Source organism: Pseudomonas sp. 008, assembly GCF_016861935.1.
Taxonomy (GTDB): Bacteria; Pseudomonadota; Gammaproteobacteria; order Pseudomonadales; family Pseudomonadaceae; genus Aquipseudomonas.
Genome location: NZ_BOMA01000016.1, coordinates 56009 through 171351 on the forward strand (window position 1 = coordinate 56009; position 115343 = coordinate 171351).

Annotated in this window: 101 protein-coding genes and 1 pseudogene (2 of these 102 running past the window's edge); 58 read left to right on the forward strand and 44 right to left on the reverse strand. The window is 60.3% G+C overall.

Going from position 1 to position 115343, the window contains the following annotated elements:
* Both JUI81_RS26855 and JUI81_RS26860 read left to right on the forward strand, forming a co-directional pair.
* Window positions 1–841 carry the 3' portion of a sugar ABC transporter substrate-binding protein gene (locus JUI81_RS26855; protein WP_204125368.1) on the forward strand. It extends 470 nt beyond the left edge of the window, so 841 of the gene's 1311 nt are visible here — the last part of the coding sequence; its start codon lies off the left edge, out of view; it ends in the stop codon at window positions 839–841.
* Between the two features lie 261 nt (window positions 842–1102).
* The gene (locus JUI81_RS26860; protein ID WP_204125369.1) at window positions 1103–1876 is read left to right on the forward strand and encodes an L-iditol 2-dehydrogenase; all 774 of its coding nucleotides are present in this window, start codon (window positions 1103–1105) and stop codon (window positions 1874–1876) included.
* 30 nt (window positions 1877–1906) lie between these two features.
* On the opposite strand, the gene JUI81_RS32310 is transcribed toward JUI81_RS26860, so the two are convergent.
* The 5 genes and pseudogenes from JUI81_RS32310 to nirB form a co-directional block, all read right to left on the reverse strand.
* Entirely contained in the window at window positions 1907–2770 is an 864-nt protein-coding gene (locus JUI81_RS32310; RefSeq protein ID WP_374707276.1) for a methyl-accepting chemotaxis protein, read from the reverse strand.
* Window positions 2765–3520, reverse strand: a pseudogene (locus tag JUI81_RS32315) (MCP four helix bundle domain-containing protein); the annotation flags it as partial. The pseudogene JUI81_RS32315 and the gene JUI81_RS32310, both read right to left, overlap by 6 nt.
* 130 nt (window positions 3521–3650) lie before the next feature.
* A complete protein-coding gene (locus JUI81_RS26870) occupies window positions 3651–4091 on the reverse strand; it encodes a CBS domain-containing protein (protein ID WP_204125370.1) in 441 nt (146 codons plus the stop codon).
* A gap of 31 nt (window positions 4092–4122) precedes the next feature.
* Window positions 4123–4509, reverse strand: coding sequence for a nitrite reductase small subunit NirD (nirD, locus tag JUI81_RS26875; RefSeq protein WP_204125371.1), 387 nt, complete (start codon window positions 4507–4509; stop codon window positions 4123–4125).
* Window positions 4509–7070, reverse strand: coding sequence for a nitrite reductase large subunit NirB (nirB, locus tag JUI81_RS26880; protein ID WP_204125372.1), 2562 nt, complete (start codon window positions 7068–7070; stop codon window positions 4509–4511). Before nirB ends, nirD begins: the two co-directional genes overlap by 1 nt.
* Window positions 7071–7598: 528 nt before the next feature.
* Here nirB and JUI81_RS26885 point away from each other — a divergent pair.
* Window positions 7599–8525 carry a bifunctional 5,10-methylenetetrahydrofolate dehydrogenase/5,10-methenyltetrahydrofolate cyclohydrolase gene (locus tag JUI81_RS26885; RefSeq protein ID WP_172901185.1) on the forward strand — a complete coding sequence of 309 codons (927 nt, stop codon included), beginning with the start codon at window positions 7599–7601 and terminating at the stop codon, window positions 8523–8525.
* A gap of 216 nt (window positions 8526–8741) precedes the next feature.
* On the opposite strand, the gene JUI81_RS26890 is transcribed toward JUI81_RS26885, so the two are convergent.
* Entirely contained in the window at window positions 8742–9260 is a 519-nt protein-coding gene (locus tag JUI81_RS26890; protein WP_019578750.1) for an SgcJ/EcaC family oxidoreductase, read from the reverse strand.
* 172 nt (window positions 9261–9432) lie between these two features.
* Here JUI81_RS26890 and JUI81_RS26895 point away from each other — a divergent pair, with 172 nt between their 5' ends.
* From JUI81_RS26895 to JUI81_RS26910, 4 genes are read left to right on the forward strand one after another with little or no spacing between them, the layout of a single operon-like run.
* Window positions 9433–10617: a sensor histidine kinase gene (locus tag JUI81_RS26895; protein ID WP_204125373.1), complete on the forward strand. Its 1185-nt coding sequence runs from the start codon at window positions 9433–9435 to the stop codon at window positions 10615–10617.
* Complete coding sequence (locus JUI81_RS26900; protein ID WP_019578748.1) at window positions 10614–11264, forward strand: response regulator transcription factor; 651 nt, start codon at window positions 10614–10616, stop codon at window positions 11262–11264. The genes JUI81_RS26895 and JUI81_RS26900 overlap by 4 nt, the downstream gene beginning before the upstream one ends.
* Complete coding sequence (locus tag JUI81_RS26905) at window positions 11261–13588, forward strand: ATP-binding protein (protein WP_204125374.1); 2328 nt, start codon at window positions 11261–11263, stop codon at window positions 13586–13588. Before JUI81_RS26900 ends, JUI81_RS26905 begins: the two co-directional genes overlap by 4 nt.
* The gene (locus tag JUI81_RS26910; protein WP_018928998.1) at window positions 13585–14049 is read left to right on the forward strand and encodes a response regulator; all 465 of its coding nucleotides are present in this window, start codon (window positions 13585–13587) and stop codon (window positions 14047–14049) included. Before JUI81_RS26905 ends, JUI81_RS26910 begins: the two co-directional genes overlap by 4 nt.
* On the opposite strand, the gene JUI81_RS26915 is transcribed toward JUI81_RS26910, so the two are convergent.
* Window positions 14026–14946: an alpha/beta fold hydrolase gene (locus JUI81_RS26915; RefSeq protein ID WP_204125375.1), complete on the reverse strand. Its 921-nt coding sequence runs from the start codon at window positions 14944–14946 to the stop codon at window positions 14026–14028. The two genes, JUI81_RS26910 and JUI81_RS26915, sit on opposite strands and share 24 nt — an antisense overlap.
* 285 nt (window positions 14947–15231) lie before the next feature.
* Between JUI81_RS26915 and JUI81_RS26920 the strand changes: the two genes are divergently transcribed.
* Window positions 15232–15912, forward strand: coding sequence for a glutathione S-transferase family protein (locus tag JUI81_RS26920; RefSeq protein WP_192350358.1), 681 nt, complete (start codon window positions 15232–15234; stop codon window positions 15910–15912).
* A gap of 120 nt (window positions 15913–16032) precedes the next feature.
* Here JUI81_RS26920 and JUI81_RS26925 read toward each other — a convergent pair whose 3' ends face one another.
* From JUI81_RS26925 to JUI81_RS26935, 3 genes are all read right to left on the reverse strand, one after another.
* Entirely contained in the window at window positions 16033–16362 is a 330-nt protein-coding gene (locus tag JUI81_RS26925) for a hypothetical protein (protein WP_018928995.1), read from the reverse strand.
* A gap of 75 nt (window positions 16363–16437) precedes the next feature.
* Window positions 16438–17118 (reverse strand): phosphoribosyltransferase, encoded by a 681-nt coding sequence (locus JUI81_RS26930; protein ID WP_204125376.1) that lies wholly within the window; start codon window positions 17116–17118, stop codon window positions 16438–16440.
* A 65-nt stretch (window positions 17119–17183) separates the two neighbouring features.
* Window positions 17184–18071: a universal stress protein gene (locus tag JUI81_RS26935; protein ID WP_204125377.1), complete on the reverse strand. Its 888-nt coding sequence runs from the start codon at window positions 18069–18071 to the stop codon at window positions 17184–17186.
* 259 nt (window positions 18072–18330) lie between these two features.
* On the opposite strand from JUI81_RS26935, the gene JUI81_RS26940 reads away from it, so the two are divergent.
* Window positions 18331–19554, forward strand: coding sequence for a DUF3422 domain-containing protein (locus tag JUI81_RS26940; RefSeq protein ID WP_026331625.1), 1224 nt, complete (start codon window positions 18331–18333; stop codon window positions 19552–19554).
* An 18-nt stretch (window positions 19555–19572) separates the two neighbouring features.
* Here the strand turns inward: JUI81_RS26940 and cobF are convergent, their stop codons facing one another.
* Window positions 19573–20328 carry a precorrin-6A synthase (deacetylating) gene (gene cobF, locus JUI81_RS26945; RefSeq protein WP_204125378.1) on the reverse strand — a complete coding sequence of 252 codons (756 nt, stop codon included), beginning with the start codon at window positions 20326–20328 and terminating at the stop codon, window positions 19573–19575.
* Window positions 20328–20900 (reverse strand): histidine phosphatase family protein, encoded by a 573-nt coding sequence (locus JUI81_RS26950; RefSeq protein ID WP_026331624.1) that lies wholly within the window; start codon window positions 20898–20900, stop codon window positions 20328–20330. Before JUI81_RS26950 ends, cobF begins: the two co-directional genes overlap by 1 nt.
* A 466-nt stretch (window positions 20901–21366) precedes the next feature.
* Here JUI81_RS26950 and JUI81_RS26955 point away from each other — a divergent pair, with 466 nt between their 5' ends.
* The 11 genes from JUI81_RS26955 (at window position 21367) to JUI81_RS27005 (ending at window position 31728) form a co-directional block, all read left to right on the forward strand.
* Window positions 21367–22221: a MurR/RpiR family transcriptional regulator gene (locus JUI81_RS26955; protein ID WP_018928989.1), complete on the forward strand. Its 855-nt coding sequence runs from the start codon at window positions 21367–21369 to the stop codon at window positions 22219–22221.
* 2 nt (window positions 22222–22223) lie between these two features.
* Window positions 22224–22868, forward strand: a complete 645-nt coding sequence (locus JUI81_RS26960; RefSeq protein ID WP_204125379.1) for an isochorismatase family cysteine hydrolase — start codon at window positions 22224–22226, stop codon at window positions 22866–22868.
* A complete protein-coding gene (locus tag JUI81_RS26965; protein ID WP_204125380.1) occupies window positions 22865–24196 on the forward strand; it encodes a glutamine synthetase family protein in 1332 nt (443 codons plus the stop codon). The genes JUI81_RS26960 and JUI81_RS26965 overlap by 4 nt, the downstream gene beginning before the upstream one ends.
* Window positions 24180–24932: an N-formylglutamate amidohydrolase gene (locus JUI81_RS26970; protein ID WP_204125381.1), complete on the forward strand. Its 753-nt coding sequence runs from the start codon at window positions 24180–24182 to the stop codon at window positions 24930–24932. The genes JUI81_RS26965 and JUI81_RS26970 overlap by 17 nt, the downstream gene beginning before the upstream one ends.
* A gap of 53 nt (window positions 24933–24985) precedes the next feature.
* On the forward strand, window positions 24986–26335 hold the full coding sequence (locus JUI81_RS26975) for an APC family permease (RefSeq protein ID WP_028940701.1): 1350 nt from the start codon (window positions 24986–24988) through the stop codon (window positions 26333–26335).
* Window positions 26336–26454: 119 nt separating this feature from the next.
* Window positions 26455–27471 carry an arginine N-succinyltransferase gene (locus JUI81_RS26980; protein ID WP_028940702.1) on the forward strand — a complete coding sequence of 339 codons (1017 nt, stop codon included), beginning with the start codon at window positions 26455–26457 and terminating at the stop codon, window positions 27469–27471.
* A gap of 61 nt (window positions 27472–27532) precedes the next feature.
* The gene (gene astA, locus JUI81_RS26985; RefSeq protein ID WP_204125382.1) at window positions 27533–28567 is read left to right on the forward strand and encodes an arginine N-succinyltransferase; all 1035 of its coding nucleotides are present in this window, start codon (window positions 27533–27535) and stop codon (window positions 28565–28567) included.
* A gap of 460 nt (window positions 28568–29027) precedes the next feature.
* Window positions 29028–29804, forward strand: coding sequence for a hypothetical protein (locus tag JUI81_RS26990; RefSeq protein WP_028940703.1), 777 nt, complete (start codon window positions 29028–29030; stop codon window positions 29802–29804).
* Window positions 29801–30442 carry a hypothetical protein gene (locus tag JUI81_RS26995; protein WP_019578731.1) on the forward strand — a complete coding sequence of 214 codons (642 nt, stop codon included), beginning with the start codon at window positions 29801–29803 and terminating at the stop codon, window positions 30440–30442. Before JUI81_RS26990 ends, JUI81_RS26995 begins: the two co-directional genes overlap by 4 nt.
* A 35-nt stretch (window positions 30443–30477) precedes the next feature.
* Complete coding sequence (locus tag JUI81_RS27000; protein WP_019578730.1) at window positions 30478–30654, forward strand: hypothetical protein; 177 nt, start codon at window positions 30478–30480, stop codon at window positions 30652–30654.
* Between the two features lie 204 nt (window positions 30655–30858).
* Window positions 30859–31728: an oxaloacetate decarboxylase gene (locus JUI81_RS27005; protein ID WP_019578729.1), complete on the forward strand. Its 870-nt coding sequence runs from the start codon at window positions 30859–30861 to the stop codon at window positions 31726–31728.
* A 51-nt stretch (window positions 31729–31779) separates the two neighbouring features.
* On the opposite strand, the gene hcnC is transcribed toward JUI81_RS27005, so the two are convergent.
* The 4 genes from hcnC to JUI81_RS27025 form a co-directional block, all read right to left on the reverse strand.
* A complete protein-coding gene (gene hcnC / locus JUI81_RS27010; protein ID WP_019578728.1) occupies window positions 31780–33039 on the reverse strand; it encodes a cyanide-forming glycine dehydrogenase subunit HcnC in 1260 nt (419 codons plus the stop codon).
* A complete protein-coding gene (gene hcnB, locus JUI81_RS27015) occupies window positions 33032–34441 on the reverse strand; it encodes a cyanide-forming glycine dehydrogenase subunit HcnB (protein WP_019578727.1) in 1410 nt (469 codons plus the stop codon). The genes hcnC and hcnB overlap by 8 nt, the downstream gene beginning before the upstream one ends.
* Window positions 34438–34752, reverse strand: coding sequence for a (2Fe-2S)-binding protein (locus JUI81_RS27020; RefSeq protein ID WP_019578726.1), 315 nt, complete (start codon window positions 34750–34752; stop codon window positions 34438–34440). Before JUI81_RS27020 ends, hcnB begins: the two co-directional genes overlap by 4 nt.
* A gap of 286 nt (window positions 34753–35038) precedes the next feature.
* The gene (locus JUI81_RS27025) at window positions 35039–35362 is read right to left on the reverse strand and encodes a hypothetical protein (protein WP_019578725.1); all 324 of its coding nucleotides are present in this window, start codon (window positions 35360–35362) and stop codon (window positions 35039–35041) included.
* Window positions 35363–35522: 160 nt separating this feature from the next.
* On the opposite strand from JUI81_RS27025, the gene JUI81_RS27030 reads away from it, so the two are divergent.
* The 3 genes from JUI81_RS27030 to JUI81_RS27040 all read left to right on the forward strand — a co-directional run bounded on the left by JUI81_RS27030 (window position 35523) and on the right by JUI81_RS27040 (window position 38311).
* On the forward strand, window positions 35523–36206 hold the full coding sequence (locus JUI81_RS27030) for a response regulator transcription factor (RefSeq protein WP_204125383.1): 684 nt from the start codon (window positions 35523–35525) through the stop codon (window positions 36204–36206).
* A complete protein-coding gene (locus tag JUI81_RS27035; protein WP_096480288.1) occupies window positions 36184–37578 on the forward strand; it encodes a HAMP domain-containing sensor histidine kinase in 1395 nt (464 codons plus the stop codon). The genes JUI81_RS27030 and JUI81_RS27035 overlap by 23 nt, the downstream gene beginning before the upstream one ends.
* Before the next feature lie 373 nt (window positions 37579–37951).
* Window positions 37952–38311 (forward strand): DUF6124 family protein, encoded by a 360-nt coding sequence (locus JUI81_RS27040; protein WP_096480289.1) that lies wholly within the window; start codon window positions 37952–37954, stop codon window positions 38309–38311.
* Window positions 38312–38466: 155 nt separating this feature from the next.
* Here JUI81_RS27040 and JUI81_RS27045 read toward each other — a convergent pair whose 3' ends face one another.
* From JUI81_RS27045 to JUI81_RS27055, 3 genes are all read right to left on the reverse strand, one after another.
* Window positions 38467–40218 carry a hypothetical protein gene (locus tag JUI81_RS27045; RefSeq protein ID WP_204125384.1) on the reverse strand — a complete coding sequence of 584 codons (1752 nt, stop codon included), beginning with the start codon at window positions 40216–40218 and terminating at the stop codon, window positions 38467–38469.
* A gap of 409 nt (window positions 40219–40627) precedes the next feature.
* Window positions 40628–41134: a DinB family protein gene (locus JUI81_RS27050; RefSeq protein ID WP_018928975.1), complete on the reverse strand. Its 507-nt coding sequence runs from the start codon at window positions 41132–41134 to the stop codon at window positions 40628–40630.
* 241 nt (window positions 41135–41375) lie between these two features.
* Window positions 41376–42485: an NAD(P)/FAD-dependent oxidoreductase gene (locus JUI81_RS27055; RefSeq protein WP_204125385.1), complete on the reverse strand. Its 1110-nt coding sequence runs from the start codon at window positions 42483–42485 to the stop codon at window positions 41376–41378.
* 452 nt (window positions 42486–42937) lie between these two features.
* Here JUI81_RS27055 and JUI81_RS27060 point away from each other — a divergent pair, with 452 nt between their 5' ends.
* The 3 genes from JUI81_RS27060 to JUI81_RS27070 all read left to right on the forward strand — a co-directional run bounded on the left by JUI81_RS27060 (window position 42938) and on the right by JUI81_RS27070 (window position 45518).
* Window positions 42938–43234, forward strand: a complete 297-nt coding sequence (locus JUI81_RS27060) for a hypothetical protein (RefSeq protein ID WP_204125386.1) — start codon at window positions 42938–42940, stop codon at window positions 43232–43234.
* A gap of 199 nt (window positions 43235–43433) precedes the next feature.
* Entirely contained in the window at window positions 43434–45104 is a 1671-nt protein-coding gene (locus JUI81_RS27065; protein ID WP_204125387.1) for a Na/Pi cotransporter family protein, read from the forward strand.
* Window positions 45105–45200: 96 nt separating this feature from the next.
* Window positions 45201–45518 carry a DUF2388 domain-containing protein gene (locus JUI81_RS27070; protein ID WP_019578720.1) on the forward strand — a complete coding sequence of 106 codons (318 nt, stop codon included), beginning with the start codon at window positions 45201–45203 and terminating at the stop codon, window positions 45516–45518.
* Window positions 45519–45553: 35 nt separating this feature from the next.
* On the opposite strand, the gene JUI81_RS27075 is transcribed toward JUI81_RS27070, so the two are convergent.
* The gene (locus tag JUI81_RS27075; RefSeq protein WP_028940709.1) at window positions 45554–46501 is read right to left on the reverse strand and encodes a pyridoxal-phosphate dependent enzyme; all 948 of its coding nucleotides are present in this window, start codon (window positions 46499–46501) and stop codon (window positions 45554–45556) included.
* A gap of 166 nt (window positions 46502–46667) precedes the next feature.
* Between JUI81_RS27075 and JUI81_RS27080 the strand changes: the two genes are divergently transcribed.
* A complete protein-coding gene (locus tag JUI81_RS27080; RefSeq protein WP_204125388.1) occupies window positions 46668–47327 on the forward strand; it encodes an isoprenylcysteine carboxylmethyltransferase family protein in 660 nt (219 codons plus the stop codon).
* A gap of 25 nt (window positions 47328–47352) precedes the next feature.
* Here JUI81_RS27080 and JUI81_RS27085 read toward each other — a convergent pair whose 3' ends face one another.
* Both JUI81_RS27085 and JUI81_RS27090 read right to left on the reverse strand, forming a co-directional pair.
* Window positions 47353–48021, reverse strand: a complete 669-nt coding sequence (locus tag JUI81_RS27085; RefSeq protein WP_096480295.1) for an HAD-IA family hydrolase — start codon at window positions 48019–48021, stop codon at window positions 47353–47355.
* Between the two features lie 58 nt (window positions 48022–48079).
* Window positions 48080–48487: a response regulator gene (locus JUI81_RS27090; protein ID WP_096480296.1), complete on the reverse strand. Its 408-nt coding sequence runs from the start codon at window positions 48485–48487 to the stop codon at window positions 48080–48082.
* Window positions 48488–48691: 204 nt separating this feature from the next.
* Between JUI81_RS27090 and JUI81_RS27095 the strand changes: the two genes are divergently transcribed.
* Window positions 48692–49630 (forward strand): class I SAM-dependent methyltransferase, encoded by a 939-nt coding sequence (locus JUI81_RS27095; RefSeq protein WP_019578716.1) that lies wholly within the window; start codon window positions 48692–48694, stop codon window positions 49628–49630.
* A 242-nt stretch (window positions 49631–49872) separates the two neighbouring features.
* Here the strand turns inward: JUI81_RS27095 and JUI81_RS27100 are convergent, their stop codons facing one another.
* The gene (locus tag JUI81_RS27100; protein WP_204125389.1) at window positions 49873–50526 is read right to left on the reverse strand and encodes an NAD(P)H-dependent oxidoreductase; all 654 of its coding nucleotides are present in this window, start codon (window positions 50524–50526) and stop codon (window positions 49873–49875) included.
* 100 nt (window positions 50527–50626) lie between these two features.
* Between JUI81_RS27100 and JUI81_RS27105 the strand changes: the two genes are divergently transcribed.
* A complete protein-coding gene (locus JUI81_RS27105; protein WP_204125390.1) occupies window positions 50627–51259 on the forward strand; it encodes a TetR/AcrR family transcriptional regulator in 633 nt (210 codons plus the stop codon).
* A 113-nt stretch (window positions 51260–51372) separates the two neighbouring features.
* Entirely contained in the window at window positions 51373–53136 is a 1764-nt protein-coding gene (locus JUI81_RS27110; RefSeq protein WP_019578712.1) for an L-lactate permease, read from the forward strand.
* Window positions 53137–53164: 28 nt separating this feature from the next.
* Here JUI81_RS27110 and JUI81_RS27115 read toward each other — a convergent pair whose 3' ends face one another.
* Genes JUI81_RS27115 through JUI81_RS27125 form a run of 3 tightly spaced genes read right to left on the reverse strand, consistent with a single transcriptional unit; the run spans window position 53165 to window position 58892 of the window.
* On the reverse strand, window positions 53165–54550 hold the full coding sequence (locus JUI81_RS27115) for an efflux transporter outer membrane subunit (RefSeq protein WP_204125391.1): 1386 nt from the start codon (window positions 54548–54550) through the stop codon (window positions 53165–53167).
* Window positions 54547–57693 carry an efflux RND transporter permease subunit gene (locus JUI81_RS27120; RefSeq protein ID WP_204125392.1) on the reverse strand — a complete coding sequence of 1049 codons (3147 nt, stop codon included), beginning with the start codon at window positions 57691–57693 and terminating at the stop codon, window positions 54547–54549. The genes JUI81_RS27115 and JUI81_RS27120 overlap by 4 nt, the downstream gene beginning before the upstream one ends.
* A gap of 2 nt (window positions 57694–57695) precedes the next feature.
* Window positions 57696–58892 carry an efflux RND transporter periplasmic adaptor subunit gene (locus JUI81_RS27125; protein ID WP_204125393.1) on the reverse strand — a complete coding sequence of 399 codons (1197 nt, stop codon included), beginning with the start codon at window positions 58890–58892 and terminating at the stop codon, window positions 57696–57698.
* Window positions 58893–59005: 113 nt separating this feature from the next.
* Here JUI81_RS27125 and baeS point away from each other — a divergent pair, with 113 nt between their 5' ends.
* Window positions 59006–60424, forward strand: a complete 1419-nt coding sequence (baeS, locus tag JUI81_RS27130; RefSeq protein ID WP_028940719.1) for a sensor histidine kinase efflux regulator BaeS — start codon at window positions 59006–59008, stop codon at window positions 60422–60424.
* A 3-nt stretch (window positions 60425–60427) separates the two neighbouring features.
* On the forward strand, window positions 60428–61111 hold the full coding sequence (locus tag JUI81_RS27135) for a response regulator (protein WP_204125394.1): 684 nt from the start codon (window positions 60428–60430) through the stop codon (window positions 61109–61111).
* A 74-nt stretch (window positions 61112–61185) separates the two neighbouring features.
* Here JUI81_RS27135 and JUI81_RS27140 read toward each other — a convergent pair whose 3' ends face one another.
* From JUI81_RS27140 to JUI81_RS27155, 4 genes are all read right to left on the reverse strand, one after another.
* Entirely contained in the window at window positions 61186–63312 is a 2127-nt protein-coding gene (locus JUI81_RS27140; protein WP_204125395.1) for a TonB-dependent siderophore receptor, read from the reverse strand.
* A 91-nt stretch (window positions 63313–63403) separates the two neighbouring features.
* Window positions 63404–63853 (reverse strand): hypothetical protein, encoded by a 450-nt coding sequence (locus tag JUI81_RS27145; RefSeq protein WP_019578705.1) that lies wholly within the window; start codon window positions 63851–63853, stop codon window positions 63404–63406.
* A gap of 107 nt (window positions 63854–63960) precedes the next feature.
* A complete protein-coding gene (locus JUI81_RS27150; protein WP_204125396.1) occupies window positions 63961–65223 on the reverse strand; it encodes an ATP-binding protein in 1263 nt (420 codons plus the stop codon).
* Window positions 65220–65903, reverse strand: coding sequence for a response regulator transcription factor (locus tag JUI81_RS27155; RefSeq protein ID WP_204125397.1), 684 nt, complete (start codon window positions 65901–65903; stop codon window positions 65220–65222). The genes JUI81_RS27150 and JUI81_RS27155 overlap by 4 nt, the downstream gene beginning before the upstream one ends.
* Window positions 65904–66127: 224 nt before the next feature.
* Between JUI81_RS27155 and bamA the strand changes: the two genes are divergently transcribed.
* The 11 genes from bamA (at window position 66128) to JUI81_RS27210 (ending at window position 80639) form a co-directional block, all read left to right on the forward strand.
* Window positions 66128–68494, forward strand: coding sequence for an outer membrane protein assembly factor BamA (bamA, locus tag JUI81_RS27160; protein WP_204125398.1), 2367 nt, complete (start codon window positions 66128–66130; stop codon window positions 68492–68494).
* A gap of 220 nt (window positions 68495–68714) precedes the next feature.
* Complete coding sequence (locus JUI81_RS27165) at window positions 68715–69707, forward strand: transporter (RefSeq protein WP_204125399.1); 993 nt, start codon at window positions 68715–68717, stop codon at window positions 69705–69707.
* 54 nt (window positions 69708–69761) lie between these two features.
* Window positions 69762–70943 (forward strand): MFS transporter, encoded by a 1182-nt coding sequence (locus tag JUI81_RS27170; RefSeq protein ID WP_028940725.1) that lies wholly within the window; start codon window positions 69762–69764, stop codon window positions 70941–70943.
* Between the two features lie 62 nt (window positions 70944–71005).
* A complete protein-coding gene (locus JUI81_RS27175) occupies window positions 71006–72457 on the forward strand; it encodes a carotenoid oxygenase family protein (protein WP_028940726.1) in 1452 nt (483 codons plus the stop codon).
* Between the two features lie 316 nt (window positions 72458–72773).
* Window positions 72774–73625: a fumarylacetoacetate hydrolase family protein gene (locus JUI81_RS27180; protein WP_028940727.1), complete on the forward strand. Its 852-nt coding sequence runs from the start codon at window positions 72774–72776 to the stop codon at window positions 73623–73625.
* Between the two features lie 3 nt (window positions 73626–73628).
* A complete protein-coding gene (locus JUI81_RS27185; RefSeq protein WP_204125400.1) occupies window positions 73629–74450 on the forward strand; it encodes an IclR family transcriptional regulator in 822 nt (273 codons plus the stop codon).
* Window positions 74451–74471: 21 nt separating this feature from the next.
* Window positions 74472–76118 carry a bifunctional 3-(3-hydroxy-phenyl)propionate/3-hydroxycinnamic acid hydroxylase gene (locus tag JUI81_RS27190; protein ID WP_204125401.1) on the forward strand — a complete coding sequence of 549 codons (1647 nt, stop codon included), beginning with the start codon at window positions 74472–74474 and terminating at the stop codon, window positions 76116–76118.
* A gap of 24 nt (window positions 76119–76142) precedes the next feature.
* A complete protein-coding gene (locus tag JUI81_RS27195) occupies window positions 76143–76991 on the forward strand; it encodes a VOC family protein (RefSeq protein ID WP_204125402.1) in 849 nt (282 codons plus the stop codon).
* A 76-nt stretch (window positions 76992–77067) separates the two neighbouring features.
* Entirely contained in the window at window positions 77068–78546 is a 1479-nt protein-coding gene (locus JUI81_RS27200; RefSeq protein ID WP_204125403.1) for an aldehyde dehydrogenase family protein, read from the forward strand.
* A gap of 88 nt (window positions 78547–78634) precedes the next feature.
* On the forward strand, window positions 78635–79612 hold the full coding sequence (locus tag JUI81_RS27205) for a helix-turn-helix domain-containing protein (protein WP_204125404.1): 978 nt from the start codon (window positions 78635–78637) through the stop codon (window positions 79610–79612).
* Between the two features lie 262 nt (window positions 79613–79874).
* Window positions 79875–80639 (forward strand): ABC transporter substrate-binding protein, encoded by a 765-nt coding sequence (locus tag JUI81_RS27210; protein ID WP_204125405.1) that lies wholly within the window; start codon window positions 79875–79877, stop codon window positions 80637–80639.
* Between the two features lie 29 nt (window positions 80640–80668).
* Here JUI81_RS27210 and JUI81_RS27215 read toward each other — a convergent pair whose 3' ends face one another.
* From JUI81_RS27215 to JUI81_RS27230, 4 genes are read right to left on the reverse strand one after another with little or no spacing between them, the layout of a single operon-like run.
* A complete protein-coding gene (locus tag JUI81_RS27215; RefSeq protein WP_204125406.1) occupies window positions 80669–82204 on the reverse strand; it encodes an amino acid ABC transporter permease/ATP-binding protein in 1536 nt (511 codons plus the stop codon).
* 49 nt (window positions 82205–82253) lie between these two features.
* A complete protein-coding gene (locus JUI81_RS27220) occupies window positions 82254–83051 on the reverse strand; it encodes a transporter substrate-binding domain-containing protein (protein ID WP_096480308.1) in 798 nt (265 codons plus the stop codon).
* A 26-nt stretch (window positions 83052–83077) separates the two neighbouring features.
* Window positions 83078–84127, reverse strand: a complete 1050-nt coding sequence (locus JUI81_RS27225; RefSeq protein WP_204125407.1) for an isopenicillin N synthase family oxygenase — start codon at window positions 84125–84127, stop codon at window positions 83078–83080.
* Window positions 84120–84977: a sugar phosphate isomerase/epimerase gene (locus JUI81_RS27230; RefSeq protein ID WP_204125408.1), complete on the reverse strand. Its 858-nt coding sequence runs from the start codon at window positions 84975–84977 to the stop codon at window positions 84120–84122. The genes JUI81_RS27225 and JUI81_RS27230 overlap by 8 nt, the downstream gene beginning before the upstream one ends.
* 1385 nt (window positions 84978–86362) lie before the next feature.
* On the opposite strand from JUI81_RS27230, the gene JUI81_RS32320 reads away from it, so the two are divergent.
* From JUI81_RS32320 to JUI81_RS27245, 3 genes are all read left to right on the forward strand, one after another.
* Window positions 86363–86929: a methyl-accepting chemotaxis protein gene (locus JUI81_RS32320; RefSeq protein WP_374707277.1), complete on the forward strand. Its 567-nt coding sequence runs from the start codon at window positions 86363–86365 to the stop codon at window positions 86927–86929.
* 86 nt (window positions 86930–87015) lie between these two features.
* Window positions 87016–87573 carry a hypothetical protein gene (locus tag JUI81_RS27240; RefSeq protein WP_204125432.1) on the forward strand — a complete coding sequence of 186 codons (558 nt, stop codon included), beginning with the start codon at window positions 87016–87018 and terminating at the stop codon, window positions 87571–87573.
* A gap of 111 nt (window positions 87574–87684) precedes the next feature.
* Complete coding sequence (locus tag JUI81_RS27245; RefSeq protein ID WP_019578695.1) at window positions 87685–88503, forward strand: DeoR/GlpR family DNA-binding transcription regulator; 819 nt, start codon at window positions 87685–87687, stop codon at window positions 88501–88503.
* Window positions 88504–88507: 4 nt separating this feature from the next.
* Here the strand turns inward: JUI81_RS27245 and otnI are convergent, their stop codons facing one another.
* From otnI to ltnD, 5 genes are all read right to left on the reverse strand, one after another.
* Entirely contained in the window at window positions 88508–89290 is a 783-nt protein-coding gene (otnI, locus tag JUI81_RS27250) for a 2-oxo-tetronate isomerase (protein ID WP_019578694.1), read from the reverse strand.
* A gap of 21 nt (window positions 89291–89311) precedes the next feature.
* Window positions 89312–90772 carry a GntP family transporter gene (locus JUI81_RS27255; protein WP_018928934.1) on the reverse strand — a complete coding sequence of 487 codons (1461 nt, stop codon included), beginning with the start codon at window positions 90770–90772 and terminating at the stop codon, window positions 89312–89314.
* 194 nt (window positions 90773–90966) lie between these two features.
* Window positions 90967–91605: an aldolase gene (locus tag JUI81_RS27260; RefSeq protein ID WP_028940741.1), complete on the reverse strand. Its 639-nt coding sequence runs from the start codon at window positions 91603–91605 to the stop codon at window positions 90967–90969.
* Window positions 91602–92900 (reverse strand): 3-oxo-tetronate kinase, encoded by a 1299-nt coding sequence (gene otnK / locus JUI81_RS27265; RefSeq protein ID WP_028940742.1) that lies wholly within the window; start codon window positions 92898–92900, stop codon window positions 91602–91604. The genes JUI81_RS27260 and otnK overlap by 4 nt, the downstream gene beginning before the upstream one ends.
* Before the next feature lie 10 nt (window positions 92901–92910).
* On the reverse strand, window positions 92911–93816 hold the full coding sequence (ltnD, locus tag JUI81_RS27270; RefSeq protein WP_204125410.1) for an L-threonate dehydrogenase: 906 nt from the start codon (window positions 93814–93816) through the stop codon (window positions 92911–92913).
* Window positions 93817–94418: 602 nt separating this feature from the next.
* Here ltnD and JUI81_RS27275 point away from each other — a divergent pair.
* The 12 genes from JUI81_RS27275 (at window position 94419) to JUI81_RS27330 (ending at window position 110276) form a co-directional block, all read left to right on the forward strand.
* On the forward strand, window positions 94419–96305 hold the full coding sequence (locus JUI81_RS27275; protein ID WP_204125411.1) for a 3-dehydroquinate synthase: 1887 nt from the start codon (window positions 94419–94421) through the stop codon (window positions 96303–96305).
* Complete coding sequence (locus JUI81_RS27280; RefSeq protein WP_028940744.1) at window positions 96302–97192, forward strand: UbiA family prenyltransferase; 891 nt, start codon at window positions 96302–96304, stop codon at window positions 97190–97192. Before JUI81_RS27275 ends, JUI81_RS27280 begins: the two co-directional genes overlap by 4 nt.
* Window positions 97189–97962 carry an EboA domain-containing protein gene (locus tag JUI81_RS27285; protein WP_204125412.1) on the forward strand — a complete coding sequence of 258 codons (774 nt, stop codon included), beginning with the start codon at window positions 97189–97191 and terminating at the stop codon, window positions 97960–97962. Before JUI81_RS27280 ends, JUI81_RS27285 begins: the two co-directional genes overlap by 4 nt.
* Before the next feature lie 36 nt (window positions 97963–97998).
* Entirely contained in the window at window positions 97999–98883 is an 885-nt protein-coding gene (locus JUI81_RS27290; protein WP_028940746.1) for a TatD family hydrolase, read from the forward strand.
* Entirely contained in the window at window positions 98880–100112 is a 1233-nt protein-coding gene (eboE, locus tag JUI81_RS27295; RefSeq protein WP_204125413.1) for a metabolite traffic protein EboE, read from the forward strand. The genes JUI81_RS27290 and eboE overlap by 4 nt, the downstream gene beginning before the upstream one ends.
* Complete coding sequence (locus tag JUI81_RS27300) at window positions 100102–101547, forward strand: alkaline phosphatase family protein (protein WP_204125414.1); 1446 nt, start codon at window positions 100102–100104, stop codon at window positions 101545–101547. The genes eboE and JUI81_RS27300 overlap by 11 nt, the downstream gene beginning before the upstream one ends.
* The gene (locus tag JUI81_RS27305; RefSeq protein WP_204125415.1) at window positions 101526–102665 is read left to right on the forward strand and encodes a hypothetical protein; all 1140 of its coding nucleotides are present in this window, start codon (window positions 101526–101528) and stop codon (window positions 102663–102665) included. The genes JUI81_RS27300 and JUI81_RS27305 overlap by 22 nt, the downstream gene beginning before the upstream one ends.
* Window positions 102666–102675: 10 nt before the next feature.
* The gene (locus JUI81_RS27310; RefSeq protein ID WP_204125416.1) at window positions 102676–105054 is read left to right on the forward strand and encodes a hypothetical protein; all 2379 of its coding nucleotides are present in this window, start codon (window positions 102676–102678) and stop codon (window positions 105052–105054) included.
* A 67-nt stretch (window positions 105055–105121) separates the two neighbouring features.
* Window positions 105122–106045 carry a hypothetical protein gene (locus JUI81_RS27315; RefSeq protein ID WP_204125417.1) on the forward strand — a complete coding sequence of 308 codons (924 nt, stop codon included), beginning with the start codon at window positions 105122–105124 and terminating at the stop codon, window positions 106043–106045.
* Between the two features lie 19 nt (window positions 106046–106064).
* Complete coding sequence (locus tag JUI81_RS27320) at window positions 106065–107375, forward strand: hypothetical protein (RefSeq protein ID WP_204125418.1); 1311 nt, start codon at window positions 106065–106067, stop codon at window positions 107373–107375.
* A gap of 3 nt (window positions 107376–107378) precedes the next feature.
* On the forward strand, window positions 107379–109187 hold the full coding sequence (locus tag JUI81_RS27325) for a hypothetical protein (protein WP_204125419.1): 1809 nt from the start codon (window positions 107379–107381) through the stop codon (window positions 109185–109187).
* A 33-nt stretch (window positions 109188–109220) separates the two neighbouring features.
* Window positions 109221–110276, forward strand: coding sequence for a hypothetical protein (locus tag JUI81_RS27330; protein WP_204125420.1), 1056 nt, complete (start codon window positions 109221–109223; stop codon window positions 110274–110276).
* 71 nt (window positions 110277–110347) lie between these two features.
* Here JUI81_RS27330 and JUI81_RS27335 read toward each other — a convergent pair whose 3' ends face one another.
* From JUI81_RS27335 to JUI81_RS27355, 5 genes are all read right to left on the reverse strand, one after another.
* A complete protein-coding gene (locus tag JUI81_RS27335) occupies window positions 110348–111433 on the reverse strand; it encodes a 2,3-butanediol dehydrogenase (protein WP_225602761.1) in 1086 nt (361 codons plus the stop codon).
* A 94-nt stretch (window positions 111434–111527) separates the two neighbouring features.
* Window positions 111528–112640, reverse strand: coding sequence for an acetoin dehydrogenase dihydrolipoyllysine-residue acetyltransferase subunit (locus tag JUI81_RS27340; protein WP_019578679.1), 1113 nt, complete (start codon window positions 112638–112640; stop codon window positions 111528–111530).
* Window positions 112637–113656 (reverse strand): alpha-ketoacid dehydrogenase subunit beta, encoded by a 1020-nt coding sequence (locus tag JUI81_RS27345; RefSeq protein ID WP_018928915.1) that lies wholly within the window; start codon window positions 113654–113656, stop codon window positions 112637–112639. Before JUI81_RS27345 ends, JUI81_RS27340 begins: the two co-directional genes overlap by 4 nt.
* A gap of 32 nt (window positions 113657–113688) precedes the next feature.
* The gene (locus tag JUI81_RS27350; RefSeq protein WP_018928914.1) at window positions 113689–114666 is read right to left on the reverse strand and encodes a thiamine pyrophosphate-dependent dehydrogenase E1 component subunit alpha; all 978 of its coding nucleotides are present in this window, start codon (window positions 114664–114666) and stop codon (window positions 113689–113691) included.
* Between the two features lie 33 nt (window positions 114667–114699).
* Window positions 114700–115343 carry the 3' portion of an ATP-NAD kinase family protein gene (locus JUI81_RS27355; RefSeq protein WP_204125421.1) on the reverse strand. Its footprint extends 415 nt past the window's final position, so the window shows 644 of its 1059 coding nt (coding positions 416–1059); its start codon lies beyond the right edge, outside the window; it ends in the stop codon at window positions 114700–114702.

Sequence of the window (115343 nt, forward strand, 5' to 3'; positions counted from 1 at the left end):
CCCGACCTGGACGCAGCTCGGCGAGTTCGCCGGCAAGCTGCACCAGCCGGATAAAGAACAGTATGGGATGTGCCTGCGCGGCAAGGCCGGCTGGGGTGAGAACATGGCGCTGCTGACGACCATGTCCAACGCCTTTGGCGCGCGCTGGTTCAATGAACAGTGGCAGCCGCAACTCACCGGGCCGCAATGGACTGCCGCCGCCAACTTCTACATCAACACCCTCAAGCAGTACGGCCCACCGGGTGTGTCGAGCAATGGCTTCAACGAGACGCTCGCCCTGTTCAACAGTGGCAAATGCGCAATCTGGGTCGATGCCAGCGTCGCCGGCTCGTTCATCACCGACACAACGCAAAGCAAGGTGGCCAATGATGTTGGTTTCGTCGCCGCGCCAACAGAAGTCACCGACAAGGGTTCGTCCTGGCTCTATGCCTGGTCACTGGCCATCCCGGCGACATCCAAACACAAGGAAGCCGCCAAAGCCTTTGTGACCTGGGCCACCTCCAGGGAATACATCCAACTGGTTGCCGAGACGGATGGCATCAGCAATGTACCGCCGGGCACCCGCATGTCGACCTACAGCGATGCCTATTTGCAGGCGGCGCCCTTCGCCGGTGTCACGCTGAAAATGATGCAGAACGCCGACCCGGCGCACCCATCAGTCCAGCCCGTGCCCTACGTCGGTATTCAGTACGTGACCATTCCCGAATTCCAGGCGATTGGCACGTCGGTCGGCAAGCTGGTATCCGCGGCGCTCACCGGGCAGATGCCAGTGGAACAGGCCCTGGCCTCTGCGCAGCAAAGCACCGAACGCGAGATGAAGCGCGCCGGTTATCCCAAGTAGCACGGCGTGGCGCAATCACTGCGGGTGCGAGCTTATGTGGCGAGGGGGCTTGCCCCCGTTGGGTCGCAAAGCGTCCCTAAAACCAGTCACCGCGATCTTTAGTCAGCAACGCGGTGTCCGGTTTACGACTGCTGCGCAGCCGAACGGGGGCAAGCCCCCTCGCCACATAGCCCGCTGCTACAGGTTTTTTTCGCAGACTAACGACTGGTTTTGACGCCCTCGATTGGGCAACTCTTTAGCTCTTACGATTGGATGGGAACAATGAAACGTCTAGAAGGAAAAAGTGCCCTGATTACCGGCTCCGCCAGAGGAATAGGCAGGACGTTCGCGCAAGCCTATATCCGCGAAGGCGCTACGGTCGCGATCGCCGACATCAACCTGGAACGTGCCCAAGCCACGGCAACCGAGTTGGGGCCCAATGCTTATGCAGTCGAGATGGATGTGACCGATCAGCAATCCATCGACGCCGCCATCGCCACGGTGATCGCCACCACAGGCAAGCTCGACATCCTGATCAACAACGCGGCGCTGTTTGATCTCGCACCGATCACAGAGATTTCTCGCGACAGCTACGAACGGCTGTTCTCGATCAACGTTTCCGGCACCCTGTTCACACTGCAGGCCTCGGCCAAGCAGATGATCCGCCAGGGCCACGGCGGCAAGATCATCAATATGGCCAGCCAGGCCGGGCGGCGCGGTGAAGCGCTGGTCGCGGTGTATTGCGCGACCAAGGCGGCGGTGATCAGCCTCACGCAATCGGCCGGTCTCAACCTCGTTTCCCATCGCATCAACGTGAATGCCATTGCGCCGGGAGTGGTGGACGGTGAGCATTGGGACGGCGTCGACGCGCTGTTTGCCCGCTATGAAAACCGGCCGCTCGGGGAAAAGAAAAAACTGGCGGGACAGGAAGTGCCGTATGGACGCATGGGCACGGCGGATGACCTTGTCGGCATGGCGATTTTCCTCGCATCGGCCGAAAGCGATTACATCGTGGCGCAGACCTATAACGTCGATGGCGGTAACTGGATGAGCTGACTGGCCCCAATTACAGGGCCAGCCAATGCCTCAAAGGCGAAACCGATCCACCGACTGCGAGAGCTGTCCGGCCAGGCTGGACAGTTCATCGGTGGTCGAGGCGGTCTGGTTGATCACCTTGCTGTTGCCTTCGGACATGCCGGCAATCATTTCCACCTGGTGCGCGATTTCGTTGCTGGCCAGGCTCTGCTCACCGATTGTGCGGCTGATGTCATTGACCAATTCTGTGGTACTGAGCGTGGCCTGGAGGATTTCGCGGATGGCGCGCTCGACGTCGGCAGTCACCGCCATGCCCTTGTCGACCTGCGCGACGCCCGCCTCCATGCTGCTGACCGCCTCGCGGGTGCTTTGCTGGATGCGCGCGACCATGGCGGCGATTTCCTGGGTGGAGGCGCTGGTGCGGCCCGCCAGACTACGCACTTCATCGGCGACGACGGCGAAACCACGGCCCTGCTCACCGGCACGGGCGGCCTCGATGGCGGCGTTAAGCGCCAACAGGTTGGTTTGATCGGCGATGCCCTTGATCACCTGAATGATGCTGAAAATCCCCTCGGACTCCTTGTCCAGGGTGCGGATCACCTGGGCCGACTGCTGCGCCGAACGGGCAATCCCGTCCATGTCGCTGACCACTTGATGAATCACCCGACCGCCGTCCTTGGCCAGTTCCTCGGCCTGATTGGCCATGTTCAGTGCACGCTCGGCATGCCGGGTGATTTCTTCGATGCTCGCCGTCATTTCGCTGGCCGCCGCGGCCATGGTGCTGGCGGCAACGCTTTGCTGCTGGCTGCTGCCCGCGACCTGATGGCAGCCGCTGCTCAACTGCTGGCTCATGCCGCTTACGCCGTGGGCGTTGCTGCGAACCACTTCGATCATGCCGCGCAGGTCGCGCTGCATGGTTGCCAGGCTGCGAATCAAGGTGCTGGCTTCGTCCTTGCGGGTGGGCTCGACGATAGGCTCGCTCAGGTTGCCATGGGCGATGCTGTCGGCAATCCGGCTGGCGATCTGCAACGGCCCCATGATGCTCAGGATGACCGAGCGTCCCAGGGCGAGCAGCAGCAACAAGCTGGCAATGAGTACGGCGCCGAGGGTGAAGTTGGCACTGCTGATGGTTTGCCGAGTGCCCGCGCTGGTCTGTTGAGTGTTGGTTTCGATCAGCTCACTGAGGGTGGCCATCTGGTCTTCCAGTTGGCTGAACGCGTTATTGAACGTACCCAGTTGCTGTTGTGCGGAATCCGGATTATCCAGCGCCAGCCCGACAATGCGCTCGGCGGCACTGATGTACGTATCGAGGCTTGGCTTGATCTTGTCCAGCGCGGCCTTGAGGGTGTCGTTGACCGGCAGCTTGAGGTTGTCACCGAGCATCTCGCGAAAATGCGCGGCATGCTCATTGAGTGAACTGCGCACCTCGGCCTTGCTGCTGGGGCTCTTGCCCAACCCTACCAGCATCGCCGACAGCACATCGGCGCGCAGTGCATCGTGCATCATGTCGGCTTCGAGGTGGTTGCGCAGCGCGGTCATACTGACCTCATTGTCACTCACCGCTTCAGCCATCCGTGTATTGCCCACATAGCTGACCAGACTCAAGATCAGGGCGGTGAGCAAGCCAGTGCCTATCAGCAAAATCAAACGTAATTTTATGGACACTCGATGGTTCCCCTGTCAGCAGGTGCGTGGTCGGCTAATTGCCTACTGTTGGGGTTATCGACTGTTCCAACCGGTTACTTAGGCTTATTTCCACGCAAGCCGATTTTTTCGACCTACGGTATGCGCGGACTCAATGCCCGCGAATGTAGTGCTCCAGTTGCCGAATCAAATCGGCCTGCTCGACGATGGCTTCCTTGACCAGATCGCCGATCGACAGCAGCCCGATCAATTCGCCGCCCTCCAGCACCGGCAGATGGCGCAAATGACTGTCGGTCATGACCTCCATGCAGCGCTCGATGCTCTGCAAACTGTCGGCAGTCACCACCGGCGCGCTCATGATCTCGCGCACCGGCGTGCCGACCGAAGAACGCCCCTGTAGCACCACCTTGCGCGCATAGTCGCGCTCGCTGATGACGCCGACCACCTGCCCTTGTTCGATCACGGGCAGCGCGCCGACGTTCTTCTCGGCCATCATTTTCAGGGCGTCGAGGACCATCTGATCCGGTGCGATGCTGTGCACCTGCTGGTTTTGCACGATCTTCAGTTTGAGCAACTGTGCGGCTGTTTTCATCAACGTTCTCCGATACGGTTCAGGGCGACGGTCAAGCCGCCGCGACTTCCACGACGCCGGCGTTCAGACGCACCGGCCACACCCGCAGACGCTGTTCGGGGTACTCCAGGCAGCTGCCGTCTTCAAGACGAAAGTGCTGCTTGTAGATCGGCGACGCCACCACCAGATCCCCCTTGAGACTGCCGATCAATCCGCGGCCAATCACGTTCGCGCCGGATTGCGGATCATGGTTGTCGATGGCGTAGAGGGTGCGGCCTTCGGCCTGCGGCAGGTAGAACAGCGCGACCTGAGCGCCGTCGAGCCAAACGACGACACCGGAATTGCTGACCAGATCCTGCTGACTGCACACCGCCTGCCAGGCTTGGGCATTGGCCGCGGTGGCAAGGGCCTCGACACGCTGGGTAGTGGACTGGCTCATCAGGCATTCTCCTCGGTGACAGGGATAAGGTTGAGTTCGGCGGCCATGATCGGCCGGCGTTGACCGCGTTCCTGGACAAAATGGATGTCCGGGTCCGGGCGTTTATCGTTGACGAAGGTGCGGAAGCGCTTGAGTTTTTCCGGATCCTTGAGGGCATTGGCCCATTCGCATTCATAGCGATTGACCACCAGTTGCATCTGCGACTCAAGTTCCGCACCAAGTCCCAGGCTGTCGTTGATGATCACGTCCTTGAGGTAATCCAGGCCGCCCTCCAGGCTTTCGCGCCAGACCGAGGTGCGCTGCAATTTATCGGCGGTGCGGATGTAGAACATCAGAAAGCGGTCGATGTAACGGATCAGGGTTGCATCGTCCAGGTCGGTGGCGAACAGCTCGGCGTGGCGTGGGCGCATGCCGCCGTTGCCGGCCACATAGAGGTTCCAGCCGTTCTCGGTGGCGATCACGCCGACATCCTTGCTCTGCGCCTCGGCACATTCACGAGTGCAGCCAGAAACCGCGAACTTGAGCTTGTGCGGCGAGCGCAGGCCTTTGTAGCGATCTTCGAGGGTCAGGGCCATTTTCACGCTGTCCTGCACGCCGTAACGGCACCAGGTGCTGCCCACGCAAGACTTCACGGTACGGGTCGATTTGCCGTAGGCGTGCCCGGTTTCGAAACCGGCTTCGATCAGCTCGGACCAAATGTCCGGCAACTGATGCAACTGCGCGCCGAACAGGTCGATCCGCTGGCCACCGGTGATCTTGGTGTAGAGGTCGTATTTCTTCGCCACCACGCCGATCGCGATCAGTTTGTCGGCGGTGATCTCACCGCCAGCAATGCGCGGCACGACCGAATAGGTGCCGTTTTTCTGCATGTTGGCCATGAAGGTATCGTTGGTGTCCTGCAACGGCACCAGCGAGGCGTCCATGATTGGCTGGTTCCAGCACGAGGCGAGGATCGAGCCCACCGCCGGTTTGCACACGTCGCAACCGGTGTGTCCACGGCCATGCTTGGCCAGCAGTTCTTCGAAAGTGATCACCCCTTCTACCCGCACCAGCGCATAAAGCTCCTGGCGGGTGTAGGCGAAGTGTTCGCACAGGCTCTTGTCGACGCTGACGCCACGGGCAATCAGTTCATGCTCGAAGACTTGCTTGAGCAGCCCCGCGCAACCACCGCAACCGGTGCACGCCTTGGTCTGCGACTTGAGCAGGCCCAGGTCGGTGCAGCCGCCATCAATGGCCGAGCAGATCGAGCCCTTGGTGACGTTATGGCACGAGCACACCGTTGCCGACTCGGGCAACGCGCCCGGGCCCAGGGTTGGTGCACCGGCGGACGATGGCAGAATCAGGCTGGCCGGTTCCGGCGGCAAGGCAATGCCGTTCTGCATGTATTGCAGCAGGGTGTCGTAATAGCTGTTGTCGCCGACCAGCACTGCGCCGAGTACACGCTTGCTGTCAGCATCCACCACCAGCCGACGGTAACTGGCCGTCGCTTCATCGATGAACTGATAACTGCGCGCACCCGGCGTCTGCGCATGGGCATCGCCGATGGAGCCGACGTCGACGCCGAGCAGTTTGAGCTTGGTCGACATATCGGCGCCCTGGAACGGCTCGGCGGCTTGATTGCACAGCAGCGACGCGACGCCACGGGCCATCTGATAACCGGGGGCGACCAGGCCGAAGAGGCTGCCATTCCAGGCGGCACATTCGCCGATGGCGTAGATGTTCGGGTCGCTGGTCAGGCACTGGTCGTCGATCACCACGCCGCCGCGAGCACCAATGTCCAGCGCGCATTGGCGGGCCAATGCGTCTTGCGCGCGGATGCCGGCGGAGAACACGATCAGGTCGGTTTCGAGAAATTCGTCATTGGCAAAATTCATCCGGTAACGGTACTGCTCACCGGCAATGATCGACTGCGTGCCACGGGACAGGTGCACACTCACACCGAGCCGCTCGATTTGCGCCTTCAGCGCCAGGCCGCCCTGCTCGTCCAGTTGCACCGGCATCAGGCGCGGGGCGAATTCCACCACATGGGCTTCCAGGCCCAGGCTTTTCAAGGCGTTGGCGGCTTCCAGACCGAGCAGGCCACCACCGACCACCACACCACGCCGGGCATTGGCCGCAGCAGCACGAATCGCGTCGAGGTCTTCGAGGGTGCGATACACCAAGCGCGAGTCGCCTTCGGCACCTTCAATAGGTGGCACGAAAGGATAAGAGCCGGTGGCCAGAACCAATTTGTCGTAAGCGACGCAACCTTGCGCGGTAATCACCTGGCGCCGGGCGCGGTCGATTTCCAGCACCGGCACGCCCAGATGCAGGGTGACGCCCGGCGTCTGGTACAGAGAAGCTTCGCCCAGGGCCAGCGACTCGGCATCGCGACCGCCGAAATACTCGGACAGATGCACACGGTCGTAGGCACGCATCGGCTCTTCGCTGAAGACATGCAGGCGGTAGTGGTCGAGGGCGCCGCGCTCGATGAGCTGCTCGACACAATGATGTCCGACCATGCCATTGCCGATCACGATCAGCGTTTGCAGTTTGTTCAATGCGGCAACATTGGAATTCATAGTAAGCACCCAGCCAAAGCCAATCACGGATAAAAAAGCAAAAAAAAACGCCTGAAACCTCTCGGTTTCAGGCGTCTTTGCCTGTTCTTCGCGGTGTTCGACCTGGCGCCTTCGCCTGATCCACCGATGTTGCCCACGACCTGCTCGGCCGGTCGATCTTCGTTGATCGACGGGGCGGCCCACTGTGTGGACCTTTGATCGATGTAATGCAGCGATTGTGCCAGTTGCGGTTCGACGTATTCGAAACGCCGCTTCAGTGAGGGTTTATCGGGGTTTGACGTGGTTCCCCTTCAGGGTGATTGAACATCGGGATGATTCGGTTTTTGCCTTGGCATAGTGCAGACCATGCGCGACGGGCTTCATAAAAGTGCGTTTGCGTGTCTGATCTTCCGGTGTTGCGGTGGTATTGGCCTGCCCTCACCTGATAGCCTGAGCACCCTTGCCTGCATGTCTCTGATGGATCATCGGCGCGCGAAGACGCCGCGATGATCACTTCACCCCCATTCAATCAAGACAACGGTGACTCTCTTGATCAGCAGCACCCCCACATTTGCCCGCGATATCGACGGCAAAGCCATTTCTGCCAAGGTCCTCGACGAGGTCCGGGAAGAGGTTCTGGCCCTGGCCCATCAGCAGATTTATCCCGCCCTGGCGGTCCTGTTGGTCGGCGACGACCCGGCCAGCCACGTGTATGTGCGCAATAAACTGCTGCGCGCCAAGGAAGTTGGTATCCGCTCCCTTGAATACCGCCTGCCGGAATCCGCCAGCCAGGCCCAGGTACTGGAACTGATTGCACAACTCAATGCCGATCCCACGGTGAACGGCATCCTGGTGCAACTGCCCTTGCCGGCTTCTATCGATGAGCAGGCAGTGATTCATGCCATCGACCCGATCAAGGACGTGGACGGTTTTCACCGGGAAAACGTCGGCGGACTGGTGCAAGGCTTCGAGGTTCTGACCCCGTGCACGCCCAGCGGCTGCATGCGCCTGTTGCACGAAACCTGCGGTGATGACTTGAGCGGCTTGCACGCGGTGGTCATCGGCCGGTCGAACATTGTCGGCAAACCGATGGCGACCTTGCTGTTGCAGGCTAACTGCTCGGTCAGCGTGGTGCACTCGCGCAGCGTCGATGCCCCGGCGTTGTGCCGGTTGGCGGATATCGTGGTCGCGGCGGTGGGCCGGCCAGCGTTGATCGACGCCAGTTGGCTCAAGCCAGGTGCGGTGGTGATCGATGTTGGCATCAACCGCATCACCAGCGAGTTCGGCAACCGTCTGGTGGGCGATGTCGACTACGCCAGCGCCCGCACCGTCGCCAGCGCGATCACCCCGGTTCCCGGTGGCGTCGGGCCGATGACCATTGCCTATCTGTTGAAGAACACGTTGATCGCCAGCCGCTTGCAACGCGCGGCACAGGCTCGCGGGCAGCAGCCCGAAGACGACCTGGCGTTAAACTGAGCACAACGCACACGGCCCACTTGAAAGTGGGCCGTGTCGGTAATGCGAAACCTGTGGGAGCGGGCCTCTGTGGCGAGGGGGCTTGCCCCCGTTGGGTCGCGAAGCGGCCCCAAAAGCTTTGCGACTGCTTCGCAGCCGAACGGGGGCAAGCCCCCTCGCCACAGAAGCCCGCTCCTACATGGATTGTGAGCATTTGGACCGTGTCGATCAGGTCCGTTATTTCCCCGCGTGCAACACCTGCGTTTGCGGCATCGCCGAAGAGTGGTGGTTGAGAATCTTCCACTGACCGCCCACCTGCTCATAAACGAAGGTGTAGCGCGCCTGCACCTGGCGGGTCTTGCCATCGGCTTCGGTCAACGTAAAGGTGTAGACGCCACTGTCCATGGCCACGTTGGCGCCCAATGGGCGGATCTCACGGAAGTTGATCTGCCCTACCGGCTTGAGCGCCATGAAGTGATCGAAGTAGTCCTTGATCTGTGCCGGCGTGGTGCGCACCTGATTGGAAACCGTCGGTTGCAGCACCGCGTTCGGCGCATACAGGTCGACCACGCTCTGAACATTGCCACTCTTCAACGCGCTGTTCCAATGGTCAAACAGGGCGGCGATTTCACGATCTTTCGCGCTGGTCGGTTGCTGCGCCACGCTGCTGTAAACGTAAGGCACCGCTTCCAACGCCTGAGCCAACGGGGTGGTCAGGGCGAACAACAGGGCGATAGTCGAGGTCTTGAATTTCATTGCGCTATTCCAATGATGGTCGATGGGCACACTGTGCCGCCCGGAACGCGGCCCGCCATCGGCCAACCGGAGCCATTTGCCTATGCCATTCGGCAGATAGCGCCCTGCCCCGCTAACAAGGTTTAATGACGCCCCTGCCCGAACGGGCGTACCCGCGCCGGAACCTGCCCCCATGCAAACCCCTGATCATGACCCCGGTAGCGCCCTGGCCATTCGCACTCAATATCGGCAGTCGCAAAGTCGCGCCGCGCGGCTGCGGCTGCTGGTGGATACTGGCCAGGAGCTGACCCAACTGGCTCCCGAGGCCATGCGCCAACGGGTGCTGCAACGGGCCTGCGCCTTCCTGGCGATGGACCATGCGCTACTGCTGGAATGGGACATGGATGCGCAGGTCCGGACCACCGCCAGTCAAGGCAGCCGTGATCGTTTGCACAGCCTCGAGCACCTCGCCGACACCACGATGTGCGCACCGCAATGGCAGGAACAGCCGAGCGCGGATCTGCCCAATGTGTTGCGGGTGCCTTTACGCGGTGGCGATGGTGCCGCCTTCGGTGCTTTGGTGCTGGCCAACAGCGTCAGCATCAGCGCACCGGACACCGAAGACCTCGAATCCCTGCAATTGCTCGCCACCCTGCTCGCCGCGCACCTGGAAAACCAGCGCTTGCTCGACGCATTGGTGACCCGCGAGCGCACCATGTCCGATCTGGTCCACCGACTGTTCCGGGCACAGGAAGACGAACGCAAACGCATGGCCTACGACCTGCACGACGGCCTGGCACAAACCCTCGCCGGGCTGCATCAGCGCCTGCAAGGTTTTGCCGGCCGCTGCCCACCATTGCCCGACGAACTCGGTGCGGACTTACAGACGATTCTTCAACTGGCCCAGCATTGCGTCGGTGAAGGCCGGCAATTGATCCGTGGCCTGCGTCCGACGGTGCTCGACGACTTTGGCTTGCTGAAAGCGGTCGACAAAGAGGCCGATCGCCTGCGCGAGGCGGGGATCAAAGTGAACTGGAATGCGCGTTGCGAAGCACGTTTGCCCAGCCAGGTGGAGATCGCCCTGTTCAGGATCGCCCAGGAAGGCATCAACAATATTCTCAAACATGCGCAGGCCAGCCACGTCGTGCTGGCGCTGCAACTGCATGACGGACACGCCTCGCTGCGGCTGGACGATAACGGCCAGGGCTTTGCCATGGAACAACCCCTCGACACCTGCGGCGCCCGGCACCTGGGGCTTGCCGCGATGCAGGAACGCGCGAGCCTGCTGGGCGGTGAGTTCTCGTGCATCAGCCATGCCCACGGCGGAACGCAACTGCGCGCCACCGTCCCCTCCGGCCTGAATGGAACCCCTCAATGACTGACGTTATACGACTGGTGGTCGCGGACGACCATGAAGTCACGCGCACCGGCTTCGTCTCGTTGCTCGCCGGCCTGACGCAATTCGAAGTGGTCGGCCAGGCGTGCAATGGCCAGCAAGCACTGGATTTATGTGAACGGCTTTTGCCCGACATCGTCATCCTCGATATCCGCATGCCGGTGCTCAATGGGCTCGGCGCCGCACGCCTGCTTCAAGAGCGTCTGCCGAGCCTGAAAGTGATGATGTTCACCATGGACGACAGCCCCGATCACCTTGAAGCCGCCATGAACGCCGGTGCTGTGGGCTATCTGCTCAAGGATGCCAGTCGCCACGAAGTGATCGACGCCTTGCAACGTGTCGCTGCCGGCGAGCAGGCCCTCAACAGTTCAGTCAGCGCGCAGTTGCTGCGCCGCCTGACCGAGCGCAACGCCAGCGGCGCCGCCCCCGTAACCCTGACCCCACGGGAACGCCAGGTGCTGGGGCTGGTGGCCAGCGGCATGAGCAACCGTGAAATCGGCGCAAAGCTCGGCATCACCACCGGCACGGCCAAAGCCCACGTGGAACGGGTCATCGGCAAACTCGGTGCCGCCGACCGCACCCAGGCCGCTGTGCGTGGCATTGCGCTGGGTCTGGTGACCCAGGCATGAAGGTTTCAAACGCCCGCCGCTGGGCCGATCTGCCGTTACGCGGCAAAGCCCTCGTGGTGATTTCCCTGCCGCTGGTGATTCTGTTGCTCTCGCTGGTGCTGATCTACACCACCGAACGACAGACCGCGCGCGCGGAAGAGGACGTGCGCCGCGTGCTGCTGGTGCAAGGCGATATTCAGGCGGTGCACACCCTGCTCGCCGAGGCCGCCGCCAGCGTGCGCGGCTATCTGCTGACCCATCGCGAGGATTTCCTGCCGGGTTACCGGCAAGCCAAGCCCTTGATCGAATCGGCCCTGCAGCGGCTCGACCGCAACGTTCGCGATCAGCGGGTGCGTAAACATCTGGAGGCGATCACGCCGCTGATCGACACCAAGGTCGAAGGTCTGGTTGAACTGCTCGATGATCGCAACGCAACCCCAGAGTCGATCACCACAATCCTGATCAACAACAAACATGTCCTCGACGAATTACGCGAACGTATCAGCGCCATGCGCACGCTTGAGGACACCCTGCTGGCCGAGCGCACCGCAGCGGCGGCCTCCACTCGACAACGTCTGTTGTTCTCCACCTTGCTGGCCGCCGTTTGCGGGCTGTTCGGCGCCATTGTCGCGGTGCTGTTTCTGTCCAAAGGCATCGTCGCACGGGTGCAGCAGGTTCAGGGCAACGCCCAACGGCTGGCACTCGGTCAACCGTTATTGCCGCAACCGCCGGAGAACGATGAGATCGGTCAATTGGGCACGCGCCTGGTCGAGGCCGGGCTGTTGCTGGCCGAACGTGAACGAGCCTTGCGCGACAACGAAGAACGCTTGCGGCTGATCATCGATGGGGTGAAGGACTACGGTATTTTCGCCCTCGACACACGCGGCTTCGTCACCAGTTGGAATGCCGGCGCCGAACGGATCAAGGGCTACACCGAACAAGAGATCGTCGGCCAGCATTTCTCGGTGTTTTATCTGCCGCAAGAATGTCCGCAGCATCCCGACATGGCACTGCGCGAGGCCACACGCAATGGTCATTACATGGAAGAGGCCTGGCGTTGCCGCAAGGATGGCAGCCGCTTCTGGGCCAGTGTGGTGATTACTGCGCAGTACGACAGCAGTGGCGCCCTGCGCGGGTTCTCCAAGATCACCCGCGACATCACCGATCGCCGTGTTGCCGAGATCGCGCTAAGTACTGCGCGGGAAGAAGCAGAACGCGCCAGCCGCGCCAAAAGCGAGTTTCTGTCGCGCATGAGCCACGAACTGCGTACTCCGCTCAACTCGATTCTCGGCTTCGCGCAACTGCTGGATATGGATTCGCCCAAAGGGCAGCGGGCGCAGATCGGTCACATCCTGCGAGCCGGGCAACACCTGCTGACCCTGATCAACGAAGTGCTGGACATCGCCAAGATCGAGGCCGGGCGCCTGCCACTCAACGTTGAAGCCGTGCCTTTGGCGGTGGTGCTGCAAGAAGCCCTGACGCTGGTGTCGCCCATGGCCTGCGACGCCGGCATTCGACTGGTGGAACTGCCGATGCTGGCCGCCGACAGCGGGATCGTCGCCGATCGGCAACGGCTGGTTCAGGTGCTGCTGAACCTGTTGTCCAACGCGATCAAATACAACCGGCCCCAGGGTCAGGTGCACATTGAGGTCAGGGTTCATCAACAACGAATTGCGGTATCGGTCTGCGATACCGGCAAGGGCATTGCAGCTGATCGGCAGGACCAACTGTTCAAGCCGTTCGAGCGCCTGGAGACCGACCCGAACGTGGAAGGCACGGGCCTCGGCCTGGCGTTGAGCAAGAGTCTGCTGGAAATGATGAACGGCAGTCTGACCGTCAAAAGCCAGCCCGGCAACGGCTCCAGTTTCACCCTGGAACTGCCCTTCGAGCGATTGCCGTCAACCACTGAGCCACCTGCGGCATTGATCAGCCCGCCAACCGCAACGCCCGCCCTCGCCGCCCCCGATTACCAGGGCAAAGTGCTGTGCATCGAAGACAATCTGTCGAGCCTGGCCCTGATCGAAACCCTGCTGCAACGACGGCCACACATCCAGTTGCTCTCAAGCATGCAGGGGCAAATGGGCCTGGACCTGGCCCGGCAACATGCACCGCAGCTGATTTTGCTGGATGTGGCGCTGCCGGATCTTGATGGTTTCAACGTTCTGCAACGCTTGCGTCTGTCCTCCAGCACCCGCGCCACACCCGTGCTGATGATCACCGCCGATGCCAGCGACCTCACGCAACAGGCCTTGCTGGAAGCAGGAGCGACCGCGGTGCTGACCAAGCCAATTCACATTCCTTCATTCCTTGCCCACCTTGACCAGCACCTACCGGAGCCCGTGTGAACACCGACCTGCGCATTCTGATCATCGACGACCAACGACCCAACCTCGATTTGATGGAGCAGTTGCTGGTCCGCGAAGGACTGACCAATGTACTGAGCAGCACCCAGCCGCTGCGAACCCTGGACCTGTTCAACAGCTTCGAGCCAGACCTGGTCATTCTCGACCTGCACATGCCGGAGTTCGACGGCTTTGCCGTGCTCGAACAGCTCAACCGGCGCATTCCAGCCGGCGAATATCTGCCGATCCTCGTGCTCACCGCCGACGCCACCCGCGATACCCGCCTACGCGCGCTGGCCCTGGGCGCCAAGGACTTCATCAGCAAGCCATTGGACGCCCTGGAAACCATGCTGCGGGTCTGGAACCTGCTGGAGACCCGCGCACTGTATAAAGCCCTGCGCACGCTGGTCCCTGCGGATCAAATCGAGTTGCTGCGTCAGTTAAGGCCGCAGCCAGTTAGCTGATTGCAGGGGCGGAATCACTGACGATTTGCCGCTGAAAGCCAGGTTGCGTGGCTGGCTCGGCGTCCTAACGGCTGCCGGCTGCAGAAAGCCCAGCAAGGCTCGCTGCGTGTCATGCCAGGCCGTGGGGTGTTCCATGTCGAGGAAATGCCCGGTGTTCTCGATGGTCTGAAACTGCGCCTTGCGGGTATGTGCCGCAAACAGACGGGCGTCTTCCACCGAGGTGTACTCGTCCCATTCACCATTGATAAACAGCAGCGGGACTTCGATGGCATCGGCACAAGACACGTAGCAGTGGGTGTCCTGGGTCAGCACCTCATTGACGTGGAAATGCATCTGCCGATATTCATGTTCATCCAGGCTGCTGACATGGCGCTCATTGAAACGCTTGAACAGCGACGGCAGGTGCTTGCCGATCGTTCCGTTGATCAAACGCCCGACATTGCGTCGATCGCAGGCCTGAAGAAAGTGCCGCCCGCTCTCCAGATACTCACGCATCGGCGTGTTGATCCGCGCGGCGAATGAACTGATCACCGCCTTTTCGATCCGGCGGGGCCGCTGGGCCAGCGCTACCAAGGTCGCCGCACCGCCCCAGGAAAAGGACAGCACATGCTGGGCGCGAAAGTGCTCGATCAACTCCAGCAGTATTTCGGCCTCGTCTTCCTTGCGGATCGGTTGGTCATGCAGGTTGTGTTGTTTCGATTGACCGGCGTAGGGCTGATCGTAGAGGACCACATTGAATCGTGGCCGCAGGTAACGCACCGTTTGCGCAAAGGATGCGGTCGTTGCCAGTGAGCCATTGACCAGAATGATGGTCTTGTCAGCAGCGGCGTTGAGATAGTGCTCGGTATAAACCTTGTACTTCTTACCAATCTCGACGATGGCAGTTTTCGGCATCATTTCATTCTATTCCTTGAACAAATTGGACCAGGCACACAGCGTGGTCGACTGTCCGGCTTCCTCCGGGCAAGCCTGACAGCACAAACCAGCGACAACGGTACAAGGGCGCTGAGATGAACGCCATGACCAATGAGTCACAACCCGACCAGCGGTTTCCAGTTAAGCAGGAATTTTCCCGTGTGCAAGCTCACAAGCTCGAAAGCATCTGCCCAGACGCTTCGCCGGCATCAGCCTATGCTTGTTGATTGCCCCACCCTTTTCATCTGCCCATCAAGGAGTTGAAAAATGTCGCTAACGCTTTACTACCATCCGCTGTCGTCGTACTGCCACAAAGTGCTCATCGCGCTCTACGAAAACGGCATCGAGTTCGACAGAAGAATCATCGATCTCACGGACGCCGCCGACCGCGCAGAGCTTCAGGCATTGTGGCCAATCGGAAAATTCCCGGTACTTCGCGATCATGCTCGTCAACGTAATCTGCCGGAGTCCAGCGTCATCATCGAGTACCTGGATCGCCTGTATCCAGGTGAACAGCGCCTGGTTCCGGACGATTGGGAGACCGCGTTGGAGGTGCGCTTATGGGACCGGTTTTTCGACAATTATCTACAAACGCCGGTCCAACAGATTGTCAGTGATCGGATACACGCGACCAACGGTGATTTGACCAGGGAACGGGCCACGCTTGCGACGGCGTACAGCATGCTCGAGCGCCGGATGGCGTCCAGAATCTGGGTGGCCAGCCCGGACTTCAGCCTGGCCGATTGTGCCGCCGCCCCGGCGTTGTTCTATGCCTGCACACTGGTGCCGTTCCCCGACGACTACCAGCATTTGAGCGCCTATTTCGACCGGTTGATCCAGCGACCGTCATTCCTGCGGGTGATCGACGAAGCCAGGCCCTGGTTTTCGTTCTATCCGTTTGCGGATCGCCTTGCACAACGGTTTCGTGAGGCGCCGGATAATGCATGACCAGTCATTGGCCGTAACGCGATCTGTAGACAACCCGGCGTTTGCGATGTTGCTGGAGGGGATTCGCAAGGCTGTGCGGGAGGGATGGGGGTCGTAGGAACTGCTCCTGCGATCGGCGGATTACCGTTGCGCCAACTCATGCCGGATGCATTGCTCGTAATATGTTTGCTTGATGCCGGCAGGCTTGAGACGCGAAGGGCTGTTATAGGTTTGCTCCGTGATGCCCATGGCCGTCATGCGCATCCACGGCCGGGGAAACTTGCGCGATTGCAGCTTCTTGCGTGCCCCGTAAAGCGTGAGCCCGGAAAGTTTCGAGGCTTGCGCGCCCTCGGCTATTTCCGAGCCCCAGCTGCATACATAGCGAGAGTTCTTGCTCAGTTCCTTTGCCTGGGCTCCAAACGAAATAGCCACCAGGACAAACGTTGCAGTCATCCATACCAAAGTCCGCATATCGCCAATGCCTAACTTGCTGAAAAGAAAGCAAGTTTGACAACGAACCGAAAATCGGGGGGCCAGCAGTTTGCCTCATTTCATCGCTGATTCTCTTTCCCAGGCCCGATGTAAAAGATCGATGACCTCTTCATCCGACGTCTGAGTGAAGTCCGTGTACCAATAGCCGATCGATACCAGCCAATCGGGGGTGAGCGGGCAAATCAGCTCGTCCACTTCATCACGCAGCGCCTCTGCCGTTTCCATGGGGGCCACCGGCACGGCAACGACGATGCGAGACGGTGCTTGCAGGCGCACGGCCTGTATCGCGGCCATCATCGTGGCCCCTGTCGCCAGGCCGTCGTCGATCAGAATCACCACTTGATCCTTGAGTGCCAAAGGCTCGCGGGATGCCCGGAATAGCTGCTCGCGACGCAACATTTCCTGCGTTTCCTTCGCCACCACAGCGTCGAGCGTACGCTGGTCGATGCCATTAGCCCGCAGCGCATCGTCATTGACGATTTGAATACCACCGCTGGCGATAGCGCCCATGGCGAATTCCTGGTGGGACGGCACGCCCAGCTTGCGGACCAGCATCAGGTCCAGGCGAACCTCCAGGGCCGTGGCCACTTCATAGGCGACCGGCACGCCGCCACGGGGTAAGGCCAGGACGATGACATCGGCTCTTTTGGCGTATTTAAGCAACGGTTCCACCAGGCTTCGGCCGGCATCAACCCGGTCATTCAAGATGGTTTGCAATGAAGGACTGTGATTCATCTGAAAACCTCCCTGGGGCGGGAACCCCGAAACGGGCAAGTCAATTTCGCCAAGGATGCTTGCGACTACACCGCCAGAATGCTGCAAGGCACCTGATACAGAATATGTTCGGTCGTGCTGCCGAGCAGTTTCTCCAGGCTGCCGTACTGTGTTCTGCCCATCACGATCACATCTATCTGGTGTTCGTGGGCGAACTCACTCAGCGCCGACACCGGATGCCCCGTGATGAAATGCCGGCATTCAGCGGGCACGCCGAACCGGGCGGCCAACTTGAGGAATGAGGTTTCCAGGTCCTTGCGCAATTCCCGGGTAAGCTCCGATAGCGTCAGGCCACCACCCAGATCCGCCAGAAAAGCGGCCGGAATATCACATGCGTACAGCAGATGCAACTCGGCATTGCATTGCAGCGCAAGGGCAGACGCCTGCAGGATGATCCGGTCATTGAGTTCGCTGTTCGAAGGCTCGGTATCGACAACATCAACCGCGGCCACCACCTTCTGCGGCAAGGCATGGCTTTCGGCGCCCACTAGATAGACCGGCACCGGACAATGGCGCAACAAACGCCAGTCCAGCGGCGTAAAGAACGCGCGCTTGAGCACGGGCTCATGCTGGACTTGCTTGATCAACAGATCGGGGTGCATTTCCGTGACGTGATCAAGGATGTCCTGACGCATGTTGTCGGCCCAGGCGACCTCGGTTGTCACCTCGATCCCCCTGCCCTGCATTTTTTCCGCCTGCTCCTTGAGCCAGTCGCGGTGTTCCTGCAGGTAGCTCGCCCGAGCCACTTTCCGGTCGCCCTCTTCAAGTAACGACAGAATGTCCAACGAGGGGATCAGCGCAGCAATATGCAAGCTCGCCCCACTGGCCTTGGCCACGGCAGCGGCATGGTTGAGCGCGGGAGACTGGCGCAGGAGCGGGTTGATGATCAGTAATAACCGTTGATACTGGCTCATGATCTGACTCCGGACAGCGATGGCGTTTTCGCCAGGTCAGCAACCCGGCTTCAGCCCAGACTCCCTCCTTAAAGTCTCTTGGGCCTTGATTTATATCAATCCCCTGTGGGCGTCATTGAAGGTGCCCACTTGGGAAAGAATAGTTCACAACGGTGTTGTGGAAATGCCCACCGGATGGTCGATGGCTCGGGTTTGTTTGTGACTCAAGAATCGGTCACCCAGTCCCAAGAACAAACAACTCCAACATGGCCTCGACAGCATGCACCCGCAAAGACTGACCCTGCACAATGAGTTGCACGCGCGCCCTTCGCTGTATTTCGACGAACCCGCCCACGTGTTTCATCTGGCGTTTCTGGCTAATGACGGGCAATGCGACACCCTGCTGAGTCGCTGCTGCCCCGGCCCCGTCGACCCGGATGCAGCCCAGGGCATCACCAGGCTTGAGGGGCATGCCTTGAAGTGGGAGCGACACGCGGAGTTCCTGACGCTGACACTGGTGGTGCCCTCTTCCAGTCAGGAGCCTGACTGGAGCCAGCCCCCCAAGACTTTGATGGACCGCGTCGAACCCTTCATGCAGCACGTGATCAACGCCGTGCAGATTGTGGTGCGCAACGACGCGTCATTTTCCGGCGATCTGTCGGTTTATGGATTCAAAGACCCTTGCGGCTCATGCATAGGCGGTGGCGATGCGACGGTCTGGAGCGATTTTCGCCTGAGCGAGGACGGCACTAACCGTTTCCTGTTCGTCAACAAGCGCCTGAATGCCTATCGCCAAGGCCGGATGATCCGCCGCCTGCTGGAAATCGAAACCTACCGCATGATGGCGTCGCTTTCCCTTACCACCGCGAAAACCTTGAGCGCTCAGCTCAACGTCTTCGATAAGACATTGGTCAACCTGTCGGAACGTAACGCCGGCCCCGATACCGGCAATGCGAAAGCGTTGTTGACTGATATCGCCAGTCTGTCGGCGCAAGTGGTCAGCAGCACCGCGAAAACCCGACACCGCTTCAGCGCCACCCAAGCGTATGCCCAGCTGGTTTTCGAGCGTTTGGGCGAACTCAGGGAAACTCACGTGGGCGATTGCCAGCGACTGGGGATCTTCATCGAAAGACGCTTCAAACCTACCGTCAGGTACTGTGACGTCACCGAACAGCGCCTGGAGCAGTTGGCCAAAAGCGTGGCCAACCTCGGGGATCTGCTGCAGGCGCGGGTGCAGGTTGAAATGGAAGAACAGAACTCGGAAATCCTGAGCAGCCTGAACGCTCGCGCCGATACCCAAATCAAAATCCAGCGTGCGGTCGAAGGCTTGTCGATTATCGCCATCACCTATTATTTGCTGAGCCTGTTCAAGCTGTTCTACTCAGGCCTGCACACCCTGGGCGCGGACATTTCCGCGCGGGACGCCATGCTGGCCATGACCCCGCTCGCACTGTGCATCCTGCTGTTTATTTTGATCAGGATCAGAAAGGCCAAAGAACACTGATCAATCGGTTGGCGGCGTTCAAGGCTTGCGCAACAGATAGGTATCCATGATCCACCCGTTGGCCAACCGCGCCGCCTTACGCACCCGCTCAATTTCATCGGCCACGTCTTTGAGCTTGCCGCTGATCAGGATTTCATCCGGCGTCCCCAAATAGGCCCCCCAGTAAATGTCTGTCTCCTGATCAGCCACGTGATGGTAGGCATCTTGCGCATCCAGCATCACCACCAGGCTGTCGGCATCGCTTACTTGGCCGGCCGCCAGCCGTCGACCGGTGGTGATTTCAACTGAGCGACCGATGCTGTTCAGCGGCACTTTATGTTGCGCCGCCAACGCCTGCACGCTGGTGATGCCGGGGATCACCTCGAATTCGAACAGACAACGACCGGACGCCAGAATCGCCTGCAGGATCCGAATGGTGCTGTCGTACAACGCCGGATCGCCCCACACCAGAAAACCGGCGCACTGGTCGTCGGTCATTTCCTCATTGATCAACCGCTCGAACGTCTGCTGCTTGGCACGGTTCAGGTCTTCGACGCTGGCGTTGTAGTCCACATCCCCGCGCTCACGCTCCGGGCTGTGGGCTTCAACGAAGCGGTAGTCGTGATCGGTGATGTAGCGCTCGCAGATCTCGCGGCGCAGGTCGATCAGTTTGTCTTTACTCTGGCCTTTGTCCATGAGGAAAAACACGTCGACCCGGTTCAGCGCCTTCACCGCCTGCATCGTGATGTAGTCGGGGTTGCCGGCGCCGACACCGATGACCAGAAGTTTTTTCATCACAGCGCTCCTTCAGGGTCCATGCCCGTCAAACGAAACCGCCAGCGACCGTTGAACCGCAATTCGATGGCCGACAACGGTTCGACGTCGATCTGGTTGAACGCCGCGCCCTGCAACACCTGCATCAGCGCGGCGCGAATGACAAACGGATGGGTGATGGCAACGACATGCTCCGGTGTTGCCTCAAGGGTCTTCAGCCACGCGGCCACCCGCTCACCGAGCTGCGCCACCGATTCTCCACCGTGGGGCGCCGACGTCGGGTCACTGAGCCAGGTCTGAAGCGTCTCGGGTTCGGATGTTTGTAAGTCGTCGATCGACGTGCCTTGCCAGCGTCCGAAATCGCAATCCCCCAGTGCCGTGACAATCTCCACGTTGTCGCCAAACAGCTCAGCGGTTTGCCGGGTCCGCAGTTCAGGGCCGCAGAGTAAACGGGGGGCTCGCTTGAACTGACGACTGCGCGAGCCCTTCGCCGATTGCCAATCCATTTCCACGGGTTCATTCGTAGGAAAACGCGCCAGTTTCTGTGCGACGGTTCGAGCGTGGCAAATCAGGGTCAAGCGGGTCGCCTGCACGGAGGTTCTCTCTGTCAGTGGAATGAAAGACGGCATGATGCCGTGCATTGTGCCGCAAGAAACGCAATCTGAATGCCTTCCTTGTAGCAGCTGCCGAGCCTGCGAGGCTGCGTTCGGCCGCGTAGCGGTCGTAAACCCTGAGAGCACAGTGTGCCTGACGGACCGCAGTGCCCGATTTTACGACTGCTACGCAGCCGAACGCAGCCTCGCAGGCTCGGCAGCTGCTACGGCATCGGGCTCGCAGCCCATTTTATTCCTGAGCCGGGTCGATATCTCACACCTCTATGGGCGATGTCCTACAAAACCTGTCGACATCCACGCAGCCCCGCACGCACGGGGGTTTCGCCCCATTTTAGTGCTTTTAAAATCCGCACAAAAATTCACTAGACATGTAGCGCACGTTACATAAATACTAATTTAGCGATTTATGAAATGAAACCGACACACCCATCCAGCAGGAGCCCGGATGCCCCCTCTCAGAGACCTGATCACCGAGCCCGGCCTGGACTTCACGCCGTCGGAACGCAAAGTCATACGTGCCTTGCTGGACCAGTACCCGCGTAACGGACTGGGCCCGATGTCACGCTTGGCCGAACATGCCGGTGTCAGCGATCCGACCATCGTGCGGCTGGTAAAAAAACTGGGTTTCAGCGGTTACGCCGATTTTCAGGAAGCCTTGCTCAGTGACATGGATCACCGCCTGCGCTCCCCCAGCACCCTGTTGCAGCCCCGCGCCCAACTCAAAAAAGATGACCCCTGGAGCCATTATCTGGCAGACAGTCATCGGGCACTGGTAGAAACCCAGGCGCTGACCCAGCCTGAAGATGTGCGGATTCTGGTGGAGTGGCTGCTCGACACCCGCCACCAGGTCCACTGCTTTGGCGGTCGCTTCAGCAGTTTCCTCGCCAACTATTTGCTCAATCACCTGCGCCTGTTGCGGCCCGGCTGTTTCGCCCTGGAAGACAACGCCCAGTTACCGGACCGGTTGTTTGACGTGCAGCGTCAGGACGTATTGCTGGTGTTCGACTATCGCCGCTATCAGTCCCAGGCCCTGCGGGTCGCCAATGCCGCTAAGAGCCGACATGCGCGTGTCGTGCTGTTCACCGACATCTACGCATCACCGCTGCGGGAAATAGCCGACCTGATCATCAGCGCACCGGTGGAATCGGCGTCGGCCTTCGACTCGATAGTGCCGGCACTGGCCCAGGTTGAAGCACTGATTGCCTGCCTGACCCTGCGCAGCCCCGATCTGGCCGATCGCCTGGAAGGCATCGATGCCCTGCGAGCCGACTTCGACACTCACCTGCTGGAGGATAAATAAGGATGTTCATGCTCCCCCACCATTCGCCCCGGGACTTGCCGTTTGCCGCCGACCACACCGCGCTGTTGCTGGTGGACATGCAACGTGCCTGGCTCGAACCGCAGTTCGACCCACACCTCAACGAACCGGATGCCGACTACTTCCTGACCCGCGCCCGCACGCAGGTGGTGCCCAATCAACGCAGGCTGCTCAATGCCTTTCGCAGCGCCCGGCAAAACGTGTTGCACACACTCATCGAAAGCCTCACCGCCGATGGCCGCGACCGTTCGCTGGATCACAAACTCTCGGAGATGCACCTGCCCAAGGGCAGCCCGCAAGCGCAAATCATCGAAGAGCTGACGCCGATCGAAAACGAAATCGTGCTGCCCAAGACCTCTTCCGGGGTGTTCAACTCCACCAGCATCGACTACGTGCTGCGCAACCTTGAAACCCGCCACCTGATCATCGCCGGCATCGTCACCGACCAATGCGTCGACATGGCCGTGCGCGACGCCGCCGACCGTGGCTACCTGGTAACGCTGGTCGAAGATGCCTGCGCCACCTACACCGAACAACGGCATCACGCCTGCCTGAACGCCATCAAGGGCTACTGCTGGATCACCGACACCCAGACTGTGCTTGGCCGGTTGCAGGAGATCCAGCCATGAGCGAACGCCTGTCACCACTGCCCATGACCACCATTGTCACCACCGACCTCATCGGCGTGACACGCGGCCGTTCCTTCCCCACCGACGAACTCGATGCCTATCAAGTGGCCGGTTGCGGCTGGGTGCCGGCCAACAGCGCCCTGACCCCGCAAGACATCATCGCCTCCAGCAACCCTTGGGGTGCTTATGGGGATTTACGGCTGGTTCCCGACTTGAGCAGCCGCGTGACTGTCAACAACGGCCCGGATGCCGACGCCCCGGCGCTCGACTTCATTCACGGCGACATTCGCGAAACCGATGGCCGTCCGTGGGGTGCTTGCCCTCGTACGCTGTTGCGCAACGAGGTGGAGCGCTATCGCGATGAGTTGGGGTTGCAGATCAATGCCGCGTTCGAACATGAATTCAACCTCGACAGCGGCGCGGTGGAACACCTGGCGTTCTCTCTGGAAGCCCAGCGCCAGGGCGCCGGGTTCGGCGGCTGGCTACTCAGTGCACTGCGAGCCGGCGGCGTCGAACCGGAAATGTTCCTGCCGGAGTACGGCAAGCACCAATACGAAATCACCTGCCGCCCGGCCCTTGGTGTCGCTGCCGCCGACCGCGCGGTGAACGTGCGCGAGATCACCCGTGAGATCGCCCGGCAAATGGGCCTTGGCCTGAGTTTCGCCCCCAAGACGGCGAAGCATGCCGTGTGCAACGGCGTGCATTTGCACGTGAGCCTGCAAGACATGGCCGGCCAACCGGTGATGTATGACGCCGACACCGCCAACGGCCTGTCGACCCTCGGCCAGCATTGGGCTGCCGGCGTTCTGCATTACTTGCCAGCGCTCTGTGCGTTCACCGCGCCAACGCCGATTTCCTATGAACGCTTGCAGCCCCATCACTGGAGCGCTTCCTACGCCTGCCTCGGCCAACGCAACCGCGAAGCGGCGCTGCGGATTTGCCCGACCGTCAGCCTGGGCGGCAAATCCGTGGCGATGCAGTACAACCTGGAGTTTCGCGCCATGGACGCCACCGCCTCACCGCACCTGGCCATGGCTGCATTGCTGATCGCCGGGCGCCTGGGTATCGAGCAGCGCCTGGCGTTGAACGCCATCACCGATGAAATCCCTGACTCCCTGAACGAAGAGCAACGCCAGGCCCGCGGCATCGTCGCCCTGCCCGCGTCGCTGTCCCGGGCACTGGATTGCCTGCGCAACAGCGAGGCGCTGATCGAAGCTCTGCCGAGCGCGTTACTGGATACCTACTTCGCCCTGAAAACCGAGGAACTGACGCTGACGGAACAGCTCTCGCCCGCCGACCTCTGTGAGCACTATGCGCGCCTGTACTGAATCCGCAGAACTGGGCCTCTACACCCGGCCTGCCTACACCCTGAGCCGGGAAGCTTCCGAGCACCCGCTGATTCTGGTGTGTGAACACGCCAGTCGTTTTATCCCGGACGGGTTAAACGACCTGGGCCTGAGCGAGGAGGCCGCCCGCGAACACATCGCCTGGGACATCGGCGCCCTGGCGCTGGCCGAGGGTTTGGCCGAAGCGCTGGGCGCGACCCTGTTGGCGGCCAACTATTCGCGGCTGTTGATCGACCTCAACCGCCCGCGCCACGCGCCGGACAGCATTCCGTTGCAGAGCGAGATTTATCAGGTGCCGGGCAATCGCGATCTGGACGAGGCCACCCGTGAATACCGCCGGCACTGCCTGTTCAAGCCGTTTCATGCGCGCCTGCAAACCTTGATCGACGCCCGTGTGGAGCAAAATAAACCGGTTCGAGTGGTGGGAATTCACAGTTTCACGCCGATATATTACGGCCAGCCACGATCGCTGGAAGTCGGCGTGTTGTACGGCCAGGCCACGGAATACGCCCAGCGAATGATCGACGGCCTGAGCCGGCACCCATTGAAAGTCGCCGGTAATCAGCCATACAAAGTCAATCCGCTGGGTGACATGACCGTACCGGTTCACGGCGACGCACGCGGGCTGGACTCGGTGCTGATCGAGGTGCGCAACGACCTGCTGCGCACCCCCGAGGACGTTGGTCGCTGGGTCGACTATCTGGCGCCGCTGCTGTAGCAACAGCTTCAAACTCGCAGCGTGTAGCTGCTTATATCAAGGAGAACGGCTTCATGGACATTGAAGAATTCGGCTACAGGCAAGAGTTGAAACGTAGCCTATCACTGACCGACCTGGTGGTGTACGGGATGATCTTCATGATCCCGATCGCTCCGTTCGGCGTGTATGGTTACGTCAACGCCGAAGCACCCGGCATGGTGCCGCTGGCCTACATCATCGGCATGGTAGCGATGCTGTTCACCGCCCTCAGTTACGGCAGCATGGCCCGGGCCTTTCCGGTGGCAGGCTCGGTGTATTCCTACGCACAACGCGGGCTCAACCAACATGTCGGGTTTATCGCCGGCTGGCTGATGCTGCTCGATTACTTGCTGATTCCACCGCTGCTCTATGTGTATGCGGCGATGGCACTGAATCACTTGTACCCGGACATCCCGAAAGTCGGCTTCATCCTGGCCTTTCTGGTCAGCGCCACTTTCGTCAACCTGCGGGGCATCACCTTCACCGCACGCATGAACATCATCTTCCTGCTGGCGCAACTGGTGGTGCTGGGGATCTTCCTGTTCTACGCCTGGACTGCCTTGCACAGTGGCGGCGGTAACGGTCAGCTGACCCTGGCGCCGCTGTACAACCCCGAAACCTTCAACTTCGCCCTGCTGATGCAAGCGGTGTCGATTGCGGTGCTGTCGTTCCTCGGTTTCGATGCCATTTCCACCCTCGCCGAAGAGATCAAGGGTGATCCGGGCCGCAGCGTCGGCAAGGCTGCGCTGATCACTCTGCTGGTGATGGGCGTGATCTTCGTCGTGCAGACCTGGATCGCCACCGACCTGGCCGCCGGCCTGGGCTTCAAGTCCGCCGACACCGCGTTCTATGAAATCGCCGAAATCGCTGCCGGTAGCTGGCTGGCCACCCTGACCGCCGTGGCCACCGCGCTGGCCTGGGGTGTGGCGGTCGCCATCACCTCCCAAGCGGCGGTTTCGCGACTGCTGTTCGGCATGGCCCGGGACGGCAAACTGCCAAAAGTGCTGGCCAAAGTGCACCCGAAACACAACACACCGTACTTGAGCATTTATCTGGTGGCGGTGTTGTCGCTGGTGATCTGCTACCTGTTCATCAACTCGGTGGACACCCTCACCTCCCTGGTGAACTTCGGCGCCCTGAGCGGCTTCATGCTGCTGCACCTGACCGTGATCAACTACTACTGGCGCCGGCAGCAATCCGGCCAGGTGATCCGTCACCTGATCTGCCCGGTCATCGGCTTCATCATCGTCGCGGCCATCATGTACAACATGGGCGTCGATGCACAGAAACTCGGCCTGATCTGGATTGCCCTGGGCCTGGTCTATCTGTTCTTCCTCAACAAACTGGGTACCAGCACGGCACTGCCCGACCCAAGCAATGGCTGACAAGAAAAAGAGCAGCGTCTGACACGATTTCAGGCGTGCGCCGATTTAACGCGTGGAAACCGACAGTGATAGTCAGGTTCGGTGCAAGCCGCCGAACCTTTTGATACAGGAGTATGTCCATGCTGGTCTTACGTCCAGTCGAGTTAACCGACCTGCCCCAGTTGCAGCAGCTGGCGCGCGACAGTCTGGTGGGGGTCACGTCCTTGCCGGACGACACCGAACGCCTGAGGGAGAAAATTCTCGATTCCTGTGCTTCGTTCGAAAAAGACGTCCAGGGCCAAGGCCCGGAGAACTATTTCTTCGTGCTGGAAAACCTGACGACTCGCCGTCTGGTCGGCTGCTCCGAAGTGCTCGCCACCGCCGGGTTCGGCGAGCCGTTCTACAGTTTGCGCAACCGCCATTTCACCAGCGCCTCACGGGAGCTGAACATCGAGCATGGGGTGCCGGCGTTGTCATTGTGCCAAGACCTCAGCGGTCACTCTTTGCTGCGCGGTTTCCATATCGACTCGGCACTGGAGCGCACGCCATTTTCCGAGTTGCTGTCCCGGGCGCGGCTGCTGTTCATCGCCGCCCACCCGGAACGTTTTGCCGAAGCGGTGATCACCGAGATCGTCGGTTACAGCGACGAACAGGGGCAATCGCCGTTCTGGGATGCGCTGGGCAAGCATTTCTTCGATTTGCCTTATGTCGAGGCCGAGCGGCTTTGCGGCCTGCAGAGCCGGACATTCCTCGCCGAATTGATGCCGCAATACCCGATCTACGTGCCGATGCTGTCGCAGGCTGCGCAAGATTGCATCGGCCGGATCCACCCCGATGGCCAGGAGGCCTTCGACATTCTGGAGCGCGAAGGCTTCGAGACCAACAGCTACATCGACCTGTTCGACGGCGGCCCGACGCTGTACGCCCGCACCTCAAGCATTCGTTCCATCGCCCAGAGCCAGGCCGGCACAGTGCAAACGGGCTCGCCCATCGACGCCCGCGGCAGTTACCTGGTGAGCAACGATTCTTTGAAGGGCTACCGCGCCATCGTCGCCGAGCTGGACTACAGCGCCGGGCAACCTATCGCCTTGAGCGCCGAGATGTGCGCGGCCTTGAACGTGACCGACGCCAGTGCGATCCGGCTGATCGCCCTGTGAGCGGCAACCGGCCCCAAGCCCAACGACAGCGCCCGAGCAGGCGCGAAGAAGGAGCTGCATCATGATTTTGCGCCCGGTTCAAATGACCGACCTGCCCGCTTTGCTGGAATTGGTACAACGGGCCGGCCCCGGGTTCACCACCCTGCCGGCCAACGAGGAGCGCCTGACCCACCGGGTGCGCTGGGCCCAGCGGACTTTCGCCGGACAGGTCGAGCGCGCGGATGCCGACTACCTGTTTGTGCTCGAAGACGATGATCAGCAAGTGGTCGGCGTCAGTGCCTTGGTCGGGGCCGTCGGTCTGCGGGAGCCCTGGTACAACTATCGGGTCGGGCTCACGGTCAGTTCATCGCCGGACCTGGGTATTCAGCGCCAGATCCCCACGTTGTTCCTCAACAACGAAATGACCGGGCAATCGGAAATCTGCTCGCTGTTTCTGCGACACGATCAACGCTATGGCAGTAACGGTCGATTGCTGTCGCTGGGGCGTCTGCTGTTTGTTGCCGAATTCCCCCAGCTATTCGGCGACAAGCTCATCGCCGAACTGCGCGGCAGTGCCGACGAACATGGCTGCTCACCGTTCTGGGACAGCCTGGGCCGGCACTTTTTCAAGATGGATTTCAGCCATGCCGATCACTTGTCGGGGCTGGGCAGCAAAGCGTTCATCGCCGAACTGATGCCGCGCCAGCCGCTCTACACCTGCCTGCTTACCGAACAGGCCCAGGCGGTGATCGGCAAGCCCCACCCCAACACCGAACCGGCGCTGAAGATCCTCACCGCCGAGGGGTTTGCCCATAAGGGTTACATCGACATCTTCGACGCAGGCCCGGTGATCGAAGCCCCGGTGTCGAGAATCCGCGCGGTGCGCGACAGCCAATCATTGATGCTGGCCATCGGCACGCCCGACGACCAGGCCCCGGTATGGCTGATCCACAACCGTCGCCTGGAAAGCTGCCGCATCACCACCGCCCGGGCGCGGCTGGTGGGCAATAGCCTGGTGGTCGACCGCCTCACCGCCAAACGCCTGCAATTGCAGCCCGGCAGCTCGATACGTGCGGTGCCGCTGCGCAACCAACAGCGGCAAGCGGTAGCGGCGTGAGCTGTAGCCGCTGGCGAAGCCTGCGTTCGGCTCGGGCCGCGTTCGGACGTAGCAGTCGTAAAACCTGCCATTTCGGTCTTTCAGACTGATCGTCGATTAAACATGACTTCCGATCAAACGTGCCTATCGGATGGCGAGCGCTTCGCACTCGAACGCAGCCTTCGGCAGCTTCTACGCAGGATCGTATGAAGGTCAGGATTGATATCAACCCTGATTAACGGCCCCCGATCGCTGTTGACCAGGCGATTCGTTTCGTTGGTCAGAAATCGCTACCTCCCCCCCGGCCTGTCGCGAACAACCTGACATTGCCAAAAAATTGCACCACCCACCGAAACGTTCAACCTCGACAAACACATCAAACAACAACTAACAATACCAACTTACAACTACAAAATTGCCTTTACCAAAAGACATCCCCATACTCAAAAAACGCCAACAAACCCCACAACAAAAAAAACTTATGATTAGAACTTTAATTTCCAAGAAGCTGACACCAACCGAAATAACCACTCTCATTAAAACCTCAAACATGACAGCGGAAATCAAAGACCTGATCAGCAACTTTAATATTCAACCAACACTCACCAAAACTATTGCGCGACGTGCAGCGATCATGAACATCACCAACCCGCACACAGGAAACATTACACTGCACTGCACCGACATCGGCAATATCAGCATCAAGGTACCGCACGTCCAATCAGTACCGTCACCGCTGTACTCGGTTCCTGGACAATCCATTTTGTTTGCGATTAACAAACAGTCTTTCATCGTCCACCGATATACCGTTGAAAATGATCGACTAACAGTGAAGGACGCCGTCATCGTTGATGAAAGCAACCCACTGCCCATCGATGGTGCACAGACGCTGTACGATTGCGACCCAACGGGCCAAGGGCACAATGCATTTATCGGCAGCATCAACCTGCCGGACAGAAGTGCAGACATCAGTGTGTTTGACCGTACCTCATTGCGCAAAATCGCCTGGTTCCCGCATGACGATAGCGCCGCACGTTATCTGGTGAGTCTTGAGCTACTGGAAGCCGCCGAGGATCCCGGGGCCGGGAAAGTGGCAGAAGAATTGATTTATCACTACCACCCCGCTATTGCGTGGAAGGCGTTTCAGGTGCTTTACCAAGCCGATCAGGAGGCCGCACTAAATTACATACCGCTATTAAGAAACCTGCAAAACCGTCGCCTTGACCATTTACTCGATCAGTTCAAGGAATCGGCATGAAACTGAAGACATTTATTGAGCGCATGTCGGCTTACGATCTGCAGCGAGACAAACCAGAAATCATTAGCGATCTACGTCGACTGGCGACAAACCGCACGTTGCTGAGCGAACACCTTTACACCACCATTCAGCGTGAAGGTTTCAGTACCCGCAACAGTCTTTACAGCGCTTATGCATTTGTACTGCACTACAATGAATTATTTACTGTCCGCTTGGGGTTCTGGTCACCAGTTACGTCACAAGACGAAAACGAAACATTCATCTACAACCTGAACCACACCCACGATTTTGAACTTTATGCGGTGGGCTATAGCGGTGACGGCTATACAACCGTCACACGAAGAATACTTGATGACGCACCTCTACGAGTTGGGACAAGACCCGCACTGGGTGAAAAGCGATTACTTAAACTTTCGCCCGGCGAAGTCCTGCACATGCTTCCACTGCAAGAGATACACAAGCAACTTCCACCCCAAACAATGTCTGCATCGCTGAGTTTGCTTATCCACCCTCAGCGTTCGGTTAAAAACCAAGAAGCCTGGTGCTTCGACGAAAACCACGTGCCGACTTACCCCGGCATTGCTACGCAGGAAACAGCACTCTTTGAAAATGCGCTGTCACTCCTTAACGATGGGTAGTCATTCACTGCCCCAAAACACCAAAGGAAAAACATATGAACAAGCCAATGAACAACTGGAACGAAACCCCACTGCTGCGCGCAGCTACCAACGTGATCAACACTCCGGTCAAGACCACGATGGAAGCGCCATGTGCCTCTTTCATGCCTCGATATAACGTGGGCAATATCCACGAAATCAAGCAAATCTGGAGCGTGCCAGCCAAAGACTGAAGACACTCGTAGTAACGCACTACCTGGCTGCAGACCGACAAGGTCTGCAGCTTTTTTTTAATCCAGAAATGGCATTGACGAAAATACCGCTTCCCTCCGGCAAATTCGTCATCATCCTTTACCCGCCCGCGTGATAGCCTTTTGTTCCTTCGGCGTTGACACTTTTGCTCAAGCCCTTCCATTCCTTTATATGGTGGAACTCGTATGTCCAGGCTTTCTCATCAAGATTTGCGCCGTAATTTCCGCCAACTGCTCGCATCCAACACCTGCTACCACACGGCCTCTGTCTTCGATCCGATGTCGGCACGCATCGCCGCCGACCTGGGTTTTGAGGTAGGAATCCTGGGTGGTTCGGTGGCGTCGTTGCAGGTATTGGGCGCCCCCGATTTTGCGTTGATCACCCTCAGTGAGTTCGCCGAACAGGCCACCCGCATCGGTCGAGTGGCGCAATTGCCGGTCATCGCCGACGCCGACCACGGCTACGGCAACGCGCTCAATGTCATGCGCACCATCGTCGAACTCGAACGCGCCGGCGTGGCCGCCCTGACCATCGAAGACACCCTGCTGCCGGCACAATTCGGTCGCAAGTCCACCGACCTGATCACGGTCGCCGAAGGTGTCGGCAAGATCCGCGCGGCGCTGGAAGCCCGGGTCGACTCGGAAATGGCGATCATCGCCCGCACCAACGCAGGGATCCTGCCGGTCCAGGAAATCATCAGCCGCACCCAGCATTACCAACAGGCCGGGGCCGACGGGATTTGCATGGTGGGCGTGCAGGATTTCGATCATCTGGAACAGATCGCCGAACACCTGAGCGTACCGCTGATGCTGGTCACCTACGGCAACCCGTTGCTGCGCGACGACAAACGCCTGGCCGAATTGGGTGTGCGAGTCACCATCGACGGCCATGGCGCCTACTTCGCAGCGATCAAAGCCACTTATGACAGCCTGCGTGAACAACGCCAGATTTTCACCCAGGCCTCCGACCTGAACGCCACCGAACTGACGCATACCTATACGCAGCCGGAGGACTACATTCGTTGGGCGGAAGAGTTCATGCGCGTTAAAGAATGACGGCACAAGCGCCCTCACCACAGCGCTCGCGCGTCTGTAGTGAGGGTGCAGTCAAACCATGTGCACTGCTTTCGATTCGGCCTTCGGCGCCACCTCAAACCGATCCGCCAGAAACGGTGTGATATCCAGCGGCAACGGCTCGTTGTTCACCAGTTTGTCCAGCAACACGCCGGTAATCGCCGAGGTCAGGATGCCGGTGCGGAAATGTCCGCAGGCATTGAGGTAACCCTGCACGCCTTTCATCGGCCCGAGAATCGGCAGTTCGTCCGGCGAACCAGGACGTAACCCGGCCCAGCAACGTTTCAGGTTGATGTCGGCGAGCGCCGGAATGCAGCGCACTGCGCCTTGCACCAGACCGCGGATTTCCGGGTAGGTGGTGGTCACGTCGAAACCTTTGTCTTCGGTGGTGCTGCCGATCAGGATTTCGCCATTGTCTTTCTGCGCCACGTAACAGTCGCTGGTGGTCAGGCAACCGCGCAGGATCTTCGGCATACGCTCGGTCAGCAGGATCTGGCCCTTCACCGGTTTCACCGGAATGCGAATGCCGGTGGCCTGCTCGCTGAGGTCGGCGGCCCAGGCACCAGCAGCGTTGATCAGCGTATCGCAACGGAACACGCCGGCCTCGGAGGTCTGCACGCCAGTGACCTGCGAGCCGTGGTGCAGCACCCCGGTGACGTTGGTGTTGAAATACAGGTCCACACCGTTTTGCCGCGCGCCTTCGGTGTAGGCATCGGCCAGGCGGAACGGGCTGACCTGATGGTCGCAGAGAAACTCCAGCGCCCCCCTCGCCTCATGGCTGACACTTGGCTCGACTTCGCGCAGTGCCGCTTGATCAAGCCAGCGCACCTGATCCGCCAGGTGCGGAATGCACGCCACGATGTGCTCGGCGTAGAGCCGGTCTTCATCGTCGTAAATCACGAATTTCAAGCCGGTCTTCTCGAACTTGAAATCCATCCCGTGATTGTCCTGCAGCTCCCGGTGCAAATCCGGGTACATCGCGTTGGACTGCAAGGCGAAATCGAAGAACGACTGCGGCAGGATATGCGGCGTGCTGGAGTCCACCGCCACCGCCGCGCCCTGGGCTTCGCGCTTGCGATTGGCCGACATCATGCGGAAGAAAATCACCCCGCAGCCCAAGCCCACCGACTCACCGATCGCCCACAAGCCCCCGGCCGAAGCACGGGTCGCGTTACCGGGCCGCTTGGCGTCGATCAGCGCGACTTTCAGGTGTTTGCGCTTGGATAACTGATAGGCGCAGGACGCCCCGATCACACCGCCGCCGGCGATGATTACGTCGTAGAACTTACTCATGGCTTGCAGCCTCCGTGCCGACAGACTGGAATGCTGAAAAAGGAATCGGGTCGACGGGAAAGCGCGGTCGCAACCAGCCCACATCTTGCCGCCCGGTGGCTTCGCGCAAACGGTCGGTGCAATAGCCGACACACATCCGCCCCTGACAGTCGCCCATGCTCACGCGGGTACGCATTTTCAGGCTGGCCAGGTCTTGCACACCCTGCTCCAGCGCCCGATCGATGTCGGCGCGCGTCGCGTGCTCACAGCGGCAAATCACCGTGTCGGCGACCGGCAATGCGGTCTGCCCGGCACCGCGTGCGGTGTAACGGTCGACGGCGGCGCGAAAGCGCACGATGGACTTGAGTTTCGACAGGTAGCGGTCACGTCTGACCCGCGCCAACTCCGCGTCCAGCACATCCCGTTGCAGCAGGATCGACACTGCTGCGATTCGTCCCGCGAGCATGGCCGCCTCGCCACCGCGAATTCCGCCCATGTCACCGGCCAGATGCACATGGGGTTCGCTGCTTTGCTGCCAGACATTGGCGCTGGCCCGCAGGTAGCCGTCATCGTTGAAGCCGTGGTCCAGGCCCATTTGCTGGCTGAGTTGGGTGCGAGGAATGAAGCCATAGCCGACCGCCAGGGTCTGCGCGGCAATCCGTTCGGCGCGGCTCAGGTCTGGCTCCCAGGTGCTGGAGTACGGCGCAACGGTCACTGATTTCAACTCTTCCTCGCCTTGAGCCTCGACCACGCCCCAGCCATAGTGCATGGGAATGCCGTGCAGTTTCAGGTACGCGAGCATGCTCAAACCGTCGAGGAACAACTGCGGTTTATTCAATAGTGCGAGGCTTTCCCGGGCGATCTTGCCGAACGCACACGCCTCGTAGACCCCTGCGACGCTCACCCCCGAAGCGTGCAGTTGGCAGGCCACCAGCGGCAACAGCGGACCGGTGCCGGCGATCACCACCGGCCCCTGGGGTTGAACGACGCCGCTCTTGATTTGCAGTTGCAAACCACCCAGCAGAATCACCCCAGGCAAGGTCCAACCGGGGAACGGTACGCTGCGCTCATGGCAACCGGCAGCCAACAGCAGCTGCGGGTATTGGACCTCCTGCAAATGCTCATTGACGTCCAGCACCACCAGCGCCCGGGTACCTTCGGCGCCGACCACGCGGTGGTTCAAGCGCACGTCGATCAGGCCCGACTGCTCGTGGAATTCTCCATGCAGTTTGGCCAGCACTTCCGAATAGCGTGGCCCCAGGTAATCCAGTTGCACGTTATCGCGCAAGGGGCCGCGATAGACCACCCCGCCAAGACGCGAAGCCTCTTCGAGCAAGGTACAACGCACACCATGGCGCGCCAGTTCAATGGCCGCGGCCATACCCGCCGGCCCGCCGCCGACGATCACCGGTTGCAGGCTCATAAAACCTCCTGCCCGGCGATACGGTTGACCCGGGTTTCGATGCTCATGCCCTCACGCACGATTGTCTGGCAGGCACGCCGTTTGTGCCGGCCATCGATTTTCACCAGGCAGCATTGGCACACGCCCATGCCGCAATAGGCACCGCTGATTTGATCATGATCGTTTCGGGCCACCTGGCGAATGCCCAGTGATTGAATGACCGTCAGGACAGTTTCGCCGATGGCGGCGCTGACGGTCTGGCCATTGATGCGCACAGTCATATCCGCCCGCACCAGCGGCTGGATATCGAAGGTTCGGTTTATGCGTTGCATTGCGATTGTTCATCCGTGAAAGGTTCAGGTGAGATTCTTCAGCTCCATGCTGCACTACACCTTGCGGGCCACCTGACTAATAACAACGAGAAGGTCTGCACTGGTACTTCGACAGCGCATCAGCTGCGCGTCAAAGCAATGTAGTCGATACCGCGGGATGGGGCTTGATCTTTGATGCTAGGAGATATCGCTGAAGGAAATATTGATCCAGGCCAGTGAAAACACCTGCGTCCTATCCCACATCGTCGCTAAGCATTGCGCTAAGCGTTTTTTGGCTGCAAACGAATTACTTGCGCTTGTAACTCTTGTTACCACTGGGCGTCAGGCAATACACCCCGCCTCTGGGCCCGGTGCAGAACGTACCGGTGCCGCAGGCGCAGCCGTCGGTTTCCTGTAACAGCGTCTGCGGTCGCGCCTGGCCTTGAGTGCCAAACATCGCCGAACAGCTTTTCTTCGAACCGCTGATGGAGCCGTCATTGCACAGGAACAGATCACCGTCGCAACGATCGATACCGCCCTTCTTCCCCGAACACGGCGTATTGGCAGCCCAGGCGGATGAACCGAACAGGCACAACAACAGCACAAATATTGGCATCCAGCCACGAACCATTAAAGTGCGCACAGTGCAGCTTCCATTTAGAGTCATGGCTGGATGATATCAATGTTGCGAGCAGCCTCACGAGACCACATGAAAGTTAATTTAATAACCCGCGCGTAATTCTTGGCAAAATGCCTCAACTTCGTATTGAACCGATTATCAGGCAAGCCCTATGACCCGTATTTTGACCATCGAAGACGACGCCGTGACCGCCCGGGAAATCGTCGCCGAACTGAGCAGCCACGGCCTTGAGGTGGATTGGGTCGACAATGGCCGCGAAGGCCTGGAGCGCGCCGTCAGTGGCAACTACGACCTGATCACCCTCGATCGCATGCTGCCGGAGCTCGATGGCCTGGCGATTGTCACCACCTTGCGCACCATGGGTGTGGCCACGCCGATCCTGATGATCAGCGCCCTCTCCGACGTCGATGAACGCGTGCGTGGCTTGCGTGCCGGCGGCGACGATTACCTGACCAAACCGTTCGCCACCGATGAAATGGCCGCCCGGGTCGAAGTCTTGCTGCGCCGGCAGAACACCGTGACCGCCCAGGCCACCACGTTGCGCGTGGCCGATCTTGAGCTGAACCTGATCAGCCACGAGGCCAGCCGCGACAGCCAGTTGCTGACGCTGTTGCCCACCGAGTACAAGTTGCTGGAATTTCTGATGCGCAACACCGGGCAGATTCTGTCGCGGATGATGATTTTCGAAGAAGTCTGGGGTTATCACTTCGACCCCGGCACCAACCTGATCGACGTGCACATCGGCCGTCTGCGCAAGAAAATCGACCCGCCAGGCAAAGTCCCACTGATTCGGACCGTGCGAGGCTCGGGTTATGTCATTGCTGAACCCCTCTAAAGGCTGGCGTTCCTCCAGCAGCCGCTTGCTGGCCCTTTACAGTTCGCTGTTCGTGGCCTGGAGCGCGATTCTCATGGGGGTCATGTATTACGAGGTGTCCAGCTACCTCGACACCCTCGCCAAACACTCGCTGATGCAACGTCAGCATCTGTTTTCACGCTTCCAGGGCGAGCAACTGGTGGATGCCCTCGCCGCCAGCATGACCTTCGACATTCGCGGCATCGATGCCTATGGCCTGTTCGATGACCAGCAGCGCTACCTCAGCGGCGCCTTGCGCCAGATCCCCGACGAACTGCCGCTGGACGGCAAGATTCACATGCTCGGCGATTGCGCAGAATCCGACGACCCGACCCTGCCCGCCGACAGCTGCGACGCCGTCGCGACCCGAACCCTGGACGGCCGCTGGCTGGTGCTGGTGCGGGACAACGGTTCGTTGTTTGCCGTGACCCGGATCATCCTGCACGCGCTGTTGTGGGGCGTGTCGCTGACGATTTTGCCGGGCATCGCCGGCTGGCATTTATTGAGACGGCGCCCGCTGCGGCGGATCCGGGCGATCCAGGCCAGCGCCGAAGCCATCGTCGCCGGCGACCTGACCCGGCGCCTGCCGCTGTCCGATCGCCGTGACGAACTGGACATGCTCGCCGCCATCGTCAACGCCATGCTCGAACGCATCGAGCGCTTGATGCACGAGGTCAAGGGCGTGTGCGACAACATCGCCCATGACCTACGCACACCGCTGACCCGCTTGCGGGCGCAGCTATACCGGATTCAGCAGCAGGCTGATGAAGGCTCAACACTGGCAGTGCAACTGGATTCGGTGCTGGGCGAGGCGGATACCTTGATGGCGCGTTTCCGTGGCTTGTTGCGGATTTCCGAACTGGAGGATCGTCAGCGCCGTTCGGGGTTCGTGCAACTGGACCCGGTGCCGTTGCTGCAGGAGTTGCATGACTTTTATCTGCCGCTGGCGGAAGAAGGCGAACTGACCTTTGAACTGCAAATGCCCGAATCCTTGCCCGGGCTCAACGGCGACCGTGCTCTGCTGTTTGAAGCCGTGGCGAATTTGCTGAGCAACTCGATCAAATTCACCCCGCCGGGCGGCCAGGTGATTTTGCGTGGGGTGAATGACGCAGGGCACACGCGCATTGAAGTGCTCGACTCCGGCCCCGGGATTGCGCCGGCCGAGCGCGAGGCGGTGTTTCAGCGTTTCTATCGCGCCGAAGGCGGCAACCCGCAAAACGGTTTCGGGCTGGGCCTGTCGATCGTAGCCGCGATTGCCAGCCTGCATGGGTTTACGCTGGAGGTGGACAGCAGTGAGTTAGGGGGTGCGCGGTTGGTGCTCGATTGCCGGCAGAACCTGATTCCCCAGGCTTGAGACCTTGCTCGTGTTTAACCGTGAAACGGGCTTGTTTAAGCGCCCTCAAGGATACTTCCTGAAAGCTACAAAACCTTGCGTCGTTGCCTACGGCTGCGCCAGAATCCGCCGGCTTGTGCGCCTTGGGGCCGCTCGGTAACTTGATCCCGTCACTGCCCATCAGTGATCGGGTTTAGTCGCCCGTGGTTGTTAGTAAGGTGCATAGCGCATCATTCAGTCAGGCATTTCAGTCCTGTGCTTAATGGTGGTTGTGCGCAGGGCGCCCTCGGGCGCGCCGGTTTTGCTAACTTCCCCGGTCGACTAACCTGCGCACAGCTGCCTCCATTCGTTTAGTCGCGAAGTGGCTGCGGCTCCATTTCAGGAGTTAGCAACTATGTACAAAGTAACACCCAACCCACCGGACACCGATCCGACCTCCCCATACGAACCCGATTCAAAGAAACTCAACGAGGCCGCCGAGCGGGCTCTGAACTTCCACTTCCCGTCGAACGCCGACATCAAAGCCACCGCGCGTAAACCCAGCAAGCTGTTTGCCGTAGCCCCAGAGGCCACGGCCGAAACCCTGGCGGTGTTTCTGGTCGAGACCCTGGCCTCGGTCGATGTGATGGTCCACCAGTTGGTGGATCATCTGGAGGGTGAGTCGCGCTATGCCCTGCTGGGCATTTCCAACAGCATCATGGTGGCGGAGATCACCGCGAACCGGGTGCTGGATAAGATTGATCTGCCCAAGTAGGGGCCGCTTGCGCTAGTGAGCGGGTAACTGAGGCTGGCTGTGCGGCGGTCCCTTTTTGGGGGCCGTTGCGCGGCCAAGCGGGAGCAAGCTCCCTGGCCACGGATTGCATCCATCCTGCGAGGCGACGCGAAAGTGCAGGATGGAAATATATTGTTTTACTGATCCTCTGATCGGGAGCCAGGAGCCCCAGCAGAATTAATGACTCGCCATGAGAGGCCGGGGCAACGGGTGGTGAGAAGAAGCGTATTAATGTGCTGGAAGGGGATGGTGAAGGCCCAAGCGTATATTGGGTTGGTTACAACGACCGGTCCGGCCCAGGTGTTGGTTAGGGTGTGTGACGTGAATTTTCGGACAAGGAGATCTATGTGAATAACCTCGCCGGATTGGGTAATGGGGTGGTGTGCATTGATCGAGGTTCGCCACGCTTCGTACGCTTGATGCGTGGAAGTGGTTGGGTTGAACAGGTATGTGATGATGTTTTCGCAGGAAATGTCGATGGTCTTTGTTTGACCACCGGCGTCCGAGACGGTGACGGTAGCCTTCCCATTCCCTTCACTTCGAATCATTCCACTGTGGTCGACCGAAGCGATGGACTCATCCGATGATGTAAATGTGATGGGGGGCACGCCGCCGGACGCAGGACGATGGACGAAAGTGCCGGGAAGATCGACCCCAGTGAGAGTCCAAGGAAGTCCAGAACCCGCAATGGAGATATTCTGCCCGGAGATAGTAAGAGGAGTCGTGTCCACAATGAGTTCTATCGGGTATTCGCCGATAACCTGCGCCACAGCAGGCGTCGAAACACCAATCACTTTGCCATCCCTGACAAGTTTATAAATCACCGACACCTCGCTGTTCGCAAGAACCTTCGCCAACGGCACTTGCAGTTTGTGGGTAAACGGCAACCGCCCTACCGTTTCCTCTACGCTGTGCGTCACCACTGGCCCCGTTAACGGCGTAGAGGTGTAGCTCACCTGAACGATGTCGTTGGGTTCCCAGAGTGGTGAAAACACATGAACCAACACGTACAAGAAATCCTTCACCTTCCCCAGATCAATGGTGCCTGGATCATCAGTGTGATCGTCGGGATCTTCGGCTATATCCGGTGCTGTCAACGTGACAGAATCCAGATCGACATCCGCTTCGATCGTTCGTGACCAGCGCCGTTTATGCGTGGCGTTACGCAGTTGGTCGACCACCGTGAACGAGAACGGGCACCGCTCATGATTGCCGACCTGCTCCAACATCGCCTGCGTCACTTCGAACCTGACCGGTTGGCCACCCTCACCACGCCCTACGGTCTTGAAGAAGCGCTCGCGATTGATCTGCAGTGTGATGACGTCGTAGGCCTTCGAGTACGGGTAAATCAGCGTGACGATCACGCCCTTGGCGGCTTCGTCCTTGCCGATGTGTGGCGGGTCGCCCAATTCCGCCGGCAGGCTGATAGCCAGGAAGGGGTGGTCATCCGTGCCGGGAACATCGTTGCCGCCGGGCAGCGTGGCGCTGTACAGCACCCATAGCGCCACCGACTCGTTGTCGTTGCCACTGGCGCGATGGATTTTGTAGGTCACGATATTGTGGCTGCCATCGAGCAAATCGGACTCGAACACGTCGAAGGTGATGGGAAGGTTACGATCCGCAGGAGGAATGACCTTTCGCTGAATCTCCACGCCGTTTAGCCAATAAGAGATCGCCTCATAGTCGTCCGCTGGCGGATCGATCGAAAGCGTCACCGCTCGGGCCAGGGACCCGTTATCCCGAGTGACGTTCTGAAACAGATCCAGCGGAACGCCTTGCACCGGCACATCAGGAGGTGGAGGAGACTCACTGATCACCCCGTCGGTTGCGCCCACGATGCGCGGAGGGTAGATCGCCAGCACTTGCGGGGGAGATTGCTTGACTGTCATGGGACACCTTCCTTGTCGGTGGGCCGCGTGAGGTGGCCTGGATGGCAGAATCAGACACCGGAAAAAGGTGGCTTGGCTACTGTCAGAAATAACAGATGCGCGGGGGTTTACGACGAACGGCCGATTACGCTGGAAGTGGGCGATAGCGAGCTGGGTGGCGCGCAGTTGGTGCTCGACTGCCGGCAGAGCCTGGTTCCCCAGGCTTGAGCCAATCTCCATAACAAAGAAGATCAATGTGGGAGCAGCCCTGTGGCGAGGGGGCTTGCCCCCGTTTGAGTGCGTAGCGCTCACGAGATCTTTGGTACATCAGAGATTCTGGGGCTGCTTCGCAACCCAACGGGGGCAAGCCCCCTCGCCACAGGGCCACTTCCCACAGCGGATTTATGCTGTTATTGGGCCTGGGCTCGACTCAATACCCCGGAACCTCGCGCAAAAACTCTGACAGGTCGGTGATCGGCGGTATGGCCGGAATGTCGAAGTACATCTGGATCACCCAGCCCCGGTGATAGCTGGCGTGGTTGACCACATGCAACAGCATGGCGCCGGCACTCATGACCCCGCTTTCCCCGGACATGGAGGTGAATTCGATGGGCTTATCCAGCGACTCCTCGGTCTGGGCCGAGCTCCAGCCACAGAACCATTGATCAATCTCCTGTTGCGCCATTCGCAACTCGGCGAGCTCGGTATGGAGCAGGCCGTGGGAGGTTTTGAAGTCGTGCCCCCGGCCCTCCAGATGAGCTTGCCAGATGCAATCCACTACGTAGGTGTGGTTCAAGGCGCCGATCATGTTATTGAACACCGACACCCGTTTGCGATTGAGTTCTTCAGGTGGCAGCGCCATGAGGCTGTCGAAGAGTCGCTGATCGGCCCAGCGCTTGTAATCGGCGAGCATGCGGGCAGTGCGTACGTTGATCATCAGAGATCTCCCATAGCGATGGGCGCATTGCCAAGAATAGCCCTCACGGCGGGCAGGATCGTAAACGCTGATTATCGGTCATGCCGCAACCTTGTAGCAGCTGGCGAAGCCTGCGTTCGGCTGCGTAGCAGTCGTGAATCCTGCGCACGTGGTTTATCTGACCCACCCGTAGCGTGTGGTTTAGCGACTGCTGCGCAGCCGAACGCAGGCTGCGCCAGCTGCTACAGAGCTTTATCGCGAACTACATTAAGGTCAGGTGCTGCACCACCCGTTCGGCCAATGCCAGGCAACTGGTCAGCCCCGGCGATTCGATGCCGAACAGATTGACCAGGCCCGGTACGCCGTGGACGTCCGGGCCGCTGATGACGAAATCGGCGGCCGGCTCGGTCGGCCCGCTGATTTTCGGGCGGATGCCGCTGTAGGCCGGTTGCAGACTGCCATCGGGCAACGCCGGCCAGTAGCGCCGGATTGCCTGATAGAAGCCTTCGCCGCGATGGGGGGCGACGCGATAATCGACTTGCTCGACCCATTCGACATCCGGCCCGAAACGCGCCTGACCGCCCAGGTCCAGGGTCATGTGCACGCCCAGCCCGGCGCTTTCCGGTGCTGGATAAACCAGATGCCGGAACGGCGCCTGGCCACTGAAACTGAAGTAGCTGCCCTTGCACAACCAGGCCTTGGGCACGTGCCGCGCCGGCAAGCCTTCGATCCGGCTCGCCACCTCTGGCGCAGACAGTCCGGCGCAGTTGATCAGTTCACGACAGCTCAAGGTCATCGGCTGAGTCCCCCCCATGTGCAGCTCGAAACCCTGTTCGGTACAACGGGCCGATGCAAACGGCGTATGAAAGGCCACCGAGGTGCCCCAGGCTTCGGCATCGGCCTGAAGCGCCAGCATCAAGGCATGGGAATCGACAATCCCGGTGGACGGTGACCAAAGCGCTGCAACACAAAACAACGCCGGCTCAAGCGCCCGTGCCTGACCGGCATCCAGTAATTGCAGGTCATCGACACCGTTGCGCCGGCCTTGCTCCAGCAACGCCTGCAAGGCATGGCGCTGACGGTCATCGGTGGCCACGATCAGCTTGCCGAGGCGCCGGTAATCGACACCGCGCTCATCGCAGAAGGTATACAGGCGTTGCTTGCCCTCCACGCACAATTGCGCCTTGAGACTGCCGCTCGGGTAATAAATCCCGGCGTGGATCACTTCAGAATTGCGCGAGCTGATGCCCACGCCAATCCCCTCACCTGCCTCGACCAGGATCACTTCTCGTCCGGTCCGGGCCAGGGCTCTGGCCACCGCCAGCCCGACCACGCCAGCCCCGACTACCACGCATTCGATATCGACGCTCACCTGCCCTCCATTCATTCAAGCCAACCCTGGATGCGATAATCGATCAGGCTGGAGAATATCGCCAGCATGACCGCATACGGTCTGCTACGTGGCGTTCATACTCTATGTTTAATTTCCCATTTAACGATCATTCAAAATGACAATTAACTGTCATTGACCTGAACACTTTCCAACTTCCCCCCTTCAACACAACCTTAACCGGCTATCGGCGATTGACTTTGCCAACCTGCCTGAGTAAATTGCGCCGGCCGATAACAACGGCTTTTTTCAACTCACAAAAGAATTCAATGGACACAGTATCTAGTCGCTGTCGGATGACTGCTCACACGCAGGATCTGGCACATAACCCAGACAATGACGGGCCTCGACTTTTCGGTCGGGTGAGCTGCGCTAGAGCTTGAGGCTCCACCGTAACTTGCCTCACCGGAATCAGTCCGGCCCAGAGGCATGTTATGAACTTCAAAAACACTGTAATGCCGGGCGTACGCGCCTTTGCATCGACCATGCGGGTCAAGCTCTGCCGTGAGCGTCTGCTGACGACTCGGCTCTGCGCCCCGTTCTCCGCCCCTTCTACCCACGCCAAGGTGCGCCCTCGTGCCAACTGGCGTGTCTGCCCGACGACCGGCCGGCTTCAGCAACGCTGGAGCTTCGACGACAGTCAGGACCCACAAAGTCGGCGCATCGCGCGCCTCTTCCAGCAGGCGAGCCTGATGCTCGGCCTGTCTATCGGGGCATGCATTCTCAGTTGATCTGAAGGCACTTTAAAGTCCTTCCAGAACGGTTTCCTTAAACGGGAATTCGACAACTTTTTATTGCCCGTCAAAAGCTGAATTATTTGAATTAGTTGTGGACCATCAAGTAACACCGCAATCACGGGTGTTAATTCAGATACCACGAACCGCGCTCCGGGCCTTCAATAAATGCAACACGAAACAAGGGAGAGTCCTCATGTCGGGAACTACTCTACTGATCAATCTCGCCGGCTCCATCGCCCTGTTGCTATGGGGCACTCATATGATTTCTTCGGCGCTGTTGCGCGGCTTCGGCACGCCGCTGCGTCAGTGGCTGGGCCACAACCTGAACAACCGCTGGATGGCGTTGCTGTCAGGAATCGGCATCACCGGGGTCTTGCAAAGCAGCACCGCCGTGAGCCTGATGGCGACCTCATTCACTGCCGCCGGGACGCTGGGACTGGCGCCGGCCCTGGCGGTGATGCTCGGCGCCAACATCGGCTCAACCCTGGTGGTGCAGTTGCTCAGCGTCGATGTGTCGATGCTCACGCCCAGCGTTTTGCTGGCGGGCCTGATCGTCTTTCGGCTGCGCGATGACTCGCGCTACGAAAGCGTCGGTTGTGCACTGATCGGCCTGGGGCTGATGCTGCTGGCCTTGCACATGCTCGGCTCCACATTGGCGGAAGTCGAAGGCACGCCGATTTTCCAGTTGATCATGCAGAGCCTCGAGGGCGATCTGGTCATTGCGCTGCTGGTGGCGCTGATCCTCACCTGGCTGTGCCACTCCAGCGTGGCCGTGGTGTTGCTGATCGTCTCGCTGGCCGCCACTGGCATGCTCTCGGCCAGCACCATCGTCGCGCTGGTGCTGGGGGTGAACATTGGCGGTGCGCTGCCCTCGGTCATCAACGCCGGATCGAGCGTCGGCCGACGCCTGCCGCTGGGCAACCTGCTGGTGCGCGCGGTCGGTGCTCTGGCGGTCTTGCCGTTTGCCGGGTTGCTCGCTCAGGCGCCGCTCGCGCCCTCGACCCTGGTGGTGTGCCTGCACACCGGTTTCAATCTACTGCTGGCGTTGGTGTTCATCGGTCTGACCGACGTACTCGCCAATGCCCTCACCCGACTGCTGCCGGCACCTGAGCGGGATGTCGATCCCGGCATGCCGTGCTATCTGGACGAGGCCGGCCTGGAAGTGGCCAACATCGGCCTGTCGAATGCCGCTCGCGAAGCGTTGCGCATGACCGACATGTTCTCGGCCATGCTCGGCCGGATGCTACAGCTGTTCCACACATCGCTACCGGCCTGCGCCGATGAAGTGCAGCGGATAGATCAATCCCTGGACCTGCTCAGCGCGGCGATTCGCGCTTATCTGGCCGACATCGGCAAGGAAGGCATCAGTGACAGCGATGCCGATCGTTCCCAGGAAATCCTCACGTTCGTGATCAACCTCGAACATGCCGCCGACATTCTTTCCAGCAGCCTCACGCAGTTGGCCATGCGCCGCTTGCGCCGGGGTGAACAGTTCTCGACCTTCGAACTGGGCAACATCGCCCCGCTGCACGACGCCGTTCTGGAAAGCCTGAGCCTGGCAATCACCGTGTTCCTGCGCGAAGACATCGCCACCGCCCATCAACTGATCCAGCGCAAGGAGACCGTCAGAAGACTCGAAGCCTGCGCCAGCCGCGAGCACTTTCGCCAGTTGCAGGAAGACAAAAGTACCTGGGCGCAATCCGGTGATATTTTCCAGCGGGTACTGCGTGATTACCGGCGCCTGCATCACCACATCGCCGCCCTGGCGTATCCGCTGCTCGAACGCGCCGGTGAGCGCTCGGTCGAGAGCATCGACGCTCCCGTTACGGATCGCATGACGATAGATCTGGCTGGTATTGAGTGAGGCATATATCGATCGGCAGGGAACTCCTGACCACCGCCAGGCATCCTAAATTATGTGTTACTTCCTTCACGCTTCACGCTTTCGGAGGACGCCGTCATGCGCCGTCTGTTTTTAGTATCTTCACTCGTGCTTTGCTTGCCCTTTGGCTCAGCCATGGCCCGTGTGGATGCGGGCGATGTCGCCACCTCAGCCGGGATCTCCGCATCGCTGTACTCAACGTTCAAGGATCACAAAATGGTCGTCCCTGCCCGGGATGACGCCTCCAGTTTTGTCGCCAGCGGCGGTACGATCCGTGGCGTCTACCTGGAGTCGGTACTGAAGGAGATTCGTCAAAATCATCCCGACTTAAAGGCCAGCGATGAAGACCTGGCCAGAGCGATCCTCGTTCAGGAAGGTGTGCCAGCGGGTCAATAAAGTCTCAAATGCAAGCGGTAGGGCTAATGACGGCCCTACCTTGCTTCAGCGCTGTTCTTCTCGACTCCTGCGGACAAACGTGCCCAGCTGGCGACCAGTTGCGCGCTGATGCTGACGCCGCCGCACACGACAATCACCACGTCATGGGCCTCGGCAATTGCCGGATGGTCGAGGTAGGCAATCGCCAATGAAACGCCACACGCCGGTTCGACCAACTGGCGCAGGTCGTTGGCGTAACGAACCACGCCCATGATCGCCTCATCATCGCTGAGCACCACGCATTCATGCGGGAAATCAAGGATGTGCTGCACCGGCCAGGCGGCCACTTGCGCGGCGCCGAGTGACGTGGCAACGGTGTCGATGCGCGGCAGTCTGACCGGGTGCCCGGCAGCGATGGCGGCAGCGAACGACGCCGCCCCCTGGGTTTCGCACGCAACGATCCGACAATCCATGCGCTGATGACGGATCAGGCCGGTGAGCAGGCCCGCCAGCAATCCGCCGCCCCCCACGGATGTCACCAACGCATCGACTTGAGGGCAGTCCTCGAGGATTTCATCGATCATCGTGCTGTGCCCCTCCCACAACACCGGGTGATCGAAAGCCGGTACATATTCGGTGTCTGCGCCCTGCGCGAGTTCTTTCGCCCGTTGATTGGCCTCGTCCCAGACCTTGCCATGGACAATCACCTCGGCACCGGTTTTCCTGATCCTGGCGCGGGTGGTTTCCGGGGTCGTGTTCGGCACCACGATGCAGGCCTTCAGCCCAAGGTTGGCAGCGGCCACCGCCGTGGCCAGACCGGCATTGCCACCGGAAGGACAGACGACTTTGCGCTTGCCCTGCTCTGCCGCCTGGCTGCACAACAGGCCCATGCCGCGCAGTTTGAACGAGCCGCTGGGTTGCAGGTTTTCCAGCTTGAGCCAGATTCGCCGGGTCGGAGTCGACAGACCCGGGTGCAGAATCAGGGGCGTTCTGATGTGAAGCATCGTGTGCTCCTTGTGACAGCACCGGCGCGTTGAGATCTTTCAACGGGCCGGAAGTGAACGGACAGGCTCATCCTTATCCAAGCTTAGTTCACCCTGCTCGACGACTACCGCTCTCATAACGGGCTGCCCTCTACACTGGTGATATGCCCTTTTTGCGAGATCAGTTATGAAAATCTCAGCCAAACTCGCGTTTTTCGCCCTCGTCAGCACCCTTGCCTACCTCGCTCTCGCGGTGTTCGGGCTGGGCGGGTTGGCGGCGTTTTCCTCGCATCCACCGCTGGTGGTCATTGCGCTTGCGACCCTGGTGATGGCGATCGTGTCGTTGTTCAGTGAGGGCAATTTGAGCACTGGCGAACGTGAAGACCGGGCCAATCGCTGGGTGCTGCCGGTTTTCGGGGTGCTCGGGTTGCTGAGCGGGTATCTGCCGGCCTACACCGACCGGATCGACTTCTGGACCTTCGGTGGCGAGGGCGTGCGTTGGTTGGGCGCGCTGCTGTTCATTGGCGGCGGCGCGTTGCGGATGTGGCCGGTGTTTGTACTGGGCAAGCGCTTCAGCGGATTAGTGGCGATTCAGCCAGGACACCGCCTGGTCACCGACGGAATTTATCGGAATGTACGCAACCCCAGCTACCTGGGGCTGCTGATCAATGGCGTGGGCTGGGCGCTGGCCTTTCGTTCCGGCGTCGGGTTGCTGCTGGTGGCACTGATGTTGATACCGCTGATCGCCCGCATTCGCTCTGAAGAAGCGCTGTTACGCACGCAGTTCGGCAGCGAATACGACGCTTATTGCGCCCGTAGCTGGCGATTGATTCCGGGGATCTACTGAACTGACCACATCAGGGCCGTGTCGATTACAAAAAGTGTAAACGGATCAGGTTATTGGCATCCACATGGCTCGTGACCGAGTCATAACTGGCCAGTGTGGCGTGCCGGGTCTGAAGGGGATGAACGTGGGTCGCGGTGATGACCATGATGTTGGCACCCGCCGCTTCACCTGCGCGAATTCCGACGTCGGCGTCTTCGAAGATCAGGCACTCGGCTGGATCAACCTGCAGTCGACGAGCCGCCAGCCGATAGCCCGCAGGGTCGGGCTTGCCGGCGCTGACGTCTTCGGCGGTCACCATCACGCCAGGCTCGGGAATGCCGGCAGCGGCCATTCGGCGCAACGCCAGGGCCCGCGGCGCAGAGGTAACGATGGCCCATTGGTGGGCGGGCAGCGACTTGAGGAAATTCGCCGCGCCGGACACCTCGACAATCCCCTCCACATCATCGATTTCCGCCTCGGTGATCCACGCCGCTTCAGCTTCGGCATCTACTCCTGGCAACGCCAGGCGATTGATGGTGTCGATGGCGCGAACGCCATGGATGGTCGGCAGGAAGGTTTCGACATCGACGCCGTGGCGCACGGCCCAGGTTGTCCAGATCCGCTCGGCGGCGGCGATGGAGTTGAGGACGGTGCCGTCCATATCGAACAGCAAGCCACGGTATGACCCGTTGAGCAGGGACGTTTTGACAGACAAAGGGCGACTTCCTTTTGCAAGAGCCAGGCAAATGTTATCAGCTAATGTACACCAGCTCTTACAGGCCTCGGGTCGACTGCAAGGCGTTTTGCACACAATCGAGCAACTGCCCCACCGCCCAGGGTTTCCTGATGAACGAAACCGGATGCTTGACCCCGGAGCTTTTCGGAGTTTCGAAGCCGGACATGATCATGATCGGTTTGTCTGGCCAACGGTCGCCAAACTGATTGGCCAGGTCCGCGCCATTGAGTTTTCCCGGCATGGTGATGTCCGTCAGCAACAGCCCCACCTCCGGCGCGTGCTGCTCCAGAAACTGCGAAGCCGCATCCGCGCTGATCTGTGGTTGAACCGCAAAGCCTTCCTCCTGAAGAATTTCGCAAAGAAACTCGAGGATCAACGGGTCGTCCTCAACCACAAGAATCAAACCGTCAGACAAATGCGCGCCCGCCGTCGATACTGGACTCATCACTGTGCCACTCCCTGATTGTTTCATTGGTTGCGCGGGCTCAAATCCGCCTCCTATTCAGGTATGAGCAGCGGACTTCGCGGAAAATTCATTTTTGATGCGGTTGTCCTGGACATTCTCTGTTCAAGCCGACAAACACGACCGTTTGTCAGCGCGTAATTGTGGTTAAAATGCCGCCCCCTTCTACATTGCCGACCTTGTCCGATGAATCCAGACGCCCTCTCCATCCTCCACGACCATTTGCTGACAGCACTTGCGGCCGCCCCCGCAGAAACCCGTCGGCTGTTTCACGGCCGTGGGCGCTGCTGGCCGGGGTTGGAGCAATTGACCGTCGACTGGCTCCAGGGCGTGGTGCTGGTCTGCGTGTTCAAGGAGCCGCAAGCGTCGCAACTGGATGATTTGAAGCAGCGACTGATGGCGATCACGCAGTCACCTGCGTGGAAAGCCTCAGGCGCGCATACCTTGCTGCTGCAACATCGCTATTTGCAGGAAAGCACCACCGAATGGCTGCTCGGGGAGCCGATCGAGGAGATGACGATCACCGAGGGCGGCCTGCAGTATCGCGTGGACCTGGGCCGCAAACAGAACACCGGCCTGTTTCTCGACATGCGCTACGGCCGCGATTGGGTGCGGGCCAATGCTGACGGCAAGCGGGTGCTGAACCTGTTTGCCTATACCTGCGGGTTTTCAGTGGCCGCCATCGCGGGAGGCGCTACGCATGTGGTCAACCTGGACATGTCCCGCGCGGCCCTGAGCCGCGGTCGCGACAATCACCGGCTCAACGGCCATGACTTGAGCAAGGTGAGCTTTCTCGGCCACGACCTGTTCAAGTCCTGGGGCAAAGTGATCAATAGCGGCCCTTATGATCTGGTGATCATCGACCCACCGTCCTTTCAGAAGGGCAGTTTCCTGCTGACCAAGGATTATCAGCGCGTACTGCGCCGTCTGCCGGAGTTGCTCAGCCCTCAGGGTACGGTGCTGGCCTGCATGAATGATCCGGCCTTTGGCGCGGACTTCCTCATCGACGGCGTCACTCGCGAAGCACCGAGCCTGCGGTTTGAGCAACGGTTGGAGAATCCGCCGGAGTTTCCCGATGCCGATGTCGAGTGTGGGTTGAAGGCGTTGGTGTTCAGGCAGGGGTAGCTGAAAATCAAAATGGTGATTCAACACCAGGCAGGCCGGCCAGACTCAGTAGACTAATGGTACTTGAGCCCGAACCCGCGGCTTCCTACGATGATGATACGCAGCGGTTGGAGGTTTAAGCCGTTGCGTAAGTGGTGGGTGAACTGAACCCCAATAAGCCCACCCCTTGTTTCATGCGCATCTTGAGCCTCTCGGCTCTACTTCCTCCCCATCAAAGAGCTTTGAGGCTCTTTTTTTGTCTGTCAAAAAGCCTCGGCGCTGACCGCTCGGCAACGCTGAACATCCTGCTCCGCGTCGCAGCGCCCGGAGGCAGCAAAAAGCTCACGACCGATCGTGCGCGCAGCCTGCAAATGAACCGTCGGTTCCTGGATTTCCGATTCGAGCAGCAACTCGGACGTCACCACGCAAGCACCGCAATAATCGAAGATCCCATGGTCGATCTGCGTCTTCATGGCGTCGGCATAACCGTGGCGCGCATAGGTTCCTGCGTCGGCACCGCCAACACCCACCAGATGAACCCGCAGATGGCGAAGCTTCTTCTCCAACCAGGCATCCGCCGCGAAATCGAACGCCCAGCCATTGGCGAACACACGGTCGATCCAGCCTTTGAGCAGCGCCGGCATCGACCACCAATAAACCGGATAAACCAGCACCAGTGCATCGGCGCGATCGATTCGCGCCTGCTCGGCGGCCACATCGGCGGGCGGCGGTGCTTCACGGTGATGGACGGCGAGATCGGCCGCGCCGAATCTCGGATCGAACCCTTGCGCCCAGAGGTCCGCAATTTCGAAAGAGTGGTCGGCATCCGCCTCGGATACTCCTTCAGCGACGTGTCTTGCGAGGCTATGGGTAAGCGATTGGGGGTCATGGTGAGCCACAACGATGAGCGCGTGCATGGCAAAATCTCCTGCTACGGAATGAGTGATTGAGGGTGAAAGGCGAGCCTTATATACTCTTGGTAAGTTACGCTCAGTAAGCTACTTTTGGTATATAGCCATGTCAAGCACCGAAACACCCGAGCAAGATTCCAGTCCGCAACCGCGCCGGCGGATGTCGCGGGAGGAGCGCCTGCGCCAGTTGCTGGATGTCGCCTGGCAACTCGTTCGAGAGGAAGGTACGGACGCGTTGACGCTTGGCCGGCTCGCCGAACAGGCGGGGGTCACAAAACCGGTGGTTTACGATCACTTCACCACCCGCCCCGGGTTGCTGGCGGTGCTCTATCAGGAGTTCGACGCACGTCAGACCGCGCTCATGGATACCGCGCTTGAAACCAGTGAACCGACACTGGCCAGCAAGGCAATGGTCATCGCCTCGTCTTATGTCGACTGCGTTCTGCTTCAGGGCCGCGAGATCCCGGGTGTGATCGCGGCGCTGACGAGCTCGCCCGAGCTGGAAAAGATCAAGCGCGAGTACGAAGCGATCTTCATGGGCAAGTGCCACAACGCCCTGCTCCCCTTCGCCGGAACCGGTGATATCGCGCCAGCGAGTCTTCGGGCGATGCTCGGTGCCGCCGAGGCGCTGTCCCATGCCGCCGCGACCGGAGAAATCACCGCGGAGCAGGCACAGGACGAACTCTTCGAAACGATCGTGGCGATGGTCGAAAGGAGCGCACGCGTCAGGAGGGTCTAGAAACCTAACGCGCATCGTAGGGCTGGCAAGCACCCGCCAGGACAGCAGCGTATTGCCACCTATACTCAAGCCACCTTCCCCGCGCTACCCACAATAAAAAGCAGAGGTGGAAAATGGTCTGGCAGCAAATCTACGACCCCTTCGGTAACCCGGTGCTATCAACGCTCATGGCGGCGACGCCGGTGGTGGTAATGCTGGTTTCCCTGGCGTTTTTCCACATCAAGGCGCATCTGGCGGCGTTGTTGGCCCTGGGTTCGGCCTTGCTGATCGCGATTTTCGCCTTCGGCATGCCCGCGAACATGGCGGGCTCGGCCGCACTGTTCGGCGCCGCCAACGGTCTGTTGCCGATTGGCTGGATCGTGCTCAACATTATTTTCCTGCATCGGCTGACCACCGAGAACGGCTCGTTCAAAGTGCTGCAAGACTCCCTGGCGCGCATCACCGACGACCGACGTCTGCAATTGCTGCTGATTGCCTTCTGCTTCGGTGCCTTCTTCGAAGGGGCCGCCGGTTTCGGCACTCCCGTGGCGGTAACCGGGGCCATTCTGATCGGGTTGGGTTTCTCGCCCCTGGCCGCGTCTGGCCTGGCGTTGATCGCCAATACCGCGCCCGTGGCGTTCGGTGCACTGGGCACGCCCGTCATCACCCTGGCCAAAGTGACCGGGCTGGATGAAATGGAGCTGTCGATGATGGTCGGTCGCCAGTTGCCGTTCTTCTCGGTGATCGTGCCGTTCTGGCTGATCTGGGCCTTCGCCGGCTGGCGCAAGATGCTGGAAATCTGGCCGGCGATTCTGGTTGCCGGCGTCAGCTTCGCCATACCGCAATTCCTCGTCTCCAACTACCACGGGCCAATGCTGGTGGACGTCATCGCGGCACTGATTTCCATGGCCTGCCTGACTGGTTTCCTCAGGGTCTGGAAACCGGCCACGGTGCATACCTCGGCCGCCCTGTCAGGGCGAGTCGACCATTCCAAAATAGCCGAAGAGCATGACGAAAAACCCGTCGCCAGCGCGACCTTTGCCAGCGATGCAAAACCCGCCGTAATGCGCGCATGGATGCCGTGGATCATCCTCACGGTGTTCGTTTTCGCCTGGGGCACCCAGGGCTTCAAAAACTTGTTCGATACCCGCCCGGCCATGGATCCGCAAACCCACTCGGCCAAGCTTGATCCGCAGGGCAAACCGATGCGCGAGGCCAACCCGATCTTTGCCCCGAGCGTGACCTTCACCACGATTCACCAACAGATCGAGAAGGTCCCGCCCGTGGTGCCCGCGCCGAAAACCGAGGACGCGATCTACAAGTTCACCTGGTTCACCAGCACCGGTAGCGGCATCTTGCTCGCGGCGATCCTTGGCGGGCTGCTGATGGGTTATTCCATCCCGCAACTGCTGCACCATTACCTGCGAACGCTGTGGGTAGTGCGCTATTCGCTCACCACCATTGTGGCGATGCTCGCCCTGGGTTTTCTCACCCGCTATTCGGGCCTCGACGCCACCATGGGCCTGGCCTTCGCCGCAACAGGCATTTTCTACCCGATGTTCGGCACCCTGCTCGGCTGGCTCGGCGTGGCCCTGACCGGCTCGGACACGGCCTCCAACGTGCTGTTCGGCGGCTTGCAACGGGTGACCTCCGAGCAACTGGGCCTGAGCCCAGTGCTGATGGCCGCCGCGAACAGTTCTGGCGGGGTCATGGGCAAGATGGTCGACGCCCAGTCGATCGTGGTCGCGTCCACCGCCACCCGCTGGTACGGCCATGAAGGGGAAATCCTGCGCTACGTGTTTTTCCACTCCGTGGTGCTGGCGATTCTGGTCGGCGGGCTGGTGACGTTGCAGGCGTATGTGGCGCCGTTCAGCCATATGGTGGTGGGCGGGCACTGATCCAGGGGGGCGGGCCTCATCGCGAACATTAATTCCAGCCGCCCCCCATTACCTTGTACAACGTCACCCGGTTGCTCTGCTCGGCCAGACGCAGGGTGATCAGGTCCTGTTGGGCGCTGTACAACGAACGCTGGGCGTCCAGCGCTTCGAGGTAGCTTTGCGAGCCGCCGCGATAGAGCGCGTCGGCCAGTTCAAAGCTTTTACGGCTGGCGTCGGTCAAGGCTTGCTGGGCTGTCAGGCGTTGGTCCAGGGTGCTGCGCACCGCCAGGGCATCGGCCACTTCCTTGAAGGCTGTCTGCAAGGTTTGCTGGTAGGTCTGCACCTGAATTTCACGCTCGACCTTGGCCGCATCCAGTGTCGCGCGATTGCTGCCGGCATCGAAGATCGGCAAGCTGACGCTCGGGGCGAAGGTCCAGGCGCCGCTGCCGGACTTGAACAGACCGGACAAGGCCGAACTCGCAGAACCGGCGTTGGCGGTCAGGCTGATGCTCGGGAAGAACGCCGCACGGGCCGCGCCGATATCGATGTTGGCCGACTTGAGGGTGTGCTCGGCGGCCAGCACATCCGGGCGCCGTTGCAAAAGACTGGACGGTAACTCATCCGGCACCTGAACCAGCAGCGCGACCGATTGCAGACTCGCACCGGGAAGCAGCTCATCGGGAACATCACTGCCGACCAGTAAGCGCAGGGTATTGCGGTCCTGGAGAATCTGACTGGCGTAGACCGCCACATCGCCTCGGGCCGACTCCACAGTGGTTTGCGCCTGAGCCAGGGCCAAACCGGAAGAGCCGCCCAAGGCATGGCTGCGTTGGGTCAGTTCGTAGGTTGCCTGTTGGCTGCGCAGGGTTTCCTGGGCCAGTTGCAAACGCTCGTTGTCCGCCGCCAGCGTCAGCCAGGCCGTGGCCACTTCAGCCACCAGGCTGATCTGGGTGCTACGCCGGGTTTCGGTCAGTGCCAGATAGTCTTCCAGCGCTTCGTCCTGAAGGTTCTGTACCCGCCCGAACACATCCAGTTCATAACTGCTCAGCCCCAGTTGCGCACTGTACTCATGACTGGTGCTCGCCGTGCCGCTGTTGGACGTGCGGCTATGTGTGCCGCTGACTCCGGCATCGATGGTGGGAAACGCCGCCGCCCGTTGAATGCGATATTGAGCCTGGGCCTTTTCGATGTTCAGGCTGGCCAGACGCAAATCACGGTTGTTGGTCAGCGCCAGGGTCTGCAAACGCGCCAGGCGACTGTCGGTAAAGAACTGCTGCCAGTGAATGTCCGCCGCTGCATCGCCCGAGGGCACACGGGTGGTCGGCAGCCATTGCTCGGCAACTGGCGCCTCGGGGCGCTGATACTCCGGCGCCAGATTGATACAGCCACTGAGCAACGCCAGAGCAGCCAACAAGGGCCAATGAAACTTGATCATGCATCACCTTTCTGCGCGGTTGGGTTGGCGGTTGTTGCGGTGGATACGCGACCGAAACGACGACGGATCAGCACGAAAAACAGCGGCACAAAGAAGATCCCCAGCACGGTGGCGCTGAACATCCCCCCCAGCACGCCAGTGCCGATGGCCTGGCGCCCGGCAGAACCGGCGCCGGAGCTCAACGCCAGTGGCAACACGCCGAACATGAAGGCTAAAGACGTCATCAGGATCGGTCGCAGGCGTTGACGCACGGCAGTCAGCGTCGCGTCCCTCAGGCTATTGCCCTGCTCTTGCAGGTGCTTGGCAAACTCAACGATCAGGATCGCGTTCTTCGCCGCCAGCCCCACCGTGGTCAACAACCCGACCTGAAAGTACACGTCGTTGCTCAAACCACTGAAACGAGTCGCCAGCACCGCGCCGACCACCCCCAGCGGCACCACCAGCATTACCGAAAATGGCACCGACCAACTCTCGTACAACGCCGCGAGGCAGAGGAACACAAACAACACCGAGATCCCGTACAGCAGCGGCGCCTGGGAGCCGGACAGGCGCAGTTGATAAGACTGCCCGGTCCACTCGTAGCCGATGCCTTCGGGCAGTTGTTTGATGATCGCTTCCACCGCATCCATCGCGACCCCGGAGCTCACCCCCGGTGCCGGATCGCCGACCACCTCCAGCGAGGCATTGCCGTTGTAGCGTTCCAGCAACGGCGAGCCATAGCTCCACGAGCTACTGGCGAACGAGGAAAACGGCACCATCTCATCCTTGCTGTTGCGCACAAACCAGTGCTCCAGGTCCGCCGCCTGCATCCGCGCCGACGCCTGACCCTGCACGTAGACCTTCTTCACCCGCCCCTGGTTGAGGAAGTCGTTGACGTAAGTGCCGCCCAACGCCGTGGACAAGGTAGCGTTGATATCGCTGGTGCTCAGACTCAAGGCCCCGGTCTTGCGATCGTCGATGCTGACCTTGAGCTGCGGCGTATCGTCCAGGCCATTGCTGCGTACTCCCAGCAGCCGCGGGTCTTTCTTCGCCAACTCGATGAACTGCTCCCGCGCGGCAACCAGGGCGTCATGCCCCAGTCCACCAAGGTCTTTGAGTTGCAGGTCGAACCCCGAACTTTGCCCCAGGCCACGTACAGCCGGCGGCTGCATGACAAACACGTTGGCATCGCTAATGCTCGCCAACGCCAGGGTTGCACGTTGGGCAATAGAAGCCGCGTCCTGCCCTTTCCCTGAACGCTCGCTCCAATCCTTGAGTTTGATGAAAGCCCGGCCGGTATTCTGGCTGTTGCCACCCATGCCCAAACCGCTGATGCTGATCAGCGCCTCGACTTCCGATTGTTCGAGCATGTAGCTCTCGAACTGCTTCATTACTGCCTGAGTTCGACTATCAGTGGCGCCCACCGGCAATTGGATCTGCGCCATGAGGATGCCTTGGTCTTCGTCCGGTAAGAACGAAGTCGGCAGGCTGGCATAACCAGCGCCCATCGCCAGCAAAATCACCCCGTACACCAGCAGGCTCCGACGCCCACGCTGCAGAATGCCGCCGACCCATTGTTGATAGCGCAAGGCGCTGCGTTCGAAGCTGCGGTTGAACCAGCCGAAGAAGCCGCTTTGCGCACCATGGCCCTGGGCATCGGACGGCTTGAGCAAGGTCGCACACAAGGCCGGTGTCAGGGTCATCGCCACCAACACCGACAGGAGCATGGCCGAGACGATGGTCACCGAAAACTGCCGATAGATAATCCCTGTGGAACCACCGAAAAATGCCATGGGAATAAACACGGCGCTGAGCACCAGAGCGATGCCGATCAGCGCGCTGGTGATTTCCGCCATGGACTGGCGAGTCGCCGCCAGCGCCGGAAGTCCCTTCTCACTCATCACCCGCTCGACGTTTTCCACCACCACGATGGCATCGTCCACCAGCAGTCCGATAGCCAGGACCATGGCGAACATGGTCAGGGTATTGATTGAATAGCCGAACAGCGCCAGCACGCCGAAGGTGCCCAGCAATACCACCGGCACGGTGATCGCCGGGATCAATGTGGCCCGCAGATTCTGCAGGAACAGGAACATGATCAGCACCACCAGTACGATCGCTTCGCCCAAAGACTTGACCACTTCTTCGATGGACAGGCTGACAAAGGGGGTCGTGTCGTAAGCGATCACGTTCTTGAGCTGCATTTCTGCCGGGTAGAAAGGCTCCAGCTCCTTGAGTTTGGCCTTCACCGCTTCACCCACGCTCAGGGCATTGGCCCCGGCGGCGAGCTGCACGCCCATGGCGGCAGCGGGTTTGCCGTTGAGGGCAGAACTCACGTCGTAGCTTTCACTGCCCAGTTCGACCCGCGCCACATCCCCCAACAGCACCACCGCCCCATTGCTGGTGGACTTGACCACCACGTTGCGAAATTCTTCGGCGGTTTGCAGCTTGCTGCGGGCACTGATAGTGGCGTTCAACTGTTGCCCGGCCACCGCCGGCAAGGCACCGAGCTGGCCGGCGGACACTTCGGTGTTCTGTGCTTCCAGGGCGCTGCTGATGTCCGAGGGCATCAACGCATACTTTTCCAACAGGGCCGGGTCCAGCCAGATGCGCATGGCATAGCCCGAACCGAGGGTCTGCACGTCGCCGACGCCATCGATACGACTGATCTGGTCGAGCAAGGTGCTGGAAATGTAGTCGCCGATCTGGGTGCCGGTAACGCTTTCGTTATCGGAGGCCAGGGCGGCAATCATCAGAAAGTCCGAACCGCCCTTGGTCACGGTCAAGCCTTCGCTCTGCACCGATTGCGGCAGTCGGGATTCGGCCTGTTGCAGTTTGTTCTGCACCTGCATCTGCGCCACATCCGGGTTAGTGCCGGCGGCAAAGGTCAGGCTGATGCTGGCGCTGCCCGCCGAACTGCTGGAGGCCGACATGTAGGTCAGGTTATCCAGCCCTTTCATCTGCTGTTCGATGACCTGGGTCACCGAGTTTTCCACGGTCTCGGCCGAGGCGCCGGTGTAGGTGGCGGAGATCCGTACCGTTGGCGGCGCGATGTCCGGGTACTGTTCCAGCGGCAGTTGGCTGATGGACAAGGCGCCGGCGAGCATGATGACGATGGCGATGACCCAGGCAAAAATCGGTCGATCGATAAAGAACCGCGCCATGCTCAACCCTCCTGCGCAATGGCAGTCGGCGCCGATTGCCGCGTGCGGCTACGAGTGCCCGGGTTTTGCGCCAGCACCGGGGCGCCGACCCGGACTTTCTGCCCACCTTCGACAATCACCTGATCACCCGCCGTCAGGCCAGAGGTGACCCACCACTGGTTACCCACGGCGCGATCGATGGTCAGCACGCGCTGTTCGACCTTGCCATTGACCACCAGCAACACCGACGTCACGCCACTGGCGCTGCGGGTCACGGCTTGCTGGGGGATCAGAATGGCTTGATCGTCCCGGGCCTGTTCCAGCACCGCCCGCACATACATCCCGGGCAGCAACAGCCGGTCCGGGTTGGCGATTTCCGCCCGCAGGGTCACGGTGCCGGTGCCCTCATTGACGCTGACCCCGCTGAATTTCAATCGGCCCTCATGGGCGTAGGTGCTGCCGTCGTCGAGTTTGAGACTGATCCGCGCTTCGCCCTCGCCGTTGCTTTGCAGCACACCGCTGGCGAGGTCGCGCTTGAGGCGCAATAGCTCGGTGGTCGATTGCGTGATATCCACGTAGATCGGGTCCAGTTGCTGCACCGTGGTCAGTGCGCTGTCCTGATTGGCCACCACCAACGCGCCGGGGGTGACCGTCGAAGTTTCGATGCGCCCGCTGACGGGCGAGCTGATGCGGGTATAGGCCAGGTTGATGCGCGCGGTATCCACGCCGGCCTGGGCCACTTGCAGTTCAGCCTCGGCGGTCAGCAGACTGGCCTGGGCATCCTCGTTGTCCTGCTGGCTGATGGCATCGATCTTCGCCAACTGGGCATCACGCTTGGCCGTGGCCTGAGCCGACTTCAATGTGGCGCGAGCCTTGGCCAGAGTCGCCTGCGCTTCAGCCAAGGCGGCCTTGTACGAGGCCGCATCCAACTGATACAGCGCCTGTCCGGCCTTGACCTCGGCGCCTTCGACAAACAGCCGCTGCTGGACGATACCGCCGACCTGGGGGCGAATCTCGGCGACCATAAACGCCTGAGTACGCCCGGCCAGCTCCGTGGTCAGCGCCTGGCTTTTGGGTTGCACCGTGATCACTGACACCTTGGCCGGTTCGATAACGGGCGCGGATGCGCCGGGGGAGCAACCGCTCAGCACCAACAGAATGATCAAGGACAGTAAAACCGCGGCGGTTACCAGGGATTTGGCGAGAATTTTGGTCGACATAAATGCCTCTGCAAGACGGGGTGGCTGAAGCCAGACGCCATACTGCGAGGCAAATGTGCAGGAAAATTGAAGATTGCCCGCCGCCCTTGAATCTTCGCCGCGCCAGGGCCTAAATGGGCGGGCCATTCACTGACCCGCCCGAGCCCATGAAACTGAGTATCTCCACCAAGCTGTTTATCGCGGTACTGGCCAGTGTGCTGTTTGTCATCCTGAGCATGGGGCTGGCCAACGGCTGGAGCTTCGGCAAAGGCTTTCTCGATTACCTCAACGAACAAGCGCTGTTGCGCATGACCCCGGTACTGCCGCGCCTGGCCAGCGCCTATGAGCGCGAAGGCAGTTGGGAATTTCTGCGCAACCAGCCGGATCGCTGGTTCGAACTCATGCGGCCGGAGCCCGGCGTAGATTTCACCGACCCGCATCGACCGAACCTGCCCACGTCCGACCTGACCGGCGCGGTGTTTCGCATCGCCCTGTTGGACCAACAAAAGCAGCTGGTCATGGGTTACTCGGCGATTGCCGACGACGCCCTGATGCGCCCGATCCAGGTCGCCGGTAAAACCGTCGGCTGGCTGGCGGTGACGCCGTTCCAGAACGTGACCGAAGCCGGCGGCGAACGTTTTCGTCTGTACCTGTTGCGTACCAGCCTGGCCATGGGTGTGCTCTCGTTGCTGCTGGCGATACTGATCGCCTGGTGGATCGCTCGCACCCTGCTTGACCCGGTCAAGCGGGTAGCCGCCGCCACGCATCGATTGGCCGCAGGCGAGTACAGCAACCGGGTGGCGGTGTCCTCCAATGACGAAGTCGGTCAGTTGGCCCGCGACTTCAATCAACTTGCGTATACGCTGGAGCGCAACGAAAAAATGCGCCGGGAGTTCATGGCCGATGTGTCCCATGAACTGCGTACCCCGCTGTCGGTGTTGCGAGGTGAACTGGAAGCGATCGAAGACGGTGTGCGCACGCTCGATCAGTCCTCGATGAAGTCGCTGCAAGGCGAAGTCGGCATGCTCAGTAAACTGGTGGATGACCTGTATGAACTGTCCCTGGCCGATGTGGGCGCGCTGACCTACCGCAAAAGCGAATGCGATCTCAACGACCTGCTGCACAGTTGCGTGGCGATGTTCCAGGAACGCTGCAACGCCCGGCACTTGCGCTTGGAGCTGGAACTACCGACAGCGCCGCCAAGGGTGGAAGCCGACCCCAAGCGCTTGCAGCAACTGTTCGGCAATCTGCTGGAAAACGCCGTACGTTATACCGATGAAGGCGGTGTACTGCGCATTCGCGCATCCAGCGATGGCGACGACGTACGCATCGATTTCCTTGATTCCGGCCCCGGGGTCGACGCAGATCAGTTACCGCGGCTGTTCGAGCGCTTCTACCGCGGCGAAACTTCACGCAACCGCGCCAGCGGTGGCGCCGGTTTGGGGCTGGCGATCTGTCACAGCATCGCCCTTGCTCATGGCGGCAGCCTCAGTGCCGATCATTCCCCGTTGGGTGGCCTTTGGCTGACCCTGCGCCTGCCACGGAATGCCTGAACCATGGTCAACGACAACCCGATCCTGATCGTCGAAGACGAGCCCAAACTGGCCGCATTGATGCGTGACTACCTGATCGCCGCTGGGTATGCGACCCAATGCCTGGACAACGGGCTGGAGGTGGTGCCAGCGGTCCGTGCCCGCGAGCCGCGGCTGATCCTGCTCGACCTGATGCTGCCTGGGTGCGACGGTCTGCAAGTGTGCAAGGAACTGCGCAGTTTCAGTGCCGTACCGATCATCATGATCACCGCTCGCGTCGAGGAAGTGGATCGCCTGCTCGGGCTGGACCTGGGCGCCGACGACTACATCTGCAAACCCTTCAGCCCGCGTGAAGTGGTGGCCAGGGTCAAAGCCATCCTGCGACGCAGCCCTCAGCTTTTGACGTCTGCACCACCGCGTCTACAGATTGACGAAGAACAGTACCTGGCCTCCCTCGACGGCATGACGCTGGACCTGACACCACTGGAATTGCGCCTGCTAAGCACCCTCGCCCGCTCGCCGGGACGGGTGTTTTCCCGGGATCAGTTGCTCGACCGGATCTACTCCGATCACCGGGTGGTCACCGACCGCACGGTCGACAGCCATATCCGCAATCTGCGGCGCAAGCTCGAACAAGCCTGCCCGGGGGAGCATCCGATTGAATCGTTGTATGGGGTGGGTTATCGGTTTCAGCTCGCCGACGCCTGAAGCGTCGCCGAGATGAAGAAAGACCACCGCCCCGTTCCACGGGCAGAACGGGGCGGCACATCAAGACAGTGCGATCAGAATGTCACACTGGCGCTGAGGCGTGCCGTGCGCGGCTCGCCGACATTGACCGCCAGTTGGCTGCCGGTGGAGGACGGGTAGTACTGTTTGTCGAACAGGTTGTCGACGTTGAACTGCAGCGACGTCTTGTACCCGAACATCGGCGCCTCCCAGCGCACGAAGGCATCGGCGACGGTGTAGCTGCTCAGCCAGAAATCGTTGGCATTGTTGGCCGCACGCTCGCCGACGTAACGCGCACCGCCGCCTGCATGCCAGGCCCCGAACTCCGTGGGCACATTCAGGTGATGGGTAAGGTACAGGCTTGCGGTGTGCTTCGGCGCATCGGCGAGGCGGTGACCTTCGTCATCCGGATCGTCGAGGATTTCCGTGTGGGTGTAAGCGTAGGTGCCGATAAGGTCCCAGCGCTCGGCCACACGCCCGGTGATGTCCAGTTCCAGGCCCTGTGAACCGACTTTGCCCGCCGCCTCCGAGAGGCTGACGCCACCGACCGTCTGGGTGGTCACGACGTTTTTCTTCTCGATGTCGAACAGCGCCAGGTTAATGTTCAGCCCCGGCAGCGGATCGTACTTGGCGCCGACCTCATAACTGCGGCCCTCCTCCGGATCGAAGGTATGGCCGGCATCGTCGACTTGGGTATTGGGCTTGAACGAACGGCTGTAGTTACCGTACAGCGACAAGCTGTCGGTGGCTTTGTAAACCAGCCCCAGGAACGGCACGAAGGCATCGCCGTTATCGTCGCGGTTGACCTTGTAGCTGCTGCCGCGGCCCTGATCGCTGTACTGATCGAAATGCTGCTGGCGACCGCCGAGAACCAGGATCCAGCGGTCATCGAGGTGCCAGTTATCCTTGAAGTACACAGAGCTGGAGTTCAACTGGTTGCTCAGGTCACTTTGGCTGGCACTGACAAGGCTCGGCTCGGCCAGACGACCATAAACCGGAGAGGTGATGTCGAAACCTGACCGCGCGGTATTGCGGTAGGTTTTGCCACGGAATTGGTCGGACGCTTCGGTATCCGCGCCGATCAGCAAGTCATGGCGCTGGCCGAACAGTTCCTGCTGGCCGATGAAATCCCAGCTGGCGTAGCGGGTCTCGTCATCGTAGTGAGCGCCGTTGGCAGCACGTCGCAGGTTGTTGCCGGTCAACGAACTCGGCTGGGCAATCGAGAGGCTATAGCGGTCGTTGTTCCAGCCGTAGGTAACGCGGGTTTTCCAGTCGTCACTCAGTTGATACTCGAAACGCGCGGTAGCCAATTCACGGATACCGACGCTTTTGGCCCATTTTTCGTCGAGGCGCTTGTCGTAGTCGATGTCCGCCGGATGACCATTGGTGAACACCGTGCCACGGTCGAAGGGTTTGGAGTAATCGTTGTATTCGTAGCTGAGGGTCAGGCTGGCACGGTCGCCCGTCCAGGTCAGCGAGGGTGCAACCAGGGTGCTTTCATTCACGCCGTAATTGCGCCAGTAATCCTCGTGGCCGCGTTCGGCAATCAGGCGATAGGCCAGGCCGGTATCGCCCAGCGGCCCGGTGGTGTCCACGGCCATGGTGCCGCCGCCTTCGCTGTAGGCCGAGCCGCTCAGGGTCGTGCTCTGGGTGTATTCAGGCTTCTTGCTGATCACGTTGATCAACCCGCCGGGTTCCAGCGCGCCGTACAGCATCGACGCAGGCCCTTTGAGCACTTCGATGCGATCCGTCGTGGCGCTGAAGTTTTTCCCCAGGTTGGAACGCACGCCATCGCGCAGGATCGAGCCGTCATCGTTGGTGCCGAAACCGCGCTTGACCAGCGAGTCCCGGGAACCGCCCAGGGTGTTGCCCTGGCTGACGCCGCTGACGAACTTCATCGCGTCGTTCAGCGAGCGCACCTGATAGTCGGCCAGGCTTTGCCGGGTTACTACATTGACCGATTGCGCCTCCTCCTTGATCGGCACATCGCTTTTGCTCGCGGTGCTGGCTTGAGAGGTGGTGTAGCTGGTGTCTTGACTGACGCGACTCGCCTGAATATCAGTGGTCGGCAGTTCGATCAATTCCTGTGCCCACAAAGGACCGGCGAACATCACGCAGGACAGTGTCGGCAGCGCGTGTTTGATGAAAACCTTGCGGCGGGCAAAGAGGTGGGGATGGCTCAAGACGTTGCACTCAATGAGTTAGTAGTAATGATTCTCATTGTATGGTGCGATGTATTTCCAGTAAACACCTTCGCGGCTATTAACTAACGAGTTATTGCTCTGCCGCATAGATGATGGTTTGCGCGCTGTCTGCTGTCGCGGGCGGCCGGGTGAAGTATGTGTCACCGTCATCCGTGAGGATCTCGTATTGCACCTTGCCGGCGACACGGCTCGATACAGCGGCATGCTTGATGATTTTCAGCACCCGCTGAAATTTCACACTTTGGGTGCCGTTCTGGGCTGGCCCGGTGAGCACATTGACCGTTTGAAACCAGCCATCATTTTTTTTGTTCGATACCAGGGTGCTGGTCAGCGCCTCGAAACGCTCCAGCCGGGTGAAGCCCCAGAGCGTCTGTTCCTCGACCGTTTTGCCCTGCGCGGTAGAACCCGTAAACACAAACAGATTGATGGCCGGATTGTCTTCACAAAAGAAGTCATAGGGCACCAGCCCGTCGACCATTTTCTTGCCGGAAACGAAGCCCTTTTTATGAACCAGAAACATGACCACCTCCACGCTGAAACATCAGCAAACGCTGCGTAAGTTTGAGCGGGAAGTCTACTGAAACGGGGCGTACAGAGCCGTCAAGCCAATGTAATATCGTGTAAAGATCACGCCTGACGGGGCAAGCTGATTTCCACGGTCAGCCCAGCGGACGGCTCGTTGCGCGCCGCAATCGTGCCGCCGTGCATTTCCACGGCCCTTGAAGCGATCGCCAGGCCCAGGCCGAAACCGGCACTGGCCTCGCTCAAGCCACGCTCGAACGGGTGAAAAATGCTCAGCAGCCGCTCGTTTTCAACACCCGCCCCCTGATCGGTAATCCGCACCGTCAGGCAGTCTGCTTCGAGATTGACCTCAGCCGACACAACAACCGCCGTCATCGGTTTGGTATGGCGCACCGCGTTGCGAATGACGTTCTCGAAACACCGATACAGCAACTCGCCGCTGACCCGACTGACAAAGACCGGACACGCCTGCAGGCTGACCCGGCAACCTTTCATTCCCGCCTCGAATTGAGCATCCTCGACGATCACCGCCAGCAACTCGATGATGTCGAGTGGCTCGCGGTCGATACTCTCGGGCCGGCCTTGTATGCGCGCCAAAGTCAACAACGCCTCGATCAGCGCATCCATCCGTACCGACTCGCGCTGGATGCGCTCCACCATTTCCTGGCGAGCCGGTTCTTGCTGCAGCAACCCGATGGCCGCTTGCATGCGCGTCAATGGTGAACGCAGTTCGTGAGAGATGTCATGCAGCAGGTGTTGCTGGGCCTCCACCAGCAGCTTCAGCTGGTTGGCCATTCGATCGCAGTCTGCGGCCAGATCGACGATTTCATCGCGGCGTCTCCCCATCATTGGCTTGACCCGGGTTTCGAAGCGCCCCTTGGCCACATCGCTCATCGCCCGCCTGAGGTAGGCCAGCGGCCACGCCAGGTAGTACGCCATGTAGCCGCTGAACAGTGCACTCATCACCGTGCCGATGATCAGCGGGATCGAACGCCCCGGCCCTTGCTCACCTTCTTTGCCAAGGGGCTGTGAGGATCTGAGCGAGAGGGTCAGACCGTCCTTGCTGATGACCGTTCGTTCAAAGGCCGGCCGCAGAACCGGCGACCCGGCCAGCAGTTGACCGGCACTGCCATAGACGCCAATGGTTTCGTCACCGGGGTGCCGCCACACTGCCAGCAATTGTCCTCCCGACTCGACCCCGAATTGCCGCAGCAGCTGTTCCTCGCTGGCCAGGATGGCCTCCAAATGAGGATCGCCAGGCCCGTGATTACCCAGCACCAGAATGCCCACCCCGACCAGAAACGTCAGGCTGGTGGCGAGCCAAAACGCCAGGAACAGTTTCCAGAACAGCCGGCTGGGTTTCATCATTCGGCGATCAACAGGTAACCGAGGCCACGCACGCTCTGAATCCAGGCCTTGGCGTCAGGGCGCGGACCGAGCTTCTGGCGAATGCTGCTGATGTGCACGTCGATGCGCCGGTCGTAGCGGGTCAAGGGACAGCCCAAGGCATTGAGCGACAGGTCCTGTTTGCTCACCACCTGCCCGGCACAGCGGGCCAGCTCTTCGAGCAGGCTGAACTCGGTACTGGTCACCCCTAGCTCGCGCCCCTGCCACTGGGCCTGGCGCTTGCCGGGCCACAAGACCAGCGGGCCGGTCATGATCACTTCTGAGACAGGTTGTTCCGCCGGCTGCACCCGACGCATGATTGCCCGCAAACGCGCCACCAGTTCCCCCGGTGAACTGGGTTTGGGCACGTAGTCATCGGCCCCCAGTTCCAGGCCGGTGATCTTGTCGATGTTGTCGCCACGGGCCGTGAGCAATACCACCGGCACCTGACTCACGGCCCGAATGCGCCTGAGCACCTCGATGCCCGAAAGGCGCGGCAGCATCACGTCCAGCACCACAATGCTGTAGCGCCCGGACAGCGCTTGAATCTCGCCCTCCTCGCCCGTGTGCACGGCAGTCGCCTCGAAGCCTTCACGCTCCAGGTATTGGCTGAGCATTCCTGTCAGTTCCTGGTCATCGTCGACGAGCAATACGCAGATCATTGGCGGGCTCTTGAGTGGGGGCCGCGCATTATCGCCCTTGCGCTGCACAGCGTCATCGCCCCGGGCAAACCTTTACCTAACTTGACACTTGGTTAACCGCATCAAACGCACCGAGCTTTTATGCTTCACCTCCACCAGCCTGCTCGCTTCGCGGTAACTCGTCTTGCTGTGAGATATCCGCGCCCGCCTACGCTGCTTGTCGATGTGTTCTGGATAAGATCTTGATGAATTTTTCGCGCCTGCTCTGCTCGGCTGCACTACTGCTCAACGCCTCACTTGCGCACGCCCAAGGCTTCAAAATTTCCGATATACGCATTAATGGCCTGCAGCGGGTTTCCGCCGGCAGCGTGTTCGGTGCATTGCCGTTGAACGTCGGTGATGAAGCGGACGATCGTCGCCTGGTGGAATCAACCCGTGCATTGTTCAAGACCGGTTTCTTTCAGGATATCCAGCTGGGGCACGACGGCGATGTTCTCATCATCACGGTGGTCGAGCGCCCCTCGGTCGCCAGTATCGAGATCGAAGGCAACAAGGCGATTTCCACAGAAGACCTGATGAAGGGGCTCAAACAATCAGGACTGGCCGAAGGCGAGATTTTCCAGCGCGCCACCCTCGAAGGTGTGCGTAACGAGTTGCTGCGCCAGTACGTCGCTCAAGGCCGCTACTCGGCCTCGGTCGATGCCGAGGTGATCGCGCAACCGCGCAACCGCGTGGGCCTGAAAATAAAAATAGATGAAGGCTCTGTAGCGGCGATCCAGCACATCAACGTGGTGGGCAATACCGTATTTACCGAAAGTGAATTGACCGATCAATTCACCCTCAAGACCAGCAACTGGCTGTCGTTCTTCAAGAACGACGACAAGTACGCCCGGGAAAAACTCTCCGGTGACCTGGAACGCCTGCGCTCCTATTACCTGGATCGCGGCTATATCAACATGGACATTACCTCGACCCAAGTGTCGATCACCCCGGACAAGAAACACGTCTACATCACCGTCAACATCAACGAAGGCGCGAAGTACACCGTTCGTGACGTCAAGCTCAGCGGTGACCTGAAAGTGCCTGAAGACCAGATCCGTTCCCTGTTGCTGGTTCAGCAAGGCCAGGTGTTCTCCCGCAAGCTGATGACCACCAGCTCGGACTTGATCACCCGTCGCCTGGGCAACGAGGGTTACACCTTTACCAACGTCAACGCGGTCCCCAACCCGAATAATGACGACCATACCGTCGATATCACCTTCGTGGTCGACCCGGGCAAGCGGGCCTACATCAACCGCATCAACTTCCGTGGCAACACCAAGACCGACGACAAAGTGCTGCGCCGTGAAATGCGTCAGATGGAAGGCGGCTGGGCCTCGACCTACCTGATCGACCAGTCCAAGACCCGTCTTGAGCGTCTGGGCTTCTTCAAGGAAGTCAACGTCGAGACGCCGGCGGTGGCGGGTGTCGACGACCAGGTTGACGTGAACTACAGCGTCGAAGAGCAAGCCTCCGGTTCGATTACCGCCAGCGTCGGTTTCGCCCAGAGCTCTGGCCTGATCCTCGGAGGTTCGATCACTCAGAACAACTTCCTGGGCACCGGCAACTACGCCAGCCTGGGCCTGACTCGCTCTGACTACCAAAGCAAGTACAACTTCGGTTTTACCAACCCCTACTTCACGCCGGACGGGGTGAGCCTGGGCTACAACCTGTTCTACAACGCCACCGACTACAACGATTATTACAGTGACGGCGTTTCCTACTACTCCATCAACAGTTATGGTGCCGGCACTTCACTTGGCTACCCGATCAATGAAACCTCACGGCTGAGTTTCGGCCTGACCGTGCAACACGACAGCATCGAGCCAGGCACCTACAGCGCCGATGAGATCTACGATTTCATTGCGCGCGAGGGCAAGGAGTTCAACAACTTCAAGGCCAACCTCGGCTGGTCGGAATCGACCTTGAACAAGGGCGTGCTGGCCACCCGCGGGCATTCGCAGAACCTCAACCTGACGGTGACAGTGCCCGGCAGTGATCTGAGTTTCTACAAGATCGATTACACCGGGCAGACCTTCCTGCCGATCAGCAATGCCACTTCGCTGCGTTTCCACACCAAGCTCGGTTATGGCAACAGCTACGGCTCAACCGACGGCCTGCCCTTCTATGAAAACTACACGGCCGGTGGCGAAGGTTCGGTGCGCGGTTTTGAGAGTGGCACCCTCGGCCCGCGTAACACCCCGGCCACAGGCACCTATGCCAGTGCCGGCCAGGCGTACTACTCCGATCGGGACTCCGACGCATTGGGCGGCAATATCCTCATCACCGGCGGGGTCGAATACCTGTTCCCGATGCCCTTCATCAAAGACAACAAATCTCTGCGTACCTCGGTGTTCTGGGACGTCGGCAGCGTCTACTCCAACAAGTGCTACCTGAGTACCACCCAGGGTTGCGACGGTGTCGACCTTGGCGAGTTGGCCAGTTCCGTGGGGGTCGGTGTCACGTGGTACAGCCCGATGGGGCCCCTGAGCTTCAACCTGGCGTTCCCGGTCAAAAAGCCTGAGAACGCTGATACCCAAGTGTTCCAGTTCTCCATGGGGCAGACTTTTTGAACCGGTGAGTCCGCAAGCATTCCACTTCGTTGGCGCACTGACACGATGTGCAGAATGTGGGACAAGCCCGCCCCCACAGGTTTCGCGCTGCCCCCCTTGCATCATGGCGCTCTCAGTCAACTCTGGCCGCTGTGCTCAAGCATCACGAACGTCCGGGAATTAAAGTCGAAGTGCCAGGGGAGCTACCCCGGCTCACAATTCCAAGAATAGAGCCACTTCGATGAGCCTGAAAAAATCCCTGCCAGTATGCCTGGCACTCAGCTTCGCATCGCTTGCCGTACCAGCAGCAGAGGGCCCTCCACCACCGTCGGTGAGTGAACCCAGCGGTATCAATCTGGGCGGCACCAGTTTCTACGACGGTTTCGCGGGGCCGCCCGGTCTGTCCCACCTGACCTATCTGAAATTCAGCACCGCACGCAGCATCAGGGACAATGCAGGCAAGGATAATGGCGCCTTCGATAATCCGAAGATCAACGTCATCTCGCTGATCAACCAACTGAGCTATTACTCACCCGAGACCATCGGCGGCGGTGCACACCTGGGCTGGAGCTTATTGGTGCCCATCATCTCCCTGGACGGTGACTTTGGCGACAACGGTGCCAAGCTCCAGGATAACGGCACAGGGCTTGGTGATGTCACGGTAGGGCCGCAGATCCAGTTCGACCCGATCGTCGACGCCCACGGCAGGCCCGTGTTTGTGCAGCGTCTGGCTTTCGACACCATCCTTCCAACCGGCAAATACGATAAACATAAAGACCTGAACCCAGGCTCCAACTACTTCTCTCTGAACCCTTACTGGGCCGCGACCTGGATGCCGGCGCCTCGTTGGGAAGTGAGCTGGAGGCTGCACTACCTGTACAACTTCAAGAACAACGATCCGGCGAGCAGTTCGACGCAACTTTTCGAGGGCCAGCCTGTGCGCGACACCCGGGCAGGACAATCGGCGTGGGCCAACTTCACGGCCTCGTATGAAGTGGTCCCCAACGTATCCGTCGGGATCAACGGGTACTACTTCAGGCAAATATCAGATGACGAGGTTAACGGAGGTCGGCTGAGCAACTCTCGGGAAAAGGTGCTGGGCATTGGCCCGGGCCTGTTCTGGAAAATCAGCGATGGCCAGGGCTTCTGGCTGAATACCTATAAAGAGACCGGCGTCGAGAACCGCGCGCAAACGGATTACGCCGTCCAGATCCGATACGCCCACACATTCTGACCGATGTGCGCCCACTCGTGCATGAGCGGGCCCTTTTACCCGAGGTGATGTTTCATGAACGCGCTCGACTCCATTGACAGTAAAAAATCATTGGCCGCTATCTGCCTGATGATGGTCATTTCCTTAGGGACGTTGCAAATCCAGCCTATTCTGGGCGGAGCCTTTATCGACCAACTCGGTTTGCCACTGAATGCCATCGGCGCCATTTTTGCGGCAGAACTGATTGCAATGGCCGTCGCCTGCGGCGTTTGCGCCATGTTGATGGCCAGCGTCGACCGGCGCCGCTTTGCCCTGATTGCCTTGCTGATGCTAGTACTCGGCAATCTGGCCAGTGCTCAACTGCATAGCCAGGGGTTGTTACTGATCTGCCGAATGATATGCGGCGCAAGCGGTGGCGCGGTCATGGCCGTTGTCTATGCCACCGCAGCCCTGCGCACATCCAAGGATTCGACGTTCGCGGTGATAAACATCGGCAACCTGCTCTGGGGGATGCTGCTTGTGAGTTCCATGCCGGTGATTCTGAAATCATTCGGCGTGGCCGGGGCGTTTTATCTCTTGGCCATCGCCAGTGCCCTGGCGATGGTTGGTAGCTGGAGAGTGCCGAGGAGCTACCCCGAGGCACATCGGGCAGCGAGCGGCTCGATCCCGCCTTTCGGGCTCACATCGATCTTACTGCTGATGCTTTTTACGCTGCTGTTTTTTGGCCATTCCGCACTGTGGGTTTACCAAGAGCGCATCGGTAAAAGCATTGGCCTGGAACCGCAACAGATCGGTGGAATACTGGGGGGCAGCATCCTTGCCGGTGCCCTTGGAGCGGCACTGGCCGGACTTATCGGCAGACGCCTTGGGTTGCTGTTTCCGCAACTACTGAGCTTCGGCACGGCGCTGATTGCGACTCTGGTCATGGTCTATGGCAATACCCCTGTCGCATTTGCGGTCACTGCCTGCCTGATCCATGCAGTATGGTTTTTCAGTCTGCCTTACTTACTGTCCATGGCGGCCGAGCTGGACCCTTCCGGCCGACTGGCCGGGCTGGGTAACGCCGCGATTTTCGTTGGTCAGGGGCTCGGCCCGTTTGGCGCGGCACTCGTGGTAGGCGAAGGGCAATTCCGCGCCGTCGGATGGCTGGCGGCCTCGGCCTACCTGACAGCCCTGGTTATCTCGTGTCTGCTCGTTGCACGTTTTCGTCGTGACGCGAAGCCTTGCACCACAGCACTGTCGCCTCAGTCGACCTGACCTGATATCAAACAGGAACCCCGTCAATGAACAATCGATACCCATCTTCAGAGGTTATGCCGATGACCACCCCGTTTCCCCAAACCCCTGAATTTTCCGGCGCGCTCTATGCACCCAGTCGGATAGAAGCCGAGGTGTTCGACCTGGAGATTGAAGGCACCCTTCCCGCTTCGATCCGTGGCGCTTTTTATCAGGTTGCGCCAGACCCGCAATACCCGCCGATGCTGGGCTCGGATATTTTCTTCAATGGCGACGGAATGGTCAGCGCGTTCTACTTTGCCGATGGCAAGGTGTCGATGCGACGTCGCTACGTAATAACCGACCGGTTGATGGCTCAGCGCCGCGAAGGTCGCTCGCTCAATGGAATCTATCGCAACGTCTACACCAATGATCCACTGGCGGCGAAGAACAACACCACCGCCAATACCAGCGTTGTCGCTCATAACGGTGTGCTGCTTGCACTCAAAGAAGATGCCATGCCCTGGGCAATGGATCTTGAAACACTGGAAACCCTCGGCGAGTGGCATTTTGACGGGCAGATCGAATCAGCGACGTTCACCGCCCACCCCAAGCTCGACCCGGTAACAGGAAACCTCTTGGCCTTCAGCTACGAAGCCAAAGGTGACGGCACACCTGACCTGGCCTATTTCGAACTGTCGCCCGACGGAAAGCTGTTGCACCAAATCTGGTTCCAGGCGCCGTACGCGGCCATGGTTCATGATTTCGCGGTGACTGAACACTACGTGGTGTTCCCGCTGATTCCGTTGACGACCGACCTCGAGCGTATGAAGAAAGGTGGCCAGCATTTCCAATGGCAACCCGATCTGCCTCAGCTCTTCGCCGTCGTACCACGCAATGGGCGCGCGGAGGACGTTCGATGGTTCAAGGGCCCCAAGGACGGTTTCCAGGGCCATACGCTCAACGCGTTCGATGAGGGCGACAAGGTTTACGTAGACATGCCGGTCACCGGCGGGAATATCTTTTACTTCTTTCCCCAGGCCGACGGTCATGTCCCGCCACCCGAAACACTGGCGGCCTGCCTGATGCGCTGGACCTTCGACCTGACCAGCACGCAGGAGGACATTCAACCGCAGCCATTGACGGATTACCCCTGCGAATTCCCAAGGTGCGATGACCGCTACATCGGTCGAAAATATGAGCACGGCTTTGTGCTCGCGTTCGATCCAGAGCGCCCGTACAACCCCGCGAATGGGCCGATTCCGTTTCAATTCTTCAATCTGCTAGCCCATGTGAACCTGAAAACAGGCACCACCGATGCCTGGTTTCCCGGTGACAGCGGATGCTTCCAGGAGCCCATTTTCATTCCGCGCTCCCCTGATGCGCAGGAGGCGGATGGCTACGTCGTTTCCGTTCTCAATCACATCGCGGACGGTCGCAGCGAGCTTGTAGTTCTGGATTCTCGTGACATGGAGAATGGCCCCATTGCACGAATCAAAGTGCCGTTCCGGATGCGCATGTCGCTACATGGTTGCTGGGTGCCGAGCAAACAATGACCCCATGGGCGACCCACTGAAATGACAGGAAGCCTGTGATTCACCAGGCCGGGATACGGCTCCTGCCCTGACCTTCCAAACACGTCACTGTCTCGTATTGCCTGTTCCGGAGGGTCGGCAAAATGCTGCCAAAAATACATAAAAAAGCATAATTCCTGCATTTTGGGATTTTTAATAAATCCCGCTTTACAGGATTAATCTCCACAACTAGATTGAACCTCAACCGCCGCGGCTTACCTGCCGCCATAGCTACATGAGCAGTGCCGAGCTTCTTTGCTCCCTGCGCATGCGCTGATCCTCTATCAAGGAGCACTCAATGAAACTCGCGAGCTTTATTGTTCAAGGCCGTAGCACCTACGGCGTCGTCGATGGCGAGCATGTCATCGATCTGGAGTCGGTCAAGCAAACCTTCGGCACCGATCTCAAGCAGGCTATCGCCAACAATCGCCTGGCCGAACTGAGCCACGAGGTCCTGGCGAGCCAGCCTCGTATCCCATTGGCTGAAGTAACTTTTCTACCCGTCATCCCGAACCCGGGCAAAGTGCTGTGCATTGGCATCAACTACGCCACACACGTACGTGAAACCGGTCGTGAGATGCCGACCTACCCGATGATTTTCACTCGTTTCGCTGACAGCCAGACTGCCCACCTGCAACCCATCGTTCGCCCGAAGGCCTCGCACAAGCTTGATTTTGAAGGCGAGCTTGCGGTGGTGATCGGCAAACCGGCGCGTCACGTCAAGCAAGCCGACGCGCTGGACTATGTCGCCGGTTACGCCTGCTACAACGACGGCAGTGTCCGCGACTGGCAGAAACACACCATTCAATTCGTGCCAGGCAAGAACTTCCCGAACACCGGCGGCTTTGGCCCTTGGCTGGTCACCCGCGACGAGATCGGCGATCCACAGGACCTGGAACTGACTACCCGCCTCAATGGCGAAGTCATGCAGCACACCAGCACCAGCGACATGATTTTCGATGTCCGCGCACTGATCGAATATTGCTCCACCTTCACCGAACTGGCCCCCGGCGATGTGATTGTCAGCGGCACCACCGGCGGCGTCGGCGCGTTCCGTGAACCGCCGGTATGGATGAAACCGGGCGATGAAGTCGAGATCGAAATTTCGCGAATCGGCATCCTGCGCAACAGCATCGTCGACGAGCAGTAAGCCATGGCCACACTACGCGAATCGGAACAATTGCCGGTGCAGGATATCGACAGTAAAGGTTCTAGCCTGGAGCGCATGCTGCGGGTACTCGATCTGTTTACCGAAGAGAGTCCGATCTGGGCTGTCGATGACATGGGCGGTGCATTGGGGTTTACCCGTTCAACCATCTACCGCTATGTGCGCGAACTGGCCGAGGCCAACTTGTTGTTCCAGGTCGGGGCCGGACGGTACGCCCTGGGCGCGAGAATCATTACCTGGGACCGTCAGTTGCGACTGAGCGACCCTTTGGTGCGCGCCGCACAATCATTGGAGCCAAGCCTCCCACGCTGGAGCGAGCAACAGATCTGGCTGATCTGCCGCCTGTTCAAGGACCAGGTGGTCTGCATTCATCAATACGGCGATTTGTTCAGCGAGGTCAGCTACTCACGCGGCTCACCGAGGCCGTTGTTCCTGGGCGCGACCTCCAAGGCCATCCTCGCCAACATGACCTCGCGTCAACACAGCCAACTCTTCCTGGAAAACCCCGATGAGGTGCGCGCCAGCAATCTTGGTCAGACCTGGGAACAGTTCCGCCGCTCGCTGCAGCGTCTTCGTCATCAGGGCTATGTGGCCAGCGCCGGCGAAGTCGACGCTGGCGTCTATGGCCTCGCCGCTCCGATCTTCGATGGCGATGGCAAAGTCGTCGCCAGCATCAGCTGCGTGCGCCCGATTCAGGAACGTGACAGCACTCAGGAAGAACAGCAAGGACAGCAGATCCTTGCCCTGGCGCAAAACCTGTCGCAACTCATGGCTGCACTCGCCAACCGCCCCAAGCCATTGGACTGAGCCATCCGGAAGGGAACAACAATGACACCCCTCAAAAAAATCAGTACGCACGTCTTGATCATCGGCGCCGGGCCCACCGGGCTGACCCTGGCCAACTTGCTTGGCCAAGCCGATGTGGACACCTTGATCATTGATCGCAAGCCGGACACCGTGACCGAGCCGCGGGCCGTTTCGATCGATGACGAATCCTTGCGCACCATGCAGGCCGTCGGACTGGATGAAGCCGTGTTGCGAGATGTAGTGCCGGGCTATGGCGTGCACTATTTCACTCGGCCCGGTGGCCGCTGCTTCGGCAAAGTCGAGCCCACCGGCAAGTTGTACGGGTTCCCCAAGCGCAATGCATTTCGCCAGCCACTGTTTGAACACACCCTGAAAACGGGCCTTGAGCGCTTTGCCAACCTGAAGGCCCGGTTCAGCCATGAGCTGCTGGAATTCAGTCAGGATAAGCATGGCGTGCGCGCACTGATCCGTGACGCAGACGGCGAAACTGTCGAAGTCCATGCGGCCTATCTGGTCGCCTGCGACGGTGGTCGTAGCCCGGTGCGCAAGCAACTCGGAATCGAGATGGTTGGCTCGAGCTTCTCCTCGCGCTGGCTGGTGGTCGACACTGATCAGGATGACGATCCGTTCTGGCAAACACGTGTGTACTGCGATGCACGCCGTCCCGTCGTTGAAGTACCCGGCCCCCACCGCACACGCCGCTTCGAGTTTCTGCTCAAGCCGGACGAAACCGATGAGCAGGTACTCGGCGATGCTCGCCTGCAAGCGTTGCTTCATCCCTTCAAGGGCAACACCCCGGCGTCCATCGTGCGCAAGACCGTTTATACCTTCCACGCCCGGGTTGCCGAACGGTGGCAAGTGAACCGCGTGTTTCTCGCCGGCGATGCCGCGCATCTGACCCCTCCCTATGCCGGACAGGGCATGAACAGCGGTGTTCGCGATGCCCATAACCTGGCCTGGAAACTGATCGGCGTGCTGAAGGGCAAAATGGCTGAAACGGCTCTACTGTCTTACGAAAGCGAGCGTCGCGATCACGCCTGGGCACTGATCAGACTGGCCTTGAACCTCGGCGTGGTCATGGCGCCGGCAACTGTCTTGCGCGCTCGTTTGATCAGCGGTGCATTTGCTTTGATCGGCCTGCTGCCACCGTTGCGGGACTATTTCCTGCAAATGCGCTTCAAGCCTAAACCCCGATTCACCAAAGGGCTGGTACTGACCGAAGGTAAAGCCGGGAAACTGTCCTGCGGGCACATGTTCCCTCAACCGATGCTCACCGATGCTCAAGGCCAGGAATTTCTGCTCGATGACTCGATCGGTGCAGGCTTCGCCTTGATTCAGTACGGCGACCACAGCCGCCAACGCATCGACGAACTCCAGCATGGCTTGTGGTTCCACCTCGAAGCCAAGCGCATTCTGATCCTTCCCGAGCCTGTCGAAAACATGCCTTCGATGCCTGGCTGCACGGTGCTTCATGACCGCCAGGGTTTGCTCAAAGAAATACTGGGCGATTCAAACACGTTCTTGCTGCTGCGCCCGGATCGCTATATCGCCGCCATTTTCGATAAGGCCGGCGAAACAAAGGCTGCCGAGTCGCTGCAGTCGTTGTTCGGCATCGCGCAGGCGCGAAACCAGACAGCCGAGTCGAGTATCGCGCCGGTCTTTCCCTGAACCCTTAAAGCTACGGAGGTGTTTATGCAAACCCTACAGACCTGCACCCCTGCACGCCTGTGCTACCTGCATCTGGCAAGCAAAGAGCCGCAACGACAAATCGATTTCTACCGGCGCATGCTAGACATGGAAGGCCTGGCACAGCCCGATGGCAGCTGGATACTCAGTGGCCCGCAACGCGCCATGCTCGTGTCGCCCGCCGATCACAGCGGCCTGCTCGCGGCGGCCTATGACCTGGGCGATCAGGCTCGGCTGGGAGAACTGCGCGCTCGCCTGAACGAGAATGGCTGTGCTGTCGAAGACATCGACTCGCCGTTGCTCGAACCGGATGCCTTTGTGCTTCGTGACCCTCAAGGCCGACAAACGATATTTGGCGTGTCCCGCATTGATCCCGGTGTCGACCGTCAAGGCATGCCGGGCCGCTTGCAGCACGTGGTATTCCAGACCACTGAACTGGAAGCCATGATCGATTTCTACGTCAATAAGGTCGGGTTTACGGTATCGGACAATGTCGTCGACGAGCAGACCGGCCAGCTCATGGTGTGCTTCCTGCGCTCGGACGATGAGCATCATTCGCTGGCATTTTTCCGTGGTACGAAAAACGAATGGGATCACCACTGTTACGAAACCAATGAATGGAATGACATCCGCGACTGGGGTGATCGCTTCGCCAAGGAACGCATCACCATTTTCTTCGGCCCCGGCCGGCATGGGCCGGGCAACAATCTGTTCTTTATGGTCGTCGATGCCGATCGCAACCGCCTGGAGTTTTCCGCCGAACTCGAAATGACCGATGCCGCCCGCCAACCCGGTGTCTGGCCGCAGGAGGAGTACACACTCAATTCCTGGGGGCGCGCCTGGATCAGAAGCTGAGCACATTTCTTCAGACAAGGTTTTGCATCATCCATGTCCTTAATCGACGCGGCCACCTGCCTCCAAAGGTAAGACTATGACGACTCAACATTTGCCCCTCTACGCCATCAATGGCGACCAATACATCAATGGCACCTGGCGTACAGGTCGTTCCTCGCGGCGCCTGGATGACCGTAACCCTTTCAATGGCGAGCAACTGCTGGAAATGCCACTGGCCTCGATTGCCGATCTCGACGATGCCTATCAGGCTGCACATCGTGCGCAAACAGCGTGGGCACAGCTGCATCCGACACAGCGCAGCGCGCAACTGGAGAAACTCGCTCACGTCATCCTGAACCGCCGCGATGAAATCATCGACTGGCTGATTCGTGAGTCCGGCAGCACGCGCATCAAGGCGAGCATGGAATGGCAGTTCACCCTGAACCTGGTGCGTGAGTGCGCAACGTTGCCGATGCAGGTTGAAGGACGGATCCTGACGAGCTACAAGCCCGGTGAACAGAGCTTTGTCTTCCGTGAACCGCTGGGTGTTGTCGGGGTGATCAGCCCATGGAATTTTCCGTTGTACCTGAGCATGCGTTCGGTGGTCCCGGCACTCGCGCTTGGCAACACAGTGGTGCTTAAACCCGCCAGCGACACGGCAGTAACAGGCGGCCTGCTGATTGCTCATTTGTTCGAAGACGCAGGCTTCCCGGAGGGTTCGCTCAATGTCGTGGTCGGTGCAGGTTCGGAGATCGGCGATGCCTTCGTCGAACACCCGGTGCCAAGCCTGATTTCCTTCACCGGCTCAACCGATGTCGGTCGCAATGTCGGCCGGATTGCGACTGGCGGCAAACACATCAAGCGCGTTGCGCTGGAGTTGGGCGGCAATGCTCCACTGGTGGTCCTGGATGATGCGGATATTGATATAGCTGCGCACGCAGCAGTGGTCGGGCGTTTCCTGCATCAGGGCCAGATCTGCATGAGCGTCAACCGGGTGATCGTCGACCGCTCGCTGTATGCGGACTTCACCGCGCTGGTGGTGGAGCGAGTGCGCAAGCTCAAGACCGGCGACCCGGCCCACCCAGACACCGTGATTGGGCCGGTGGTCAATCAGAACCAGCTCGATGGCCTGTTGCGTAAAATCGATGCCGCCGAGAACGCAGGCCTCAAGCGGTTGTGTGGCGGCCCAGCGTCCGGGTTGGTGTTGCCTGCGCATGTCTTCGGTGAAGTCGGGGCCGATCAGGAACTGGCACGTGATGAAACCTTCGGGCCGTTGCTGCCGCTGCTGATCGCAGAAAACGAAGCGCATGCGTTGGAGTTGGCCAACGCCAGCGAATATGGCCTGTCCAGCGCGGTATTCACCCAGGACATGGCCCGAGGCTTGAACTTCGCCCGTGGCATCGTGGCCGGGATGACCCATATCAACGACATCACCGTCGACGACCAGCCCAATGCGCCCTTCGGCGGCGAAAAGAACTCCGGCCTCGGGCGTTTCAATGGTCACTACGCCCTGGATGAATTCACCCGCGCCCATTGGGTCACCTGGCAACCGGGGAGCCACCACTACCCTTTCTGACTCTTGATCGATACTGACCGGACTAAAATTGGGCAAGTGTTGACCCACTTGCCCAATCAACAAAAACAATAAGAAAAGAGGCGAAAAGATGAGTCATTTAGCCTGTGTGTCCACCGATCAAGTTGTTCGCTCCGACCGGCTGATGAAGTGGAAAGAGTTCATGAGCGATCACTTGGGTCGCACGCCGGACTACATCAAGCGTCTGGAATCGACATTCATCGACCCGTTGCATAACAGCAACTTTCAAGGTCGGCTGGAATATGGCGATCTGGGTCAGCTCGGCTTCTGCCGCATGACCGCCAGTGCCCATCGCTACTCACGCCATCTGAGCAAAGCGGTCGACTCACCCGATACACCGCGCATGCTGATTCTGCAGATCGCCGGCGTCAGTCATTTCGAACAAGGTCGGCACAGCAGCGCATTAGCGCCTGACGAGATGCTGTTGGTCGACAGCGGCCAGCCCTTCAGCGTCACCAGCACTCAAGGTTGCGAACATCTTATCCTGCTCTTCAAGGGTCCGGCCGGACAGCCACCGCAAGCAGGCGATGTTCACCTGAACGGGCGCAATGGATTGGGCCGCATGTTGATGCATCTGATCAGTGATGCGTACAGCCAGTACCCACTGCTCAACAATCATTCGGCCGAACTGATCGGCAACAGTATCGTGGGGCTTCTGGATAACGCCCTGAAGAACAAACAGGAAGAAAAACAACTCGAACACGATTTCCGCTTCTTCAAGCAAAACCGCCTCAAGGCGTATATCGAGCGCCACCTGGCCGACCGCGACCTGACCATCGAGCGCATCGCCAGCGTCGAGCAGTGCTCGGTGCGCAGTTTGCACCGCGCATTTCAGGAGGAGCTCGGCTGCAGCATCAGCGAATACATCTGGCAACGGCGCCTGTCGCGCTGCGCCGAAGATCTGCGCAGCCGGGAACATGCCCATCGCTCACTCACCGACATCGCCTTTGCCTGGGGCTATGGCAGCAGTGCTCATTTCAGCAGACAGTTCAAATCGGCGTTCGGCATGTCGCCCAAGCTGTTCCGCGATACCCAGGCCCGCTCCTGACGCCGGTAAGTCAAGCCATTCATGAGCCATCCGGCCCTTGACCTTGCATCACCTGCTGCTCGCCCATTGTGATGCGGGTGCACAACAGGTACTGGCCCCGCAAAACACATTCACTTGGGAGGTAGATGTGTCCCGCCACAAAGTCTGCGTAAAATACGGCGTCGATGCCGAACCCAATACAAAAACAGACTCATCACCCCTGTGATCAATACCACCGGTGAATTGTGGCTCCCCCCTACTTTCAATGCCTGAATGATCAACCATGAGCGGGAGTTCACGGATCTCAACTGCCCGTACAAAGACGCTTTGCAGGTTGTGTCTGTCGATCTCGCTGCTGATTGCCTGTCACGCGAGTGGCGCGCCCTTGCCGCTCGAACTGTATATCCCGGACGCTCCACCCCTGACGTTCGTCGATGGCTCCAAAGGCCACGGCATGGTCGGCGAGGCCGTGATGACCGCCATTGCCAACGCCGGCTATATCGCGCATGTCCATGTGCTTCCCTGGGCCAGATCGCAGAAACATGTCAGCGAGAATCAGGACATCCTGATCGCCCCTTTGTCACGCACGCAGGAACGTGAAGATCGCTTCACCTGGATCGCGCCAATCATGTCCATGGAGCGTGCTTTTTTCAGCCTTGACCGGCCGGTGAGCAGCTTCGAGCAGGCGAAGCAAACCTACCGGGGAATCGGCGTCGGCCTGGGCAGTGCGCAGGAGGAAATCCTCCGTGAACAAGGCTTCAGCGACGAGCAGATCCACCCCCTGACCATTGGCGACAACCCCGCGCAGATGCTCTTGAAAGGTCGCATCGATGCCTGGTTCAACGGTGTCCCGGAGAGTCGATACATCTGGCCGAAAGTGTCTGAGCGTACACTGCACATGAGCCCCGTCATGAGCAGTGCGCAGCTCTATCTCGCTTGCTCAAAGCAGTGCTCCGCTCAACTGGTGCAAGACTTGCGCGCGGCGGTTGAAACGCTTCGCGATGACGGCACCCTGGCGCGCATACAAAAGCGCTATTTGTCGCCATAGGAGTTCTGAGGGCACGCGGCTAAACCCATTCAAGGCAGGCATCCCTCCTCCACTGGCGCCTGCAACCCCATGAACCGCCGCACTCGATGAGCCTCGGGCTGCTCGCGGATCGCCTGTGGCGAGGCATCCAGCTGAATGTGGCCGTTTTCCATGAAGATCACCCGGTCGGAAATCGACAGGGCAAAATCCATCTCGTGGGTGACAATCAGCAGGGTCATGCCTTCGCGGGCCAGGTGGCTGATGACCGTGAGTACTTCGCCGACCAGCTCCGGATCCAGCGCCGAGGTCGGTTCGTCGAACAGCAGGATATCCGGGTCCATGGCCATGGCCCGGGCAATCGCCACGCGTTGTTGCTGGCCGCCGGACAGTTGATGCGGATATTTGTGGACATGTGCTAACAGGCCGACCTTGTCGAGTAACTGGCAGGCGCGTTGTTCGCTCAACACACGACCGACACCGTGATAACGGGGAGCGAGGCTGATGTTGTCCAGCAGTGTGCGGTGCGGGAACAGGTTGAAGCTCTGGAACACCATGCCGATGCGCCGTACACCCTGACGAAGCCGACGGCCATCCGGTTTGTCCCAGGCATTGATGAAGCCCTCCCCGAACAACAGGATTTCACCCTGATCGATGCGCTCCAGGCCATTGACCGTACGAATCAGCGATGTCTTGCCGGAGCCGGACGGGCCGATGATCGAAATCACCTGGCCACTTTGTACCTTCAGGTCGATGCCCTTGAGCACATGATGATCGCCGTAGCGTTTGTGCACGCCCTGCAGTTGCAGGGCCGGGGCGGCGCCTTTGGATGGCGGCTTGAGCTTGCTCGATAGAACAGGCGCCAGACTGTCACGCAGCGCTTGTGTCGAGGCGCTGTCGAGGGTTTGCGGTGTCCGCAGGTTGAGGTCCAGGTAGCGTTCCAGACGCTGCAGGGCAAAGCCGAACAGCGTAACGATCAGCACGTAGTACACACCCACCGCCGCCAGGGTTTCCATTACCAGGAAGTTCTGCGCATACAGGCGCTGGCCGACGGTCAACAGTTCGGTCAATGAAATCACCGAGATCAACGAGGTCAGTTTGACCACCGTGATGTATTCGTTGATCAAGGTCGGCAGTGAGATACGAAAGGCCTGGGGAATCACAATCAGCCGTTGCAGGCCGAGCAGACCGATACCCAGGGCGCGGCCGGCTTCCTTCTGGCCCTTGGCGACCGAGATCAGCCCGCCACGATGAATTTCAGCCATGTAGGCGGCCTCGGTGACCACCAGCGCCAACAGGCCGGAATAGAACGGTACCGACAGCACCGGCCCGGCACCGGGCAGCAGCTGCGGCAGGTTGTAGATGAAGACCACCAACACCAGCAGCGGAATGCTGCGAAAGAACCAGATGTAGAGTGACGCCGGCAGGCGCAGCCAGGGCGAGCCGGACAGCTTGGCTGACGCCAGGATGAAGCCCAGCAACATCCCCAGGAACCAGGCCAGGGCGCTCAGTTCGATGACGGTCAGGCTCGCCGCCCAGAAGTCAGTCTTGGAGAACAGCGAAATAAAGTAAGACCAGTCGAATTGCATAGACACCTCGTGCTCGCCGCGCCCTCGACCGAGGGCGCGGTTTCAGCCATTACTCGGAGACCGGTTCCAGGTCGTATTTTTTGAGAATGGCGGCGTACTCACCGTTGGCCTTGCTGTCGGCCAGCGCCTTGACCAGCGCCTGATAAGTAGCGTCGGCGTCTTTCTTCACGTAGATGCCCAAGGTCTGCGGGTAAACCAGCTTCTGCGAACTGACTACGACCCGCCCGTTGGTGCGCTGGGCGATCATGTGCGCGGCGCCGGCGATTTCCACCTGGGCCTGAATGTTTTTCGACAGTAGCGCCTGCGTCACTTCGGGAGCCGAGGGGTATTCGTTGACGGTGATCGCGCCTTTGTTGTTCGGCACGCAGTAGTCGCTGGACAACTGGTTGAACTTGGCGACCCAGGTAGTGCCCTGCTCCAGGCCGATCTTCAGGCCGCACAAGTCCTCGGGAACCTGCGGGCTCAACTCGCTGCCCTTGGGCACCATGATCGCCGCGCCGGTATTGGCGTAGGCGATGGTGCGGGCCTGGAGCTGGCGCTCGGGGGTGATGTACATGCCGGAAATGATCGCGTCGTAATGCCCGGCGTTGAGGCCGTTGATCAGATTGGGGAACTTGGTGTCGACGAAGTTGGCCTTGACGCTCATCGCCTTGGCCAGGGAGTGGGCCAACTCAGGATCGGAACCGACCACATTCTTGTCAGCGTCGTAGGACTCGAACGGTGGGTAGGTGATTTCCATACCGACCTTCAACACACCGGGGGTCGCGGTGCTGGCGAAGGCGGCGTTGGCGCAGAACAGGCCAGCGGCTAGCAGGCTCAGTTTGGTCAGGGCGAAGTGGCTTTGCATGGTGGGAAGCTCCGTGGGTTGTTTTTTTAGGAATGAGAGGTGGTGTTCTTCAGATGGCCGAAACTCGATGGCTTTCGGGCCCGGGACGGCAGCTCAAGCTCGCCGTTCTCCACGCGTTTGCGCAGATACTGGTAGGTCTGCAAGGCCTGGCTCCACATGTGTTCGCCAATCGCCAGCGCCTCGTACTCCCGGTCATCCCTGGCGAATGCCGGCAGCGGCTTGATCAGCGTGTGATAGTCGCAGGCGTAGAACAGCGGGAAGCTGTAGCGCTCCTGAGCAACCTTGCGCACCCGGTGGGCAGTGGCGACAAAGGCACCTGCGGTCATGACTTCCAGCATGTCGCCGATGTTCACCACGAACGCGTCGGGTAGTGGCGGCGCGTCGATCCACTGCCCCTGATCATTGAGCACCTCCAGCCCCGGTTGATCGGCGTGCAGGATGGTGAAGCACTCGTAGTCGGTATGCGCGCCGATGCCCGGAGCGTCGACGACATCGGCGTCGAAGGGGTAATGGATCAGCCGCAACTTGGAGGGTGGGCGAGTCACCAGCGCGTCGAAGTAACCCTCCTCCAGCCCCAGGGCCAAGGCGAAGCCATCGAACAGCCGGCGGCCTAGCGCGAACACCGCCTGATAGTAGTTTTGGACCGCGCTCTGGAAGCCCGGCACGTCGGGCCAGTGGTTCGGCCCCAGCAGCGGTGTACGGTTGAGGAACAGCGGGTCATCCGCTGGCACTTCGAAGCCGATATCGAACGCTTCTTTGTGATCCGGCTTGCCCTTGGAATACACCTCCTCGCCTTCGGGCACGAAGCCCTTGTGGCTTTCCGAGGCGCCGATGTAGTGGCGCATCTTGGCGTCCAGCGGTTGCGCAAAATAATCCCTGGCCGCCTGGCGCAGGCCCTCGATCAGCGCCGGATCGATGCCGTGCCCGGTGATGTACAGAAAGCCCACATCGCTGGCGGCGCGGCCCAATTGCTCGGCCACGGCCAGGCGATGCTCCAGCTCGATGCTGAAGAGTCCGGCGATGTTCACCACCGGAATGCTGCTGAAGTTGGCTTGGGTTGGCGAGGTGTTACGCATGGCGGGCTCCTTCACGGGTGAAACGGTCGAAGTGTTCGCGCTCGGTGCGGGCCATCCACTGGTTCAAGGTCCAGAGGTCGGCCACCGGCATGTTGGTGAAGGGCAAGTGATGCAGATAACCGTCGGCACCGAACTCCGGGGTCAAGGTGCTGACCGGGTAGCCACGTTCGCGCTGAGCGGTCCAGACGGCCTCCCAGTGGCGCTGGTGGAACGCCAGTTCACGGGCATATTCCGGGGCGGCGGGATGGGGGACTTGCGGGCCTTGGTCGTAGCCGACCCGAGCCTGGATGTGATGCACGCGCTCGACGAAGGCCGAAAGATCGTCGGCCGGATCGTCCAGCAGTCGCTCACAGCACACCACCCAGTGGCTGATGTCACTGGTGAAACGCAGGCCCGGCAGTTGGCGGATCAGCTCCAGGGTCACCCAAGGGCTGTAAAGGGAACGGGCGCGATGCGTCTCGAAACTGCAGAACACGCCATGCCTGGCGGCCAGTTCCATGGCCTGGCCGAAAAATTCGACCTGCAATGCCTGCGGCCAGCGGTCGTTGCCTGCCAGCAGATTGACGAAACGTGGGGTCAGCTCCGAAGCCCAGCCCAGTTTGCGATCTATGTCGGCCAAGTGTTGAGTGGGCGTGGCGCTCTGGTCGGGCAATACATCGTAGGCACTGAACAGTGTGCAGATGTAGGGAACTTGATTACTGCGCAGGAAAGCGCCGAACTCGCCACGCTCATCGGCCTGCAGTGGCAGGCGCGCTTCGAGGCCATCGAAGCCGGCGGCGAGCAGTTCATCCAGGGCCTGTGCCTTGCTGGCGGTATAACCCCATAACGTGCGGAAAATTTCTAGCTTCATGCATTCCTCTCGGCTGCGTCAGGCCACCCGCTGTCTGGGCTGGCGTTACTGGGCAGTCGAAAGAAGTTGCTGCAGGCCGCGGCTCTGATGGCTGCGGTCCCGTGTGACGAATCCTAAGGCTAGGGCGACAAGCGATTGAATAGGCTGCAGCAAATAGTTAGTTCAGAAATTCATGAACTAACGATGCCGGATTTTCTCGCGTTGTGTAAGCCGCAATGCGATCCGTAGCAGCTGTCGAGCCTGCGTTCGCTGTAGCAGCTGTCGAGCCTGCGAGGCTGCGTTCGCTGTAGCAGCTGTCGAGCCTGCGAGGCTGCGTTCGGCTGCGCAGCAGTCGTAAAACCAGAACTCGCGGTGTGTCAGGTAGACCGCATCAGCCGGATTCACGACTGCTTCGCAGCCGAACGCAGCCTCGCAGGCTCGACAGCTGCTACCAAGCGCGCGCCCGGTGCGGATGGGCACGAACCAGAACAGAGCACGGCGGCTCTGCCATTCCCGCGACTGGTGCGTTGCTCGCCTGTGCGGCCTTCACAGCCCTGTAGCCATCAGATGCAATTCTCCTTCCACCGCGGGGTGACAGGCTGATCCGTTGTCGAACGCAAAGGCTGGCAAACAACTTGCTTAGGCTTTTGATCAGGCTTGAGCCATCAACACCGATGGTTTGGCAAACATCTCGGACAACGGCGTCCGCTCCCCTGCCCATTGCGGCAGGAGAGCGTGCGCCGTTTTTGCTTTCATCCCGGCATCAGAAGGAAATCCTCATGTCCGCTCAAGGAATGCACCCACCGGGTCACGCCATCGTTCATTTGCGCAGCGATGGCGGCACATCGCACCCGGCCGGCACATCATTCGCCAAAGCCTTGTTCGAACCTGGCAGAGCCCTGCTCGAACGCAGCAGGATCGGCTTCTGGCTACCGCTCGGATTAGCCCTCGGCGCCTGTGGTCTCGCACTGGCCGAACAGCCCGCAAGCGCATTGGCCCTGATACCTGGCGTGCTGTACCTGGGATGCGCCTGGCAGCTTCGCGAGCGTCATCAACGCCAACTGCAGACATTCTGGGACACGGAACTGGCACAACTGCTGCGCAGCTCCCAGGATGCCGAACCCGCGACGCTGCTGGTGGCCGCCAGCCTGCAACTGCGCAACAACGAACGCTTGCGCAGCGAAGTGCAGTTCGCCAGCCGTGCCCTGGAGCAGATGGCTCAGCAAGCCCGCGACCAGGGAGAGGAACAGAGCCAACGCATTGCCATGATCGCCGCCGCCAGCGAACAGATCGATCAGACCCTGCACAGCATCGATGCCTTGGCCAAGGGCGCGCTGGCAGCCTTCGCCAACGCTCACACCCAGAGCGAAACCGGTTGCCTGGAGGCGCGCTCAGTGGGTGACAGCATGCGCGTCATTCAGCACCGCCTGGGCAATACCGCACACGCCGTGGAAGCGTTGCTGCAGCGCACGACCGCCGTGGAAAGCACGGTCAACAGCATTCAGGCATTGGCCAAACAGACCCAGTTGCTGGCACTCAATGCCTCCATCGAGGCGGCCCGCGCCGGCGAGCACGGGCGCGGTTTCGCCGTGGTCGCCGATGAGGTCCGCAGCCTGGCCCAGGCCACCGACCGGGCGACCCATGAAATCACCAGCGCCGCGACGGCGATCGCCATGGCCGTGCGCCAGGTGGATGGCGAGGTCAAGGAACACCGCGATCTGCTGGCCGCCGGGAGTGAACAGAGCGAGCAGCTCGCCGCCAACCTCGACGACCTGGCTCAACATAGCCAGAGCAATCTGCAACAGCTCGGCGCCATGCAACAGGCGCTCAGCAAGCATCAGCTAGCCAATCATGCCCTCAGCGAACAGTTGCAACAGGTCAATGGCGCGGTGCAGGAACAGAGCACGCAAACCAATGCGCTGCACGACCTGACCCGTTATCTCAACCAGCTCACCGTCGGAAGCCGCCCATGAATCCAGCATTCGCCACAGCATTCGACGATGGGCCATCCCGCCAAGTCCGTCTGCCACAGGGTGATACGGGACTAAGGCAGGCGCTGTTGCTCGGTCTCGACCTGCTGCAAGGACTACAGCAGCATCGCGGTCTCGGCGGACAAGTCACCCGCGAGGCGCAACAACGTTGCCAGGCATTGGGGCACGCGCTCGACCAACGCTGGAGGGAGTGGCCGTATTCCGCACAGTGCCAGGCCTGGAGTGCGTTACGCCGCGACCCGACGGATTTCGATGGCCATTGCCGATTGCTGCAGGACCTGCTCGGCGCCATCCAGCACCTCGAACTGCAACGCTGTGCGCTCAGTCTGGCGCGCCCGAGCATCGCCGCGCGCTGCTGGGAACTTGAAGAGCTGGGACGACTGCGCGGGCTGTCGGTACGCGCCGCCGCCCATCGAAGTTGCCCATTGGAAATGCTGATTCAATTGCAGTACCTGCACGAACGCTTGCTCAAGCACGCTCCCCATTCGTTGCACACTGCGCTCGAACAACTGCAACGCTGCCTGATAGGTACAACCACCGTGTCGATCACTCCGGCGCAGTGCTACGCCCTCCTCACCCCATTGCTCGACGAACGCCTGGACGCTATCCGCCGGGATCTGGATTGAGGCTGCCGTCACCAGAACAGAGATCCGCAACAGCTCGTTCCTTTACCGTAGATTCGCTACTATGTTTGCACCGCTTTCCTTGTCGGCGGATTTCTTCACTCTGGAGCCCGAATGCCTAGTCAAAAGGACATCGCCGCCGAAAGCGGCGCACCGATGATTCCTGAACAGCGCCGTGAATTGATGCTGCGCCAGTTGCGCAAGCATCAGGTGCTGAGCGTTCATCAACTGATGGAAATGTTCGACTGCTCGCACATGACCATTCGCCGCGATATCGCGCTGCTTGAACAGGAAGGCCGTGCTTACTCGGTCACCGGTGGCGTGCGAATCGCCAGTCAGCTCCACAGCGAGCCCAGTCATCAGTTCAAGGCGGTGGTCGAGTTGCCGCAGAAGCAGGCGATGGCCAAGATGGCCGCGCGGCTGTTACATGCCGACATGACGATTTATCTCGATGCGGGGACCAGCACGCTGGAGATCGTCCCGTACATCAAGGCGCTGTCGGGGATGACGGTGGTGACCAACGACTTCGGGATTGTCCAGGCGCTGATCGATGCGCCCCATGTCACGGTGATTCACACCGGCGGACAACTGGATCATTCGAATCAATCGTGCGTGGGTGGGCTGGCGGTGGCCACCTTGCGTCAGATCGTCACCGATATCGCTTTCATTTCCACCAGCTCCTGGGATTTGCGTCGCGGCCTCACCACGCCGTCGGCGCTGAAGGTGGAGGTCAAGCAAGTCGCGATGCAATCGGCCTCGCAAGTGGTGCTGGTGGCCAGCAGTTCGAAGTACGGCACGTTCAGCATGTACCGGATCGCCGGGCTCGAGCAGTTCGACATCATCCTCAGCGACGACGCACTGACCCCTGCCGCGGCCGATAGCATCCGCAAGCAGGGCGTGGAACTGCTGTTGCCTTCCGATAACAACCTGTAAGGCGTTAGCGCGCCTTCCAGTCCCGCAGCCACTGCAAACCGGCCGACGTGTTGCCACGAGGCCGGTATTCGCACCCTACCCAGCCGTCATAACCCAACTGGTCGATCAACTCGAACAGATAGGGATAGTTGACTTCGCCTTGGTCTGGCTCGTGTCGATCCGGCACGCCGGCGATCTGGATATGACCAATGCCGGCGAAGTCTCGACGCAGTTTAGTCGCCAGGTCACCTTCGACGATCTGGCAGTGGTAGCAGTCGAACTGAACCTTCAGGTTACTGGCGCCCACTTCTTTGCAGATGGCCTGGGCCTGATCCTGGCGGTTGAGGAAAAAGCCCGGCATGTCGCGCGTGTTGATCGGTTCCAGCAGCACGGTGACACCGACCTTGGCGGCCTGCGCGGTGGCGTAGGCCAGGTTCTCCAGGTACACGCCGTGATGCCGCGGGCGATCGTTTTCCGACGGCAGCAGCCCGGCCATCACATGGATGCGTGAGTTGCCCAGGACGGCGGCGTATTCCAGTGCGCGATCGAAACCGCTGCGAAATTCACTCTCCCGGCCCGGCAACGATACCGTGCCCCGCTCGCCTGCCGCCCAATCGCCGGGCGGTGCGTTGAACAGCGCCTGCACCAAGCCGTTATCGCTCAAGCGCTGTTTGAGTTCCTGGGCGCTGTAGTCGTAGGGGAACAGGTATTCCACCGCTTCAAAACCATCGGCGGCCGCGGCGGCGAAGCGATCCAGAAACTCATGTTCCGGGTAGAGCATGCTGAGGTTGGCAGCAAAACGAGGCATGGTAGCTCCTTGGATAGAGGGTTAGACAAACGGCCAGATCAGCAAGGTAATACCGAAACCCAGCGTGCCGAGCAAGGTGGTCAGCACGGTCCAGGTACGCAGGCCGTCGGCCACGTTCAACCCGGACAGCTTGGTGAAGATCCAGTAACCAGCGTCATTGATGTGGGACATGGCCAACCCGCCACCGCCCATGGCCAGGCACAGCAGCGCCATGTGATTCGCGGTGAGGTTGAGGGTCGCGATCAGCGGGCTGATGATGCCGGCGGTGGTCACCAGCGCCACCGTGGTCGAGCCCTGGACCGCACGCAACAGCATGGTCAGCAGAAAGCCCAGCGCGAGCACCGGCAGACCGGTGGTGCGCAACAAATCGGAGACCACCGCGCCGATGCCGGTATCCACCAGCACCTTGCCGAACACACCGCCGGCACCGGCAATCAGAATCACCATGGCTACACCTGGCAAGGCCGAACCGATCACGTCAGACACCTGTGTACGACTCCAGCCCCGACGCGAACCCAACAACCAGGCACACAGCAAGGTGTCGATCAGCAGCGCCACCAATGGCGCACCGAGCACGGTCATGATGCCGCGCAGGACCGAGTCGGCAGGCAGCAACGAGTTGGACAGTGTTCCCAGCAGAATCAGAATGATCGGTAGCGCGATCAGGCTGACGATCATGCCAAAACCCGGCGCGGGTGCCGGCGGCAACTTGGAAACGATCGCGCTGGTGGACTCTTCCAGGCCCATGTGCGACGCGGCCACGGCAGCTCGTTCAGCGCTCTTGCCGTTGCCATTGGCCCAGGCGACCAGGTCTTCGTTGGTGACATGCGGGCCATAGACTTCGGCGCGGATATCGTCGGTCATCGGGTACACCCGACGGGTCATGCGCCCGGCCACGCGGTAACCGACATAGCAGAGGAACGCGGTGATCGGCAGACCGAACATCAGCACGCGACCGAGGTCGGCACCCAACTGACTGGCAGCGGCCACCGCGCCGGGGTGTGGCGGCAGGAAGGCGTGTACGGTCAGCAACGCCGCACACATCGGCAGCGCAAACACCAACAGCGGCTTGCGTGCACTGCGAGCAACGCCATAGGCCAGCGGCATCAGGATGATCACGCCGACCTCGAAGAACACCGGCACCCCGACCATGAACCCGGCAATCGTCAGCGCCAGCGGCGTGCGTCGATTGCCGAAACGGCTGATCAGCGTCTTGGCCAGCGCCTCGGCACCGCCGGAGAGCTCGATGATCCGCCCGATCATCGCGCCCAGGGCAATGATGATCGCGATGTGGCCCAGGGTCTTGCCCATGCCGCCTTCGATGGTGGCGACCAGGTCGGCCGGTTTCACCCCGGCCACCAGCGCCACCAGAATGCTCACCAGCATCAACGCCACGAACGGCTGGAACTTGTACTTGAGCACCAAAAACAACAACAGAGCGATCCCTAGCCCCGCGGTAACCATCAGGATTAACGGGCTCATTTCACAAGCCCTCCGCGCCGGGTGAACACAAGGGTGCTGCAACCGGGTCTGAAAATGCCGCAGTGAAGATGAGTCATGCCTGGATGTCCTCTTGTTATTGTATTTTTCAGGCAAGCCGGGGTCGTGGGAGTCGCTGCACGTCTCCCGAACAGGGCCTGCTTTATCGGTCTATCGTGTTAAAAAACTTCAGCGCACTACCAGTGCACACCGAAGGCCGCTCGCAGCTCGTCCAGTGCTGCCTGATCGAGCGGTTCGGGCTTGGGATTGCTCATCAGCCACAGCCGCGCGGTTTCCTCGAGTTCTTCCAGGGCGTAACTGGCCCTGGACACCGAACTCTCCCAGACCACCGGCCCCAGCCGTTCGAGCATCACGCCACGAACGCTATTGGCCAGTTGTGCGACCTGTTCGGCAACCTTTGGCGAGCCAGGACGCTGGTAGCCGATCAACGGGATATGCCCGACTTTCATCACCTGATACGGCGTCAGTGGCGGCAAGATGTCGTTCGGCTGCCAGACACCCGCCAGGGTCAACGCCACCAGATGAGTGGAATGGGTATGCACCACGCCACCGACACTCGGGTTGCGGTCGTAGACCTGGCGATGCAGCGCCAATGTCTTCGACGGCTTGTCACCGGAGACCCATTCGCCAGACAGATTGACCTTGGCGATGGTCGCCGGGTCGAGGCGGCCGAGGCACACGTCAGTCGGCGTGATCAACCAACCGTCGTCCAGCCGCGCGCTGATATTGCCGGCGCTGCCGACGGTGTAACCGCGCTCGTAAAGGCTGCGGCCAACGTCGCAGATTTCTTCGCGCAAAGCGTTTTCATTACTCATTGCGCACCTCCGGTCTGGGCCAATTGCTTCAGCGCTTTGCTGAAGAAATCCCGACCACCGAAGTTACCCGATTTGAGCGCCAGAGCCAGAGGCTCATCGGTGCTGCTGACCGTTGCCGGCACACCCGGATCGATTTGCGCGCCGATCTGCAGCAGTTGCACTCCCAGCGCCTGAACCACCGCGCCCGAGGTTTCACCGCCGGCGATCACGAAGCGCCGTACGCCGCTCTGACGCAAGCCTTGGGCAATTTCGCCAAAGGCGTTTTCCACCAGACTGCCGGCCTGTTCGACGCCGAGCTGCTGTTGCACTGCCTTGACCTCGTCCGGTGCGCTGGTGGCGTAGATCAATACGGTTTGTTCATTGCCCTTGGCGAAGGCTAGAGCCTGGGCGACTACTGGTTCGCCAGCCGCCAGGGCCAACGGATCGATCCGCAGCGCGGGTCGACCAGCTTCGAGCCAGGCTGCGACTTGGCCATTGGTGGCGATAGAAGCGCTACCGGCCAACACCACTTCACCACCGGCCACCGCCGGGAGTTTCGAGGCATCGAGGTCGCGCAATTTACCGGCGCGACGGAAGTTTTCCGGCAAGCCCAGGGCCAGCCCCGAGCCGCCAGTCAGCAACGGCAAGTCGGCACAGGCGGTGCCGAGGGTGTACAGATCCTGGTCCGACAAGGCATCGGCAATCGCCATGCCGATACCTTGAGCCCGCAGTTCGGCGATGCGCCCGCGCACCTTTTCGGCCCCTTGGGCAATGGTGTCGTAGCGCAACAAGCCGACGTTCAGATGGGTCTGCGACTGCAGTACCCGCACCAGGTTGGCATCGGTCATCGGCGTCAGCGGGTGATGCTGCATGCCCGACTCGCTGAGCAGTTGATCCTGCACGAACAAGTGGCCGCGAAAGATCGTCCGGCCATTTTCCGGGAACGCCGGGCACGCCAGAGTGAAGTCGCCGCCCAGCGCCGCGAGCAGCGCTTCGCTGACCTGGCCGATATTGCCGGCCCCGGTGGAATCGAACGTCGAGCAGTACTTGAAGAAAATCTGCTCGCAGCCTTGCTCACGCAACCAGGCCAGCGCGGCAAGGGATTGCTCGACCGCTTCGGCGACTGGAATGGTGCGTGACTTGAGGGCGATGACGATCGCATCGGCATCGAGCCCGGCCGCCACTTCGCTGCTCGGAATGCCAATGCTTTGAACGGTGCGCATACCGCCGCGCACCAGCATGTTGGCCAGGTCCGTGGCACCGGTGAAATCGTCGGCGATGCAGCCCAGCAATGGGCGTGCAGGGGTAGTGTTCATTGGGTGTTCCTCAAACCGGCTCGGTCTTGGCAGTCGGCAACTCGATGCCGGGGAAAATCTTGATTACTGCCGAGTCGTCCTCACGCCCGAAGCCGGCACTGGAAGCCTGCATGAACATCTGGTGAGCGGTGGCCGACAGCGGCAGCGGGAATTTGCTGGCCCGTGCGGTATCCAGCACCAGGCCCAGGTCCTTGACGAAAATATCCACCGCGGACAACGGCGTGTAGTCAGCCTTGAGAATGTGCGGCACGCGGTTTTCGAACATCCAGGAGTTGCCGGCGCTGTGGGTGATCACTTCGTAAAGCGCGTCGGCATCGACCCCTTCACGCAGGCCCAGCGCCATGGCTTCGGCGGAAGCGGCGATGTGCACCCCGGCGAGCAGCTGGTTGATGATCTTGACCTTGGAACCCAGGCCATGGCTGTCGCCCAGGCGATAAACCTTGCCGGCCATGCCTGCCAGGACGGCTTCGGCCTTGGCGTAAGCATCGGCCGGGCCGGACGTCATCATGGTCATTTCACCGGCAGCCGCCTTGGCCGCGCCACCGGAGATCGGGGCATCCAGATACAGCAAGCCTTGAGCGCTCAGACGCTGGCCCAAGTCGACGGCGTAGGTCGGGGCCACGGTGGCGCAACCGATCACCAGGCTGCCAGGGCGCAACGCAGTAACAGCGCCACCCTCGCCAAACAATACGGTTTCGGCCTGCTCGGCGTTCACCACCACGGTAATGATCACGTCGCACGCCGCGGCCATCTGCGCGGGCGAAGAACACGCCACGCCGCCCTCCCCGGCAAACTGTTCAGTCACCTGCGCACGCACATCACAGGCATGCACATTGAAACCACTGCGCAACAGAGAGCGGGCAATGCCCAACCCCATCGCGCCCAGACCGACAACACCGACATTCTTGTTATTCATGGGGTACTCCTGAGGGAAGCAACGGCCTGTTCCACGCCGACAAAGCGCAGGCGGCGGGCCGCGATGTAGAGGTGGGCACCGGAGGCATGGCCGGCGGATCGCCCAACACAATGGCAGCTACGAGCTGCTTGACACGGGTTGAGCAGATAATCCACCAATGAACAGATTATGTGAAGTATTTTTTTAAAATAACATTTCTTAACATCACCCCAGGGACATCGATAGCCGCGACGCGCTTTTTTGTAGCAGCTGTCGAGCTCGCGAGGCTGCGTTCGGCTGCGCAGCAGTCGTAAAACCAGAACTCGCGGTGCATCAGGCAAACCACGTCAGCCGGATTCACGACGGCTGCGCAGCCGAACGCAGCCTCGCAGGCTCGACAGCTGCTACGGGTCGCGTTCACGCAAGTGAAAAAAGTCAGATTGCCATCAGGCCGCCTTGCAAAAACACCATGACCGTCTAAGTTCAAAACTAGCTCTACAGGCGTAACCAAACCGTACATAAACCAGCCCCTCAGGCGAGAGAATCTATTGATCTAAAACCAACCAGACGCTGCTTTTAATTACTGACACGGAATCAGTCATAAAAATAAAGAGGGATGCTTGATGAAGCGCAGCCATGGGTATCGTGCGTTCTCGCAACGGGGGCCTGCCGGTCATTTCTGGATTTCATTGCTTTGCTTCTCAGGCCTGGTGATCGCCAGCTTTCTGTTGTTCGAACAACAGATCCAGGACTTCCTGACCCATCTCAACCTGTACCAGCCTTCCACTCCCACCCAAAAACTCAACCTGGCATTGCTGCTGATTGCCCTGCTCGCGCTGGACGTGGTGCTGCCGGTGCCTTCGAGCATGGTCGCGCTGCTGGCCGTGGCCATGCTCGGCGCTGTTGGCGGCTACCTGGTGATTTTCGTGGGGCTGTGCCTGGGGGCCGGACTGGGGTATGCGCTGGGGGCGGGCTATTTTCGGCTGCTGTCCGGCCGCCTGGGCCTGCATCAGCGCCAGCCGGGGCAACTGGCATACAAGCTGGGCACGCTGTCGTTGATCTGCCTGCGCGGCGTGCCGGTATTGGCCGAAACCTCGGTGGTGGCCGCCGGGATGCAACGTTATCCGCTGCCCGCGTTCGTGTTAGTGACCACCCTGGCCAATGCCGGTCTGGCACTGGCCTACAGCGCCATCGGCATCTACCTCGTCGAGCAGAACGCGCTGCTGGTGACCCTGCTCGCCAGCATGGTGTTACCCGGGCTGTTTATCGCCGGGTACAGCCTGTTCAAAACCTTGCGCAAGCAAAACGCCGAGCATTCCCTGCACGGGCGTTTCGAGGTCCGTTACGACTACCCGGTGGTGTTCACCGATCACCTGTTCGAGCCGTCCAATCCTTGTCTGCACCGCCAGCTCACCGCACGACTCACCCCACAGCACCGGGGCCCGGTGACGGTGCTGGTGTTCGCCGATGAACAACTGCTGCAAAGCGCCCCGAAATTGCTGGAACAGATCGACGCCTACTTTGCCGCCCATGCGGCGGACCTGCATTTGCAGGCCGCGCCGATTGCGGTGCCGGCCGGAGAACTGAGCAAGGATTCACAGGTGTTGCAACAGCTCTACAGCGACATGCTGCAGCATGGGCTGGACCGGCATTGCTATGTGCTGGCCCTGGGCGGCGGTGCGGTGCTGGATGCGGTGGGCTACGCCTGCGCCACCTTCCACCGTGGCATTCGCCTGATCCGCATCCCGAGCACCGTGCTGGCGCAGAACGACGCCGGCATCGGGGTGAAAAACGGCATCAATGCCTTCGGCCAGAAGAACCTGCTGGGCGCCTTCTACCCTGCCACCGCAGTGATCAACGACTTCCAGCTGCTGACCAGCCTGACCCGCCGCGACCAGATCGCCGGGCTGGCCGAGGCGGTAAAAGTGGCGCTGATCAAAGACCAGGCCTTCTTCCAATGGATGGAGCAACAGGCCGACGCCCTCGCCCACTTCGATCACTCGGCCAGCCGCTATGCCATTCGCCGCTGCGCCGAACTGCACCTGGCGCACATCACCGGTGCCGGCGACCCCTTCGAGCGCGGTAACGGACGGCCACTGGATTATGGGCATTGGGCCGCGCACAAACTGGAAAACCTCAGCCAGCACCGACTGCGCCATGGTGAAGCCGTAGCGGTGGGCATGGCCCTGGATGGGCTCTACGCCAATGCCCTGGGGCTGTTGAGCGATGCCGACACCGAACGGGTGCTGAACCTGCTGCTCAAGCTCGGCTTCAGCCTGAGCCCGCCGGAACTGACCTTGAAAGATGCACAGGGACGCTCACAGGTTTTGCTTGGGCTGGAGGAATTCCGCCAGCACCTGGGCGGGCAACTCTCCATCCCCATGCTCAGCCGGATCGGCGAGTCGGTGGACCTGCATGAGATCGATGCCGCGCGGATGGAACAGGCGCTGCAAAGGCTGTCGACCCGCATCGATCCGGCGCTCACCCTCAGCGAGGGCTGCGCGCAATGAGCCAGACACCGCTGAACCTGAAAACCTGGATGACCCTCGGCCGGGTGTCCAACCTGCCCACCGTGTGGACCAACACCTTGGCCGCCGCCCTGCTGGCCAGCAGCGCTGGTGCCCTGGCGCCGCCGTCGTCGCTGGTGTGGATCCTGCTGTTGGCCGCGCTGTCGTTGCTGTATCTGGCCGGCATGTTATTGAACGACCTGCTGGACGCCGACTGGGACCAACAGCACCACAATCCCCGCCCGATCACGTTGGGTCTGGTCAGCCGCCAGCAAGTGGGGCTGGCTACTGCGCTGTTGCTGATACTGGCTGCGGCCTCGGTATTGGGCCTGAGCCGGTTGATCGATCAACCGCACTGGTTGCTGGGTAGCGCCACCCTGCTGGTGGGCTGCATCCTCGGCTACAACGTGCTGCACAAGAAATATGCCCACAGCGTCTGGCTGATGGGCGCCTGCCGCTCCGCCCTCTACCTGACGGCGGCGGCCAGCCTGGCGGTGCCGCCGGAGCCGATCTGGCTGTGCGCCATGTTGCTTGGCGTCTACATCAGCGGCCTGACCTACCTGGCTCGTCAGGAACACAACAACCAGTTGCTCAGCCGCCTGCCGCTACTGCTGATGTTGAGCCCGCTGGCGCTGGCGATCTATTCCGACAACGCCTGGTTCTGGCCGGTACTACTGCTCTGGCTTGGCTGGCTGGGCTGGCATTACTGGCACCACTTGGCCAACCCGCAGCAACGGCAAGTCCGTGCCTTTATCGGCGCAGGTCTGGCGGCTCTGCCACTGTTTGATGCCCTGGTGCTGGCTGTGGCCAACCAGCCGCTGGGCAGCCTGTTATGCGTTCTGGTGTTTTTCCTGCTTCCACACTTCCAGCGCTGGATCAAACCGACATGAACATGGACGTCACTGCATCGCCATCGGCGGCCCTCGAAATGCGCCACGACTGCCTCGCCGAACAACACCAGGCCCTCACCCAACAACTCGATGACACCGAGCTGCAGTGGTGGCGCCAGGCCCAGGAGCGGCTTGCCCAACGCCCGGACGCCAATACCGCGGCGCTGTTGAGCAGCCAGTGCAAGCGCAACCTCAAGGAACAACCGCTGCCCCACAGTCCCGGCTGGAGCAACGTCCAGCTGGCGCGGGCATTGTTGCTGGCTCAGGTCCTGGAGCAACAGCCCCTCGCCGGGCAACTGCCCTTGCTGCGCCAACTGTTTCTGTGGGGCGACGATCAAGAAAAAATCGCCACTCTGAAGGCCCTCGACTGGCTCGACAGCCGTGGGCTCTGCGTGGAGCTGGCGTTGCAGGCCGGGCGTACCAGTAACAGCCAGGTGTTCGCCGCCCTCGCGCTCGACACCCTCTACCCATCGCGCCATTACAGCGAACGGGCCTTCCATCAATTGGTGTTGAAGGCGCTGGGCATGGGGCTCGACGTACGCCGCCTGATCGGCCTGACGCAACGACACAGCGTCACCCTCAACCAGTTGGCCCTCGACCTGCTGGACGAACAGCTTGCTGCCGAACGAACGGTGTCCGCCGGGCTGCCCCGAGTGATTGCTTTCGACCTGCTCAGCCCGGCGCAACGCCAGCGCCTGGCTGGCCTGAATCAGCAGCAACGCTTACCACCGGAATGGCATGAGCACCTGGCCGGCACCTCACAGAACTGACACTCAACGACTCCTTTTCCTTGACGAGGATTTACCATGCTCAAGTACTTCGACCCGCATATTCATATGGTCAGCCGCACCACCGATGACTACCAGAACATGGCCGCCGCCGGCATCACCGGGGTGATCGAACCGGCCTTCTGGCAGGGCCAGGCGAGGACCAGTGTCGGCAGCTTCATCGACTATTTCGACACCCTGTTGGGCTGGGAGCGATTTCGCGCCAGCATGTTCGGCATTCATCATTTCTGCACCATCGGCCTCAATCCCAAGGAGGCCAATGACCTGTCAGTGGCCAATGAAGTGCTGGAGATTCTGCCGCGCTACCTGGTGAAAGACGGCGTCGTGGCGGTCGGCGAAATCGGCTACGACGACATCACCCCGGAGGAAGATCGCTTCCTCGCCGCTCAGCTGGAGCTGGCCAGACAATTCAATTTGCCGGTGCTGGTGCACACCCCGCACCGCGACAAGATCGGTGGCACCAAACGCACCCTGGCGGTGATTCGCGAAGTCGGGATTGCCGAGCACCTGGTGATCATCGACCACCTCAACGAACTGACCCTGCCGCTGGTGCTGGACAGCGACTGCTGGCGCGGCCATTCGATCTACCCCAACACCAAGATGTCGGAACAGCGCATGGTCGCCCTGCTGAAGGAATACGGCACCGAGAAAATGGTGGTCAACAGCGCCGCCGACTGGGGCATCAGCGACCCGCTCAAGGTGCCGAAAACGGGCGAAGCGATGCTGGCTGCCGGCTTCAGCGAAAGCCAGGTCGAACAGGTGCTGTTCCACAACCCCGTGGACTTTTTTGCCCAAAGCGGCCAACTGGACAAGTCCCTGGTCAGCACCCCGCTGCCCATCGACCAGCGTCGGCAGTGGCAGGACAACTCTGCCCTGCGTGGCCAGGAACCGGTGATCAAATGAGTGCCGGCACGGGTTGGGCTGCCGCGCAGGTCGGTTATTGCAGCAATGTGCACCCGACCCGTGACCTGGCGGGGCTACGGTCATCCATCGAATGGCATTTCCGGGGTGTGCGCACCCTGCGCGGCCTGAACGAGCAAGACAGTGGGCTGTGGATCAGCGCCCTCGCCGCGGCCGAACTACAGCAGGCGTCAGCTCGCGCGGATTTCCTCAGCCTGCTGCAACGCAGTGGGCTGCGGCTGACTTCACTTAACGGCTTTCCCTATGGCCAATTTCATCAAGGCGCGGTGAAAGCCGACGTCTATTTGCCCAACTGGACTGATCCGAAACGGCTGGCGTACAGCCTGAATCTGGCCCGAATCCTGGCACACGCCCTGCCGTCGGATTGCCCCCAAGGCGTGATTTCCACCGTACCGCTGGGCTATGCCGCCGACTGGAACCCGCGGCGACAGCAGCGTGCCGAACATCTGCTGCGCCAACTCACGGCTTCACTGGCCAGGCTGCATCGGGAGACGGGCAAGAAGATCGTGTTCTGCCTGGAGATGGAGCCGGACTGTGTGCTGGAAAACACCGACCAGGCCATCGCCTTCTTCCACCGCTACCAAGCCAGCGATCCGCACCATGACTATCTGGCGCTGTGTTTTGATGTCTGCCACCAGGCCGTGGTTTTCGAACACTGCTATCAGTCGCTGGAAAAGCTGCGCCAGGCCCGAGTGCCTGTCGGCAAGATCCAGCTGTCGAACGCGCTGATTTGTCACCTGCCCGCTGAAGACCACAACCGGCGCGAACACGTGCTCAAGACCTTGAGCGACTTCGCCGAAACCACCTACCTGCATCAAGTCAAAGCCCGAGATGCGCAGGCGCGGTTATCGGGCTGGGCCGACCTGCCCGCCGCCCTCGACGATTGCGCCAATAACCTGGGGCAGTACCCCGAACTGCGGATTCATTTCCACATCCCGCTGTTCAGCGAACACTTGCTGCTGCCTGAGCTCAGCGGCAGCCAGATCGCGCTGTCGCAGACTTTCGACTTTCTCGCAGACCATGGGGATTTTCGTCCCGTGCTGGAAGTGGAAACCTACAGCTGGGGCGTGCTGCCCGCGCAATTGCGGCCCAACACCGAGCACGCCCAACTGCAGGGCATCGCCGCGGAACTGCACTGGGTCGAAGAACAACTGCGCCAGCGAAAACTGCTGCAACCCCAAGTGCGGGAGGCGTACGCCGATGCCCTCTGATCACCCGCGTCAACCGCTGCTGCTGATCAACGTGGTCGGGCTGACCCCGGCGCTGCTGGGGCCGGCAACGCCGCACATCAATGCCCTGCTGAAAACCGCAAAAATGGCCAGTATGCAACCGGTGTTTCCGGCCGTCACGTCAACGGTGCAGGCGTCGATTCTCACCGGCCTGTCGCCGTCGGAACACGGCATCGTCGGCAATGGCTGGTATTTTCGCGACCAGGCCGAAGTGCGATTCTGGCTGCAACCCAACGCACTGATCCAGGGCGAAAAGGTCTGGCAGGCGCTCAAGCGTGAGCTCCCCGGGTTCCGCTGCAGCCAGCTGTTCTGGTGGTACAACATGTATGCGGACGTGGACGCCGCCATCACCCCACGCCCGCACTACCCGGCCGATGGCCGCAAGCTGTTCGGCCTGTATTCGTCGCCGGCCTCGTTGCATGAGCGTATCGAGCAGCAGATCGGCGAATTCCCGTTTCCGGGTTTCTGGGGCCCGGCGGCCGGCATCGCGTCGAGCCGCTGGATCGTCGACTGCGCCATCGCCGAATTCCAGCTCGATCGACCGGACCTGCAGTTGGTCTACCTGCCACATCTCGACTACTGCCTGCAGCGACTGGGGCCCGATCATCCGTCGATTACCGACGAGGTGCGGGCTATCGACCATGAAGTGGGTCGCCTGCTGACCTTTGCCCAGGAGCAAGGCGCGGCGGTGATGCTGTTGTCCGAATACGGGATCGAAGCAGTACAGCAATCAGTATCGATCAACCGGTTGCTGCGCTCGGAAGGCTTGTTGCAGGTGCGCCAGTCGCTGACCTGGGAGTTGCTCGACCCCGGCGCCAGCGCGGCCTTTGCCGTGGCCGATCATCAGATCGCGCACATCTACGTGAAACAGGCGCAAGACATTCCTCGCGTCAAAGCGCTGCTGCAGCGCCAGCCCGGCATCGAGCAGGTGCTGGATAAAGCCGAACAACGGGCCTGGCAACTGGATCATCCGCGCAGCGGCGAGCTGGTGACCGTGGCCGCGCCGGGTTACTGGTTCGATTACTACTACTGGCTCGACGATCGCAAGGCACCCGACTTTGCCCGCACCGTGGACATCCATCGCAAGCCCGGCTACGACCCGCTGGAACTGTTCATCGACCCGGCCATTCGCTTCCCCAAATTGAAAGTGGCGCGCCGCCTGCTGCAGAAAAAGCTCGGCTTTCGCTACTACATGGACCTGATTCCGCTGGACACCCGCCTGGTCCGTGGCAGCCATGGTCGCCTGCCCGACAGCGAGAACACCGGCCCGCTGCTCATCACCAATTGCGATCTGCCGTTGCCCCAGCGCCTTGCGGCCACGGCAGTGAAGCAACTGCTCCTGGAACACTTCCTGGGGCATTCACACACCGACCCGGCCAATGCCAAGGAGCTTCCATGCGGCGAGCCATTTCTATAACAGTTCTGAGTGCCTTGGCCGGTTTGGCTCAGGCTCAGAGCACAAACACCTTTGACTGCAGCAACTTTCTGCAGTTTGGAGGAGACGTCGACAAGACCCGGGCAGAGTTCCAGAAGAGTCCCGAGGCCATGGCCTGGAACTGGTTCGTCTGCCTGAACCAGCCCGCCGCTGCGGGGAGCCCCAACCGCGAGTGGGAATCCATGAAGCCTTCCGATCAGGTCTACCTGCCCAACGGCGCCAAGCCCGCCCCCTATGGCACGGCCGTGCCGCCGCCGAACGCGGTGCTTACACAGGCCAAGGCGCTAGGAATGGATATGTCCCGAACCTTCCATAACCTCAATGCCACCCAACAGGTCGATGGCTTGATTCTGCAGATGGGCGGCGCAGTGCCCTCAACAGAAAAAGGCAACCCTGTACGCTTTCAGCTGCTGATGGGCCAGGGCACGTTCGATTACATCGTGCAGAAGCAGGTCTACAACATGAACGGCCAGGCCGCCCTGACCAGCAATCTGGAGTTTCCGCCCATTGCCTGGGAGCTGAAATCCTCCTGGCTGTGGATCGGCTCCGACGCGACCTACAAACAGAAACTGGAGAAAGACGGTTACTACATCGCCCAGGCCTATTACCTGAAAAACGGTCAATACAAGGTCGGCTATGCAGCATTAAGCGGCTTGCACGTCGTCAACAAGCTGAACGCCAACTGGGTCTGGACCACCTTCGAAAACATCAACAACAGCAAGTACACCGTGACCAATGCCGTACCGGCCACCCCGATGACCAACACCACAGGACCGACACCGGCTGCCCAATCGGTCAATACCAGCTTTCAGGCCGCTAATCCCTCCCTGTCGAAGTACGAACTGATCGGGGTGGAATTCCAGCCCATCACTCAGGTGCTGGCCAACTCCCAGCTGGAATCGGCCTTCCAGAACACCTCATCCTGCCTGGCCTGCCATGGCACCGCCGCCTACTCGAACCAAAAGGGTTACTTCAATTTCGCCCTGAAAGAACAGGGCGGCATTGTCTACCCCACCACCCCGCTGCCGAACTCGGCTTTCGCCGGTTACAACAAACTGGATTTTGTCTGGTCGTTGAAACACGCCCAGTGGCAACGCTAAGGAGCATGACATGAGCGTATTGAATTTCCCCCGTATCTACCTCAACGGCCACATGTTCTGGAACCCGCCAACAGCCAACAACAACGATGTGTTTCCACTCTATGACGCGGTCAACATGGATATTAACTGGCCGTTTGTGAACTTCTACGACATCACGCGCCAGAACGCCCCCAACAAGCTGATGCCCTGGGTCATCAGTCCCGTGAACAACGTCCCGGACTATGTGTCGATGGTGCCGACCAATGGCAGTCCGACCCCCTACATTCCCGCAGAATGGGATCTGTTTGGCGACAATGCCTGCGGCACGGTGAGCTACGACGATATCCGCTCCGTGGTCATCGGCGGCGAGCTGCAGGCCAACAACTACATCGCCCAGGATGCGCTGGTCGGCAAGAACTACCAATTGCTCGGTAACCCCTTTGGCAGCGCCAGTCCTACTGCCGCGCGCTTCGTGGACATCAGCCCGTGGCAGAACACCTTCACCGCGTTGTATTTCGACAAGCTGATGTTGGGGGATGATAAATGCGGCCTGACCCTCAATCGGCAATACCGGATGCTGGATCGATTCCTGAACTTCAATTGGGGGGCCCTCGGTGGTCTGAAGTATGTCACCACCACCTGGCAGACCTGCTTTCCTCAGGAAAACCTGGAATGGGTTATCGGCAACTCCGCGCTGCTGAGTCAGCTTCAACAGCAGATGAAGCAACAAGGAGCTCGTGGCTTGATGTTCAGGTTTTCCACCTACCTGACCTACTATGACAAGAACGGCATTTTCAACGATTTCCCGCCGATCAATACCCACTCCACGACAGCCGCGGACATGGCCAAAGTGCAAGCGATGTATCAGAAGGGCCTGGACAACGTTTCCGATATATTCTTCAACCCCGCCTACAGCCGCACCGCAGCGACCTTGGGTCTCTGGTTTGCCGACGAATACCCCACCGCACCCGCCGGCCGGCGCCTGGTATCTGCCAATCCGGTACCTGTTTTCAAAACAAACCAGCCTGTCAATGCCACAAGCATCACACTGGGTGTGATGTCGGCCCAGATTACCGGCAACACCCTGTCGCTGGATCTGGGCAACACTTTTCCGTTCTATCCAGTGGACTCCAACGCCCCGATCCCGACGGCCGAAAAATTCCATGCCGGCAACTATCTACTGGGCGTACGCAAGGATGGACAGTTCAACCCGGTGATCAACTTCGGTTTCGAGCAGTATCGACAAGCTGCCTTCGACAAACGTTCCGGCCTTCTGGACTTCACGCTCAACGACGCAGACAAGGCGACCCTGCAGGCCGGCCCTCTGGAGCTGCAGCTACAGGGCACACAAACGCCCCAGATCGCTTCCACTCAGCAGATGTGGACCGCCGAAGTGATAGAAAGCGGCAGTTTCATCGACGTGGGTGATCACAAGACGCTGCAAATCATGGTGCAAAAGGATGGCAAGCCAGCGGCCAACACCGTGCTGTGGGTGGCGGAGTATGGCAACCCCTTCTCGGTGACCACCAGCAACTACTATCTGGCATTCAGTAATCCGGCCGACTTCACACTGTTCTACGACCATCCGGCAGACCGTACATTGAACAAGCCCAATCTGCCGCAATTCAACGACATGCTCGCGATATCAAGCCACCTGGCTACCGGTAGCGGCCGTGGACTCACCGCCCTACAGGCCGTGGATACGTCGAATGCCGGGCCTTCGGGAATACCGGTAAATTATCAGCAGTTCCTGCATGACTTGGGCAAACCAGTCGCGGTCAATTTGCGCCCTTGCCTGACATTCGACTCAGCCATCTCCCGAACCGGGACGCTGCGCGATGCTCAGAACAGCATCGTCAATTACTCTGTTGCAAAGATCACCACCAACGCCAGCGGCATTGCCCAACTGGGCGTGAGTGCTCGAGCCCCGGGTTTTCCCACTCTGCGGTTCTTCGTGCAGGAAGATCACAACAACCCGGCTGTCCCCTTCAGTTTCAACTACACCCAGGCCTACACAGACTTCCTCGCCCCGATGCGCGTCCTGCCACTGGATCCTCAGTTGCAACAGGACTTCATCACCTACTGGAACTCCATCTGCACGCGTCAGAACGCCGCGACGCTGTTGTGGGAGAACTTCATCTACCCACGCATCTTGCAGACCTTCTATTACCTGTACCCGATCATGAACAAGTTCATGCCGCTCAACTCCCAGGCACGAGTTGAAGGCGCCATCGACCAGCTGATTGTGCTGATCAGCAAGGAGTACCAGGAGGAAAGCACACTCGCCATGCCCATCACCCGCGACATGTCACAAAGCCGACGCGCCGTACTGGAGCTGTGGGCGCAGTCCCTGGTGAAACGCAATTACCCACCCATCCCGCTCAACATGAGCGACTACGAACAAAGCTAAGACAACAACGCTCACGCAGGACCACCGGGTGACGAACCTGTCACCCGGCACTTCACAGGAGTGCCCTATGAAAGCCAGCATCTTGAACCGGCTGTTGCTGTTGACCCTGCTACTCATCCCGGCTCTATTCGCCCAGGCGGACAGCGGCGCCGTGTACTTCACCATGGGAGTGCACAACACCGAGGGGTGCAATGAACAGAACGGCAATTGCATCGCCACACGAGCACCGGGCGAGCCTTCCGATCCGTTTTTCCCGGCCTACTGGATCAGCGACTGGACCATGTACCGGGTGATGCACAACTACGAGAAAAACCCGCCGCCCTACAGCAATCCACCCACCACCCTGACCCCGGCGGACTACACCGTTTCTCGCGGGACCAGCTATTACGACACCGCCTACATACCGCCGGATGGCGACGGTTTTGGCGCGATGATGGAGCACTACGAGAAATACTGTTTGCCGATTTTCCCGATCAAGAACAACAACTACACCTGCTCGTTCGTGTCCCTGGGCAACAAGGCGTACTTCCTGACGTACCCGCAAGACCGCCCCAAAGACATGCCGGCCTGTTGCATGTTTTCACCGATGAATCATCCGCCACGGCAAGACTTCATCCAGCACCTGCCCTACAGCGCCGAGCGCAGCAAAAACCTCAATGGCAGCGTGCAGGCCTACGCGCTGGACCTCGATTCGCCGCAAGGTCCGATCCTGTTCGGCTATGCGTTTTTCAAAAAGCCAACAGGACAACCGCCCTACCGGCATCCCCAGTCGTTCTTCTTCTCCGGTGACACCAGCGTCGCCAATGCGCCCATCGTCAGCCAGAACTACACCAACTTCCGCATCGCCAAACCGGACCCGGCCCAGACCTGGGCGCAAGTGGCCGCCATGTGTCCGGCGAATCCACCGCCCTGCCAATTGTTCGAACCACCGGCGTCACAGAGCAACGGCCAAAAGGCGCAGTGGAACAAGCTCATGCAACGCAAACCCTGAATAACGACGAAGGATCGCCATGAAAACCACATTCCGTTTCTGCGTGATGTTAGTGGGCCTGGCCAGTCTGCCGGCCTTGATCCTGGAGCAGGCCCTGGCCCGGGAGCAGGCCATGCCGTCGACGCAGGCCAGTAACCTGAGTTGCCAACCCCCCAGCACCGCGCCGGTCGCCACCGCCAGTCAGGACCAGTTCGATCAATACAGCTGGCAGATGTTCATAGCTTTGAACTGGCCCGCACAGGACAGGCAGCGAGGTGATCCCGACTGCGCCAAACAGCTTGGGGATCCCGGCTACACCGTTTGGCAAACCTACAAGACCGTGGAGGAAATCTTTCTGCCGAGGGGTGCCAATCCTGGCCCGTGGAATACCCCGCAAACCGCCAAAAGCCTGGGCATCATCAACATCGCCGCGCTGAAGAACAGCACCCAGGTGAATGCCGTCGACCAGGCCGTCGGCGGCTGGCTGATCGACCAGGCGGGTAACCCGACCTACTACGACATCTCGGCCAACGAGACGTCCTACGACTACATCGTCAACAACAACTTCTATAACGCCGACGTCGTTTCCAAAGCCAATAACATCAACTTCCCCAATGGGGTCATCGAGGTCAAGTCGAGCTGGCGCATCCTCACCCCCAACGACAATGCCAGCCACTACCTGACCATGCTGGCGCGCGTGGCCACGTTCAACGATCAGGGCCAGCGCACCGGTGTCACCGAGGCCTACCTGGGCCTGGTGGGCCTGCACATCATCACCAAGGTCAATGGCTACCCACAGTGGATCTGGTCGACCTTCGAGCAGATCGACAACGTTCCGCCCAAGGAACTGGTACACGGTGAGTGGGTCGATCAGCCGACACCCGGCACAACCTATTCCTACTTCAACCCCACCGCGCCCCTCGTCAGCCTCAACCAGTCACCCTGCGACTGGCAGACTCAGGGCGGACAACTGGTCTGCGTGCCCAAACCCGGCACCACGTTCCAGACCCCGAACCCGCTGAACCGGGTCACCCCGATTGCCGAGATCACCAACGGGGTAAACACCAATTACCGCACCAACCCGGACGTGCAAAAAAGCGTGTTGAAGTACTACCAGCTCATCACCACCCAGCGCCCGTTGATGCCGGACAACCCCAGCAATCCGCTGGGCCAGCCGACCCCGTCGCTCTCGGCCAACGTGACCATGGAGAGCTACATCCAGCCCAACAGCAGCTGCATGAATTGCCACTCCATGGCGACACCGGTCAAGAGCCCCTACAAGGCCGACTTCTCCTACCTGTTCAAATTCGCCAACGCGCCTGTCGGCAAAACCACCAAGGACGAGGAATAGATCATGAGCATTCTCAATGGACCACGCCTGAATTTCTGGGGCGGTATCCGCACGGACGTCAGCCTGCCGAACAACTCCCCCACCATTCCTTACGACGGCAATGATGAATGGCCGCTCTTCGACCTGACCACCTCGACCCTGGCACCGGGAGCCCAGTCTTACACCGACGATCAGCTGAACAACATGATCAACGCGCCCGACGGCGACTACTACACCGCCGGCGGCTGGAATCACTATGGGCAGCATGTCGTCGACATGCAGAACGCCTTGATCAGTTCCCAGGGTAATCCGGGCAGCATCAGCACCACCGGCGACATGGTGGGCCAGCCGGTTTATCTGCTCGGCTCGGTGGACCCGGTGACCGGACAAGGCCCCGTCTCCGGCCCGATGATGGTGGATCTGGACCCGACCTCCTCAACCACCACCCAGATATTCGTCGGTGGTCTGCAAATTGGTGGTAACAGCGACATCCAGTTGCTGATCCGCAGTAATACCGTGTGCAGCAGTTTCGACGTGGCGGGACGTGTGCTGTTGCCCGCGAAAATGGATGCGCCGGGATCTTTCCACGCCAGCGGTACGTTTCAACTGACCTTCCCTTTGAGCAGCATCGTCAGCTGGAACCAGAACAGCAGTGGCCTGCGCTCGATCATCCAGGCGCCGGGTGCGACCGGCATTGTCCTGCGTTTCGTCATGTTCGAAATGTGCCCCACGATGACCACCGAACAACTGGACGCCGATTATGCCGCCGGCCGATACACCCCCAACCCGAGCATTGGCAGGGTCATCGGTACACTGGCCCCGGCCTTCGCCGACGAGCCGCTGAACTGCCAGCCGGGCCGGCAACTGGTCAACCAGAGTACGGGGAATGCCGGCTATGCCGACCTGGGCGGCAACGGTTACCTGAGCATCGACATGGTGAACGTCATTCCGAAGCAAACCTTCAGGGCCGTCAGGGACGATATCACCAGCCCTATCGGACCGAACGCGAACTACGGCCCCGTCACCATCACCGCAGGCACCACTGAACTGGCCACCCTGGACCCGACCAACCGCTTTCTATTCGACTACTACGTGTATGGCGGCATCGTCGACCTGCCCCTGACCGCCAACCAGCTACAGGCAGTGCAGACCGCCGCCCTGGCGATCAACGCGCCCGGCAAGGTCGCCGGTACCACGTTGCAAGCCACCGAATCGACCTATCGGGTGTATGCCGATCAGCGCAACGTCTACCTGGAGGACTACCCCAATGGCCTGTCAATCACCTTGCAGGTCAGGTACCTGGGCGGTCCGGTCCCCAAAGCCACCGAAATCGACCTGCAGGCTGCTGCTCCTGCTGTGTACGATGATCCGCAATACTGGGACTTCCTCGACTTCCCTGCATCGCTGACCGTCAACACCGGCCAGCTCGCAATCAGTTTTCCCGTCACCGTCAAACCCGGTAGCGCCGCCCAGGCGGGTTTTGTCGCCTTGACCTGCACGGCCAATGGCCTTCCAAACAGTGGCTACTTCACCAGTTTCCGCAAATACGCACAGACCGACTTCGGCATCCCCGCGGGCACCCACATCACCTGGGAGCTGATGTACCCGAACGTCCTGCGCTTTCACTACCTGGCCTTCCCCGCCATGTCGCGCTACATCCCGCTCAATCAGCCCGACGCGGTCATGGGCGCCAAGAACCCGATCCTCGCCCGAACTTCGGATGCGTACAAAGGCACCACGCTGTTCATGCCTGTGGTGCGCTCGATGTCGCCCTGCCAGCGGGCGCTGCTCCGGGCTTATCTCACCGGTGAACCGTGGCAACCGCCGCAGTAACCGCATCCATCCGTTATTCATGGAGAGAGCCCTATGCCCATTCCCATTAATATCCCTGCGCGGCCCAGCGAAACCCTGTGCCAGAGCACCATCATCGCCGAAGGCCTGCTGAACCCTCGGGGCATTTGCGTGCAGGCCGATGGCAGCCTGCTGCTGACCGAAGCCGGCTCGGGCCTGCCGGAACAGCCCTTCAGCGGTCGTATCAGTCGACTGCGACCGGATCCGCACAAGCCCGGCGCCTATCTGCCCGGCGAGATACTGGCGCAAGGTTTTCGCGCCATGAACATGCAGGCTCGCATGCTGCGCGATGAAATCATGGGGCTGTCGGACATCGCCTGCGGTGACGGGCGCTGTCTGGTCAGCCAGACCGATTACGTCGAGGGTTCCAAACTGCTGGACCTGCAATTCACACCGCCCGAACCGGTGTTTCACAGCCGTGGCAATCTGAATGCGCTGTGTTACCACCCGACCCGCCGCAGTTGGCTGGCGGTCAAGCCCGATACCAATCAGTTGGTGGAATTCACCAGCGGACAGGACGAACGCGTGCTGGTCCAGTTGCCCGAACTGGACCAGGGCCAGGAAGCCGTCCCGGTGACCCTGGTGTACGAACCGGCGACCGACGCAGTGCTGATCAGTCTGTTTTCCGGAGAGTTGCAGGGCGACCCGACGCGCAAGGGCATCGACTTTGCCGATAAGGCCGGCCAGGTGATTCGGGTCTGGCCTGATAGCGGGCAGATCGAGCTGCTTATTCGCGGCCTGCAACTGCCCACCGGACTGGCGCTGTGTCCGAAGGGCAACGTGCTGGTCCTGGAGCTCTGCGACCGCCTGCAGCAACCCTTGCCACCCGACTGGAACGGCGAACCGCTGCATGGCGGCTTTACCCGTTTTACCGGGCGACTGCTGAGCTGCAACTTGCATACCGCCCAGGTCGCCGTGCTCGCCCGCGACCTGGATACCCCTTCCAACCTGTGTCTGCTGGAGGATGCAGTGCTGGTGAGCGAAGGCATGGGTTTGACCGGCCGGCCACTGCCCATGCCAGACAACACCGTCGTCCCGTTGAGCGGCAGGCTGCGGCGGGTGCAGCTCTGAAAAGGTGGGCCACACGTTGCCTGAACATTACCTGCCCCGAATTTGGCAGGAATGTTCAGGCTCGGTTCGCGTCAATCGCTTTCTGAGGCGTCTCGGATTCGAGCGGGTGACACGATGATTTTCACGTTGTGCTCCTTGTTGTTAACCAATTGCTCAAAGCCCTGCCCGACAATCTGTTCCAGCTGAATACGCCCGGTTATCAGCGGCGTGATGTCCAGCCGACCGTCGGCGATAAAGGCGATCACGTCTGCGAACTCCCCGTTATAGGCGAGTGCACCCAGCACCTGTTTTTCGGTGGCGACCAGCTCGAAGAAATTGAACTCGCTGGGCTCCTCGAAGATGCCCACCAATACACACGTGCCGGCCTTGCGGATGAGGTCGATGGCGAGCTTGGCCGTGTGTTTGTTGCCGATGCATTCGAAACTGACATCCGCCCCCAGCCCGCCGGTCAGCCGCCGCACCTCAGCCAACGCGTCACACTCATTGGGGTCCAGCACCTGGCTCGCCCCCACCTCCAGGGCCTTGGCCTTGCGCGCTCCCGACATTTCCAGAGCAATGACCTGGGCCGCGCCAGCCGCCTTGGCGCACATGATGGTGCACAGGCCGATGGTTCCCGCGCCAACCACCACCACATTTTTCCCCAGCAAACTCCCGGCCTTTTTCACCGCGTGCATGCCCACTGCCAGCGGTTCGATCAACGCCCCGGCTTCGGCGGGAAAGTTGGCCGGCAACTTGTAAAGCAGGTTGGCCGGTACGTTGACCAACTCGGCGAACGCGCCATTGTTCATCAGCCCGGTGAACGCCAGGTTCTCGCAAATGTTGTACAGCCCATGGGTGCAGTAATAACAAGTGCCACAGTGCTGACAGGCATCGGCGGCCACCGGTTCGCCCACACTGAACCCCTGGACCCCGGCGCCGATTTCGACGATCTCGCCACAGAACTCATGACCGAGAATGCACTGCCCCTTGATGCCGGTCAGCGGGTGCGGCGCATCCACCGGAATGAACACTGGCCCGGCCACGTATTCATGCAAGTCGGAGCCGCAAATACCGCACCATTGCACGCGAATCTGCACCCAGCCCGCCGGTGGCGAGACGGGCAACGGCACATCTTCGACGCGGATATCGTGACGACCATGCCAGACAGCGGCACGCATGCTGCGGGTCGGATCAATTGGAAGGCTCATGTTGGAATCTCCTTGAAATCGTTGGCCTTGGCGCCCGGCAAATGGCCGGCCGCCAAGGGAGGCATCAGTGTTGTTGGACAAAGTCCAGAATCAGCCGATTGACCTGCTCGGCCGCTTCCATCTGCACCATGTGCGCCTGACCCGGCAGGATTTCGACCTGAGCAGCCAGGCCAGCGCTGTGGGTCGCAGGAATGATCGCGTCGTCACTGCCCCAGATCAGCAACACCGGTTGCCGGTTTTCTTGCACCACGCCACGCAGATCGAGTTGTTGCCGGCCTTCTTTGAACAGCCCCGCAACCAGCAGGCGCAGGGCCGCATCCACCCCTTCGAGGCGCTTGTACTTGAGCATATCTTCGAGCATCTGCCGATTGACCAGTTCGGGGTCGGAGAACAGTTGCACCAATTGTGGTTTGAGGGCATTGCGGCTGGCTGCCTCGACAAAACCTTGCAGGTAATCGCCGTTGATTTCCGCGCCCAGGCCGGCGCTGCCGATCAAGCTCAGGGAACGCACCCGCTGGGGAGCCAGGCGCGCCGTGTTCAGCGACACCGCCCCGCCCATGGAATGCCCCACCAGATGCGCCACGGGAACATCCAGATGATCGAGCAGAGCCAGCAGCACCCCGCTCAACTCATCCAGATCTCCGTGTTCCAACTGTTTGCTCGACTCGCCATGGCCCGGGAGATCCAGAGCTATCACCCGGCGCCCGGCGGCCAATGCTTCATGATTGAACATCCAGTTATTCAGGTCACCGCCGAACCCGTGCACCAGCACCAACGGAACCCCGCCTTCGCCGCGCTCGAAGTAACGGATCAGTCGCCCGTCCAGTTCGACCTTCTGCGGCTTCGGCCCACTGTCTTCCTCGGCACCGTCACCTGGCACGAACGCGGCCTGGAACTGCTCGATCACCGCATCGATCTCGGCCTCGCTGGCTTCGCCGTCGACCACGATGCCGAGCAATGCACCGACCACGAGGGTTTCATCCTGGCGCGCGATCTGCCGGCGCAGCACACCGGAAAACGGCGCTTCGACACTGCTGGAAATTTTGTCGGTTTCTACGTCGAGCACTTCATCGCCCTTGGCGATCGCCTGGCCCTCCTCCTTGAGCCAGACATCGACCCGGCCTTCGGTCATGGACAAGCCCCACTTGGGCATGGTCAGGGTATGGATCTGGCTCATGAACGCTTGCTCCACTCGATCAGCTTGAGCACGGCGTTTTCGATCTTCGCCGCGTCGGGGATATAGAGGTCTTCCAGAGAGTCGGAGAACGGCACCGGTGTGTGCGGCGCGGTGACCATCTCGATGGGCGCCTTGAGCGAGGCGAACGCTTTTTGCGCCACCAGGGCCGAGATGTCGGTGGCCATGGAACAGCGCGGGTTGGCTTCGTCGATCACCACCAGGCGCCCGGTCTTTTCCACGCTTTCCAGAATGCTGTCTTCGTCCAGCGGGCTGGTAGTGCGCAGGTCGATGACCTCGCAGTCAATGCCTCGCCCTGCCAGGCTACGGGCTGCATCCATCGCCGTATTGACCGTGCGCCCATAGGAAACCAGAGTCACGTCCTTGCCGTCGCGCAGGAAGTTGGCCTCGCCGAACGGGATGGTATAGAGCTCTTCCGGCACCTCGCCCTGCATGCTGTAGAGCAGTTTGTGTTCGCAGAAGATGACCGGATCGTTGTCGCGGATGGCCTGGATCAACAGGCCCTTGGCGTCATAAGGGGATGACGGGCAGACAACTTTCAGGCCGGGGATGTGGGTCCACAGCGACGTGAGCATTTGCGAGTGTTGGGCTGCGGCCCGCAGGCCCGCGCCGACCATGGTGCGAATCACCAACGGGGTGGAGGCCTTGCCCCCGAACATGTAGCGAAACTTGGCCGCCTGATTGAGGATCTGGTCCAGGCAGCAACCGGCGAAGTCGACGAACATCAACTCACACACCGGGCGCACGCCGCAGGTCGCTGCGCCTACCGCGGCACCGACATAACCCAATTCCGACAGCGGCGTGTCCAGCACGCGGCCGGGGAATTGGTGGTAGAGGCCCTTGGTCACGCCCAATACCCCGCCCCAGGCGTCATTTTCACCAGGAGCACCGGCACCGCCGGCGACGTCTTCCCCCATGATGAACACGCTGGGGTCGCGGCGCATTTCCTGAGCCAGGGCTTCGTTGATTGCCTGCTGATAACTGATTTTTCTCGCCATGATAAAAGTCTCGATTCTTGTTATAGGGGCGTTCAGGGATAGGAAACGTAGACGTCGGTGAGCAGGTCGGCGGCGCTTGGCTTGGGGTCTGACTTGGCCTTGCGCACGGCATTTTCGATCAGCAGGTCCACTTCGCCATCGATCTGGTCCAACTGGCTGGCATCGATCAATCCGGTCCGGGTGGTGCGCTCGCGAAACTGCATCAAGCAGTCGTTGTGTTCGCGGAAATACTTGACCTCGTCCGGTGCCCGATAGGTCTGGGCGTCGCCTTCAAAGTGGCCGTAGTAGCGGGTCAATTTGACCTCGATCAACGACGGTCCTTCACCGGCTCGGGCGCGCGCCACCGCAGCACCGGCGGCTTCGTGAACGGCGAAAAAATCGAAGCCGTCGACGGTGACCCCAGGCATGCCGAAACCGGCTGCGCGGTCGGCGATGTGATCGCAGGCCACTGACCAGTTGGACGCCGTGGCCTCGGCGTAACCGTTGTTCTCGGCAATGAACAGGCACGGCAGGTTCCACACCGAGGCCATGTTCATCGCTTCGAACACGGCCCCTTCGTTGGAACCGCCGTCGCCGAAAAACGCTACGGCGACGCCGTCGGTCCCCTTGAGTCTGGCGGCCAAGGCCGCTCCTACCACCAGCGGTGCACCGGCACCGACGATGCCATTGGCGCCGAGCATGCCCTTCTCGAAATCTGCGATGTGCATGGAGCCGCCCTTGCCCTGACAGACTCCGGTTTTCTTACCGTAGATTTCGGCCATCATCCCGTGCACATCAACGCCCTTGGCGATGCAATGACCGTGGCCCCGGTGGTTGGAGGCGATGCAATCGTCATCCCTCAGGTGAGCCATGACACCGGCGGCCGAGGCCTCTTCACCGGCATAAAGATGGACGAAACCGGGAATCTCGCCGGTGGCGAACTCCACGTGCAGGCGCTCTTCAAAGACGCGGATGGTGCGCATCACCCGATAGGCATGCAGCAATTGATCAGCAGTCAGCTGTGTCGACATTTTTATTCTCCAGGGTGTCTTGAGGCTCAAGTTTCAAAGTGCAAGGTTCAAAGGGTGTTGCGGGTGTTCACGACCGATGGCCAGCAGCCGCTCTTGCGCGGCATAGGCCAGCGCCGCATTGACATCGATGCTCAGCGGACCGCCGGCATCGAGGGTCACGGTGGGCAAGTCATCGGCGTTGAATTCGATTTCCCGTTCGCCATCCAGGGCCAGGGTGCCGCTGCTCAGGCACAGTCGATGGGCAACACCGGGTTCAAGGCTAGCGGCCGCGAGTACGCCGCAGCCTTGCAACAGGCCAGGCGCCAGGGGCACCAGCAAGGCTTCGGACGATTGCGGATCAAGGCGCATCCAGGCACCGTTGGGGGCTTGGCGCGAGACCGGAAACCACAAGCCGCAGAGGGCCGAGATGCCAATGGACTGAGGTTCCGCGAAGGTGACAAAGACCTCCGCCAGATCGATCCCACGGCTGATTGCACGGGCGCCGATGAAGGGCAGCGGGGACACCGCCACGTCCACCAGCGCCACTTCGCACAGGTCGCGGCGCGGAATCCGCACCAGCAGGCGTTTATTGCGACGCAAGGCAATTTCGGGTGGGATCCGGCCGCTGGCGAATAGCCCGCCGGCCAGCCCCGCGCTGGTGGCCTCACGCAGTTCTGGAAAGGCATTGTTGGTCCCCG

Bases quoted from the DNA above. Each gene is read 5' to 3' on its own strand.
- JUI81_RS26860 (WP_204125369.1), top strand. From the start codon at position 1,103: ATGAAACGTCTAGAAGGAAAAAGTGCCCTGATTACCGGCTCCGCCAGA.
- JUI81_RS32310 (WP_374707276.1), bottom strand. From the start codon at position 2,770: ATGCAGCGCGACCTGCGCGGCATGATCGAAGTGGTTCGCAGCAACGCC.
- JUI81_RS26870 (WP_204125370.1), bottom strand. From the start codon at position 4,091: ATGAAAACAGCCGCACAGTTGCTCAAACTGAAGATCGTGCAAAACCAG.
- nirD (WP_204125371.1), bottom strand. From the start codon at position 4,509: ATGAGCCAGTCCACTACCCAGCGTGTCGAGGCCCTTGCCACCGCGGCC.
- nirB (WP_204125372.1), bottom strand. From the start codon at position 7,070: ATGAATTCCAATGTTGCCGCATTGAACAAACTGCAAACGCTGATCGTG.
- JUI81_RS26890 (WP_019578750.1), bottom strand. From the start codon at position 9,260: ATGAAATTCAAGACCTCGACTATCGCCCTGTTGTTCGCCCTGACCACC.
- JUI81_RS26895 (WP_204125373.1), top strand. From the start codon at position 9,433: ATGCAAACCCCTGATCATGACCCCGGTAGCGCCCTGGCCATTCGCACT.
- JUI81_RS26900 (WP_019578748.1), top strand. From the start codon at position 10,614: ATGACTGACGTTATACGACTGGTGGTCGCGGACGACCATGAAGTCACG.
- JUI81_RS26905 (WP_204125374.1), top strand. From the start codon at position 11,261: ATGAAGGTTTCAAACGCCCGCCGCTGGGCCGATCTGCCGTTACGCGGC.
- JUI81_RS26915 (WP_204125375.1), bottom strand. From the start codon at position 14,946: ATGATGCCGAAAACTGCCATCGTCGAGATTGGTAAGAAGTACAAGGTT.
- JUI81_RS26920 (WP_192350358.1), top strand. From the start codon at position 15,232: ATGTCGCTAACGCTTTACTACCATCCGCTGTCGTCGTACTGCCACAAA.
- JUI81_RS26925 (WP_018928995.1), bottom strand. From the start codon at position 16,362: ATGCGGACTTTGGTATGGATGACTGCAACGTTTGTCCTGGTGGCTATT.
- JUI81_RS26930 (WP_204125376.1), bottom strand. From the start codon at position 17,118: ATGAATCACAGTCCTTCATTGCAAACCATCTTGAATGACCGGGTTGAT.
- JUI81_RS26935 (WP_204125377.1), bottom strand. From the start codon at position 18,071: ATGAGCCAGTATCAACGGTTATTACTGATCATCAACCCGCTCCTGCGC.
- JUI81_RS26940 (WP_026331625.1), top strand. From the start codon at position 18,331: ATGCACCCGCAAAGACTGACCCTGCACAATGAGTTGCACGCGCGCCCT.
- cobF (WP_204125378.1), bottom strand. From the start codon at position 20,328: ATGAAAAAACTTCTGGTCATCGGTGTCGGCGCCGGCAACCCCGACTAC.
- JUI81_RS26955 (WP_018928989.1), top strand. From the start codon at position 21,367: ATGCCCCCTCTCAGAGACCTGATCACCGAGCCCGGCCTGGACTTCACG.
- JUI81_RS26960 (WP_204125379.1), top strand. From the start codon at position 22,224: ATGTTCATGCTCCCCCACCATTCGCCCCGGGACTTGCCGTTTGCCGCC.
- JUI81_RS26965 (WP_204125380.1), top strand. From the start codon at position 22,865: ATGAGCGAACGCCTGTCACCACTGCCCATGACCACCATTGTCACCACC.
- JUI81_RS26970 (WP_204125381.1), top strand. From the start codon at position 24,180: ATGCGCGCCTGTACTGAATCCGCAGAACTGGGCCTCTACACCCGGCCT.
- JUI81_RS26975 (WP_028940701.1), top strand. From the start codon at position 24,986: ATGGACATTGAAGAATTCGGCTACAGGCAAGAGTTGAAACGTAGCCTA.
- JUI81_RS26980 (WP_028940702.1), top strand. From the start codon at position 26,455: ATGCTGGTCTTACGTCCAGTCGAGTTAACCGACCTGCCCCAGTTGCAG.
- astA (WP_204125382.1), top strand. From the start codon at position 27,533: ATGATTTTGCGCCCGGTTCAAATGACCGACCTGCCCGCTTTGCTGGAA.
- JUI81_RS26990 (WP_028940703.1), top strand. From the start codon at position 29,028: ATGATTAGAACTTTAATTTCCAAGAAGCTGACACCAACCGAAATAACC.
- JUI81_RS26995 (WP_019578731.1), top strand. From the start codon at position 29,801: ATGAAACTGAAGACATTTATTGAGCGCATGTCGGCTTACGATCTGCAG.
- JUI81_RS27000 (WP_019578730.1), top strand. From the start codon at position 30,478: ATGAACAAGCCAATGAACAACTGGAACGAAACCCCACTGCTGCGCGCA.
- JUI81_RS27005 (WP_019578729.1), top strand. From the start codon at position 30,859: ATGTCCAGGCTTTCTCATCAAGATTTGCGCCGTAATTTCCGCCAACTG.
- hcnC (WP_019578728.1), bottom strand. From the start codon at position 33,039: ATGAGTAAGTTCTACGACGTAATCATCGCCGGCGGCGGTGTGATCGGG.
- hcnB (WP_019578727.1), bottom strand. From the start codon at position 34,441: ATGAGCCTGCAACCGGTGATCGTCGGCGGCGGGCCGGCGGGTATGGCC.
- JUI81_RS27020 (WP_019578726.1), bottom strand. From the start codon at position 34,752: ATGCAACGCATAAACCGAACCTTCGATATCCAGCCGCTGGTGCGGGCG.
- JUI81_RS27025 (WP_019578725.1), bottom strand. From the start codon at position 35,362: ATGGTTCGTGGCTGGATGCCAATATTTGTGCTGTTGTTGTGCCTGTTC.
- JUI81_RS27030 (WP_204125383.1), top strand. From the start codon at position 35,523: ATGACCCGTATTTTGACCATCGAAGACGACGCCGTGACCGCCCGGGAA.
- JUI81_RS27035 (WP_096480288.1), top strand. From the start codon at position 36,184: ATGTCATTGCTGAACCCCTCTAAAGGCTGGCGTTCCTCCAGCAGCCGC.
- JUI81_RS27040 (WP_096480289.1), top strand. From the start codon at position 37,952: ATGTACAAAGTAACACCCAACCCACCGGACACCGATCCGACCTCCCCA.
- JUI81_RS27045 (WP_204125384.1), bottom strand. From the start codon at position 40,218: ATGACAGTCAAGCAATCTCCCCCGCAAGTGCTGGCGATCTACCCTCCG.
- JUI81_RS27050 (WP_018928975.1), bottom strand. From the start codon at position 41,134: ATGATCAACGTACGCACTGCCCGCATGCTCGCCGATTACAAGCGCTGG.
- JUI81_RS27060 (WP_204125386.1), top strand. From the start codon at position 42,938: ATGAACTTCAAAAACACTGTAATGCCGGGCGTACGCGCCTTTGCATCG.
- JUI81_RS27065 (WP_204125387.1), top strand. From the start codon at position 43,434: ATGTCGGGAACTACTCTACTGATCAATCTCGCCGGCTCCATCGCCCTG.
- JUI81_RS27070 (WP_019578720.1), top strand. From the start codon at position 45,201: ATGCGCCGTCTGTTTTTAGTATCTTCACTCGTGCTTTGCTTGCCCTTT.
- JUI81_RS27075 (WP_028940709.1), bottom strand. From the start codon at position 46,501: ATGCTTCACATCAGAACGCCCCTGATTCTGCACCCGGGTCTGTCGACT.
- JUI81_RS27080 (WP_204125388.1), top strand. From the start codon at position 46,668: ATGAAAATCTCAGCCAAACTCGCGTTTTTCGCCCTCGTCAGCACCCTT.
- JUI81_RS27090 (WP_096480296.1), bottom strand. From the start codon at position 48,487: ATGAGTCCAGTATCGACGGCGGGCGCGCATTTGTCTGACGGTTTGATT.
- JUI81_RS27095 (WP_019578716.1), top strand. From the start codon at position 48,692: ATGAATCCAGACGCCCTCTCCATCCTCCACGACCATTTGCTGACAGCA.
- JUI81_RS27100 (WP_204125389.1), bottom strand. From the start codon at position 50,526: ATGCACGCGCTCATCGTTGTGGCTCACCATGACCCCCAATCGCTTACC.
- JUI81_RS27105 (WP_204125390.1), top strand. From the start codon at position 50,627: ATGTCAAGCACCGAAACACCCGAGCAAGATTCCAGTCCGCAACCGCGC.
- JUI81_RS27110 (WP_019578712.1), top strand. From the start codon at position 51,373: ATGGTCTGGCAGCAAATCTACGACCCCTTCGGTAACCCGGTGCTATCA.
- JUI81_RS27115 (WP_204125391.1), bottom strand. From the start codon at position 54,550: ATGATCAAGTTTCATTGGCCCTTGTTGGCTGCTCTGGCGTTGCTCAGT.
- JUI81_RS27120 (WP_204125392.1), bottom strand. From the start codon at position 57,693: ATGGCGCGGTTCTTTATCGATCGACCGATTTTTGCCTGGGTCATCGCC.
- JUI81_RS27125 (WP_204125393.1), bottom strand. From the start codon at position 58,892: ATGTCGACCAAAATTCTCGCCAAATCCCTGGTAACCGCCGCGGTTTTA.
- baeS (WP_028940719.1), top strand. From the start codon at position 59,006: ATGGGCGGGCCATTCACTGACCCGCCCGAGCCCATGAAACTGAGTATC.
- JUI81_RS27135 (WP_204125394.1), top strand. From the start codon at position 60,428: ATGGTCAACGACAACCCGATCCTGATCGTCGAAGACGAGCCCAAACTG.
- JUI81_RS27145 (WP_019578705.1), bottom strand. From the start codon at position 63,853: ATGTTTCTGGTTCATAAAAAGGGCTTCGTTTCCGGCAAGAAAATGGTC.
- JUI81_RS27150 (WP_204125396.1), bottom strand. From the start codon at position 65,223: ATGATGAAACCCAGCCGGCTGTTCTGGAAACTGTTCCTGGCGTTTTGG.
- JUI81_RS27155 (WP_204125397.1), bottom strand. From the start codon at position 65,903: ATGATCTGCGTATTGCTCGTCGACGATGACCAGGAACTGACAGGAATG.
- bamA (WP_204125398.1), top strand. From the start codon at position 66,128: ATGAATTTTTCGCGCCTGCTCTGCTCGGCTGCACTACTGCTCAACGCC.
- JUI81_RS27165 (WP_204125399.1), top strand. From the start codon at position 68,715: ATGAGCCTGAAAAAATCCCTGCCAGTATGCCTGGCACTCAGCTTCGCA.
- JUI81_RS27170 (WP_028940725.1), top strand. From the start codon at position 69,762: ATGAACGCGCTCGACTCCATTGACAGTAAAAAATCATTGGCCGCTATC.
- JUI81_RS27175 (WP_028940726.1), top strand. From the start codon at position 71,006: ATGACCACCCCGTTTCCCCAAACCCCTGAATTTTCCGGCGCGCTCTAT.
- JUI81_RS27180 (WP_028940727.1), top strand. From the start codon at position 72,774: ATGAAACTCGCGAGCTTTATTGTTCAAGGCCGTAGCACCTACGGCGTC.
- JUI81_RS27185 (WP_204125400.1), top strand. From the start codon at position 73,629: ATGGCCACACTACGCGAATCGGAACAATTGCCGGTGCAGGATATCGAC.
- JUI81_RS27190 (WP_204125401.1), top strand. From the start codon at position 74,472: ATGACACCCCTCAAAAAAATCAGTACGCACGTCTTGATCATCGGCGCC.
- JUI81_RS27195 (WP_204125402.1), top strand. From the start codon at position 76,143: ATGCAAACCCTACAGACCTGCACCCCTGCACGCCTGTGCTACCTGCAT.
- JUI81_RS27200 (WP_204125403.1), top strand. From the start codon at position 77,068: ATGACGACTCAACATTTGCCCCTCTACGCCATCAATGGCGACCAATAC.
- JUI81_RS27205 (WP_204125404.1), top strand. From the start codon at position 78,635: ATGAGTCATTTAGCCTGTGTGTCCACCGATCAAGTTGTTCGCTCCGAC.
- JUI81_RS27210 (WP_204125405.1), top strand. From the start codon at position 79,875: ATGAGCGGGAGTTCACGGATCTCAACTGCCCGTACAAAGACGCTTTGC.
- JUI81_RS27215 (WP_204125406.1), bottom strand. From the start codon at position 82,204: ATGCAATTCGACTGGTCTTACTTTATTTCGCTGTTCTCCAAGACTGAC.
- JUI81_RS27220 (WP_096480308.1), bottom strand. From the start codon at position 83,051: ATGCAAAGCCACTTCGCCCTGACCAAACTGAGCCTGCTAGCCGCTGGC.
- JUI81_RS27225 (WP_204125407.1), bottom strand. From the start codon at position 84,127: ATGCGTAACACCTCGCCAACCCAAGCCAACTTCAGCAGCATTCCGGTG.
- JUI81_RS27230 (WP_204125408.1), bottom strand. From the start codon at position 84,977: ATGAAGCTAGAAATTTTCCGCACGTTATGGGGTTATACCGCCAGCAAG.
- JUI81_RS32320 (WP_374707277.1), top strand. From the start codon at position 86,363: ATGCGCGTCATTCAGCACCGCCTGGGCAATACCGCACACGCCGTGGAA.
- JUI81_RS27245 (WP_019578695.1), top strand. From the start codon at position 87,685: ATGCCTAGTCAAAAGGACATCGCCGCCGAAAGCGGCGCACCGATGATT.
- otnI (WP_019578694.1), bottom strand. From the start codon at position 89,290: ATGCCTCGTTTTGCTGCCAACCTCAGCATGCTCTACCCGGAACATGAG.
- JUI81_RS27255 (WP_018928934.1), bottom strand. From the start codon at position 90,772: ATGAGCCCGTTAATCCTGATGGTTACCGCGGGGCTAGGGATCGCTCTG.
- JUI81_RS27260 (WP_028940741.1), bottom strand. From the start codon at position 91,605: ATGAGTAATGAAAACGCTTTGCGCGAAGAAATCTGCGACGTTGGCCGC.
- otnK (WP_028940742.1), bottom strand. From the start codon at position 92,900: ATGAACACTACCCCTGCACGCCCATTGCTGGGCTGCATCGCCGACGAT.
- ltnD (WP_204125410.1), bottom strand. From the start codon at position 93,816: ATGAATAACAAGAATGTCGGTGTTGTCGGTCTGGGCGCGATGGGGTTG.
- JUI81_RS27275 (WP_204125411.1), top strand. From the start codon at position 94,419: ATGAAGCGCAGCCATGGGTATCGTGCGTTCTCGCAACGGGGGCCTGCC.
- JUI81_RS27280 (WP_028940744.1), top strand. From the start codon at position 96,302: ATGAGCCAGACACCGCTGAACCTGAAAACCTGGATGACCCTCGGCCGG.
- JUI81_RS27285 (WP_204125412.1), top strand. From the start codon at position 97,189: ATGAACATGGACGTCACTGCATCGCCATCGGCGGCCCTCGAAATGCGC.
- JUI81_RS27290 (WP_028940746.1), top strand. From the start codon at position 97,999: ATGCTCAAGTACTTCGACCCGCATATTCATATGGTCAGCCGCACCACC.
- eboE (WP_204125413.1), top strand. From the start codon at position 98,880: ATGAGTGCCGGCACGGGTTGGGCTGCCGCGCAGGTCGGTTATTGCAGC.
- JUI81_RS27300 (WP_204125414.1), top strand. From the start codon at position 100,102: ATGCCCTCTGATCACCCGCGTCAACCGCTGCTGCTGATCAACGTGGTC.
- JUI81_RS27305 (WP_204125415.1), top strand. From the start codon at position 101,526: ATGCGGCGAGCCATTTCTATAACAGTTCTGAGTGCCTTGGCCGGTTTG.
- JUI81_RS27310 (WP_204125416.1), top strand. From the start codon at position 102,676: ATGAGCGTATTGAATTTCCCCCGTATCTACCTCAACGGCCACATGTTC.
- JUI81_RS27315 (WP_204125417.1), top strand. From the start codon at position 105,122: ATGAAAGCCAGCATCTTGAACCGGCTGTTGCTGTTGACCCTGCTACTC.
- JUI81_RS27320 (WP_204125418.1), top strand. From the start codon at position 106,065: ATGAAAACCACATTCCGTTTCTGCGTGATGTTAGTGGGCCTGGCCAGT.
- JUI81_RS27325 (WP_204125419.1), top strand. From the start codon at position 107,379: ATGAGCATTCTCAATGGACCACGCCTGAATTTCTGGGGCGGTATCCGC.
- JUI81_RS27330 (WP_204125420.1), top strand. From the start codon at position 109,221: ATGCCCATTCCCATTAATATCCCTGCGCGGCCCAGCGAAACCCTGTGC.
- JUI81_RS27335 (WP_225602761.1), bottom strand. From the start codon at position 111,433: ATGCGTGCCGCTGTCTGGCATGGTCGTCACGATATCCGCGTCGAAGAT.
- JUI81_RS27340 (WP_019578679.1), bottom strand. From the start codon at position 112,640: ATGAGCCAGATCCATACCCTGACCATGCCCAAGTGGGGCTTGTCCATG.
- JUI81_RS27345 (WP_018928915.1), bottom strand. From the start codon at position 113,656: ATGGCGAGAAAAATCAGTTATCAGCAGGCAATCAACGAAGCCCTGGCT.
- JUI81_RS27350 (WP_018928914.1), bottom strand. From the start codon at position 114,666: ATGTCGACACAGCTGACTGCTGATCAATTGCTGCATGCCTATCGGGTG.